Origin of the sequence: Streptomyces sp. NBC_00090 (assembly GCF_045160815.1) — a bacterium.
Classification (GTDB): Bacteria; Actinomycetota; Actinomycetes; order Streptomycetales; family Streptomycetaceae; genus Streptomyces.
Window position 1 is genome coordinate 3,663,351 of record NZ_CP108224.1, and the last position, 114,755, is coordinate 3,778,105.

The 114,755-nt window shown below is 71.8% G+C and carries 101 protein-coding genes and 2 tRNA genes (2 of these 103 cut by a window edge); 37 read left to right on the top strand and 66 right to left on the bottom strand.

Annotated features, from left to right (window positions below; genetic code table 11):
* The 3 genes from OG361_RS16035 to OG361_RS16045 all read right to left on the bottom strand — a co-directional run.
* Positions 1-577, bottom strand: partial view of a protein kinase domain-containing protein gene (locus OG361_RS16035; RefSeq protein ID WP_405854123.1) — the 5' portion only. Its footprint begins 1,067 nt before the window's first position; 577 of the gene's 1,644 nt are visible here — the first part of the coding sequence; it begins with the start codon at positions 575-577; the stop codon falls past the left edge of the window.
* Position 578: 1 nt separating this feature from the next.
* Positions 579-1,160 carry a hypothetical protein gene (locus OG361_RS16040; protein ID WP_405854125.1) on the bottom strand — a complete coding sequence of 194 codons (582 nt, stop codon included), beginning with the start codon at positions 1,158-1,160 and terminating at the stop codon, positions 579-581.
* Between the two features lie 142 nt (positions 1,161-1,302).
* Positions 1,303-3,381 (bottom strand): N-6 DNA methylase, encoded by a 2,079-nt coding sequence (locus tag OG361_RS16045; protein WP_405854127.1) that lies wholly within the window; start codon positions 3,379-3,381, stop codon positions 1,303-1,305.
* Between the two features lie 131 nt (positions 3,382-3,512).
* On the opposite strand from OG361_RS16045, the gene OG361_RS16050 reads away from it, so the two are divergent.
* On the top strand, positions 3,513-4,214 hold the full coding sequence (locus OG361_RS16050; protein ID WP_405854129.1) for a hypothetical protein: 702 nt from the start codon (positions 3,513-3,515) through the stop codon (positions 4,212-4,214).
* Here the strand turns inward: OG361_RS16050 and OG361_RS16055 are convergent.
* The 9 genes from OG361_RS16055 to OG361_RS16095 all read right to left on the bottom strand — a co-directional run bounded on the left by OG361_RS16055 (position 4,201) and on the right by OG361_RS16095 (position 20,974).
* Positions 4,201-4,983 carry a suppressor of fused domain protein gene (locus tag OG361_RS16055; RefSeq protein WP_405862274.1) on the bottom strand — a complete coding sequence of 261 codons (783 nt, stop codon included), beginning with the start codon at positions 4,981-4,983 and terminating at the stop codon, positions 4,201-4,203. The genes OG361_RS16050 and OG361_RS16055 overlap by 14 nt on opposite strands.
* Before the next feature lie 97 nt (positions 4,984-5,080).
* On the bottom strand, positions 5,081-5,764 hold the full coding sequence (locus tag OG361_RS16060) for a hypothetical protein (RefSeq protein WP_405854130.1): 684 nt from the start codon (positions 5,762-5,764) through the stop codon (positions 5,081-5,083).
* Positions 5,761-6,258, bottom strand: a complete 498-nt coding sequence (locus tag OG361_RS16065; RefSeq protein WP_405854132.1) for a hypothetical protein — start codon at positions 6,256-6,258, stop codon at positions 5,761-5,763. Before OG361_RS16065 ends, OG361_RS16060 begins: the two co-directional genes overlap by 4 nt.
* A 136-nt stretch (positions 6,259-6,394) precedes the next feature.
* Positions 6,395-17,053 carry a LamG-like jellyroll fold domain-containing protein gene (locus OG361_RS16070; RefSeq protein ID WP_405854134.1) on the bottom strand — a complete coding sequence of 3,553 codons (10,659 nt, stop codon included), beginning with the start codon at positions 17,051-17,053 and terminating at the stop codon, positions 6,395-6,397.
* A gap of 307 nt (positions 17,054-17,360) precedes the next feature.
* Positions 17,361-17,996 carry a BMP family ABC transporter substrate-binding protein gene (locus tag OG361_RS16075; protein WP_405854136.1) on the bottom strand — a complete coding sequence of 212 codons (636 nt, stop codon included), beginning with the start codon at positions 17,994-17,996 and terminating at the stop codon, positions 17,361-17,363.
* Positions 17,993-18,343, bottom strand: a complete 351-nt coding sequence (locus OG361_RS16080; RefSeq protein ID WP_405854138.1) for a hypothetical protein — start codon at positions 18,341-18,343, stop codon at positions 17,993-17,995. The genes OG361_RS16075 and OG361_RS16080 overlap by 4 nt, the downstream gene beginning before the upstream one ends.
* Positions 18,344-18,512: 169 nt before the next feature.
* Complete coding sequence (locus tag OG361_RS16085) at positions 18,513-19,262, bottom strand: N-acetyltransferase (protein ID WP_405854140.1); 750 nt, start codon at positions 19,260-19,262, stop codon at positions 18,513-18,515.
* A 60-nt stretch (positions 19,263-19,322) separates the two neighbouring features.
* Positions 19,323-19,988 carry an HNH endonuclease family protein gene (locus OG361_RS16090; protein WP_405854142.1) on the bottom strand — a complete coding sequence of 222 codons (666 nt, stop codon included), beginning with the start codon at positions 19,986-19,988 and terminating at the stop codon, positions 19,323-19,325.
* A gap of 83 nt (positions 19,989-20,071) precedes the next feature.
* On the bottom strand, positions 20,072-20,974 hold the full coding sequence (locus OG361_RS16095) for an SCO6745 family protein (protein WP_405854144.1): 903 nt from the start codon (positions 20,972-20,974) through the stop codon (positions 20,072-20,074).
* Positions 20,975-21,061: 87 nt separating this feature from the next.
* Between OG361_RS16095 and OG361_RS16100 the strand changes: the two genes are divergently transcribed.
* Positions 21,062-21,640: a TetR/AcrR family transcriptional regulator gene (locus OG361_RS16100; RefSeq protein WP_405854146.1), complete on the top strand. Its 579-nt coding sequence runs from the start codon at positions 21,062-21,064 to the stop codon at positions 21,638-21,640.
* A 28-nt stretch (positions 21,641-21,668) separates the two neighbouring features.
* Positions 21,669-22,928 (top strand): SGNH/GDSL hydrolase family protein, encoded by a 1,260-nt coding sequence (locus OG361_RS16105; protein WP_405854148.1) that lies wholly within the window; start codon positions 21,669-21,671, stop codon positions 22,926-22,928.
* 51 nt (positions 22,929-22,979) lie between these two features.
* On the opposite strand, the gene mfd is transcribed toward OG361_RS16105, so the two are convergent.
* Positions 22,980-26,510: a transcription-repair coupling factor gene (gene mfd, locus OG361_RS16110; RefSeq protein WP_405854150.1), complete on the bottom strand. Its 3,531-nt coding sequence runs from the start codon at positions 26,508-26,510 to the stop codon at positions 22,980-22,982.
* A gap of 251 nt (positions 26,511-26,761) precedes the next feature.
* Between mfd and OG361_RS16115 the strand changes: the two genes are divergently transcribed.
* Together OG361_RS16115 and OG361_RS16120 are read left to right on the top strand one after the other, a co-directional pair.
* A complete protein-coding gene (locus OG361_RS16115; RefSeq protein WP_405854152.1) occupies positions 26,762-27,007 on the top strand; it encodes a type II toxin-antitoxin system Phd/YefM family antitoxin in 246 nt (81 codons plus the stop codon).
* Complete coding sequence (locus OG361_RS16120; protein WP_384565001.1) at positions 27,004-27,372, top strand: type II toxin-antitoxin system VapC family toxin; 369 nt, start codon at positions 27,004-27,006, stop codon at positions 27,370-27,372. Before OG361_RS16115 ends, OG361_RS16120 begins: the two co-directional genes overlap by 4 nt.
* 61 nt (positions 27,373-27,433) lie before the next feature.
* Here OG361_RS16120 and OG361_RS16125 read toward each other — a convergent pair whose 3' ends face one another.
* Positions 27,434-30,007 carry an ABC transporter permease gene (locus tag OG361_RS16125; protein ID WP_405854154.1) on the bottom strand — a complete coding sequence of 858 codons (2,574 nt, stop codon included), beginning with the start codon at positions 30,005-30,007 and terminating at the stop codon, positions 27,434-27,436.
* Positions 30,004-30,792 (bottom strand): ABC transporter ATP-binding protein, encoded by a 789-nt coding sequence (locus OG361_RS16130; RefSeq protein WP_405854156.1) that lies wholly within the window; start codon positions 30,790-30,792, stop codon positions 30,004-30,006. Before OG361_RS16130 ends, OG361_RS16125 begins: the two co-directional genes overlap by 4 nt.
* 203 nt (positions 30,793-30,995) lie before the next feature.
* Here OG361_RS16130 and OG361_RS16135 point away from each other — a divergent pair, with 203 nt between their 5' ends.
* Positions 30,996-32,573: an MFS transporter gene (locus OG361_RS16135; protein WP_405854158.1), complete on the top strand. Its 1,578-nt coding sequence runs from the start codon at positions 30,996-30,998 to the stop codon at positions 32,571-32,573.
* A 94-nt stretch (positions 32,574-32,667) separates the two neighbouring features.
* Positions 32,668-33,129: a cupin domain-containing protein gene (locus OG361_RS16140; protein WP_405854160.1), complete on the top strand. Its 462-nt coding sequence runs from the start codon at positions 32,668-32,670 to the stop codon at positions 33,127-33,129.
* A 91-nt stretch (positions 33,130-33,220) separates the two neighbouring features.
* Here OG361_RS16140 and OG361_RS16145 read toward each other — a convergent pair whose 3' ends face one another.
* Both OG361_RS16145 and OG361_RS16150 read right to left on the bottom strand, forming a co-directional pair.
* Entirely contained in the window at positions 33,221-33,409 is a 189-nt protein-coding gene (locus tag OG361_RS16145) for a DUF397 domain-containing protein (protein WP_405854162.1), read from the bottom strand.
* Entirely contained in the window at positions 33,406-34,275 is an 870-nt protein-coding gene (locus OG361_RS16150; RefSeq protein WP_405854164.1) for a helix-turn-helix domain-containing protein, read from the bottom strand. Before OG361_RS16150 ends, OG361_RS16145 begins: the two co-directional genes overlap by 4 nt.
* 103 nt (positions 34,276-34,378) lie before the next feature.
* Here OG361_RS16150 and OG361_RS16155 point away from each other — a divergent pair, with 103 nt between their 5' ends.
* The gene (locus tag OG361_RS16155) at positions 34,379-34,867 is read left to right on the top strand and encodes an ATP-binding protein (RefSeq protein ID WP_405854166.1); all 489 of its coding nucleotides are present in this window, start codon (positions 34,379-34,381) and stop codon (positions 34,865-34,867) included.
* 9 nt (positions 34,868-34,876) lie between these two features.
* Here the strand turns inward: OG361_RS16155 and OG361_RS16160 are convergent, their stop codons facing one another.
* The 4 genes from OG361_RS16160 to OG361_RS16175 form a co-directional block, all read right to left on the bottom strand.
* On the bottom strand, positions 34,877-37,150 hold the full coding sequence (locus OG361_RS16160) for an FG-GAP-like repeat-containing protein (protein WP_405854168.1): 2,274 nt from the start codon (positions 37,148-37,150) through the stop codon (positions 34,877-34,879).
* Positions 37,151-37,327: 177 nt separating this feature from the next.
* Positions 37,328-38,239: a cellulose-binding protein gene (locus tag OG361_RS16165; RefSeq protein WP_405854170.1), complete on the bottom strand. Its 912-nt coding sequence runs from the start codon at positions 38,237-38,239 to the stop codon at positions 37,328-37,330.
* Positions 38,240-38,377: 138 nt separating this feature from the next.
* Positions 38,378-40,936, bottom strand: coding sequence for an SUKH-4 family immunity protein (locus OG361_RS16170; RefSeq protein WP_405854172.1), 2,559 nt, complete (start codon positions 40,934-40,936; stop codon positions 38,378-38,380).
* Between the two features lie 7 nt (positions 40,937-40,943).
* The gene (locus OG361_RS16175) at positions 40,944-41,942 is read right to left on the bottom strand and encodes an SMI1/KNR4 family protein (protein WP_405854174.1); all 999 of its coding nucleotides are present in this window, start codon (positions 41,940-41,942) and stop codon (positions 40,944-40,946) included.
* Between the two features lie 247 nt (positions 41,943-42,189).
* On the opposite strand from OG361_RS16175, the gene OG361_RS16180 reads away from it, so the two are divergent.
* Complete coding sequence (locus OG361_RS16180) at positions 42,190-42,702, top strand: YwqJ-related putative deaminase (RefSeq protein ID WP_405854176.1); 513 nt, start codon at positions 42,190-42,192, stop codon at positions 42,700-42,702.
* Between the two features lie 10 nt (positions 42,703-42,712).
* A complete protein-coding gene (locus OG361_RS16185; RefSeq protein WP_405854178.1) occupies positions 42,713-43,204 on the top strand; it encodes an SUKH-3 domain-containing protein in 492 nt (163 codons plus the stop codon).
* A gap of 68 nt (positions 43,205-43,272) precedes the next feature.
* On the opposite strand, the gene OG361_RS16190 is transcribed toward OG361_RS16185, so the two are convergent.
* Complete coding sequence (locus tag OG361_RS16190; RefSeq protein WP_405854180.1) at positions 43,273-44,601, bottom strand: sensor histidine kinase; 1,329 nt, start codon at positions 44,599-44,601, stop codon at positions 43,273-43,275.
* 129 nt (positions 44,602-44,730) lie between these two features.
* Here OG361_RS16190 and OG361_RS16195 point away from each other — a divergent pair, with 129 nt between their 5' ends.
* The 8 genes from OG361_RS16195 to OG361_RS16230 all read left to right on the top strand — a co-directional run bounded on the left by OG361_RS16195 (position 44,731) and on the right by OG361_RS16230 (position 51,342).
* Positions 44,731-45,603 carry a hypothetical protein gene (locus OG361_RS16195; RefSeq protein ID WP_405854182.1) on the top strand — a complete coding sequence of 291 codons (873 nt, stop codon included), beginning with the start codon at positions 44,731-44,733 and terminating at the stop codon, positions 45,601-45,603.
* An 11-nt stretch (positions 45,604-45,614) separates the two neighbouring features.
* Positions 45,615-45,685: transfer RNA gene (locus OG361_RS16200), tRNA-Gln, on the top strand.
* A 109-nt stretch (positions 45,686-45,794) separates the two neighbouring features.
* Complete coding sequence (gene glmU, locus OG361_RS16205) at positions 45,795-47,243, top strand: bifunctional UDP-N-acetylglucosamine diphosphorylase/glucosamine-1-phosphate N-acetyltransferase GlmU (protein ID WP_405854184.1); 1,449 nt, start codon at positions 45,795-45,797, stop codon at positions 47,241-47,243.
* 121 nt (positions 47,244-47,364) lie between these two features.
* The gene (locus tag OG361_RS16210) at positions 47,365-48,339 is read left to right on the top strand and encodes a ribose-phosphate diphosphokinase (protein ID WP_384565051.1); all 975 of its coding nucleotides are present in this window, start codon (positions 47,365-47,367) and stop codon (positions 48,337-48,339) included.
* A gap of 253 nt (positions 48,340-48,592) precedes the next feature.
* On the top strand, positions 48,593-49,180 hold the full coding sequence (locus OG361_RS16215) for a 50S ribosomal protein L25/general stress protein Ctc (protein ID WP_405854187.1): 588 nt from the start codon (positions 48,593-48,595) through the stop codon (positions 49,178-49,180).
* A gap of 109 nt (positions 49,181-49,289) precedes the next feature.
* Entirely contained in the window at positions 49,290-49,886 is a 597-nt protein-coding gene (pth, locus tag OG361_RS16220; RefSeq protein WP_405854189.1) for an aminoacyl-tRNA hydrolase, read from the top strand.
* 40 nt (positions 49,887-49,926) lie between these two features.
* Positions 49,927-50,370, top strand: a complete 444-nt coding sequence (locus tag OG361_RS16225) for a hypothetical protein (protein WP_384565059.1) — start codon at positions 49,927-49,929, stop codon at positions 50,368-50,370.
* Between the two features lie 228 nt (positions 50,371-50,598).
* Positions 50,599-51,342, top strand: a complete 744-nt coding sequence (locus tag OG361_RS16230) for an LPXTG cell wall anchor domain-containing protein (protein ID WP_405854191.1) — start codon at positions 50,599-50,601, stop codon at positions 51,340-51,342.
* 78 nt (positions 51,343-51,420) lie between these two features.
* On the opposite strand, the gene ppc is transcribed toward OG361_RS16230, so the two are convergent.
* A complete protein-coding gene (ppc, locus tag OG361_RS16235; protein WP_405854193.1) occupies positions 51,421-54,150 on the bottom strand; it encodes a phosphoenolpyruvate carboxylase in 2,730 nt (909 codons plus the stop codon).
* 238 nt (positions 54,151-54,388) lie between these two features.
* Between ppc and OG361_RS16240 the strand changes: the two genes are divergently transcribed.
* The 3 genes from OG361_RS16240 (at position 54,389) to OG361_RS16250 (ending at position 58,002) form a co-directional block, all read left to right on the top strand.
* Positions 54,389-55,381 (top strand): acyl-CoA desaturase, encoded by a 993-nt coding sequence (locus OG361_RS16240; protein WP_405854195.1) that lies wholly within the window; start codon positions 54,389-54,391, stop codon positions 55,379-55,381.
* The gene (locus OG361_RS16245) at positions 55,381-56,088 is read left to right on the top strand and encodes a TetR/AcrR family transcriptional regulator (protein WP_405862276.1); all 708 of its coding nucleotides are present in this window, start codon (positions 55,381-55,383) and stop codon (positions 56,086-56,088) included. Before OG361_RS16240 ends, OG361_RS16245 begins: the two co-directional genes overlap by 1 nt.
* Before the next feature lie 201 nt (positions 56,089-56,289).
* A complete protein-coding gene (locus OG361_RS16250) occupies positions 56,290-58,002 on the top strand; it encodes an FG-GAP repeat domain-containing protein (RefSeq protein ID WP_405854197.1) in 1,713 nt (570 codons plus the stop codon).
* A gap of 97 nt (positions 58,003-58,099) precedes the next feature.
* On the opposite strand, the gene OG361_RS16255 is transcribed toward OG361_RS16250, so the two are convergent.
* On the bottom strand, positions 58,100-58,933 hold the full coding sequence (locus tag OG361_RS16255) for a trans-aconitate 2-methyltransferase (protein WP_405854199.1): 834 nt from the start codon (positions 58,931-58,933) through the stop codon (positions 58,100-58,102).
* A 162-nt stretch (positions 58,934-59,095) separates the two neighbouring features.
* On the opposite strand from OG361_RS16255, the gene OG361_RS16260 reads away from it, so the two are divergent.
* Positions 59,096-59,593 carry a MarR family winged helix-turn-helix transcriptional regulator gene (locus OG361_RS16260; RefSeq protein WP_017241145.1) on the top strand — a complete coding sequence of 166 codons (498 nt, stop codon included), beginning with the start codon at positions 59,096-59,098 and terminating at the stop codon, positions 59,591-59,593.
* On the opposite strand, the gene OG361_RS16265 is transcribed toward OG361_RS16260, so the two are convergent.
* The 8 genes from OG361_RS16265 to OG361_RS16300 all read right to left on the bottom strand — a co-directional run bounded on the left by OG361_RS16265 (position 59,552) and on the right by OG361_RS16300 (position 70,399).
* Complete coding sequence (locus OG361_RS16265; protein ID WP_405854201.1) at positions 59,552-60,370, bottom strand: LuxR C-terminal-related transcriptional regulator; 819 nt, start codon at positions 60,368-60,370, stop codon at positions 59,552-59,554. The two genes, OG361_RS16260 and OG361_RS16265, sit on opposite strands and share 42 nt — an antisense overlap.
* Positions 60,371-60,611: 241 nt before the next feature.
* Positions 60,612-61,751 (bottom strand): galactokinase, encoded by a 1,140-nt coding sequence (galK, locus tag OG361_RS16270; protein ID WP_405854203.1) that lies wholly within the window; start codon positions 61,749-61,751, stop codon positions 60,612-60,614.
* Positions 61,748-62,740: a UDP-glucose 4-epimerase GalE gene (gene galE / locus OG361_RS16275; RefSeq protein WP_405854205.1), complete on the bottom strand. Its 993-nt coding sequence runs from the start codon at positions 62,738-62,740 to the stop codon at positions 61,748-61,750. The genes galK and galE overlap by 4 nt, the downstream gene beginning before the upstream one ends.
* Positions 62,737-63,780, bottom strand: a complete 1,044-nt coding sequence (gene galT / locus OG361_RS16280) for a galactose-1-phosphate uridylyltransferase (RefSeq protein WP_405854207.1) — start codon at positions 63,778-63,780, stop codon at positions 62,737-62,739. Before galT ends, galE begins: the two co-directional genes overlap by 4 nt.
* A gap of 129 nt (positions 63,781-63,909) precedes the next feature.
* Entirely contained in the window at positions 63,910-64,596 is a 687-nt protein-coding gene (locus tag OG361_RS16285; RefSeq protein WP_405862278.1) for a response regulator transcription factor, read from the bottom strand.
* Positions 64,597-64,761: 165 nt separating this feature from the next.
* Complete coding sequence (locus OG361_RS16290) at positions 64,762-66,606, bottom strand: PQQ-binding-like beta-propeller repeat protein (RefSeq protein WP_405854209.1); 1,845 nt, start codon at positions 66,604-66,606, stop codon at positions 64,762-64,764.
* A 12-nt stretch (positions 66,607-66,618) separates the two neighbouring features.
* On the bottom strand, positions 66,619-68,481 hold the full coding sequence (locus tag OG361_RS16295; protein ID WP_405854211.1) for a PQQ-binding-like beta-propeller repeat protein: 1,863 nt from the start codon (positions 68,479-68,481) through the stop codon (positions 66,619-66,621).
* Positions 68,482-68,593: 112 nt separating this feature from the next.
* A complete protein-coding gene (locus tag OG361_RS16300; protein ID WP_405854213.1) occupies positions 68,594-70,399 on the bottom strand; it encodes an ABC-F family ATP-binding cassette domain-containing protein in 1,806 nt (601 codons plus the stop codon).
* A 93-nt stretch (positions 70,400-70,492) separates the two neighbouring features.
* On the opposite strand from OG361_RS16300, the gene OG361_RS16305 reads away from it, so the two are divergent.
* Complete coding sequence (locus tag OG361_RS16305) at positions 70,493-70,780, top strand: hypothetical protein (protein ID WP_405854215.1); 288 nt, start codon at positions 70,493-70,495, stop codon at positions 70,778-70,780.
* Positions 70,777-71,169 carry a hypothetical protein gene (locus OG361_RS16310; RefSeq protein WP_405854217.1) on the top strand — a complete coding sequence of 131 codons (393 nt, stop codon included), beginning with the start codon at positions 70,777-70,779 and terminating at the stop codon, positions 71,167-71,169. The genes OG361_RS16305 and OG361_RS16310 overlap by 4 nt, the downstream gene beginning before the upstream one ends.
* Before the next feature lie 8 nt (positions 71,170-71,177).
* Here OG361_RS16310 and OG361_RS16315 read toward each other — a convergent pair whose 3' ends face one another.
* The 8 genes from OG361_RS16315 to rsmI form a co-directional block, all read right to left on the bottom strand.
* A complete protein-coding gene (locus OG361_RS16315; RefSeq protein WP_405854219.1) occupies positions 71,178-72,485 on the bottom strand; it encodes an acyltransferase in 1,308 nt (435 codons plus the stop codon).
* 48 nt (positions 72,486-72,533) lie between these two features.
* The gene (locus OG361_RS16320) at positions 72,534-72,767 is read right to left on the bottom strand and encodes a hypothetical protein (protein WP_405854221.1); all 234 of its coding nucleotides are present in this window, start codon (positions 72,765-72,767) and stop codon (positions 72,534-72,536) included.
* A 55-nt stretch (positions 72,768-72,822) separates the two neighbouring features.
* Entirely contained in the window at positions 72,823-73,737 is a 915-nt protein-coding gene (locus OG361_RS16325; protein WP_405854223.1) for a 4-(cytidine 5'-diphospho)-2-C-methyl-D-erythritol kinase, read from the bottom strand.
* Positions 73,734-74,606, bottom strand: coding sequence for a 16S rRNA (adenine(1518)-N(6)/adenine(1519)-N(6))-dimethyltransferase RsmA (gene rsmA, locus OG361_RS16330; protein ID WP_405854225.1), 873 nt, complete (start codon positions 74,604-74,606; stop codon positions 73,734-73,736). The genes OG361_RS16325 and rsmA overlap by 4 nt, the downstream gene beginning before the upstream one ends.
* 50 nt (positions 74,607-74,656) lie before the next feature.
* Positions 74,657-75,946: a ubiquitin-like domain-containing protein gene (locus OG361_RS16335; protein ID WP_405854227.1), complete on the bottom strand. Its 1,290-nt coding sequence runs from the start codon at positions 75,944-75,946 to the stop codon at positions 74,657-74,659.
* Between the two features lie 72 nt (positions 75,947-76,018).
* On the bottom strand, positions 76,019-76,888 hold the full coding sequence (locus OG361_RS16340; RefSeq protein WP_405854229.1) for a TatD family hydrolase: 870 nt from the start codon (positions 76,886-76,888) through the stop codon (positions 76,019-76,021).
* 52 nt (positions 76,889-76,940) lie between these two features.
* Positions 76,941-77,378 carry a hypothetical protein gene (locus tag OG361_RS16345; RefSeq protein WP_405854231.1) on the bottom strand — a complete coding sequence of 146 codons (438 nt, stop codon included), beginning with the start codon at positions 77,376-77,378 and terminating at the stop codon, positions 76,941-76,943.
* A 175-nt stretch (positions 77,379-77,553) separates the two neighbouring features.
* Complete coding sequence (gene rsmI / locus OG361_RS16350; RefSeq protein ID WP_405854233.1) at positions 77,554-78,414, bottom strand: 16S rRNA (cytidine(1402)-2'-O)-methyltransferase; 861 nt, start codon at positions 78,412-78,414, stop codon at positions 77,554-77,556.
* A 52-nt stretch (positions 78,415-78,466) separates the two neighbouring features.
* On the opposite strand from rsmI, the gene OG361_RS16355 reads away from it, so the two are divergent.
* The 6 genes from OG361_RS16355 (at position 78,467) to OG361_RS16380 (ending at position 85,022) form a co-directional block, all read left to right on the top strand.
* Positions 78,467-80,209, top strand: a complete 1,743-nt coding sequence (locus tag OG361_RS16355; RefSeq protein WP_405854235.1) for a dolichyl-phosphate-mannose--protein mannosyltransferase — start codon at positions 78,467-78,469, stop codon at positions 80,207-80,209.
* A 67-nt stretch (positions 80,210-80,276) separates the two neighbouring features.
* Entirely contained in the window at positions 80,277-80,492 is a 216-nt protein-coding gene (locus OG361_RS16360; RefSeq protein WP_405854237.1) for a DUF6243 family protein, read from the top strand.
* 227 nt (positions 80,493-80,719) lie between these two features.
* Positions 80,720-82,084 (top strand): hypothetical protein, encoded by a 1,365-nt coding sequence (locus tag OG361_RS16365; protein WP_405854239.1) that lies wholly within the window; start codon positions 80,720-80,722, stop codon positions 82,082-82,084.
* Between the two features lie 195 nt (positions 82,085-82,279).
* On the top strand, positions 82,280-83,917 hold the full coding sequence (locus OG361_RS16370) for a penicillin-binding transpeptidase domain-containing protein (RefSeq protein WP_405854241.1): 1,638 nt from the start codon (positions 82,280-82,282) through the stop codon (positions 83,915-83,917).
* Between the two features lie 80 nt (positions 83,918-83,997).
* A complete protein-coding gene (locus tag OG361_RS16375; protein WP_405854243.1) occupies positions 83,998-84,174 on the top strand; it encodes a hypothetical protein in 177 nt (58 codons plus the stop codon).
* Positions 84,171-85,022 carry an EamA family transporter gene (locus tag OG361_RS16380; protein ID WP_405854245.1) on the top strand — a complete coding sequence of 284 codons (852 nt, stop codon included), beginning with the start codon at positions 84,171-84,173 and terminating at the stop codon, positions 85,020-85,022. Before OG361_RS16375 ends, OG361_RS16380 begins: the two co-directional genes overlap by 4 nt.
* 67 nt (positions 85,023-85,089) lie before the next feature.
* Here the strand turns inward: OG361_RS16380 and OG361_RS16385 are convergent, their stop codons facing one another.
* From OG361_RS16385 to OG361_RS16405, 5 genes are all read right to left on the bottom strand, one after another.
* On the bottom strand, positions 85,090-85,338 hold the full coding sequence (locus OG361_RS16385; protein WP_384565137.1) for a hypothetical protein: 249 nt from the start codon (positions 85,336-85,338) through the stop codon (positions 85,090-85,092).
* A gap of 133 nt (positions 85,339-85,471) precedes the next feature.
* Positions 85,472-85,837: a hypothetical protein gene (locus tag OG361_RS16390; protein WP_405854247.1), complete on the bottom strand. Its 366-nt coding sequence runs from the start codon at positions 85,835-85,837 to the stop codon at positions 85,472-85,474.
* A complete protein-coding gene (locus OG361_RS16395; RefSeq protein ID WP_405854249.1) occupies positions 85,834-86,475 on the bottom strand; it encodes an RNA polymerase sigma factor in 642 nt (213 codons plus the stop codon). The genes OG361_RS16390 and OG361_RS16395 overlap by 4 nt, the downstream gene beginning before the upstream one ends.
* 96 nt (positions 86,476-86,571) lie before the next feature.
* Positions 86,572-86,892, bottom strand: coding sequence for a hypothetical protein (locus OG361_RS16400; RefSeq protein ID WP_405854251.1), 321 nt, complete (start codon positions 86,890-86,892; stop codon positions 86,572-86,574).
* Between the two features lie 127 nt (positions 86,893-87,019).
* The gene (locus OG361_RS16405) at positions 87,020-87,808 is read right to left on the bottom strand and encodes an SDR family NAD(P)-dependent oxidoreductase (protein WP_405854253.1); all 789 of its coding nucleotides are present in this window, start codon (positions 87,806-87,808) and stop codon (positions 87,020-87,022) included.
* A gap of 353 nt (positions 87,809-88,161) precedes the next feature.
* Between OG361_RS16405 and OG361_RS16410 the strand changes: the two genes are divergently transcribed.
* Entirely contained in the window at positions 88,162-88,779 is a 618-nt protein-coding gene (locus OG361_RS16410) for a LysE family translocator (RefSeq protein WP_405854255.1), read from the top strand.
* A 15-nt stretch (positions 88,780-88,794) separates the two neighbouring features.
* On the opposite strand, the gene OG361_RS16415 is transcribed toward OG361_RS16410, so the two are convergent.
* The 5 genes from OG361_RS16415 to OG361_RS16435 all read right to left on the bottom strand — a co-directional run bounded on the left by OG361_RS16415 (position 88,795) and on the right by OG361_RS16435 (position 93,393).
* Positions 88,795-89,334: a YbaK/EbsC family protein gene (locus OG361_RS16415; protein ID WP_405854258.1), complete on the bottom strand. Its 540-nt coding sequence runs from the start codon at positions 89,332-89,334 to the stop codon at positions 88,795-88,797.
* Between the two features lie 142 nt (positions 89,335-89,476).
* Complete coding sequence (locus tag OG361_RS16420; RefSeq protein ID WP_405854260.1) at positions 89,477-90,745, bottom strand: serine hydrolase domain-containing protein; 1,269 nt, start codon at positions 90,743-90,745, stop codon at positions 89,477-89,479.
* Between the two features lie 38 nt (positions 90,746-90,783).
* Positions 90,784-91,578, bottom strand: a complete 795-nt coding sequence (locus tag OG361_RS16425; RefSeq protein ID WP_405854262.1) for an energy-coupling factor ABC transporter ATP-binding protein — start codon at positions 91,576-91,578, stop codon at positions 90,784-90,786.
* The gene (cbiQ, locus tag OG361_RS16430; RefSeq protein ID WP_384565159.1) at positions 91,575-92,336 is read right to left on the bottom strand and encodes a cobalt ECF transporter T component CbiQ; all 762 of its coding nucleotides are present in this window, start codon (positions 92,334-92,336) and stop codon (positions 91,575-91,577) included. The genes OG361_RS16425 and cbiQ overlap by 4 nt, the downstream gene beginning before the upstream one ends.
* A gap of 1 nt (position 92,337) precedes the next feature.
* Positions 92,338-93,393 (bottom strand): energy-coupling factor ABC transporter permease, encoded by a 1,056-nt coding sequence (locus OG361_RS16435; RefSeq protein ID WP_405854265.1) that lies wholly within the window; start codon positions 93,391-93,393, stop codon positions 92,338-92,340.
* 135 nt (positions 93,394-93,528) lie between these two features.
* Between OG361_RS16435 and OG361_RS16440 the strand changes: the two genes are divergently transcribed.
* A complete protein-coding gene (locus OG361_RS16440; RefSeq protein WP_405854267.1) occupies positions 93,529-93,894 on the top strand; it encodes an SsgA family sporulation/cell division regulator in 366 nt (121 codons plus the stop codon).
* Positions 93,895-93,967: 73 nt separating this feature from the next.
* On the opposite strand, the gene OG361_RS16445 is transcribed toward OG361_RS16440, so the two are convergent.
* Together OG361_RS16445 and OG361_RS16450 are read right to left on the bottom strand one after the other, a co-directional pair.
* A complete protein-coding gene (locus OG361_RS16445; protein ID WP_405854269.1) occupies positions 93,968-96,187 on the bottom strand; it encodes an MMPL family transporter in 2,220 nt (739 codons plus the stop codon).
* Positions 96,188-96,306: 119 nt separating this feature from the next.
* Positions 96,307-96,879, bottom strand: coding sequence for a TetR/AcrR family transcriptional regulator (locus OG361_RS16450; RefSeq protein WP_405854271.1), 573 nt, complete (start codon positions 96,877-96,879; stop codon positions 96,307-96,309).
* A gap of 272 nt (positions 96,880-97,151) precedes the next feature.
* Between OG361_RS16450 and OG361_RS16455 the strand changes: the two genes are divergently transcribed.
* Positions 97,152-100,610, top strand: a complete 3,459-nt coding sequence (locus tag OG361_RS16455; protein ID WP_405854273.1) for a S41 family peptidase — start codon at positions 97,152-97,154, stop codon at positions 100,608-100,610.
* Here the strand turns inward: OG361_RS16455 and OG361_RS16460 are convergent.
* A complete protein-coding gene (locus OG361_RS16460) occupies positions 100,607-101,143 on the bottom strand; it encodes a GNAT family N-acetyltransferase (RefSeq protein ID WP_405854275.1) in 537 nt (178 codons plus the stop codon). The genes OG361_RS16455 and OG361_RS16460 overlap by 4 nt on opposite strands.
* Positions 101,144-101,272: 129 nt before the next feature.
* On the opposite strand from OG361_RS16460, the gene OG361_RS16465 reads away from it, so the two are divergent.
* Complete coding sequence (locus OG361_RS16465; RefSeq protein WP_405854277.1) at positions 101,273-101,776, top strand: helix-turn-helix domain-containing protein; 504 nt, start codon at positions 101,273-101,275, stop codon at positions 101,774-101,776.
* Here the strand turns inward: OG361_RS16465 and OG361_RS16470 are convergent.
* The 4 genes from OG361_RS16470 to OG361_RS16485 form a co-directional block, all read right to left on the bottom strand.
* On the bottom strand, positions 101,764-101,949 hold the full coding sequence (locus OG361_RS16470) for a hypothetical protein (RefSeq protein WP_384572062.1): 186 nt from the start codon (positions 101,947-101,949) through the stop codon (positions 101,764-101,766). The two genes, OG361_RS16465 and OG361_RS16470, sit on opposite strands and share 13 nt — an antisense overlap.
* Before the next feature lie 109 nt (positions 101,950-102,058).
* On the bottom strand, positions 102,059-102,949 hold the full coding sequence (locus tag OG361_RS16475) for an SDR family oxidoreductase (protein WP_405854280.1): 891 nt from the start codon (positions 102,947-102,949) through the stop codon (positions 102,059-102,061).
* Positions 102,946-103,851 carry an alpha/beta fold hydrolase gene (locus tag OG361_RS16480; protein ID WP_405854282.1) on the bottom strand — a complete coding sequence of 302 codons (906 nt, stop codon included), beginning with the start codon at positions 103,849-103,851 and terminating at the stop codon, positions 102,946-102,948. The genes OG361_RS16475 and OG361_RS16480 overlap by 4 nt, the downstream gene beginning before the upstream one ends.
* The gene (locus OG361_RS16485) at positions 103,848-105,374 is read right to left on the bottom strand and encodes a flavin-containing monooxygenase (protein WP_405854284.1); all 1,527 of its coding nucleotides are present in this window, start codon (positions 105,372-105,374) and stop codon (positions 103,848-103,850) included. The genes OG361_RS16480 and OG361_RS16485 overlap by 4 nt, the downstream gene beginning before the upstream one ends.
* 254 nt (positions 105,375-105,628) lie before the next feature.
* Between OG361_RS16485 and OG361_RS16490 the strand changes: the two genes are divergently transcribed.
* Complete coding sequence (locus tag OG361_RS16490; protein ID WP_405862280.1) at positions 105,629-106,252, top strand: MerR family transcriptional regulator; 624 nt, start codon at positions 105,629-105,631, stop codon at positions 106,250-106,252.
* Between the two features lie 197 nt (positions 106,253-106,449).
* On the opposite strand, the gene OG361_RS16495 is transcribed toward OG361_RS16490, so the two are convergent.
* Positions 106,450-107,253, bottom strand: a complete 804-nt coding sequence (locus OG361_RS16495) for an exodeoxyribonuclease III (RefSeq protein ID WP_405854286.1) — start codon at positions 107,251-107,253, stop codon at positions 106,450-106,452.
* Positions 107,254-107,303: 50 nt separating this feature from the next.
* On the opposite strand from OG361_RS16495, the gene OG361_RS16500 reads away from it, so the two are divergent.
* Entirely contained in the window at positions 107,304-107,783 is a 480-nt protein-coding gene (locus OG361_RS16500) for a GNAT family N-acetyltransferase (protein WP_405854288.1), read from the top strand.
* Positions 107,784-107,941: 158 nt separating this feature from the next.
* On the opposite strand, the gene OG361_RS16505 is transcribed toward OG361_RS16500, so the two are convergent.
* The 7 genes from OG361_RS16505 to galU all read right to left on the bottom strand — a co-directional run bounded on the left by OG361_RS16505 (position 107,942) and on the right by galU (position 113,405).
* Positions 107,942-108,015, bottom strand: a tRNA-Ala gene (locus OG361_RS16505).
* 93 nt (positions 108,016-108,108) lie between these two features.
* On the bottom strand, positions 108,109-109,182 hold the full coding sequence (glpR, locus tag OG361_RS16510) for a gephyrin-like molybdotransferase receptor GlpR (RefSeq protein ID WP_405854290.1): 1,074 nt from the start codon (positions 109,180-109,182) through the stop codon (positions 108,109-108,111).
* Positions 109,183-109,319: 137 nt separating this feature from the next.
* Entirely contained in the window at positions 109,320-109,931 is a 612-nt protein-coding gene (locus tag OG361_RS16515) for a GNAT family N-acetyltransferase (protein ID WP_405854292.1), read from the bottom strand.
* A complete protein-coding gene (locus OG361_RS16520; protein ID WP_405862282.1) occupies positions 109,928-110,398 on the bottom strand; it encodes a molybdenum cofactor biosynthesis protein B in 471 nt (156 codons plus the stop codon). The genes OG361_RS16515 and OG361_RS16520 overlap by 4 nt, the downstream gene beginning before the upstream one ends.
* 170 nt (positions 110,399-110,568) lie before the next feature.
* On the bottom strand, positions 110,569-111,054 hold the full coding sequence (gene moaC, locus OG361_RS16525; RefSeq protein ID WP_024754798.1) for a cyclic pyranopterin monophosphate synthase MoaC: 486 nt from the start codon (positions 111,052-111,054) through the stop codon (positions 110,569-110,571).
* Positions 111,055-111,112: 58 nt separating this feature from the next.
* Entirely contained in the window at positions 111,113-112,489 is a 1,377-nt protein-coding gene (gene glp / locus OG361_RS16530) for a gephyrin-like molybdotransferase Glp (protein ID WP_405854295.1), read from the bottom strand.
* A 4-nt stretch (positions 112,490-112,493) separates the two neighbouring features.
* The gene (gene galU / locus OG361_RS16535) at positions 112,494-113,405 is read right to left on the bottom strand and encodes a UTP--glucose-1-phosphate uridylyltransferase GalU (RefSeq protein ID WP_384572033.1); all 912 of its coding nucleotides are present in this window, start codon (positions 113,403-113,405) and stop codon (positions 112,494-112,496) included.
* 104 nt (positions 113,406-113,509) lie between these two features.
* Here galU and OG361_RS16540 point away from each other — a divergent pair, with 104 nt between their 5' ends.
* Positions 113,510-114,115: a 5-formyltetrahydrofolate cyclo-ligase gene (locus tag OG361_RS16540; RefSeq protein ID WP_405854297.1), complete on the top strand. Its 606-nt coding sequence runs from the start codon at positions 113,510-113,512 to the stop codon at positions 114,113-114,115.
* Here the strand turns inward: OG361_RS16540 and OG361_RS16545 are convergent.
* Positions 114,105-114,755 carry the final stretch of a penicillin acylase family protein gene (locus tag OG361_RS16545; protein WP_405854299.1) on the bottom strand. It continues 2,097 nt past the right edge of the window, so the window shows 651 of its 2,748 coding nt (coding positions 2,098-2,748); its start codon lies off the right edge, out of view; it ends in the stop codon at positions 114,105-114,107. The genes OG361_RS16540 and OG361_RS16545 overlap by 11 nt on opposite strands.

A 114,755-nucleotide genomic window follows, 5' to 3' on the forward strand; every position in this document is an offset into this window, starting at 1 on the left:
CGGCGCCGCCCATGGCCTGCTCGGGTGCCATGTACGCCGGGCTGCCGATGGGCGAACCGGTGTGGGTGAGGCGGGTGGTGTCCGTGTCCAGGACGGAGGCGACGCCGAGGTCGAGGACGGTGACGGTGCCGTCGGGGCGGACCATCACGTTCCGCGGCTTGAGGTCGCGGTGGACGATCGGCACCGCGTGCACGGCGGCGAGTACCGCGCACAGCTGCGCGGCGACGCAGACGGCCCACTGCCAGGGGTACGGGTCGTTCTCTGCCAGGTGGTCGGCGAGGTCCGCGCCGTCCACGTACTGCATGACGAGGTACAGGTCGTCGCCGTCGCTGCCCGCGTCGTGCACGGTCACCAGACCCGGGTGGTCGACCTGCGCCGTCACCCGGCACTCGCGCACGAACCGGCGCCGCAGCTCCTCGGCCGCGGTCGCGGGCCCGGCGATGCCGGCGGGCCGGAGCAGCTTGACCGCGACCCGGCGGTCGAGCCGCCCGTCGTACGCCGTCCAGACCTGGCCCATGCCGCCCTGCCCGATGACGGTGGCGAGGTCGTAACGCCCGCCGATGACACGTGCGTTCACCTCACTTGCCGTCTTCCCGGTCGGTCCCGCGCAGTAGGTCGCTCAGCTCGTCGAGCTCGGCACGGACCTGCTCGATACGAGGCGCGGTGGGTGGCTGAGCGGGCACTGGAGCGGCGCAGATGTACGGGGCGGGGGCCCCGCTCGGCGTCGTCGTGACGGGGGCGCCGTCCGGCCCGTACACGTACCCGAGCGGTCGGTACGGGGGCGGGGGCGGGGGCGGCGCCATGAGCACGATCGGCGCGGGCTGGTGGTGGCGGATGTCGACCACGAGGAAGTAGGCGGTCACGGCGGCCATCTGCACGAGCAGCCCCGCCATCCCGACATCGGAGATCCAGTGGTCGGCGAAGCTCTGCTCCAGCGTCACGAGACAGGCGATGTTCAGGACCAACTGGCCCCAGAACAGCGCCCAGTCACGCCGCCCGCGCCGCATGATCGCGATGCGGAGCATGGCGATCCATGAGAAGAACCCGAAGGTGAGGACGGTCAGGGCCGTGATGAGCACACGGACCGTGATCACAGCGGCGGAGGGGCCGTTCCGCGACGGTGTGGGCGTGGGTGTGGGTGTGGACACCTGGCCGTACATGCGAAGCTCCCCCCGGACGAATGATCAGGGTACGAGGGTATAAGGCACCCCCACCGCCCGTCCCCCCTCAGCCCATCCCCCACCGCCCGTCCCCCCTCAGCCCATCCGCCTCAGCCCGTCCCCCTCGGCCCGTCCCCCCCCCTCACTCCGGTTGGACGCTGCCGTCCGCCAGGCCGTCGTACAGCCCCTGGACGAGCTGCTCGCCCAGCCGTGACGCGAGCCGCAGCGCCTCCTCGAACTCGGCGAGGGCCCGGAAGTGGGCGCCGTGGCGCCGCTGGTCGGCGAGCGGGAGCCGGGGCAGCTGGAGACGGCGGACGTCGAGCCGGGTCGCGGTGGAGGCGAAGCTGCTGGCCTGCCGGTTGTTGGCGGTGCCGCGGAGGAACCCGGCGAGGAACCAGGGGTCGAGGGCGGCCGGATCGGGGCGCAGCAGCTGGAGGCTGCGGCCGAGGGCCGCTCCCGCCGTGGCCGCGTCCACGACCCGCGCGGTGGAGCCTCCGCCGAGGACGGGGACGACGACATCGCCCTCGGCGACGAGGACGGGCTCCTCGGCCGCGCCGTCGGGGAGGGTGCCGGAGGGCGCGCCGCCCGACAGCACGTCGTACTCGGTGAGGACGGGGACGGGGGCGGTGCCGGAGGCGGCCGCGCCCGGGCCGCCGGTGCGGAGCTGGAGGGCGCCCGTGCGGGCCAGTTCACCGACGGTGGTGAGGGGGCGGGGTCCGGGGCGCGCGGCTACGGGGGTGGGGGCGAGGCCCAGGGTGCGGCGGAGGGTCTCGTCCAGGCGGTCGCGTACGGCGGCGAGTTCGGGCGCGGTGCCGCCGGCGGCGGGGGCGGCCAGATAGCGGGCGGGCGCGAGGTCGACCTCGTCGTCGAGCAGCTCGACGACGGGGACGGAACGGGCGACGGACTCCTCGCCCCGGCCGGCCCAGGCGTCGAGGACGGCGGCCTGGAGGACGGTCCAGGGCAGTTTGTCCCGGCCGGCGTCCGGGACGAGACCGGCGGTGTCGACGAACAGGGCCTCCGCCGGGGGGCGGTGGTCGGAGCCGGGGCGGACGAGGACCCAGAGGTGGAGCGGGATGCCGTACGGGGGCGCGGCCCCGGCCGGCAGGGCGATCACGGCTCGCAGCGCGCCGCGGCGCAGGAGGTCGGCGCGGATGCGGCGGCCCGAGCGGCGGGAGGCGACGGCGGGGGGCATGAGGAGGACGGCGGTGCCCCCGTCGCGGAGGCGGGCGAGGGCGTGCTGCACCCAGGCCAGTTCGGATTCCGTACGGGCGGGGAAGCCGTACTCCCAGCGCGGGTCGTAGGCGAGCTCGTCGTGGCCCCAGGCCCGCTCGTTGAACGGAGGGTGGCAGAGGACCGTGTCCGCCGCCAGGCCGGGGAAGGCGTCGGCGCGGAGCGTGTCGCCGACGGCCGAGCGGATGTCGGCGTCGCCGTGCAGGGCGAGGCGCAGGGCGGTGAGCGCCGCGAGATCGGGGTCGGCGTCCTGTGCGTACAGGGCGGTCGGGTCCGGGACGGCGGACAGCAGGCCGCCGGTGCCGGAGGCGGGGTCGAGGACGGTGCCGGCGGGGGCTCCGGTCGCCGCCGCGGCGGCGAGTGCGGCCATCAGCTCGGCGAGCGGGGGCGGGGTCAGCGTGTACTGGCGCGGGTTGGCGTCCAGGTGGCGGCCGAGGAGGAACTCGAAGGCCTGGCGGGCGCCGCCGAGCTCGCCGGCCAGCTCGGCGGCGGCCCGGAAGAGCGGGGCGGCGGCGAGCATGTCGGCGTGGGCGGGGGTGTGAACAGCGCGGACCGGGCCGAAGCGGACGGTGAGGACCTCTTCGAGCGCGGTGGACAGGACTCCCGCGAGCCGGTCGTCGGGGAGCGCGGCGAGCCCGGGCCAGGCGGCGGGGCGCTCGCGGAGGAGGAGCAGGACGCATCCGGTGTGCACGAGGCCGGCGACGGTGCCGGCAGGGTGGCCGGAGAGCTGCTGCCAGAGTCGCTCGCGCAGGGGGACTTCGGCGAGTTTTCCCTGGTCGCGAAGCCACTGCTCGACGTCGGTGAGGGAGAAGGAAGGGCTGGTCTCGGTCCCGCCCACCGGCTTGGGGAAGTCGGCGTGGCGCCGCCGCCAGTTGCTGACGGCGGCCCGGCCGACCCCTGCCAGCCGGGCGATTCCGGCGGCGGTGACCTCTGTCGCGCTCTCTTCGGGCACCTGTCCGTCTCCCCTCGTACGACTGTGAACACCGAGCATACCGATCAACCCGGTTCACGGCGTGAGCAGACTCGAATCTCGTGAACGGTGTTGACTCGGTTCACAAGCTCTGCTGTGATTACTCCATCGGAACACGGAGTCCCCACAGCGCCACGGAAGGTGCCACAGCCATGTCTCAGCAGCAGCGCAACTGGTTCGCCCGTCACAAGCTCCTCACCGCCACCGGCGCGATCGTCGCCGTCGTCGTGATCGGCGCCGCGATGGGCGGGGGCGGCGACGGCGACTCCCCCACGACCGGCTCGAAGCAGGAGCAGCCGGCGAAGCAGGGCGGCGACAAGAAGGCCCCGGAGCCCAAGGCCCCCGAGAAGAAGGCCGTCACGATCGACGGCGACGGCGACTTCGAAGTGGGCGCCGACGTGAAGCCCGGCCTCTACCGCACCACGGGCAACGAGGACGCCATGTGCTACTGGGAGCGCGCCAAGAGCGCCTCCGGCGAGCCCGAGTCGATCCTCGCCAACGACAACGTCACGGGCACCAGCTACGTGGAGATCAAGACGACGGACAAGCTCTTCAAGTCCTCGGGCTGCAACGAGTGGGAGGCCGTCGACCCGAAGGCCACCGGCACGCCGAAGACCACGCTCAAGGGCAAGGGCGGCATGTTCAAGGTGGGCGTCGACATCGCCCCCGGCACGTACAAGTCCACGGGCAACAAGGACGCGAGCTGCTACTGGGAGCGCTCGAAGGACGCGAGCCACGGCATGGACTCGATCCTCGCCAACGACAACGCGACGGGCACGGCGATCGTGAAGGTCACGGCCAAGGACGGCTACTTCAAGTCCTCGGACTGCGGCGACTGGGTCAAGACCTCCTGACCCGGCGGCCGCCGCGCCCCGAAGAAGGAGGCCGCGACCCCTGAGGGGTCGCGGCCTCAGTCGTCAGCGCAATGCCGAGTTCAGCGCCGAGAGGTACTCGGCGCCCTTCTCGCGGGATTCCGTGACCGGCCCCGATGATCGGGGCGAACCGGGCGATCGCCCATCGCGCATGCCGGATTCTCGCCGCCCGACTGCTGGGCAGTGCCATCTCCGAACGGCTCAGGTCGAGCAAGTCGGGGTCTTGGCGGACGAGCTCCTGCTCGAATGCCTCCCACCCCTCCTCTTCGACGAATTCGGCCTCGCGGTTCCCGATGGGCACCAGCCAGACGATGGCGGCGTCGGACCCGTTCTCCAGAACGACCGAAGCGAATGCTTCGTCGAAGTAGACCGGGATGGCCGCGTACAGCGCGGTCATCGAGCCGCCGGGAGTCAGCGGCATCGGCAGACGCAGGACGTCGCCCCGCAGTACCGCCTGCCCGCTGGAGATCAGACGCCCGGCCACATACTCCAGCACTCCGGAGAACGGCCCCATCTCATCGCCGGGAACCGGTCGGTTACACCCCAGAAGTTCAAGGTGCAGGTGCCGCCCCGTTCGGGATGCCAGCGGAGTCCGGTGCAGTCCGATGGTGGCGAACGACTGAACGCCTGCCAGGACCCCTCCGGTGAAATAGCCCACCTCAGGAGCCCCCGCGGGGGTTTGCTCGCCGGCCGACCAGGCCCCTTCGAGCCCACCCAGCCGTGCTTCGAAATGGTCTACCAGCACAGCCATGATGCGCACCGACCGTCCTCTCCGTCCTGATGAGGATATGAGGACAGGGTGTGCCCGTCCTGGGCACACCCTGTCTGTTCAGCTCAACCGATCCCGGCTACTCGGCGACCCCGAGAGATCTCAGCGTCTCGTAGGCCTCCAGCCGCTCGGCGAAGTTCGCCGAGCGGCGCGGGGCCACGGCGACGATCGAATCGAACGGCGACTCGTCGAACCGCTCGAGAGCGATCTGCCCGAAGAGCGGAAGGCCCTTGACGTCAACGCCGGCGAGCCGGTCCCGGTGCAGCAGGAACTGCGTCTCCGGATCCCGTCGCACCAGATGCCCGGGGACGTAATACAGATCGGCCTCGGAGAACTCCGCCTCGGTGATGTCGAGCGCCCAGTCGGTCGCCGGATCGGCCTCCGCGTAGTACTGCTCGGCAGCCGCCACGAAGGCCGCCCGGACATCCTCGGACAGTCCGAAGTTCGGCGACGTCGCCATCAGCGGGCCGATCCGCCCGCGCAGGGTGACGCGTCGGAACAGGCAGCCCGTCAGGTGCGTCAGCGACGACAGTGCAAGCCCGTCCACGCGTACGTCCTCGAACCGGACCCCGTCCACGACACACCGCTTCGCGGAGAGCTTCTCCGCGACGACGTCCCGCACCACGAGCCCGAACCCGGGGTCGCCGAACTGGGCCAGCGTGCAACCGTTGAACTCGCAGCCCACGAGCTCCACGTCCGCGAGCTCACGGCCCGAGCCGACGAGCTTCCGCCCGCGGACCACACAGGCGAGGGGCGGCTTCACGAGATACCGCAGATCTCCCTGATCAACGCAAGCTGCTCGTCGACGGCCCTGCGACAGTAGGCGTTCGCACGCTCGTCCTCGACATCGATGATCGGACCCAGCGCCGCGTAGGAAAGCACCGATTCATAGAAGGAAGAGAGGGTCTCCACGATCTCCTCCTCGTCCCGCCCGATGAGGAAACCGGCGTACTGGGCGACGCCCTGGCTCAACGAGGCAGCCGTGAACGGAGCCTTGCTGTCGTTCCAGTCGTAGCCCTCCAGGAACGGCTCCCGCCGCTCCGCCGTGAATTCCGCGAATTCCCGGACAGACCGGAACTCTTCCAGGCCGTGGCGGTAGAAGGCGACCGTCTCCTTGTCGAAAAGGTCGCCCAAGGGCCGCCCGAAGACTTCCAGCGTCGCCTCGAATGCCTTCAGTCCAAGAATCCGCAAGGAATCGGCCGAGCATTCCATAAGGTCATCCGCGAGTCGGCCGACCTCGACATCCCAAAGTGTCATCTATTCCTCACCGCTGAAAAGGGGAACGACGAAAAAACAGGGGCGCACCCCGCCGAAGCGGAGCGCGCCCCCGTATCATGACACGCCGCCGACCCTACGAGCCAGCCACGTCAGGTCAGAGCGGGAAGCCGGGACGTCAGTCTTCACGCTCCCATGGAGCCTCCCTCTTGCGTTCCCAGAGGCTGATTCCGGGATATTCATCGGCACGCGCACCGCAATTCTGACTGGACGGCTTGCATGCAGGCCGCGAAGAGCCCATGACACCCCGTCCCGCCAACGTCGCGTCATCGACCGCGTTGAACAGGATCTGTTCAGCGTGCGTACGAATTCCCTGGTCGATGTGCTCAGCCCCGTGGATACGCTCATAACCGAGATCGTCGGCCAGGTCACGCATCGCCTTCGAGGTCTTGTTGTTGTTCACCGCATAGACCTTGCGCCCGTTGAGGACGGCCGTGGCGACGGTCGTCCCCTGATCCGCCTTCCTGGCCCCGACCATGTCGGTCGCGGCCTTCTTGGCACTGATCGTGTCGTGCAGGGCCTGGGCGTCGTCCAGCAGCTTCCTCGCCTGCCCGAGCGGTACGGGGCAGGCCGATCCGGAAACCTCGCGCACACCGTCGTCGTTGTGAACCAGGACAGCCAGGTTGCCCGCACGCACGTGGTACGTGTGCAGCCCCTCCACGCTCAGGTCGTACGTGACGCGCTGCGCCTCGTACTGCTTCACCTCGACGATCGCCGTCGGGGTGCCCGCGTCGCTCTGGAGCTGCTGGCCCTTCTTGAGGTCGGAGGCCTGGGTCCAGGCGTTCCGGGTGACCTCGTAGAACTGGTGGTGCTTGGTGGTCTGGATCGTCTTCGGGCCGGACTTCGTGGCGACGACCACGTCGACGTAGTTCCGGTCGGTCTTGGTGACGATCACCGCCTTGACCCGGTGCTTCTCCTTGGTCTTCTTGCCGGGCTCGGCCGTCAGGACGTAGTCCCCGACCTTGACCTGCTCGATCGCCTTGACCGTGCCGTTCGCCATCACGACGCCGGTCAGACCGGTGAAGCTGTGCGGCGTGCAGCCCTTGCGGCCGAACTTGCTCGCCGCCGCGCCGAAGAGACCGCCTACGGCGGCTCCCGTCGCGGTCGCCTTCGCCGCTCCGCCGACGCTGCAGCCCTCGTCGCTGCCGACACAGGACACGCCGTAGCTGACCGCGCCTTCCGCGGCACCGCCAGCGGCACCCTGGGCCGCGCCCTGGGCGATCTTGCCGCCCACACCGGCCAGGAGACGGCCGGCCGCACCGGCGGCCAGGCCGCCGACGGCACCACCGAGGGCGCCGGTCGCGGCGCCGAGCGCCACGGAGCCGAGGAAGCCTCCGACGCTCTTCGGGCCGTCACTCATCAGGTAGCCGACGCCGTTGGCCGCCGCGCCCGCGAGCGCCGCGCAGCCGATGGCTCCGACTCCGGCGGTCAGGGCCGTACAGCCGGCGAAGACCACGAGGCCGGTCGCCACCGCGGCGATTCCCGCCGCGTGCTGCTTCACGTAGTTGGCTGTCGCCTTCGCCGCCTTCTTGACGGCTCTGCCGACCTTCTTGGCCGCCTTCACCACCTTCTTGGCGACGTGTTTGACCGCCTTGGCGACCTTCCGTACGGCCTTCTTGACGTGCTTGACGACCTTGTGGACGGCGCGTTTGACCCGGTGATACGTCCGCTTGACGTATCTCTTGACCTTTCTGACGCTGTCGGAGACGTACCGGACGGTCTTGCGAACCGCGCGTACCGCCCTCTTGGCCACCTTCTTGACGGCCTTCTTGACGGCCTTCGCCGCCTTCTTGACGACCTTCGCGACCTTCTTGACCGCGGCCTTCGTCTTCTTGTAGGCCGACTTGACCGTCTTGGTCACCTTCTTGGCGACCTTCTTGACGGCCTTCTTCGCCCACTCGAACCAGTGGCCCGTCGGGTCGACACCCGTCATCGGGTTGCCGTTCGCGTACGCGTAACGGTTGGCCCCGACCGAGGACGGGACACCGCTGTTGGCCACCGTGTCCCGGCTGTTGAACTGGCCGGTCTCCGGCGAGTACCAGCGCGCGGCCATGTTGACCTTGGCCGTCTCCGGGTCGGTCCAGCCCGACTGGTAGCCGAGCGCACCGAGCATGCCCGCGGTCTGCAGGACCTTGCCGAACGGCGAGTACGTCGTCGAGCCGGTCAGTGCCTCACCCGCCGCGGTGAACTGCGCCACCACGTCGTCGTGCATGTCGGTCAGCGCGAGGACCGACGAGATCGCCGTCTTCACACCCATCAGGGAGCCGTCGGCGTTGCGGCTGTAGGACGTCACACCGTCCGAGGCCACGTCGTTGCCGGAGCCGCTGTACTGGAAGGAGTGGATCTCCTGGCCGGTCTCGTCCTTGGCGGAGAGCACCCGGTCGAGGCCGTCGTACGTGTAGCTGCGCTGCCCCTCCTGGATCACCCGGTTGAAGGCGTCCGCCTTCACCTGCGTCGTCAGGCCGCCCTCGTCCGTCACCGCGCTCATCGTGCCGCGCGCGGTGTAGGTGTAGGAGTTCTTGCCGTCCGACGTCAGCCGGTTCCTGGCGTCGTACGTGTACGTGTCGCCGCCCACGCGGGTCCGGTTGCCGGACGCGTCGTAGCCGTAGGCCTCCGTCGCCGTCCCGTTGTTCCAGGACGTCAGGCGGTCGGCCCAGTCGTACGTGTACGTGTTGGCCGTGGCGCCCGTGACCCCCGTGGTGGTCTTGGACGTCTCGTTGTCGTTGGCGTCCCAGCCGTAGGTGGTGGAGGCCAGCTCCTTGCCCGTGGGCGAGACCAGCCTGTCGCTGGTCAGCCGCTGAAGGGCGTCGTAGCCGAAGCTGCGCTTCGACTTGCCGGAGCCGTAGTCGATCGACGTGACCTCGTTGTTGACGCCGTACGCGTACGTCATCGACGTGCCGGTCGCACCGTCGGCGACGGTCTTGAGCCGGCCGGCGGTGTCGTAGCCGTACGTCGACGCGCCCGAGGCGTCCGTCCGCCCGGTCATCGCCCCGTCGCCGTTCCAGGCGAAGGACGAGGAGCCCGAGGGGCCGGAGGCCGACAGGAGCAGACCGCGGTCGTCGTAGGAGAAGGTGTTCTTCTCCTCACCCGCGCCCGCGACGGCCGTGATCCGGTCGTCGGCGTCGTAGTCGTAGGTGTGGTCGACCGTGGCGGCCTCCGCACCCGTGCCCGACTGACGCACCATGCGGCTCTTGGCGTCGTACGCGTAGGAGACGGTCACGCCACCGGGCGAGCGCATCTCCTTGGCGCGGCCCGCCTCGTCGTACACCGCGGTGAACGTCCGGTCCGCCGCGTCCGGGTGGGTCGGGGTGGCCGGCTCGATCTCGGACTCGGGAAGCCCCCAGGCGTTGTACGTCGTCAGGAACGGGTTGCCCCGGCCGTCGGTGAAGCGCGTCCGGTTGCCGGCCACGTCGTAGCCGTACGTCGTCGTGATCGACTCGGTCGCGGAGACCGGCTCGACCAGCTTCGTGATCACGCCCGTCGCGTCGTACGTGAAGGACTTCGTGTGACCGCGGTAGTCGGTCAGCGAGACCGGGTTGCCCGCCCGGTCGTACGTGGAGCTGCTCGACCGCAGGACACCGCCCTGCGCGTCGAGGTCCTCGACCTTGACCAGCTGCCCGAACCCGTCGTACGTGTTCCGGTTGCTCGTGCCGTCCGGGTCGGTGGCCGTGAGGACCTGGCCGTCCATGTCGTACGTGAACCGGGAGGTGTTCCCGGCGCCGTCGGTGGTCTCGACGACCTCGCCCACGGAGTTGTACTTGTACGACTGGGTGACCCCGGTCGGGGAGACCTCGCGGGACAGCTCGCCGCCCGGAGCGTCGTACTCGTTGATGGACGTGTAGGCCCGCTGGGTCGGCTGGCGCACGATGTCCGTGCTGGTGACCGGCCGCTCCAGGTAGTCCCAGGTGGTCTCCTGCCGGGCGCCGTTCGGCCGGGTGGCCGAGAGCTGGTCGCCGTTGGTGTCGTAGGTGTACTTGGTGGTGCCGCCGCCGGGTTCCGTGACCGAGGCCAGGTCGCCGAGCTGCGTGTAGGTGTACGTGGTGCGGTTGCCGAGCGGGTCGATCTCCGCGGTGACCTGGCCGAGCTTGTTGTACTCGTTCCAGGACGAGGCCCGCATCGGCGTGGTGGACCCCGGCGCCGTGTAGTCGGGCGTGGTGTTCGAGGTCTCCTGGCCCTCGGCGTCGTAGGCCGTCACCACCACGTTGCCGAGCGGGTCCGAGGACTCGGTCGGCTCACCGAAGGTGTTGTAGCCGGTCATGGAGACGGGACGGACGGAGACCGGGGTCCCGCCGTTCTGCTCCGCGTTCACGGCCGGCTCGGTGACCGAGGTCTGCTGGCCGGACTCGTCGTAGCCGTAGTCCGTCCTGTTGCCCGCGGCGTCGGTCATCGCGGTCGGCAGACCGCGCTGGTCCAGCTTCCAGGAGGCGGTCCGGACGGAGCTGCCGGCGGCCGGCAGGGTGCCGCCCTTGACCGCGGTGATCTGCGCCGGGGTCAGCGCCTCGGAGTAGACCTGGACGTCGTCGATGCCGCCCTTGAACTCGTAGTCGTACCCCGTGCCGTACTTGTGACGGCCGATCTGCAGAGGACCGGTCGCCTCCCACGAGGAGGTGTACGGGACCTCCTGCGCCAGCGTGCCGTTGACGTACAGGCGCAGCTTCGCCGCCTGCGCGTCGTACACGCCCACGAGGTGGGTCCATGCTCCCGCGACGGCCGCCGACGGAGCGGAGACCGCCCGGTCGTAGGCCAGCGGCGTCGCGTCCGCACGCGGCCGGGCGAACGCCCAGCCCGTACCGGTCGCGTAGTAGATCACGAAGCCGTACACGTTGTCGGAGTCCTGGGACACCACGGTCCGGCCGGCCGTGAGGTCCGACAGCTTCGCCCACGCGGAGACGGTGAAGCTGCCCGCGGTGTTCACCACGGGGCCTTCGGTCTGCGCCCACGAGTTGACGTCACCGTCGAAGGCGGCGCTGCCGCCCCGGTCGGTGTTCCAGTGCATGCCGGTGCCGTGGCTGCCGGTGCCGTTGCCACCGGAGGAGTCGGCCAGGCCGAAGCCGGTCGTCTCGTCCAGCTTGTAGCGGGCCACCGGGGCAGTGGTGCCGTCGTGGACCGTGTTGCCCGTGACGTTGCCGAGGTCGTCGTAGCGGGTGTCGGTCGTGGAGGTGTCCCCCGTGGCGGGGTCCGTCTCCGTCTCCGAGACCACGTTGTCGTCGGGGTCGTAGGTGACCTTCGTCGACCGGGCGAGGCCGTTCGGGTCGAGGACCGAGGAGGTCGTGCGGTCGGCCGCGTCCACCGTGAAGGTGTTGCGGGTCTGACCGTCGTTGGTGACCTGCTCGATCAGGTTGCCCTCGGCGTCGTAGGTGTTCGCCTGCTCCGTGAAGGACTTCCCGGACTGCGGGTCCTTGCGGACCACGGTCGCGGACAGGCCGTCGTCGGTGTAGGTGTACGCCGTCACCCAGCCCATGGGGTCGGTGATCGAGGCCAGCCGGCCGGCCGGGTCGTACGCCCGCGACTCCTGGACGAGGGTCGTCGGAGGCGACGGGTTGTACGGGTCGCCCGTGTAGCCGAGCAGGTTGGTGGTCAGCGGGCGCTGTTCGGCGTCGAAGGTGTAGGTGTTCACGGTCCCCGCGGGGTCCGTCTCCTTGACCTTGTTGCCGTAGACGTCGAACTCGAACGACGTGGTGTCGCCGCCCGGGTCCGTCCTGGTGATCATCCGGTTGTACGCGTCGTACGTCATGGACGTCGTGCGCGCCGTGTCACCGCCCGTGAGGTCGGCGACGGACTGGGACAGGATGTTGCCGTCCGGGTCGAACGCGGTGGTGGTGCGTGCCTGGTGGACCGCGCCGGTGACCCGGTTGGTCGTGGGCGGCGTGGTCTCGGTGACGACCTGGTCGTACTTGTCGTACGTCTGCGAGGTGGTCAGACCCGCGGGGTTCGCGTCCGATGTCTCGGTCTTGGAGAGCTGGCGGCCGATGTTGTCGTACGTGAACCTCGCCTTGGCGCCGTTGGCGTCGGTGATCTCCGCCAGGTCGCCGTTGGCGTAGTAGGTGTACGAGGTCTTCTTGCCGCCCGCCGTGACGACCTGGGCCACGAGACCGGCCGGCGCCTTGGCGGTGCCGCCCTCCATCGCCGGGGTGGCGGTGGTGGTGTACGTGGTCGTCGCCGTACGGCCCGCCGGGAATCCGGCGACCGGCGGCGTGGTGACCGCGGTCAGGTTTCCGGCGGTGTCATAGGTGTAGCCGGTCTTGTACGTGTCGTCCGTGGGGCCGGAGGAACGGCCGTCGCGCTCGGTGAGCACGAGGTCGTTGCGCAGGTCCATCGGCGGGAACGCGGTGGTCGCGTCCGGGTAGTACGTGTAGTAGTCGGTGGAGCACTTGTTGGCGGCCGTGTCCTGGCAGGTGGTCTGGGAGACCGTGTTGCCGCGGATGTCGTGGCCGGTGATGGACCGGTTGCCGTTGGCGTCGGTGATGGTGTGCAGGAAGCCGGCCGTGTCGTAGCCGTAGGTGGTGCGGTTGCCCTCGGTGTCGACGGCGGCGAGGAGGCGGTTGCCCATCTCGGCGTCGTAGACGTAGGTGAGGGTCTTGTCCTTCGGGTCGGTCAGCTTGACCGTGCGGACGGGGGCGACACCGGAGGACGCCTTGTACGCGGACCAGTGACGGGCCACGTCGTCCTCGGAGAGACCCGCCTGGTAGACGGCGACCTCGGCGATGGAGCCGGTGAAGTAGGAGACGTCACCGGGCGAGCTGTACCAGTTCTTGGCGAAACCGGCACCGATGTACGTCCGGGTGTTGGTCTGGTCGGCCGCCGCGCCCGTGCAGGTGCCCTGCTTGGCACCGTCGAGGTACAGCGTCTGCGTGGTGCCGGACGCGGTCAGGACGGCGTGGTGCCAGGTGTTGTCGGTGACGGAGTTCGTCGAACCGAGGGTCGCGTTGCTCTGGCAGCCCGTGGCCCACCAGTGGCCGCGCAGCTTGCCGTCGGCGCCCACGTAGAGCAGGTCGCTGTACGATCCGGCGGCTCCCGCGGCGTTGTCCAGCGGGAGGCCCTGGTCGCTCATGAGCACGCCGGGCTTGGCGGTCTTGAACCAGAGCTCCACGGAACGGTCCGGCTTGGTGTGCCAGGTGGAGTAGGGCAGCTCGACGTACGAGCTGGTGCCGTTGAAGGTGGCGGCGGTGTTGTCACCGGTACCGAAGGGGCCCGCGGCTCCCTGGGTGACGGTGTTGTACGTACCGAAGCCGGTGTGGAGCTCGTTCGCCGCCTGGGCCGCTGCCTGGGTGTCACCCAGACGCCAGTAGCCGGCCGGGGCGGAGCCCATGACGGCCGAACGGTAGACCTGCGAGGAGCCCGTGATGGTCGCCGGGTTCAGCTTCCACGTACCGCCGTTGGCGTCGGTGGCCTGGAGGACCAGGTCGTCGGTGGTGCCGTAGACGACCGAGGCCTGGGTCTTGCCACCCGGGGTGGTGACCTTCTGCAGCAGACCGGCGGACCGCTTCGCGGCCTGGTACTGCGCACCGATCACGGCCGCGCTGAGCGGCTCGGTGTAGATCGCGACCTCGGCCAGCTGACCGGCGAAGTGCCCGAGCTGGTCCGTCGGGTTCATCGCGGGCCAGCCGCGGTTGTTCACACCCGCGCCCAGCGAGATGTAGGGCGTGTTCCAGTCCTTGATCTGACCGGCCTTGCTGCCCTGCGACACACCGTCGAGGTACAGGGTCTGGGTGTTGCCCGCGCCGGTGAGGACCGCCTGGTGCCACTGCCCGTCGTTGACGGAGGCGGTGGAGGTGATGGTGGTGGCGCAGAGTCCCGTGGCCAGGCAGCCGCGCAGCTTGCCGTCCGTGCCGACGTACAGCGCGGGGGTGTTGAAGCTGGTGTTCGCCACCGGGTCGGGGTCGCTCAGCGGCTTGTCACCGTAGTAGACGAGCACACCGCCGGCCTGGGTGGTCTTGAACCAGGTCGAGATCGTCGTGTACGAGGGCGTCGCGCCGGGGGCGCTCGGCATCTCGACGAACGACGTGGTGCCGTTGAACGTGGCGGTCTTCTGCGTGGAGCCCGCGAGGAGCGAGGCGGAGCCCAGCGTCACGTTCCGGTACAGGCCGTTGTACTTGCCCTGGTTGGCGTCGACCGTGTCCTTCGAGACTGTCTCCCCGGCCGCCTCGCCGAGCCGCCAGTACGCGTACGGGTCCGCGTCCAGCACCGTCGTGCGGTGGTGGTTGCCGGTGGTGTACGTGTAGGTCGTGCACTTCGTCCAGTCCGCCGGCGGGCACACGCCGGTGAGCTGGTCGCCGGTGTAGCCGTACTTCCAGGTCTGGGCGGTGCTCGCGTCGCCGGCCGTGGACGGGTCGGTGGCGACGGTGTCCACGTGCGGGACGGTCGCTCCGGCCGGGGTCGCCCAGGCGAGGGTCAGAGAGCGGTTGGACGTGGTGTTCGTGATCTTCGTGAGCTGGCGCGAGGCGTTGTAGGTGAACGTCTCGGCGCGGCCCGCGTAGTCCACGATGCCGGATATCGCGTAGACGCCGGTCTTCCCGGTCGCCTGCGTGAAGGAGTAGGCCGTGAAGTCCTTGTCCGTCAGCTTGTAGCCGCCGGTCACCGTCTCCAGACGGGCGTAGCGGCCCATCGGAGGCTGGAAGGTGCCGTTGCTGTTGCGGCCGAAGGCGACCTGCTCACCACCCGGATAGGTGATGGCGACGCTGGTGACGACACCGGCGCCGTCCTTGGTCTCGGCGGCCTTCATGTCGACGACCGTCGACCAGCCCGCGCCGAACGCGCTGTCGACCCGCGGGTCGAGGCTGTTGTACGAGCGGTCGATCTCCAGGGACGGGCCGATGACGGGGACGTCCGCGTCGGTGTCCTCGGTCGTGTAGTTGCCGTCGGACGGGTCGAACTCGTGGCCGTCGGTGTTCTGCGCCAGACCCGAGGTCACGGGCGGCTGCGGGACCGCGGTGGAGAAGCGGCTGGCCGAGTAGAGCACCGAGTCGTAGCCGTCGGTGACGCTCACGTACCAGACGTAGTTCTTCGACCAGGTCAGCTTGCCGGCCGGCACCTTCCAGGCGCGGTCGGCGATCACTCCGGAGGTGGCGACCGGGGTCGTGGCGGTCGAGTCGGCGTCGTACACCTCGAAGGAGTACGAGAGCGCCTCGGGCCAGCCGTCGGCGTCGGTCGCGTAGACGAGCAGCTCCGGCTGGAGCGTGTTCGCCTGGAAGTTCTCCGGCGGGTACTGGGCGTTGACCTGCGGCTTCGTGTTCGCCGTGTAGGTCAGGTCGAGCGCCGGGCGGAAACCGGCGGTCGTCGAGTTGTCCGAGTGGAACTTCTTCCAGTGGAGCATGTCGTTGGTCGGCGCGGTCAGCGCGAGACCGTAGTTCGCCCCACCGGTGGCGACCTGCTTGAACCACGACGTCGACAGCGAGACCGGCATCTTCACACCGACGGACGTCGATCCGGCGCTGTTGGAGCACGAGGCCCCGGGCGCGGGCGTCGCGGTGCCGATGGCGGCGCCGTAGGCCGGGCCGGGGTAGGCGGTGACGCCGGACGGGGTCCAGGACTGGGTCACCGGGTGGACCGAGAACGACTGCGGGTCGCAGGTCGAGGACCAGAGCGCGTACACGTTCAGGGTCGCCGCGGAGACCCGCTGGCCCTTCAGCGTCGTGCCGAGCGACGAGAACTGCAGGAACGAGTTGGTCTTGTTCGTGCCCGAGTCGTACGAGCCGACCTTGATCATGTTCTCGGTGGAGTGGTCACCCGAGATGGTGTTCTGCGTGTACGTGGAGTTGGACGCGGCGACCGTCGGGTCGATGCTGACCGGGTAGACCCGCTCGGGGGCGTCCAGCCAGGCGCGGTCCGCGGTCATCCGCAGGGCCGGCTCGCCGTCGACCGTGATCAGCTCGTAGGTGACGGCCCGGGACTGGGCGGCGTCGCCCGAGCGCGGGTCGATCTTCGAGTCCTCCATGTACGCGTGCGGGATCGTGGCGACCACCGCACCCGTCGCATCCGTGAACTCGACGTCACCGTCGGCAGCGATCCGCGGCGTCAGGCCCTTCACGTCGAGGGGGAAGACCCAGGAGTTCGCGGCGGCCGGGGAGGCCAGGACCACGTACTCCTTGAAGCCCTCGGCGAGCGGCACGAGCCGGACGTCGGTCTCCGGCAGCACACCCTTGTAGGTCACGGTGCCGTCGGCGGCCAGGACCGGCTCGGCCTTGGCGGCGCCGCGCAGCGCGTACGCCAGCGACCGTCCGGAACCGAAGTCGACCGAGGCCAGCTGCTGGTCGGCGGCGGTCGGCGCGAACTCGATGTCGAGGGAGTTGGCGGTCTGCTGGAGACGACCGTCCTTGTCCTCCGTCAGGCTCGTGTCGATCGGCTTCCACGTGCCGTCGGCCGTCTTGAAGTTCGAGCGGCCGGTGTAGTGGCGGACCGTCGTCGAACCGTCGTCGTTGACGAAGAAGTCCGAGGTCGCGGTCGACTTCCTGGCGTCCCGCTCGCTCGTGCGGGCGTCGAAGCTGTCGGCGTCCCCCGGGGCCTCGCCCGTGGTGGACTTGGCCGGGGTGTCGGTCTCCCGCTCGAACGGGGCGAGCTCGCCCTTGCCCTTGCCGGGCTTGCGGCCGGCCTCGCCCTCGTTGCTCGTGGCGGCCGACGACGCGTCATGGCTCTTGCCACGGGCCGTGCCGCTCTGCTGATCAGGGGTGTCCAGGGGGTCTTCGCTCACCCACTTCCACAGCCCCGACAGGGAGAGCTCCGGCAGCCGCACCGCCGAGAGCGTGGCCCCGGTGGCCATCGCGGTCTCGGTGGTGAGCATGAGGAACAGTGAGATGAGTACGGAAAGAGCCGTAGCCCTCAGCCTGCGTCTCCCGGTACGACCCGGTGGGAACAGGCGAGGGCTACGGACCCGGCGTATACGCATGGGCCAGCCTTTACTAACGCGATGCTTACAAAGCCTCGCGAGCCTGCCCGATGACCGAACGGAGGTTCCATGCAGGGTCCCGGTTTTTACCCTGTCTTTACTGGCGAGTAGGAACCCTTGTCGATCTTGATCACCCTCGGCCGAGCCCTCAGCCGAACCCTCAGCCGAGCCCTCGGCCGAGCCCGGTCGACCTCAGTCGCCCTCAGTCGCCCTCGACGATCCGCGCGACGGTCTTCGCGACCTCCTCCGCGAGAGCAGGACCGGGCGTCACGCGCGCCAGGTTGTCGCGCTCGCGGCCCTCACCCCGGCCATCGCCCTCACCCTGACCGATCACCACAAAGCGCACCTTCGGGTTCTTCTCGGCGGCTTCCTCGGCGACCGTCACCTGCGGAGCGCCCGAGGCGAGGACGATCTCGCAGTCCCGCTGCACGAGACCGTTGAGGAACGGCCGGGCGTTCGCCGTCGACTGCTCCCCCATCACCGGCACGAAGGTGACCCGGATGTGGCGGCCCTCGCCCTCCGAGGCCGTCCGCATGCCCTCCCAGACCGGCTCCGCGGGAGCGCCTGCGACGACACCCTTCTCGCCGGTGAGCAAGCAGGCGTCGAAGTCCTGGTACTCCCGGGCACGCGTGTCGGGCGGGGTGGTGCTCCCGCCGTCGGACCCGGCGAACAGCCGGGCGCCGAAGAGACCGAGGACCAGGACGACGACCGCCGCCACGGCCCAGCCGGCCCGGCCGCGCAGCGCGCCGGCCGCGGCGGCGAGCAGCTCGGGAATCCGGGCACCGGTCTCGGGGGCGCTCTTCCCCGCCGAGGTGCGCCAGGTGCGACGGGTCTTCATCGGCGGGCTCCCGCGGTGGAGCCTCGGCCGGCGAGCAGGCAGTGCGCCGCCGCGCCCAGGGTGGAGGTGGCCAGCAGCAGCAGGTCGAGGAGGTACGGGAAGCCGTGGGTCTCCTCGGGGGTCAGGGCGATCTGGAAGCACCAGCCGACCGAGGCGGCCGTGAACAGCAGCGCGGCGAGCCAGTCGCCGCGCGTGCCACGACGGAGGGCGATCACGAGAGAGGGCACGAGACCGAGAACCCCGAGACTCACCAGCGGCACCGACGCCAGCGCGACGCGGGGAAGCGGTCCGGGCAGTCCCTTGCGGCGTGGCGGTTCCACGCCCTTCTCGAAAGCGGCCTGGTTCACGATCGCTGGACCTCTCACGGATGCCGCCCGGCGGCGGGCGCGCGCGGGCGTACGGGTGTACGGCAGGGGACGCCGTACGGTACATCCCCCGCCGTGAAGATCACCCCCGGGGCCCCGACCGGTCGCCATCGGCCCCGCCCGGTCACCATCGGCCCCGGGCGTCCGCGTTTCAGGAGATGCGGTGGCGGACCCACACGTTGGGCTCGACGTAGACCGCGTAGCCGCGCGAGGCCTCGCAGTGGACCGGGACGAGGGCGCTCTCGACCTCGACCGGGCCGTCCGTGTCGAACGGCAGGCCGGTCCACTTGCGCCACTGCTCGACGGAGCCCCCGATCGTCATCGAGGCCGGGGCCACCGCCTCGACGACACCGCCCGCGCGGACGTGGACGCGCAGCCACGGGTCGACCGGCAGGCCGTCGGACTCGCGGGTGCGGAAGGCGTACTCATGGATGGAGGACCCGGCCTCCAGGTGCTTGCCGTTGGGCCGGACCGGGGCGACGAGCTCGGAGAAGCCGAGCCGCCGCACGTTCTCCCGCATCGCCGCGAGCATCCGGTGCGAGACGCCCTTGCCCAGCGCGCTCGTGTCGACCGTGATCTCGATCGCGCTGACGGTGTCCGCCTCACGGCCGGCCCGCAGGTCGGAGAAGGCCCAGAGCAGCACCTCGTCCCAGCCGCGGGGCGGCAGCTCGCGGCGGCCGTCGACGTCCATCCGGAAGGGGACGCTGAAGCCGCGGGCGACGACCTTGCCGTCGGCGTCGGTGGCCACGAGGACGTACTCCGGCAGCTCGCGCACGATCCGGCCGATGTTCGCCCAGCCCACCGGGTCGTACATCATGAACTCGGGCCAGAGGTCGAGCATGCCCCACATCGGCCCTTCCAGCTCGGGACGATCGGCGAGGGTCGATATGTTCAGGTCCATGCGGGCAGGATAAAGATCATCTTCTCGGGGGCCAACCGATTTTCCCGGCCGGTCGGCGGTCTACGGAAGCTTCTGCTGCGGGCAGCCGCCGAGGACCCGCTTCATCGCGTCCCGCTCGCCGCCGGTCACCCACACCCCGTACTTCTTCTTCACCGCGACCTGCCGGGCCACGTACGTGCAGCGGTACGCCCGGTTCGGCGGGAGCCAGGTCGCGGCGTCGCCGTCGGACTTGCGGCGGTTCGTGGAGGCGTCCACGGCGAGGAGGTTGAGCGGGTCGTTGGCGAACCGGCGCCGGGTGCCCGCGTCCCACTTCTGGGCGCCCTTCTGCCAGGCGTCGGAGAGCGCCACGACATGGTCGATGTCGACCTTGCTGCGGCCCCGGACGTAGCCGACGGTGGTGCCGGTGTACGGATCGTCCGTCAGGGTGCCGGAGGCGACCTTGCAGTGACCGTCCGTGAAGCGGACGCCGGTCAGGTCGCGCTTGAGTATGTCGTCGCGGGTGCCGCAGCCGTTGCCGTCGACGTCCGCCCAGGCCCGGCCGAACTTCTCCCGCTCGTAGCCGGTCTTCGGGGCGCGCCCCTTGACGGTCAGGGTGTCCACGGCGGCGAGCGCGGACCCGCGCGCGGCGGGCTTCCCGCCCCGGCTGCCGTCGGACGACGGGGTGTCGGCGCCGGGCGTGCAGGCGGTGGTGACGAGAGCGGCCGCGGCAAGCACGGTGGCGGTCAAGGGCCTTCGATATATGAGGAACGTCCGCTGCGTGAACACCCCCGCATCCTAGGCGGGGGCCCACCCGGACAGCCTCCGCCGCCTCAGATCTTGCCGATGCCCAGCGTGTTCTCGGCGGGGAGCAGGCCGGAGCCGATCGCCGCCAGCCAGGGGCCGCCGAGGAGTTCGGCGAACCGGGACGTGGCCTCGGGGCCGAGGGCGGCCCAGGGGGCCGCGGCCAGTTCGTCCGTACGCAGCTCGACCTCGGCGCGCAGGGTCCGGCCCGCGTCGGTGGCCGCGCCGGTCCCGTCGACGAGTCCGCGGGCGGCCAGCCGCGCGCGGGCGGCGGACCACTCGGCGGCGGACCAGCCGCGGCTCTCGAAGACGGCCTCGGGGGCCGCGCCGACCGCCGCGAAGGAGACGAGCGCCTCGACCGGGTCGAGCCCGGCGGCGAGGAGCGCGGCGAGGTGGCCGTCGCCGCGGTGCTCGCGCAGGATCGTCGCGGCCTGCCAGAGGACCAGGTGCGGGGCCTCGGGCCAGGGCAGTTCGGCGTTGGCGGCGGCGAGCGGGCGCCCGGCGGTGCCGAGGGGGACGACCGCCTCGGCGGCGCGGCGGGCGAGGGCGGCGGCCTCGGCGAGCTCGGGGCTCTTGACCGTGTCCTCGCCGAGGACGGCCCGGTAGGTGCGGTCGACGGCCCTGAGCCGGGCGGCGAGCACCTCGGCGGGGGCCGCGGACGTCTCGCCCGGGACGTACCGGGCGACCATGGCGGGGCTGAAGCTGTAGAAGGCCGAGGTCACCCGGGCCGCGGACACCCGGGCCGGGCCGGTCGCGCCCAGCGGGGCGGAGCGCCAGGCGAAGTAGGAGGGCCAGCGCTCGGCGGTCCCGTAGCCGAGTGCGGCGGCCTCGTCGAAGGCCTCGGGGGCGTAGTAGAGCAGGGCGTGCAGGGGTTCGAGCAGGTGCCACATCTGACGTACGCGGCCGGCTTCCACGGCGGTCTCCCTCGTCATCGACTCACCCATCAACAACTTGACACTGACAAGATTGCCCGCCTCCTGTGAACTTGTCAATGCCTAGATAGCGGCTAGGCTGCTGCCATGACGAGCCGGAACACCTACCACCACGGCGACCTGCGGCAGTCCGTCCTCGCCGCCGCCCTCGACGTGATCGCCGCCGAGGGCCCCGGGGCGCTGAGCCTGCGCGACCTCGCCCGCCGCGCCGGCGTCTCCCACGCCGCCCCCGCGCACCACTTCAAGGACCGCACCGGACTCCTCACCGCGATCGCCGCCGAGGGGTACGACCTCCTGGCCGCGGCCCTCGCCGGGGCACCCGAACTGCGCGAACGCGGAGTGCGCTACGTACGGTTCGCGACGGACCACCCCGCCCACTTCCAGGTGATGTTCCAGCCGGAGCTGCTCCGCACCGACGACCCCGTGCTCCTCGCCGCCAAGGAGCGCGCCTCCGCCGAACTCCGCGCGGGCGTCGCCGGCCTGCGGGACGTCCCCGACGCCCGCACGGCGGGCATCGCCGCCTGGTCGCTCGCCCACGGCTTCGCGACCCTGCTCCTCACCGGCAACGTCGACGCGGCGCTGGGCGGCCGCGACCCCGAGGAGTACTTCCGCTCGCTCACCGGCCTGCTCTTCACCGGCCAACTCTCCTCCGAGGAGCGGGAATAGCCCGCGCCTGCCAGTAATTGACGCAAGCATGCAATCGACGAACACGCTCCGCCGCACCGCCACAGCCCTCCTCACCGCCGCCGTCCTCGGATTAGCCCCCACCGCCCTCGCCGACACCGGCCACCAGGGCCCCTCCTGGCGCGCCGCCTGGGCGGCCTCCCCGCAGTCGCCGACCGCGCCCCTCACCCCCAACTGGTCGCAGCAGGGCTTCGACAACCACACGGTCCGCCAGGTCGTCCGCGTCACCACCGGCGGCACCCGGGCCCGGATCGAGCTGACGAATCGTTACGGCACCACTCCGCTGCGGATCACGGGCGCGACCGTGGCCCGCACGGCCGAAGGCAGCGCGGTACGCCCCGGCTCCGTACGCCGACTCCGCTTCGACGGGCGGGCGTCCGCCACGATCCCGGTCGGCGGCACCCTCCTCAGCGAGGCCGCGAACCTCCCCGTCAAGGCCTTCGAGTCGCTCACCGTCACCCTCTACCTGGCGGGCGAGACCGGACCCGCCACCTTCCACCACTTCTCCTCGGCCACCAGCTACCGCGCCACCGGCGACCACCGCGCCGACCTGTCCGGCGCCGCCTTCCGGGAGACCAGCGAGTCCTGGTACTTCCTCTCCGGCATCGAGGTCACCGGCGGCCGGGACACCGCCCGCCGCAACGGCGTCGTGACCTTCGGCGACTCCATCACCGACGGCGTCGGCTCCACGCCGAACACCGACAGCCGCTACCCCGACGAGCTGGCCGACCGCCTCGCCGACGCCGGCCGCCCCCGCGCCGTCGTCAACCACGGCATCGCCGGCAACCAGGTCGTCAACGACACCACCTGGGCGGGCGAGAAGGCCCTCACCCGCTTCCGCCAGGACGTCCTCACCGAGCCCGGCGTACGGACCGTCGTCGTCCTCGAAGGCATCAACGACATCGGCGGCAGCACCGTCGACTTCCCGGCGGCCGCCACCCCCGACGTCCCCGTCGACCAGCTGATCGCGGGCCACCGCACCCTGATCCGCGAGGCCCACGCCAAGGGCCTCAAGGTCATCGGCGCGACCCTCACCCCGATCAAGGGCTCCTTCTACGACACCCCGGCGAACGAGGCCAAGCGGGACGCCTTCAACGACTGGATCCGCACCTCCGGCGCGTACGACGCCGTCGTCGACTTCGACCGCGCGGTCGCGGACCCGGCCGACCGGGACCGCATCCTCCCCGCGTACGACTCGGGCGACGGCCTCCACCCGAACGACGCGGGGTACGAGGCGATGGCCGGAGCGCTCGACCTCGACGAGCTCTGACGGACGCGCCCCGGGCGGTTCGGCGGAACCGCCCGGGGGACAGTCAGCGCCTCACGACCCCAGGATCGTCGTCAGGAACTCGCCCGTCCACGCGAGGAGTTCACGCCCCACCACCGGCTTCCCGCCGATCTTGCCCGACGTCGGGCGCGGCACCAGGATCTGGTGCACGGCCGGCTTGATGACCGTCCGCGGGTAAAGCCGCTTCAGCCGCAGCTCCTGCGACTCCCTCAACTCCACCGGGGCGAAGCGGATGTTCGGGCCCTGGAGGACGATCTCGCCGACGCCGCACGCGCGCGCCAGCATCCGCAGGCCCGCCACCAGGAGCAGGTTCTCGACCGGCTCGGGCAGCTTGCCGTACCGGTCGGTGAGCTCCTCGCGTACGGCCCTGATGTCCTCCTCCGAGTTGGCCGAGGCGATCGAGCGATAGGCCTGGAGCCGCAGCCGCTCCCCCGGCGCGTAGTCGTGCGGCATGTGCGCGTCGACCGGGAGCTCGATCTTGACCTCCAGCGGCGCCTCCTCCTCCACGCCGCCCTCCATCTGCGCCCGGTAGTCCGCGACCGCCTCGCCGACCATCCGGACGTACAGGTCGAAGCCGACGCCCGCGATGTGACCCGACTGCTCGCCGCCGAGCAGATTGCCCGCGCCGCGGATCTCCAGGTCCTTCATCGCCACGTACATGCCCGCGCCCATCTCGGTGTGCTGGGCGATCGTCGCGAGCCGCTCGTGCGCGGTCTCCGTCAGCGGCTTCTCCGGCGGGTACAGGAAGTACGCGTAGCCGCGCTCGCGGCCCCGGCCGACCCGGCCGCGCAGCTGGTGGAGCTGCGAGAGACCGAAGTTGTCGCCGCGCTCCACGATGAGGGTGTTGGCGTTGGAGATGTCGATGCCGGATTCCACGATCGTCGTCGACACCAGCACGTCGAACTTCTTCTCCCAGAAGTCGACCACGACCTGTTCGAGCGCCGACTCCGACATCTGGCCGTGGGCCGTCGCGATCCGCGCCTCGGGCACGATCTCGCGCAGCCGCGCCGCGGCCCGGTCGATCGAGTCGACCCGGTTGTGGATGTAGAAGACCTGCCCCTCGCGGAGGAGTTCGCGCCGGATCGCGGCGCCGATCTGCTTCTCCTCGTACGGGCCGACGAAGGTGAGGACCGGGTGCCGCTCCTCCGGCGGGGTGGTGATCGTCGACATCTCACGGATGCCCGTCACCGCCATCTCCAGGGTTCGCGGAATCGGCGTGGCCGACATGGTCAGCACGTCGACGTTGGCACGGAGCTTCTTCAGCTGCTCCTTGTGCTCCACGCCGAAGCGCTGCTCCTCGTCGACGATGACCAGACCCAGGTCCTTGAACTTCGTCTCGGAGGCGAAGAGGCGGTGGGTGCCGATGACGACGTCGACCGCACCCTCCCGCATCCCCTCCAGGGTCGCCTTCGCCTCGGTGTCGGTCTGGAAGCGGGACAGCGCCCGCACCTTCACCGGGAACTGCGAATACCGCTCGCTGAACGTGCCGAAGTGCTGCTGCACCAGCAGCGTCGTCGGGACGAGGACCGCGACCTGCTTGCCGTCCTGGACCGCCTTGAAGGCCGCCCGTACGGCGATCTCCGTCTTGCCGTAACCGACGTCGCCGCAGATCAGACGGTCCATGGGGACGGTCTTCTCCATGTCCTCCTTCACCTCGGCGATGGTGGACAGCTGGTCGGGCGTCTCCGCGTACGGGAAGGCGTCCTCCAGCTCGCGCTGCCACGGGGTGTCCTGGCCGAAGGCGTGACCGGGGGCCGCCATCCGCGCCGAGTACAGCTTGATCAGGTCGGCGGCGATCTCCTTGACGGCCTTCTTCGCGCGCGCCTTCGTCTTCGTCCAGTCCGCGCCGCCGAGCCGGTGCAGGGTCGGGGCCTCGCCGCCGACGTACTTGGTGACCTGCTCCAGCTGGTCGGTCGGGATGTACAGCCGGTCGCCGGGCTGACCGCGCTTGGCGGGGGCGTACTCGACGAGGAGGTACTCGCGGGTCGCGCCCTGCACCGTCCGCTGGACCATCTCCACGTACCGGCCGACACCGTGCTGCTCGTGCACGATGTAGTCGCCGACCTCCAGGGTCAGCGGGTCGATGGTCTTGCGGCGCTTGGCCGGCATCCGCTGACCGTCCTTGCCGGCCGCCTTCTGGCCGGACAGGTCGGTCTCGGTGAGGACGGCCAGCTTGAGCGCCGGGTCGACGAAGCCGTAGTCGATGGAGCCGGTCGACACGTGCACGACGGACGGCGCGATCTCCGCCAGGTCCGCTTCGAGGCGGGCGGCGATGCCCTCGCCACCGAGGACCTCGACCGTACGGGTCGCGGGGCCGTGGGCCTCCGTCACGTACACCGTGCGCCAGCCGTCGGCGAGCCAGCCCTTGGTGTCGGCGAGCGCCCGGGCGGTGTCGCCGCGGTACGACTCCGGGGCGCGCATGCCGAGGAGCAGGGTGTCCCCCGACAGGACCTCGTCCGCCGCGAACGGCGCCACCGACCACCAGGCGATGTCCAGCTCGCGCGCCCGGTCCCGGACGTCCGCGATCCCCCACAGGGAGGCCGCGCCGACGTCGATCGGGGCCTCGCCGCCGCCGGCGGTCGCCGCCCAGGACGCCTGGAGGAACTCCTGGCTCGTGGCGACGAGGTCGGCGGCCCGGGTCCGGACCCGCTCCGGGTCGCAGACCACGGCCATGGCGCCCTTCGGCAGCACGTCGAGCAGCAGCTCCATGTCGTCGACGAGGACCGGGGCCAGCGACTCCATGCCCTCGACCGCGATGCCCTCCGCGATCTTGTTCAGGAGTTCGCCCAGCTCCGGGTGGGCCTCGGCGAGCGCCGCCGCCCGCTCCCGCACGTCCTCGGTCAGCAGCAGCTCACGGCAGGGCGGCGCCCACAGACCGTGCTCGGCGACTTCGAGGGAGCGCTGGTCCGCCACCTTGAAGTAGCGGATCTCCTCGACGTCGTCGCCCCAGAACTCGATCCGGAGGGGATGCTCCTCGGTGGGCGGGAAGACGTCCAGGATGCCGCCGCGCACGGCGAACTCGCCGCGCTTCTCGACGAGCTCCACCCGGGAGTACGCGGCGGCCGCGAGGCCCGCCACGATCTCGTTCAGATCCGCCGTCTGGCCGCTGCGCAGCGCCACGGGCTCCAGGTCCCCGAGCCCCTTGACCTGTGGCTGGAGCACCGAGCGGATGGGCGCGACGACCACGCTCACCGGACCGGCGGCCGGGTCGTCGTCGCGCGGGTGCGCGAGCCGGCGCAGCACGGCGAGGCGGCGGCCGACGGTGTCGGAGCGGGGCGAGAGCCGCTCGTGCGGCAGCGTCTCCCAGGAGGGGTACTCGGCGACCGTGTCCGGGTCCAGGAGCGAGCGCAGCGCGGCGGCCAGGTCCTCGGCCTCCCGGCCGGTCGCGGTGACGGCCAGGACCGGGCGCCCCGAGTCGCGGGCGAGCGCGGCGACGGCGAAGGGACGCGCGGCGGCCGGCCCGACCAGGTCGACGTTCGGGCGGTTCCCGTCGGCGGCGGCCTTCACCGCCTCGGCGAGGGCCGCGTCCTTGACGACTACATCAAGCAGGCCGTGCAGACTCATGGAGCTTCCATCCCGGGTTCGGAGTACGGGGGCGGGGCAACGCGAACAGCCCGGCACGTCTCACGGGCCGGGTGGTCCCGGGCGTGTACGGCCGCCCGGTGCGTCCCTCAGCCTACGACGTGCCGCCGTCACTCGCCCGAAGGAAAGTGGCCACTCGGGAGAGTGACGGAGCTGGCAGCCGGACCGCTCGTACGACTAAACTTAGTCCTCTGCTTAGTCCACCCAGCTTCACCTAGCTGTGAGAGGCCGCGATGGAAGCAGCCCGGCAGTACAACGTCCACGAGGCGAAGACCCACTTCTCCAAGATCCTGGAGGCGGTCGCCACCGGCGAGGAGGTGATCATCAGCAAGTCCGGCGAACCGGTCGCGAAGGTGATCCCGCTGGCCGGCAAGGTCCACCGGAGCGACTACGGCTCCCTCAAGGGCCGGATCACCCTCGCCGATGACTTCGACGACCTCCCCGAGGGCTTCGACGAGGCCTTCGGAGCCGCCGAGTGAAGCTCCTGCTCGACACGCACGTCGTCCTGTGGTGGCTCAGCGGAGAGCTCCCGGACAAGATCCGCGACCTGCTCGCCGGGGAGCGCTGGGTCTACATGAGCGCCGTGACTCCCTGGGAGCTCTCCGTCAAGCAGGCCACGGGCAAGCTCGACGCTCCCGTGGATGTCGCGGAGCGGGCCCGGGACACGCAGTTCCTCCCGCTGCCCATCGTCGCGGAGCACGGCATCCGCGCCGGACAGCTCCCGCCCCACCACCGCGACCCCTTCGACCGGATACTGATCGCGCAGGCGCAGACCGAGGGGCTCACCCTCGTCACCCGGGACAAGCACATCCCCCGCTACGACGTGCCGGTGCTCACCGTCTGAGCACGCGTACGGCCCCGGCGCGTCACGCGCACCGGGGCCGTACGAATTCCGCCGAACGCGGCTACTCGCTCGCGATCGCGTTCAGGACGTTCATCCGGCCGGCGCGGAAGGCCGGGACGAGGGCAGCGAAGAGGCCCACGAAGGCCGAGCCGACGAAGACCGTGAGGATCGTCGGCCAGGGGATCTCCAGGACGCCGAGCCCCTCCAGGGCGAGCAGCTTCTGGGCTGCCGTGCCCCAGCCCATGCCCAGGCCGAGGCCGAGCAGGGCGCCGAAGAGCGCGATGACCACCGACTCCAGGCGGATCATGCGGCGCAGCTGGCGCCGCGAGAGGCCGATGGCGCGCATCAGGCCGATCTCGCGGGTCCGCTCGACCACGGAGAGGGCCAGGGTGTTCACGACACCGAGGACGGCGACGACGATCGCGAGGGCGAGGAGCCCGTACACGATGTTCAGGAGCTGGCCGATCTGGTTCTTCAGGTCCTCCTTGTAGTCGGCCTGGTTGCTCACCTTGTACTGCGGGTAGGGCGCGAGGGCGTCCTTGAGGGCCTCGTACGTCCGCGTCTCCTGGCCGTCCTTCGCGGACGCGAGGAGGAAGGCGGTCTGCGGCATGCGGTCGGCGGGGACGTGCCGGGCGGCGGTCGTGATGCTCGTGTACATCGCGCCCTTGTCGACGTTGGCGACGTCGGAGGTGATCGCCACGACCTTCAGCTTCGCCGTCTCGCCGCGCTTGAAGGCGACGGTGAGGGTGTCGCCGACCTTGACGCCGTGCTCGGTGGCGTAGTCGCTGCCGACGGACATGGCGCCAGGACCGTAGGCGTCCGCGAGCCGCCCGGCGACGACCTCCCGGCGCAGGTCCTGCGGGTACGTCGGGTCGGTGGCGGCGAGCCCGTGCTCGAAGGGCTTGCCGCGCGGGCCGGTGATCGTGGCGTCGACCCACTTGTACTCGGTGACGTGGTCGAGGCCCTGGACCTTCTTCACGGCGGCCTGTGCCTGCGGGACGATCGGCTGTCCGGTGGCGTTCTGCACGATGAAGTCGGCGCCGACGGACCGGTCGAGTTCCTCGGTGGCCGAGGCGACCATCGAGGAGCCGACGACCGACAGGCCGGCGACGAGCGCGAGGCCGATCATCAGGGCGGCGGCGGTGGCGCCGGTGCGGCGCGGGTTCCGGAGCGCGTTCCGTTCCGCCATCCGGCCGACCGGGCCGAAGATCCGCAGGACGACGGCGCCCAGGGCGCGGACCACACCTCCCGCGAGGAGCGGGCCGATGACGATGAAGCCGAGGAGGGAGAGGACCACGCCGAGGCCGAGCCAGAGGGATCCGGGACCGGCCTCGTCGGCGCGGGTCGCGGCCCACAGCGCGGCGGCGCCGGCGGCGGTGAGGGCGAGGCCGAGGCCGCCCCGGACCCGTCCGGCACTGCCGTCGGCGGGGGTGCCCGCGTCGCGGAGGGCGGCCATCGGGGAGACCTTCCCGGCGCGGCGGGCCGGGATGTAGGCGGCGAGGACGGTGACGACGATGCCGAGGGCGAGGCCGACGGCGGGGGTCGTCCACTTGACGGTGAGGTCGCGGGTGGAGAGTTCCATGCCCATGGAGGACATGAGTTCCATGAGTCCGACGGCGAGACCGACGCCCGCCGCGACACCGGCGATGGAGCCGACGACGCCGAGGATCACCGCCTCGACGAGGACGGAACGGTTCACCTGCTTGCGGCTGGATCCGATGGCCCGCATGAGGCCGATCTCGCGGGTCCGCTGGGCGACCAGCATGGAGAAGGTGTTGACGATGAGGAAGATGCCGACGAGGAAGGCGATCCCGGCGAAGCCGAGCATCGCGTACTTCATGACGTCGAGGAAGCCGGCGACGTCCTCACGGCCCGCGTCGGCGGCCTCGGCGGCGGTCTGCAGCGCGTATCCTTCGCCGACGGCGGCGGCGATGTTCGCCTTGAGGGCGTCATCGCTGACACCGGGCTTCGCGTCGGCGGTGACCTGGGTGAACAGGCCTTCCTTGCCGAGGAGTTCACGCTGCGCGGTGGCGGTCTCGAAGTAGACGAGGGTGGCGCCCGGATTGGTGACCTTGAACTCGACGATGCCGGAGATCTTCGCGGTGAAGTCGCCGGTGACGGCGATGGTCCGCAGCTCGTCGCCGATCTTCAGGCCGTGCTTCTCGGCGGTGGCGCCGTCGACGACCACGTCGGTGGGGCCGCGCGGCTCGTGACCGGAGGTGATCTCCACCGAACGGAGCTCGTTGGGGCTCCAGTTGACGGCGATCGTCGGTGCGCCACTGGTCGGGCCGACGTTCTTGTCCGCCGCGTCGACGACGGTGACGCTGGTCGAGACGACCGCGCCCTGCGCGTCCTGGACGCCCTCGGCCTCGCGGACCTCGGCGACGACGGAGGCGGGGAACGCTTCGGGGCGGCCGCGGTCCGGCGTCTCGTCGCCCTTGTCGTCGTTCTTGGCGCTGAGGGTGACGTCGGAGGCGGTCGACGCGAAGAGCTTGTCGAACGTCGTGTTCATGGTGTCGGTGAAGACGAGCGTCCCACTGACGAAGGCGACGGAGAGGAGGACGGCGACGGCGGAGAGCGCCATGCGTCCCTTGTGCGCGAGGAAGTTGCGCAGCGAGGTCTTGAGGACGGTCATGACGTCCGCCCGCGCGCGTCGAAGTCCTTCATCCGGTCGAGGACGGCGTCGGCCGTGGGCCGCTCCATCTCGTCCACGATCCGCCCGTCGGCGAGGTAGAGGACCCGGTCGGCGTAGGAGGCGGCGACCGGGTCGTGGGTGACCATGACGATCGTCTGGCCCAACTCGTCGACCGACTGCCGCAGGAAGCCGAGGACCTCGGCGCCGGCCCGGGAGTCGAGGTTTCCGGTCGGCTCGTCCCCGAAGATGATCTCGGGCCGGGCTGCGAGCGCGCGGGCCACGGCGACGCGCTGCTGCTGACCGCCGGAGAGCTGGTTCGGCCGGTGCTTGAGACGGTCGGAGAGACCGACGGTGTCCACGACCCGGCGGAGCCACTCGGCGTCCGGCTTGCGGCCGGCGATGTCCATCGGGAGCGTGATGTTCTCGATGGCGTTCAGGGTCGGCAGCAGGTTGAAGGCCTGGAAGATGAAGCCGATCCGGTCCCGGCGCAGCTGGGTGAGTCTCTTGTCCTTGAGCCCGGTGATCTCGGTCTCGTCCAGATGGATCTCACCGCTGGTGACGGTGTCGAGCCCGGCGAGGCAGTGCATCAGGGTCGACTTGCCGGAGCCCGAGGGCCCCATGATCGCGGTGAAGCGGCCACGGGCGATGTCCACGTCGACGGAGTCCAGCGCGACGACCCGGGTCTCCCCGGTGCCGTACGCCTTGACGACCTGCCGCGCCCGCGCGGCGACGGCCGTCCGCCCTCCAGTACCCCCGTGCCTGGGGATGGTCACAGCCGAAGTCACGGTCTTCTCCTAGGTGGATGGGGTGAAGCGGTGGGTGGGTTTGTAAGTCCAAGTTAAGAAGCGAGAACCGGACTTCTCCTCCTCCGCCGGGACGAACGACCCCTGGCCCGTATGGGGGAGTGGCCCCTAGGGGTTCCTCCGACCCTGGTACCGGTGAGACCCTGACGGCGAACATTTAGGTGTACGAAGAAAGGAATCTCGCGGTGACCGAGTCCTCCACGACACCGGCGGGCACCCCCGCCGGAAAGGCCGGGTCCACCGCCCCCGCCCCCGGCTCCCCGGCGACCGCGCGTCGCGGTCCCGTCGTGGCCGCGCTCATGCTCGGCATGGGCCTCGCCGCCATCGACGGCACGATCGTCTCCACCGCCGTCCCCCAGATCGTCGGCGACCTCGGCGGACTCGCCGTCTTCTCCTGGCTCTTCTCCGGCTACCTGCTCGCCGTGACCGTCACCCTGCCCGTGTACGGAAAGCTCAGCGACACCTTCGGCCGCAAGCCCGTCCTCGTCGCCGGGGTCGTCCTCTTCCTCATCGGCTCCCTGCTGTGCGCGGCCGCCTGGAGCATGGCCTCCCTCATCGCCTTCCGCATCGTCCAGGGCCTCGGCGGCGGCGCGCTCCAAGGCACGATCCAGACCATCGCCGCCGACCTGTACCCGCTGAAGGAACGCCCCAGGATCCAGGCCAGGCTCTCCTCCGTGTGGGCCGCCTCCTCGGTGGCCGGCCCGGCGGTCGGCGGACTGCTCGCCGGATACGCCGACTGGCGCTGGATCTTCCTGATCAACCTGCCCATCGGACTCGTCGCGCTCTGGCTGATCACCCGCCACCTCGTCGAACCGAAGCGCACCGCGCCCCGGGAGAAGCCCCGCATCGACTGGGCCGGCGCGCTCGCCGTCTTCGCCACCGGCGCCCTGCTCATCACCGCGCTCGTCCAGGGCGGCGTCGCCTGGCCCTGGCTCTCCGCCCCGTCCCTCGGCCTGCTCGCCGGAGCCGCCGTCCTCGGCGCCCTCACCGTCGTCATCGAGCGGCGCGCCGCCGAACCGATCATCCCCGGCTGGGTCTGGCGGCGCCGCACGATCGCCGCCGTCAACCTGTCGCTGGGCGCCCTCGGCCTCCTGATGGTCGCCCCGACCGTCTTCCTGCCCACGTACGCCCAGTCCGTCCTGGGCCTCGGCCCGATAGCCGCCGGCTTCGTCCTCTCCACCTGGACCCTGAGCTGGCCCATCACGGCAGCGCTCTCCAACCGCGTCTACAACCGCATCGGCTTCCGCCTCACCGCCGTCCTCGGCATCTCGGGCGCGCTGCTCCTGCTGCTCGCCTTCCCGTTCCTGCCGTTCCCCGGCGAACCGTGGCAGCCCGCACTCCTGATGCTGCTGCTCGGCGGGACGCTCGGCCTCTTCCAGCTGCCGCTGATCGTCGGCGTCCAGTCGACCGTCCCGTACGAGGAGAGGGGCACGACGACGGCCTCGGTCCTCTTCTGCCGCCAGGTCGGCCAGAGCGTCGGCGCGGCACTCTTCGGCGCGGTCGCCAACGGGGTCCTCGCGGCCCGCCTCGGCGGCGGCAGCGACCTGGACACCCTGGCCCGCGCCCTGGACGACCCCGCGTCCCTCACCGCCGAGACCATGGACCACCTGCGGCGGGCGGTCGAGGCGGCGGTCGACTACGTCTACCTGGGCGCGGCAGGAGCGGCGGCCCTGGCGCTCCTGGCCCTGCTCACCCTCGCTCCCCGCCGCTTCCCGGTCCTGAAGGAGGCGGCGGGGGACGACCGGGGCGAGGAGGAACGCTGAGCGCCTTGCCGGAACGGCAAGAACAATTGCCCACCTCTGTCCGGGAGTTGCAGGCTCGTTCCGGTCAAGGCGATCGAAACCGAGAGGCTGCGCAATGACTGCTCACACAGGCGCCGGGCCCACACCGGGCTCCGGTGATCACGCGCCGATCAACAACCGCGTCCACCACGTCGGCTCTGACGAGCTGGACGGTTACGCCGCCATCAGCGGAGGCACGGTCGGCTCAAGGAAGCTGTGGATGGGCCTGGTGGAGAACCCGCCGCTGAGCTCGACGGACAACCATCATCACGGCGACTCGGAGGCCGGGATCTACGTGGTCAGCGGTCACCCCGTATTCGTCTATCACGACGGCACACAGGAGGTACGACTCGCCGCCAACCCCGGAGACTTCTTCCTCGTCCCCCCGTTCGTCCCGCACCGGGAAGAGAACCCCGACCCGAACGAGCCCGCGGTCGTCGTGATCGCCCGGACCACCCAGGAGCCGATCAAGGTCTCCGTGCCCAAGCTGTACCGGCTCGAAGAGACAGACACGCAGTCGAGCCGGTCCATGCCGTAGGGATCGAAGCACACCGCCCGCCCAGAGAACGCGAGCCCTGCGTGTCCCACACGGACAGGCAGGGCTCGCGCGCGTACAAGGGCCGGCTGTACTACTCCGCCGAGGCGAGCCCGACGAACCCCGCCCACGCGTCGCGCGAGACCCGGAGGGCCGGACGGGCCACGTCCTTGGAGTCACGGACGTGCACGGCTCCCGCGCCCGCTGCGACCTCGATGCACTGGCCGCCCTCAGCGCCGCTGTAGCTGCTCTTGAACCAGGCGAGGGATTCATTGCTGTTCATAGCTCTCCTAGCAACTTCTCGATGAACGCCAGCGACTCTCGCGGGGTGAGAGCCTGCGACCGGATGATCCCATAGAGAGCAGCGGCGAGAACGCCCTGTTTAGGGTCGGTCTCCAGGGCACTGGTGCCCTGGACTTCGGCGTAGACGAACCGCTTGCCGTCCTCGCGGGTGACGAATGTGAACGGCCCGTCCACACCCGCGCTTTCCTCGCAGTCGAGTGGCATCACCTGGAGCTCGACGTTCCTCCGCTGGCCAATGAGGAGCAGCTGTTCCAGCTGTCCGCGCAGCACTTCCTTGCCGCCGAACTTCCGCCGCAGCACCGATTCACACATGACGAAGCTCAACAAAGGCGCGGGACGCCTGTCGAGGATGTCCTGTCGGGCCAGTCGGGCGGTCACCCGCTGCTCGATGGTCTCCGCGTCGAGCGGCGGGCGCCGATTACTCAGCAGCGCCCGCGTGTACTCCTCGGTCTGGAGCAGGCCGTTGACCACCAGAGTGTCGTACGCCAACAGCTCTATCGCCCGCTTCTCCAGCTCGGCCATCCCCTGGAAGAACGCCGGATACTGCGCCCTCTCCAGCTGCTCCTTCCACACCGTCAACAGCCCACCCGCATCGAGTACCTCATCGGAGCGGTCGATCGCGCGTGGTGGCGGGATCCTCCGGCCCTGCTCGAACGACGCGATGCTCGACGCCGAGTAGCCCAGCCGTTTGCCGAACTCCTCCCGTTCCATCCCCGCTCGCACCCGCAGCGTCTTCAGGCTCTGCCCGAACGCCGCCACCACGCCCTGCCCGGACTTGTCCGCCGTCTGACCCGCGTCCGTCTCGGGTCCCGACTCCGGCACCGCACCCGTCTGCTCTTCCGCCATCGCACCCCACCTCTCGTACGTGCACCGACACACCACGTACAAGGCAGTCGCGTCGGTGCGTCACCACTGGTCACGCTACGCGATGAAGAGGAGGTTGGGAGGCATGACGAGCAACAACCTCAGCCCCACCGGCACCACCCAACTCTCAGGCGCCTCGCCTTACTTGGGCAGCAGGATCTTCGCCCTGAGGTTCACGTCGACCGCGCGGGGCGCCCGGCTCGCGCGCCGGCTGGTCGCCGTCCGGCTGGACGAGTGGGGCGTGCCGTACGGGACCGGGGCGCACGAGACCGTCGTCCTGGTCGCCGCAGAGCTGGCGACGAACGCGGTGCGGCACGGGCACGTGCCGGGACGCGACTTCCACCTGCTCCTCCGGGTCACGGACGGGCCCCCGCCCGTCGCGCGGATCGAGGTGAGCGACACCCGCGCCGAGCGCGTACCGCCCCGGCCCGGAAAGCTCCCCGGCCCCGGTCCGGAACTCGCGGACGGGGGACGGGGGTTGCTGCTCGTCGAAGGGCTGGCGGACCGCTGGGGCTGGTGCCCGAGGCTGCGGGCCCCGGGCAAGACGGTCTGGGCGGAGTGCGCCCTCACCTGAGGGGCCGGGTCAGAAGGCGGTGTCGTACCGCACGCCGTTCGTGACGTCGGTCTTCACGCCCGGCTTGAAGGGCGCCTTCCAGTTCCCCGTACCGGCGTAGAAGGTGGCACCGGCGGCCGAGGCCATCAGGTCGGCGCGTCCGTCGCCGTTGGCGTCCCCGATGCCGACGAGGTCGGTGAAGGCGCCCCAGCCCTTGCCGATCGGGGTGCGGGCGGCGAAGGTGCCGTCGCCCCTGCCGAGGTAGAGCCACAGCGCACCGGCCTTGTCACGGGCGATGAGGTCACCGGCCGGGCCTCCGGCGAGGTTCCCGACGGCGGCGACCTCGTTGTAGACGCCCCAGCCGCCGCCGATCCGCTTGCGGGCGGAGAAGGGGGTGGTGGCGTTCCCGGTGCCGGGGTAGAGCCACAGCACGCCGGACTTGTCGGTGGCGAGGAGGTCGGGCCGGCCGTCGCCGGTGACGTCGCTGCCGGCCGCGATGCGGTCGTACACCTGCCAGCCGCCGCCGATCCGTGTGCGGCCCGCGAGCGGCGCGGTCCGGTCCCCCGTGCCCCGGTAGAGCCAGAGGACTCCGGAGCGGTCCCGGGCGACGACGTCGGGCGCGGTCGTGCCCGCGATGTTCCCGGCGGTCTCGAGCCGGTCGTAGACCTGCCAGCCACCGCCGACCCATCCCCAGCTCGTGCCCTTGACCGAACCGCCCACCGCGACCGGCTGGGTCCGGAACGACCCCAGGCGGCCACCGGGCTCCCGGGCGAGGAGGTCGGCCGTGCCGTCGCCGTCGAAGTCGTGGGGCGCCGGGGGCCGGTTCACGGTGAAGCGGCCGGTGGTGACCAGCTCCGGGCCGATCCCCTCCTCGGGGCGGACGACGATCTTCCACTCGTACTCGCCCGCGCGGGCGGGGCTCAGCAGGCCGCCCGGACGCTCCACGTCCTTGCCGTCCCAGTGCCAGGCGACCCGGCGCGGCGCCCCGTCGGCCGCGACGGGCCACTCCTGCGTGAGCGACTTCCCGCTGCGGACGTGCGTGAGGCCGACCCGTACGTACGCGTCTCCCCGCGACAGGTCCCAGCCGAAGTCGACCCCGTTCGCGAGCTGATCGCCGGTGAGCGTCTGCGGGGTGGTGGAGCCGGTGAGGGTGACGACGGTCGACTGCCCCGTCGACGCGACGAGTTCGGCCTCGGGCCGGCCGCCGTCGGCGCGCGGCGAGATCCGGTAGAGGCCCTCGCCGCGCTCGGGGGTGCCGCCGCGCACGAGGATGCTGCCGCCTGGACCGGCGACGGCGGAGGAGAACGCGGTGAGGAGGACGGCCTTCTCGCCGGTCTCGATCGACTGGACGGTGAACGGCCGCACCGTCGGGTCCGCCGCGCCGCCGGAGGAGGCGGACGCGTCGATGTGGGCCTTCTGGCCGTACGCCATCCAGCCGCCGACCAGGTACAGCGGGTCCTCCACGTGGGCTTCCGGGAACCACTGACGCGACCCCCCGCCGCCGCGTCGGACGGCGACGATCCCGTCGTCCCCCAGCCGCGCCTCGCGCCAGGCCACGTGGGTGGCGGACACGGCTCCGTCCCACGTCCACTCGTCGTTCGCCTGGGGGAACCAGGCCTGCGCTCCCGTGGCGAGATCGACGAGGATCTTGGCGGACCCCTTCCAGTCCCCGATCGCGCAGTCGTAGAACGCGGAGCCGGTGTCGGTCCAGCCCTCGTAGGCCGCGTCGCAGTCGACCTGGATTCCTCCGACCAGCTCGCGGAGGTTCGGCTTGCCTCCGGCGAGCGTGGCGGCGTCGAGCGTGACGGCGTACTGCACCCCTTGGCCGTTCTCGTACCTCGCGAGGAGGAGGTTGTCACCGGCCAGGCCCGAGTAGATGTAGCCGTCGCCCAGCGCGTCGAGGTCCATCCTCACGGGCGCGGCGGCCGCGGCGGGTGTCGACAGGTCGTGGACCCACATCACCCGGTTGTCGGAAGGGTGGGACCGGTCGACGCTGACGACCAGGTCGGAGCCGCCGCCTGCGGCGAAGGTGCCGGGCAGGACGGTCGAAGAGCCGTCCGCGTACCAGGTCCAGCGGTACTCGGGCTCGCTGCCGCGGGTCTTCGACAGGAAGCCGCTCGGCCCCGCGCCGACGACGTCCGCGTCGCGCGGGAACGGCACCGTGGCCTGCTGGTCGTGCTGCGTGGCCTCCGGCGCGGTGGCGGCCGTGGCCGGAAGCGCGGTGAGCGTGCCGCCTGTGGCAGCGAGGACGATGGTGACGGCCGCAGCCGCGAGACGGCGGGCGTGCGGGCGTGTGACGTGCATGTTCGTGTTCCCTCCCCTGGGAAAAGGGAGGTTAGCGGACGGACGGGTTCCAGCCGCCGTCGGCCTCAGTCACGCGTCCGGCCGCCTCGGGATCGTCAGACAGGACGGGTGCCCCGCCGGGTCCAGGAACCGGTTCGCCGGCCTTCCTGGCCCTGTCACGGCCCCAGGCCTGCCCAGCTACCGGTCGCCCTTCTCCGGCTCCGTCCCCGCTCCCGGCTCCTCCTCCGCCGGCGCCGCCACCCGACCCGTCAGCGCCGCCAGCGAGTTGCGGATGTGCTCCATGTGCCCATGGATCTCGTCCCGCGCCTCGTCGTGCTCCCGCAGCACCCGCTCCGTCTCGCGCTCGGCCCGCTCCCCCTTCATCCGGGCCTCCGCGAGCAACTCCTCCGCCCGCGCCTCCGCGTCCTCCTGCCCGTGCCGGGCCTGCTCCTCGGTCTCGGCCAGGGCCCGCTGCGCCTCCGCGAGCCGCTCCTCCGCGGAGGTCACCAGCTCCTCGTGGTGCGCGTCCAGGTCGGCCGCCCTGCCCGCCGCCGTGCGCTCGGCCTCGTCCCGTACCGCCGCCTGCTCGGCCCGCTGCTCCGCGAGGAGTTCCGCCGCGCGGCGCTCGGTCTCCTCGAAGACCTCCCGCGCCGCGGACCGCCGCTCCTCCGCCTCGCGGCCGGAGTCCGTCGCCAGTTCCTCGGCGCGCTCGCGGGCGGTCGCCAGGGTCGCGCGGGCCGCCGACTCGGCCGCCGTCCGGACGCCCTCCGCGTACGCCCGGGCCGACTCCGCCGCCTCCCGGCCCGCCGCCTCGGCCGCCTCCGCGAGGGACTGCGCCTCGGCCTCCGCGGCACGGACGAGCGTCTCGTCCTCCTGCTCGGCCATCTCCAGGATCTTCCGCGCCCGGTCGCTCAACGACTCGTACCGCTGCGGCGCGAGCGCCTCGACGGCCTCGCGGAGCCGGGCGGCCTCCGCCTCCAGCTCTTTCGCGAGGACGGTGAGCCGCGCCGCCCGCTCCCACGCCCCGTCGCGCTCCTCGGAGAGCGCGGCGAGGTGGCGGTCGACCTGCTCGGGGCGGTACCCGCGCCCCCGTCCGACAGCGAAACTCATCCCTGACGCCCCTTCCCTGTGGCCAAGATTCCAGGATGCGCCATCAGAACGGACAAAAGGCGCCCAACGTGGATACACGTCAAGCGCCTTTCATCACATTCTGTCCAACTGTGCCTACAGAAGGACCTACAGAAGGACCTACAGAAGGCCGTCCCACATCTGCTCGAGCAGCACGGACCACCAGTTCTCCGGCGAGGACAGCGCCGCCGGGTCCAGCATCGCCAACTGCGCCTGGAAGTCGACCGTCCAGCGGCCCGCCTGCTCCGGGTTGAGCCCGAAGCGCAGCCGCCACATCCGGCCGAGCAGCGCCATCGAGCGCGTGAACTCGGGCAGCCCCGTGTTCACGAACTGCGGCGGCACCGACTGCCCGCCCGGACCGGCCTCCACCGGCACCGCCACGATGTGCGCGGTCCCGTACTGGACACAGATCGCCCGCCCGAAGTCCGAACCGAGCACCAGGTACGAGCTCGCGTCCGCCGCCGGCTGCACCTGCCGCTGCGCCGCCAGCTCCGCGAGCGTCGGCACCACCGGAACGGCCGGCTGCGCCCAGAAGAACGGACCGAAGTCCGCCGGCAGACCCGCCCACACCAGCGTCCGCGCCACCAGCTCCGGAACACCCTGACGGGACACCGCGTGCTGGTCGAAGCGGAGCACACCCGGACCGAAGGCCCCGGCCAGCTCCTGCGCGATCGCCTCCGGCGGAACCGGCGGCGCCAGCTGCACCTGCGGCAGCGGCGCCCGCACCGGAGCCGGCCGCGCGGGACCGTCCGCGACCTGGTGCAGCTCACCCTGATGGGTCAGGAGCTGCCGCATGCCCTGCTGACGGCCCGCGTGATCACGGCCGTACGGGGCGATGCTCGTGATCCGCGCCTGCGGCCACGTCTCCCGGATCATCCGCGCGCAGTAACCGCCCGGCAGCTCACAGGACTCCAGCTCCGTGTGCAGCTCCAGCACCTGCTGCGGCGGCACGTTCATCGCGCGCAGCTCATGCAGGATCTGCCACTCCGGATGCGGGGTACCGGGCGCGGAACGCCGGATGATCTGCGCCTCGGAACCGTCGGGCGCCCGGTAACGCAGCACCGCCTGGTAGCCCGGGCCGACCGTCGGCTGACCCTGAGGCTGCGGATATCCGTACGCGGGCGGTACGGGACCGGGACCGGGCGGCGGCGTGTGCCCGCCGTGCACCGGGGGCGGCGGAGCCGGCGGCCCCGGAGGCGGCGTCGACAGCCCACCCGGACCGGGATGCGCCAGCATCGTCGCGGCATGCGCGATACCGCCCGCGGGCGTACCACCGGGCACACCGGGCGGCGGCGGGGGCGGCGGAGGCGCGCCCTGACCGCCCTGGCTCGGGTGCGCCAGCATCGTCGCCGCCTGGTGCACGGGCTGCGGCGGCGTCGGCGGACCGGGCGGACCCGGCGGGGCCGGCTGCGGCGGACCGGGCGGCTGGAGCCCCTCGGGCCCGAGCTGCGACACGAGCTGCGTCGGTACGTACGCGGGGGCACCCGACCCACCGGGCACACCCGGCACACCCGGCGGCGGGGGCGGCGTCGGGCCGCGCCCGCTCTTCGGCGGCGGCGTGGCCTTGCTCGTCGCGGCGTCCGCGATGTCCCTGGCACCCGGCGCCGAGGGCGCGGGCGGCGGAGGCGGCGGCACGCCGGGCCCGGCCTGCGGCGGCGCGGACGTCCCGGGCCCGACCGGCGGCGCGGGCGGAGCCTGCGGAACCACCGGCGGCCGCGCCGCCGGGTCGAGCCGCGGGGCCACGGCGGTCGGGGGCAGCGCACTGCCCCCCTTCATCAGGGCGGTCGGCGCGTCGGCGCCCACCAACGGGGGCGGGGTGTCCTCGTCGTCCGTCCCCGACAGCGGCGGCGCGAACACGGTCGCGGGCAGCGGCACCGCCCCGTCCGCACCCCCGGAGCTCGCGTTGGCATCCGCCCACGGGCTGTCCGCACGAGCGGGGGCGGGCGTGGGAACGGGGGCAGGGGTGGGCGTGGGGATGGGGGCAGGGGTGGGGATGGGGGCAGGAGTGGGCGTGGGGATGGGGGCAGGCGTCGCCACCGGCGGAGCCGGAGGAGCCACCTGCGCCGGCACGGGCGCGGGCTCCGGAACCGGAACCGGAGAGGGCGCAGGCGCAGGAGTAGGCGCGGGCGCGGCAGCCGCTACAGCCGCCGCCTCGTACTCACCGCCACCGCCACCCGACGACGACGCCACCGACGACGCCACCGAAGCCGAAGGCCCCGCGTCCGCCACCGCCGCCGCGTCCGAGGCGTCATCCACGGAGGCGGACGAACTCCCGCCCTCCTGCGACGCGTTCGGCCCCTTCGGCAGCCCGATCTTGTCCGCCGCGTCCTGCAACCACTCCGGCGGACTCAGCAGGAAGGACGTCTGGTTCAGATCGATACGGGCCGCCTGCGGCGCCGCCGGAGCGGCCGCCTCCTGCGGAGCCCCGTACTCCTCCTCGTACCGCCGGATCACCTCGCCCACCGGCAGCCCCGGCCACAGCGTGGCCTCACCGCTGTCCCGCGCGATGACCAGACGCTGCCGGCCGCCGTCCGAGACCGGACCACCCTGACGGTCCTCCGACCACACCACGAAACCCAGTTCGAACTCCCGCACCCGCACCTCACGGTGCTGGTACGCCGGCAGGTCGCCGTTGATCCATTCCTCGGCGCGCTCCTGCGCCTGCGCGAACGTCACCACAGCCAGTTCACTCCCCTACCGGGACCACGGGCACGGCGCGCGCGAAGCCGCCGTCCACCATCAGGTTCGCCACCGTCTCCAGCTCCGGCGGATTGCCGGCAAGACGCTGCAGGAACACGTCGAAGTCCTCACCACAGGGCAGCAGCAACCGCTCCACCCGCTCGGCCACCGACCAGCCCGCCGCCACCTCACCGGAGTCCCGCGCGTCGTCGTACGCGCAGAACCACACCGAGCCGACCGCCTCGCCCCGCACCTTCACCGCGACCAGACCGCCCTGGACGAAGGCGACGCCCAGATAGTCCTTGGTCAGATGGTCACGCAGACACTTGTTGACGTAGACGAGGTCGTTCACCCCCGCCTGCTCCCGCACCGTGAAGAACGGCTGGTCGACCAGGAGCCCCAGCTCCGCGTCGAGCGCCGCACCCACCGGCGCGCACCCGCCCGCCGCCTTCAGGAAGGAGCGGTACGCGCCCGGCAGCCGGTAGCCGAGGTCCTCCTCGACACCCTGGAGCTGGAGCTCCGACACCGACACGAGCGCCTTCGGCAGGCCGAAGTGCGCGGGGCGGGTCTCCTGGAGGGGCCGCGTGCCGCGCTTCGCGTGATCGACGGCGGCCGTCGCCACACCACCGTGATGGCGCAGCAGCGCCTTCACCTCGACCGGAACCAGCTCCATCCGGCGGCTGCGCGCCACGTGGTGCCAGGTCCAGCCGTGCGGGGTCGCCACCGACGGGATCGTGTCCCACAGCTCATGACCGGTCGCCGCCATCGCCGCGTTCGCCGACACGTAGTCCGTGAGGCGCAGCTCGTCGACGCCGAAGCCCTCCGGGGGGTCGGCGATCTCCGCCGCCGCACGCGCGTACGGCGAGAAGTCCGGATGGCCGTGCTCGTCGATCCGCACCCCTCTGGGGTGACGGCCGGCACGCACCGGATCCGGGAAATGCACGACCTGCCCGGCGTAGGCCGCGTTCGGTGGCGCGGTGTCCTGCCCGAGCCGACCTGTCGTCATGGCGGTTGCCCCCTGCACTGGCGTCGCTGACTGCTACTACCGACTGATCTGGCACAGCCTATGCGCTGCCACAAGAGCCCGAACGGCCCCCGCCCGACGGTGACCAAGTGTCACGACGCCATGACAGTTACACCATGTTTCCGACACACCGAACGTGTCATTCGGCGCCCCAGCTTCCCCATATGGCTCCCTATTTGGCAGGCTGTCCACGCAACTCGGGGGATTGCAGGAGGGGAAGACCAGCACCATGCAAACAGCACCGACGCCCACACAGGGTGACCCACGCCTCAACTGGAGCAGCAGCGCGGACGCCACCCGCGCGCCGTTACTGCGTCACCGCCGCGACGGCATCCTGCCCACCGTCGGGGCCGCCCTCTCCGTACGCGGCGAGACCCTCACGTGCACCGCGGGCCGCGGCGACCGCCCGCCCCTCCTGCACGCGCTCGTCCAGGACTTCCTGGACACCCTCACCAGCGGCCAGCGGGAACGCTTCACCGGACGATGTCCCGAGGCGATCCTGCTCTCCCGACACCTCACCGCCACCGAGAACGGCCGCTCCAAGCGCGCCCAGCGCAAGCCGCTCACCTCCGGCGAGGCCCGCCGGTCCCTCAAGCACGCCAAGCTCACCGCCCGGCGCATCCGGGAGGACGGCGACCCGCTCCACGGCAGCTACGCGGCACCCTGCCGCTCCTGTACGGCGATGCTCGCCCACTTCGGTGTCCGCACCGTCGACCCCACGACACCCGTCGAGAACGGCTGACCGCACACCCATGCCCGACCACCTCAGCACCACCCGCTTCCCGGTCAACGTCGACGCCGCCCTCCGCGAGGCCGGCTGGCGGCCCGGACGCTGGGACATCAAGCTCGCCGAAGAGTGGGCCGACGCCCTGCGCGCCCACGTCTCCCCCGCCGGCCACCGGCACAGCGTCTTCCCCGCGGCCGTCGAGGCCTGGGCGGAGTTCGGCGGCCTGCGGATCACCTCGCCCGGCCACGGGCGGCAGATAGCGCCCACGACCGTCCGCTTCGACCCGCTCGCCGGGCTCCACCTCGCCCGCACCCTCGCCGACCTGGGACGCGCCCTGGAGAGCGAGCTCGCCCCGCTCGGGGAGGAGGGCGACCAGCAGGCCGTCCTGGCGATGGACGCGGAAGGACGGGTCTACAGCCTCGACCACGCGGGCGACTGGTACCTCGGCAAGGACATCGACGCGGCGCTGTCGACGCTGATCACGGGCGTACAGCCGACGCGCCTCACGGCGGGGTAGTACGAGGCAGTACGAGGTAGTACGAGGTAGTACGGACGGATACCCGGGCGGGGGGCAGTCGGCTTCGGCTACCCCTGCTCCCCGAACGGCAGTACCGCCGACACCTTGAACCCGCCCGCGTCCGTCGCACCCGACACGAACACGCCGCCGAGCCGCGAGACCCGCTCCCGCATCCCCACCAGACCGTTCCCGCCGCTCGGCAGCCGCACGTCCGAGCCCCCGGCGTCCGACGGACAGGGCCCGTTCTCCACCTGCATCGCGACCTCGGCCTCCCGGTGCGCGAGACGCACCACGACCTCGGCACCCACCGCGTGCTTGTGGACGTTGGTCAGCGCCTCCTGCACCACCCGGTACGCCGTCCGCTCCACCTCCGGCGGATACGCACGCGCCTCCCCGAGCACCACCAGCTCCACGACCGCCCCCGCGAGCCGCGACTGCTCGCAGAGCGCCTCCAGGGCGTCCAGGCGCGGCCCGTCGTCCGCGGCGGCCTCCGCGGCCGCGGCAGCCGCCCGGCCCACCGCGGCCAGCGGCACCGCCACCGGAACGGCCGGCGCGGACTCCTCCCTCAGCACACCCAGCATCTCCCGCAGCTCCGTCAACGCCTGCCGCCCCATGTCACCGACGAGCGCCGCGTTCCGCACGGCCTTCTGCGGATCCTTCAGGGCCACCGCCTGGAGCGCCGCCGCGTGCACCACCATCAGCGACACCCGGTGCGCGACCACGTCGTGCATCTCCCGCGCGATCCGGGTCCGCTCCTCCTGCCGCGCCCACTGCGCCCGCTGCTCGGCCCGGTCCGCGAGGAGCGACAGCTCCTGCTCCAGGGAGTCGGCCCGCTCGCGCAGACTCTCCATGAGCCGGCGGCGGGCCCCTATGTAGAGGCCGAAGAGCACCGGCGGCGCGTTGAGGCCGAGCGTCATGAAGAGCGACACGACGGGCACGTACCAGCCGCTCGGGTCGAAGTCCCGCTGCCCGGCCTCCGCCTGGGCGACGTCCTGCCGCATCCGCACGACGGTCACGACGAACACGGCGACCGTCGACATCCCGGCGAGCACGGCGGTGATCCGCCGCGGCACATCGGAGGCGGCGAGCGTGTAGAGCCCGACGATCCCCATCAGGAAGCCCATCTCGGCGGGCGTGACGGCCATGGAGACGAGGACGACGGCGATCGGCCACCGTCGCCGCACGAGCAGCGTGGACCCCACGATCAGCCCGAACAGCACCCCCACGGGCACGGGCAGAGCGGCCGACTCGGCGAACCCGATCCCTTCGAGCCCGCACTCCAGCGCGGACACCAGGGCGAGCCCCACATCAAGAACGACACTCCGCCGTCTCCCCCACCACCACCAGCTCTCCGCACGAACGCCCACGGCGCCCCGGTCTGCCCCCGTTGTGGTCATGGCCTCCACCCTACGGGCGCGCCGCACATCACAGCGCGGACCGCCAGTACTCCGGAGATCAGTCCCTCGAACTGTTGAATCGCCAGAGCTTTCGACCCGGACGTCCGCATTCCGGACGACGGTGTTCGTATGACACCTGCCAGCGGCAAGTACACGGACTTCGAGAACCTGCGCGAAAAGGCACTCACGCTCCGCCGCGAAGGCCTCAGCCGCCGCCAGATCCGCGATCGCATCCACGTCGACAACAACGACATCCTCAACCGCCTCCTCGAAGGCGAACCCCCGCCGGAATGGACCAAGCGCCCCAATGCCAAGGACGACCTCCGCGACCGAGCCCGCGAGCTGCGCCTCCAGGGCATGACCTACGACCAGATCCAGGTCGAGCTGGGCTGCTCGAAGAGCTCGATCTCCCTGTGGGTACGGGACCTCCCGAAGCCGGAGCGGAAACGGACGCGGGAGGAGGCTTCCGAGATCGCCCGAAGGGGCTGGGAGCCGACCATGCTCCGGCGCGAGGAGGAGCGCCATGCCGTCAAACGCGCGGCGGCCGAAGAGATCGGAGCGATGTCGGCGCGCGAACTCTTCCTGCTGGGCGTGGGCCTCTACTGGGCGGAAGGCACGAAGGACAAGCCGCACACCCGTCGTGAACGCGTGACGTTCGTGAACAGCGACCCCGGGATGATCCAGGTCTTCGCCGCCTGGCTCGACCTCCTCGGCATCGAGCCCGAGCGACGGAGGTACCACGTGATGATCCATGAGACCGGGGACGTGTCCGGCGCCGAGCAGTACTGGAGCAGCGTCGTCGGCGCCGACCCCTCGGCCTTCGGCAAGACGACCCTCAAGCGCCACAACCCGCGGACCAACCGCAAGAACGTGAACGCCGGCTATCACGGCTGCCTCGCGATCAGAATCCTCGGGAGCGCCGATCTGTACCGTCGCATCGAAGGGGCCTGGTGCGGCATAGTAGGGGCCGTTCCGATTCCCTCAACGGGAAATCGGGCATAGAGGGCGAACTATCCCGGATCGTCTAAGGGCAGGACAAATGGTTTTGGTCCATTGAATGAGGGTTCGAATCCTTCTCCGGGAGCCCATGGTTGCGGGTCCTGACCGTCACGGTCAGGACCCGCGCTCATGTCCGGACCCCGGCCCCCCGGTATCCTTCGTGCGTCCACCACCCAAAGCCGAAGGGCATTCCCGTGAGCGCCAACCGCCCGGCAGCCGTCGTCGTCCTCGCAGCGGGTGAGGGCACCCGCATGAAGTCGAAGACCCCCAAGGTCCTGCACGAGATCGCCGGGCGTTCGCTCGTCGGACATGTCGTCTCCGCCGCCCGGGAGCTGGAGCCCGAGCACCTCGTCGTGGTCGTCGGGCACGCCCGCGAGCAGGTCAAGGGGCATCTGGAGGCGCACTACGCCGGTACCCGGACCGCCGTGCAGGAGGAGCAGAACGGCACCGGGCACGCCGTGCGGATGGCCCTCGAAGAGCTCGGGCAGACGCCCGAGGGCACCGTCGTGGTCGTCTGCGGCGACACCCCGCTGCTCTCCGGCGAGACCCTGAAGGCCCTGGCCGGCACCCACGCCGCCGACGGCAACGCCGTGACCGTGCTGACCGCCGAGGTGCCTGACTCCACCGGCTACGGCCGGATCGTGCGGGACCCGGCGACCGGCGCCGTCACCGAGATCGTCGAGCACAAGGACGCCTCCGCCGAGCAGCTCGCGATCAAGGAGATCAACTCCGGCGTGTTCGCGTTCGACGGGCAGCTGCTCGCCGACGCCCTGGGCAAGGTGCGGACGGACAACAGCCAGGGCGAGGAGTACCTCACCGACGTGCTGTCGATCCTGCGCGAGGCCGGCCACCGGGTCGGTGCCTCGGTCGCCGGCGACCACCGTGAGATCCTCGGCATCAACAACCGGGTGCAGCTCGCCGAGGCCCGCGGGCTGCTGAACCAGCGGCTCCTGGAGCGGGCCATGATGGCCGGCGTGACGGTCGTGGACCCGGCGTCGGTCTTCATCGACGTGACGGTGACCTTCGAGGCCGACGCGGTGATCCTGCCGGGTACGCAGCTGCTCGGCGCGACGCACGTCGCCGAGGACGCCGAGGTCGGCCCGAACACCCGCCTGAAGGACACCCGCGTCGGCAAGGGCGCCCGGGTGGACAACACGGTGGCGGACTCGGCCGTGGTCGGCGACGGCGCCTCCGTGGGCCCGTACGCGTACCTCCGTCCCGGGACGAACCTGGGCGCGAAGGCCAAGGCCGGCACGTACGTCGAGATGAAGAACGCGACGATCGGCGAGGGCACCAAGGTCCCGCACCTGTCGTACGTGGGCGACGCGACCATCGGCGAGTACACGAACATCGGCGCCGCGAGCGTCTTCGTGAACTACGACGGCGAGACCAAGCACCACACCACGATCGGCTCGCACTGCAAGACCGGCTCGGACAACATGTTTGTGGCTCCCGTCACCATCGGGGACGGTGCCTACACCGCCGCCGGGTCCGTGATCACGAAGGACGTCCCGGCCGGTGCGCTGGCCGTGGCCCGGGGCCAGCAGCGGAATATCGAGGGCTGGGTGGCCCGGAAGCGGCCCGGAAGCGCCGCCGCGCAGGCCGCTCAGGCGGCCCCGGAGGAGTCCGCAAGCGAAAGCTGACCGGAAACGGGTACGTCGAACTCGGCGTACCGTGATACGTGCACACAAATTCGGCTGGTTCGCACATGCGCTCGCAGGGCGCGGGATCGCGGCCAGAGAACACGTCTGAGGAGACAGTGCTGTGACCGGGATCAAGACGACCGGCGAGAAGAAGCTGATGCTCTTCTCCGGCCGCGCCCACCCCGAGCTGGCCGAGGAGGTCGCGCACCAGCTGGGCGTCGGTCTCGTTCCCACCAAGGCGTTCGACTTCGCCAACGGTGAGATCTACGTCCGCTTCCAGGAGTCGGCCCGCGGCGCGGACTGCTTCCTGATCCAGAGCCACACGGCTCCGATCAACAAGTGGATCATGGAACAGCTGATCATGGTCGATGCGCTGAAGCGGGCCTCGGCCCGGAGCATCACCGTGATCATCCCGTCGTACGGCTACGCCCGTCAGGACAAGAAGCACCGCGGCCGTGAGCCGATCTCGGCGCGTCTGGTCGCGGACCTGCTGGAGACGGCCGGTGCGGACCGCATCCTGACCGTGGACCTGCACACCGACCAGATCCAGGGCTTCTTCGACGGCCCGGTGGACCACCTGTCGGCGCTGCCGGTGCTCGCGGACTACGTGGGTGCGAAGGTCGACCGCGACAAGCTGACGATCGTCTCCCCGGACGCGGGCCGCGTGCGGGTCGCCGACCGCTGGTGCGACCGCCTGGACGCCCCGCTGGCGATCGTGCACAAGCGCCGTGACAAGGACGTCGCCAACCAGGTCACCGTCCACGAGGTCGTGGGTGACGTGAAGGGCCGCGTCTGTGTCCTGGTGGACGACATGGTCGACACCGGCGGCACCATCTGCGCCGCCGCGGACGCCCTGTTCGCGCACGGTGCCGAGGACGTCATCGTGACGGCGACGCACGGCATCCTGTCGGGTCCGGCCGCGGACCGTCTGAAGAACTCCAAGGTGAGCGAGTTCGTCTTCACGGACACGCTGCCGGTGCCGGGCGCCCTTGAGCTCGACAAGATCACGGTGCTGTCGATCGCGCCGACGATCGCGCGCGCGGTGCGCGAGGTGTTCGAGGACGGTTCGGTGACGAGCCTCTTCGAGGAGCACTGAGCCTCGGCCGTACAGGCTTTTCGAGGGCCGCTTCCCCGTTCGGGGGAGCGGCCCTCCGCCGTGTTTCGGTGATCGAATTGGGTGGTAGAGGGGTCGGCCGGTAGACTGCCGTAGTTGCTCGGCGAGGGAGGCCGTACCCGTACGGATGTACAGGGTCACGGCGGTCCGTTATCGACGCGCTCTTCGTAGCAGGCCATCGCCAGTCGTGGCCGGGTGACCACTGTGTTCGTCACCTTTCTACGAGGAGTGCACCATGTCCGAGGTCAAGATCGCCGCTGCCGTCCGTACGGAGTTCGGCAAGGGCGCCGCCCGCTCGATCCGCCGTGACAGCCAGGTTCCCGCGGTCGTCTACGGCCACGGCTCGGAGCCGGCCCACGTGACCCTCCCGGCCCACGAGCTGGCGCTCGCCCTGCGTACGCCGAACGTCCTGCTCTCCCTGGACATCGACGGCAAGAACGCGCTGGCGATCCCGAAGGCCGTCCAGCGTGACGCCATCAAGGGTTTCCTGGTCCACGTCGACCTGCTCCTCGTGAAGCGTGGCGAGAAGGTCACGGTCGAGATCCCGGTTCAGGCCGAGGGTGAGCTCGCCGCCGGTGGCAACCTGCTGGAGCACGTGCTCGGCACCCTCTCCATCGAGGCCGAGGCCACCCACCTCCCCGAGTCCGTCACGGTCTCCGTGGAGGGCCTGGAGGCCGGTGCCTCCATCCTCGCCAAGGACATCGAGCTCCCCAAGGGCTCGACCCTGGTGACCGACGCCGACGCCGTCGTGCTGCAGGTCCTGGCCGCGCAGGCCGAGGAGCCGGCCGCCGAGACCGAGGCCGCCGTGAGCACCGAGGCCTGAGCCGTAGGCTCTGCCTGACGTGACGGGGTGACGGGCCGTACGGCCCGTCACCCCGTTTCTCTTGTACGGATGTACGGACGCGTGAACGGATACGAGGAGACCTGACGCAATGACGGACGACGCCAACGCCCCCTGGCTGATCGTCGGCCTCGGCAACCCGGGGCCCGAGTACGCGGCCAACCGCCACAACATCGGCTTCATGGTCGTGGACCTGCTCGCCGAGCGGATCCGCGGCTCGTTCAAGCGGGCGCAGAAGGCCCAGGCGCAGGTCGTCGAGGGCCGGATGGGTCCGCCCGGGCCGGAGAACCGGCGGGTGATCCTCGCGAAGCCGATGTCGTACATGAACCTGTCGGGCGGTCCGGTGACGGCGCTGCGCGACTTCTACAAGGTGCCCACGGCGCACGTGGTGGCGATCCACGACGAGCTGGACATCGACTACGGCGTGCTGCGGCTGAAGATCGGCGGCGGCGACAACGGGCACAACGGTCTGAAGTCGATGACGAAGGCGATGGGGGCCGAGTACCACCGGGTGCGGTGCGGGATCGGGCGTCCGCCGGGCCGGATGCAGGTCGCGGACTTCGTCCTGAAGGACTTCTCCTCGGCGGAGCGCAAGGACCTCGACTGGTTCGTGGACCGGGCGGCGGACTCGGTGGAGTGCCTGGTGGCGGAGGGTCTGGAGCGGGCGCAGACCGCGTACAACGCCTAGGGTCTGTCCGTAAGAACGTACGACTGTACGATCGCGGGTCATGACGCACGTCCGTAACGCCGCCATGGCCCTGGTCGCCCTGCTCCTCGTCGTCGGGGGTGCCTGGGCCTCGTGGGACTCCGCCCAGCACGTCCTGCTCGCCAAGGGGCGTGAGCACGGCTCGTTGACGGTGACCGGGTGCACGGAGGAGACGTGCAGCGGTACGTACGCGCCCGAGGACCCGTCCTCGACGCGGCGGACGCTGACGATCGCCGCGTCGGTCGCGGCGGAGAAGGGCGTGACGATCCCGGTGGTGGTGAAGCCGGGAACGGACGAGGGCGTTCGGGCGGGGTGGGGTGGCGGTCTGCACGCCTGGCTGCCGCTGGGCGGTGCGCTGTTGCTCGCGGCGCCGGTGATCGGTGGGGGGCTGCGGATGTCGCGGACGGCCTGGTCGGTGGCGGGGTTGGGCGGGGCGCTGCTGGTGGCGGCGTTCTTCGCGCTCTGAGCCGGTTGTTGGCGCTCCCGAGCCCCATCTTCGCGCTCTGAGCCGGTTGTTCGCGCCCCCGAGGATTCCACCGGTCCCCTGATGCGATCGTTATGGGCTTCTGGGTCAAGGCTGACTTAAAGCGGCGGATAGGCTGCCTGGGCCACCTCCCACGGCATCCCTCTTCTCCCAGATGGACGACTGCACATGCGACGCTCCTTCATTCCTGCCGCCGCTCTTGTCGCGGCCATGGCAGGTTCCCTCGTTCTGGCCCCGGCCGCCTCGGCCTCGAACGGCCCCAAGGGCGACAACGGCACCGTTAAGATCCACGACTCGAAGACCGGCGAGGAGATCAAGGCCAACGAGCCGAAGGTCTGCGCCTTCTACCTCGACGCCTTCCACTTCGATGCCGCCCAGAAGGCGACCTGGCGCATCGAAGCCTGGGCGAACAACGACCAGGAAAAGGGCACCGAGGTCGAGGACGGCTCCATCACCCTCGACGCCGAGGGCCATGGCCGCACCGAGGACCTGACGCTCCCCGACGGCCAGTACAAGCTGTTCTGGAACTTCGAGGGCGAGAACGGCAGCGCCAAGCACAAGGTCTTCAAGGTCGACTGCCCGGCAGAGACGCCCGGCACCGAGACCACGAGCCCCGGCACGGAGACCACCACTCCGGGCACGGAGACCACGACTCCCGGTACCGAGACCACCACCCCCGGCACCGAGACCACCCCGGGCACGGAGACCACCGCCCCTGGTGAGACCCCGGCTCCGAGCGAGACCCCGGGCGGCACCGAGTCCCCGTCCGCCACCGCCCCGGCCGGTGAGACCGCCGGTACCGGTGGTACCGGTGGCACCGGTGGCACGGGCGAGGGCGACCTCGCCGAGACCGGTTCGAGCGCCCCGGTCGGCGTCCTCGCCGCCGTGGCCGTGGCCCTCGCGGGCGCCGGCGCGTTCCTGGTGACCCGTCGTCGCAAGGCGCAGCAGCACTGACGCACCCCCGCACATGACAGTGCCCCCGCCGGGATCCGAGGATTCCGGCGGGGGCACTGTCATGTGTACGGCCAGGCGTCAGCCGGTGTTGCGCAGGCCCGCCGCGACACCGTTCACCGTGAGGAGCAGGGCCCGTGCGAGCAGCGGGTCCGGGTCCTCGCCGCGCTCGGCGGCCGCGCGCTGGCGGGCGAGGAGGGCGACCTGGAGGTAGGAGATCGGGTCGAGGTAGGCGTCGCGGATGGCGAAGGTCTGCTGGAGGACCGGGTTGGAGGCGAGCAGGGTCTCGCCGCCGGTGACCTTGAGGACCTCGGCGACCGTCAGCGCGTGCTCGGCCTCGATGTCGTCGAAGACGTGCTTCAGCTCGTCGGGGACGAGGGTGTCGACGTAGTGGCGGGCGATCCGCAGGTCCGTCTTCGCGAGCGTCATCTCGACGTTGGCGAGGAAGTTGCGGAAGAAGTGCCAGCTCCCGTACATCTCGCCGAGGACCGCGTCGAGACCGGCCTCGCGCAGGGCCTTGAGGCCCGAGCCGACGCCGAACCAGCCGGGGACGATCTGCCGGGACTGCGTCCAGCCGAAGACCCACGGGATGGCGCGCAGTCCGTCGAGACCGGCACCCGAGTCGGGGCGGCGGGACGGGCGGGAGCCGAGGTGGAGGTCGGCGAGCTGGTCGACCGGGGTGGCCGCGAAGAAGTACGCGGGCAGGTCCGGGTCCTCGACCAGCTTGCGGTACGCGGTGTGGGCGGCGTCCGAGACGGTGTCCATGGCCGCGTCCCAGCGGGCGAGGGCCTCGTCGGACTGGCGCGGGGAGGTGTGCAGGGCGGAGGCCTGCAGCGTGGCCGCGACGGTCAGTTCGAGGTTCTCGCGGGCGAGGGACGGGATCAGGTACTTGTCGGAGATGACCTCGCCCTGCTCGGTCACCTTGATCTCGCCCTCCAGGGTGCCCCAGGGCTGCGCGAGGATCGCGGTGTGCGAGGGGCCGCCGCCGCGGCCGACGGTGCCGCCGCGGCCGTGGAAGAGGCGCAGGCGCACGCCGTAGCGGTGGGCGACGTCGCGGAGCCTGCGCTGGGCGCGGTGGATCTCCCACTGCGAGGTGGTGATGCCGCCGAACTTGGAGGAGTCCGAGTAGCCGAGCATGACCTCCTGGACGTCGCCGCGGAGCGAGACGAGGCGCCGGTAGGAGGGGTCGGCCAGCATGTCGTTGAGGATGACGTCGGCGGCCTTGAGCTCGTCGGTGGTCTCCAGGAGCGGCACGATGCCGATCTTGGCCCAGCCGGCGTGCAGGTCGAGGAGGCCGGCCTCGCGGGCGAGGACGGCCGCGGCGAAGACGTCGTCGGCGCCCTGGCACATCGAGATGATGTAGGACTCGATGACCTCGGGGCCGAAGCGCTCGAAGGCCTGCTTGATGGTGTGGAAGACGCCGAGGGTCTTCTCGCCGGCGGCGTCCAGCGGGGCCGGGGTCGGGGCGAGCGGGCGGCGCGAGCGCAGCTCCTTGGCGAGCAGCTTCTGCCGGTAGTCGCGGGGCATGTCCGCGTACCGCCAGGACTCCTCGCCGAGGCGGTCGAAGAGCTGGCCGAGCGCGTGGTGGTGCGCGTCGGCGTGCTCTCGGACGTCCATGGTGGCGAGCTGGAGGCCGAAGGCCGAGAGGGTGCGGATGGTGCGGTCCATCCGGCCGTCGGCGAAGAGGCCGCCGCGGTGCTCGCGCAGCGAGGTCTGGATCAGGGTGAGGTCGTGGATCAGCTCGGCGGTGCCGAGGTAGTCGCGGCCGTCCTGGTGCGGGGTGCCGGAGGCGAGGCGCTCGCGGGTGTTGACGAGCTTCTGCCGGATGCAGGTGGCCTTGAGCCGGTACGGCTCCTCGGCGTTGAGGCGCTTGTAGCGGGGGCTGATCTCCGGGAGGAGTTCCAGGTCGCGCTGGAGGGAGTCCAGGAGTTCCTGGGTGGCTCCGGTGTAGCGGATGGAGTTGGAGAGGAGTCCGCGCAGGAAGTCGACGAGTTCGAGGGCGTCGGTGATCCCGTGCTCGTGCTGGAGGATCAGGACGTCCCAGGTCACCTGCGGGGTGACGTTGGGGTTGCCGTCGCGGTCGCCGCCGATCCAGGTGCCGAAGGTCAGCGGGCGCGTGCCGGCGGGCAGTTCGACGCCGACGCGCTCCAGCTCGGCGGCGAGGTCCTCCAGGACGTCGCCGACGGCGTTGGCGTGCAACTCGTCGAGGTAGTAGATGGCGTTGCGGGCCTCGTCGGCGGGCTCGGGGCGGACGACCCGGAGCTCGTCGGTCTGCCAGATGAGGTCGATGTTCTCGGCGAGCCGCAGGTCGTGGCGGCGCCGGTCGGCCTCGATGACCGGGGTCTCCAGGAGGGCGGCGATCCGGCGCAGCTTGTTGAGGACGGAGCGGCGGGCCGCCTCGGTGGGGTGCGCGGTGAAGACGGGTCGGACGTTGAGGTTCTTGACCGTCTCGCGGACGTGCTGCGGGTCGCCGTCCTTGAGCATGTCGGCGGTGCGGGCGAGGAGGCCGCCCTCGGCGGCGCGCTTCTCGCGCATCTCGCGGCCGCGGTGGACCTGCTCGGTGACGTTCGCCAGGTGGAAGTAGGTGGAGAAGGCGCGCACCAGCTTGGCGGCGGTCTCCAGTTCGACACCGCGGAGCAGCTCGGCGGCTGCCTCGCCGTCCTCGCGCGTGAGGCTGCGGACCCGCTCGACGAGGTCGAGGAGTTCGTGGCCCTCCTGCCGGACGAGGGTCTCGCCCAGGAGGTCGCCCAGTCGGCGGATGTCGGCGCGCAGCTCGGTGCTGGCGGTGGGGGTTTGGTCGGCACTGCTCACAGGTGCGGCTCCTTGCAGTGTTTGAGCACGTCTGGAGGGGTACTGGAGGCTTGCGGACCGCGCTGTCCGACGCACCCAGGATAGGTGTCCGCCGGGGCGGTGTGGGCAACGCCCCTCTTGTGCCCTCTTGCCGCGCGTCACGGCGCTGCCATACTTACGACGCCGTAGGTTACGGAGGCGTAGCCACGACGCGGGTTTCCGCTTCTTTCACCCTCACCCTCATCCCCAGGGGACGCCCATGACCACTAGCCCCGAGGTGACCTCGGCGCCCGAGGCGCCCGAGACGCCCGACGGCGCCACGGCCCTTCCCTTCGCGACGCTGGGCGGTGACAGCAAGGGTTCGACCGAGCAGGTCGCGCTGGCGCTGTTCATCACGGTGCCGTTCCTGGCGCTGCTCGCGGCGGTGCCGCTGGCCTGGGGCTGGGGGGTGAGCTGGCTGGATCTGGGGCTGATGGTGGCGATGTACTACATCGGCTGTCACGGGATCACGATCGGTTTCCACCGCTACTTCACGCACGGTTCCTTCAAGGCGAAGCGGCCGCTGCGGATCGCGCTCGCGATCATGGGTTCGCTGGCCGTCGAGGGTCCGCTGGTGCGCTGGGTGGCGGATCACCGCAAGCACCACAAGTTCTCGGACGCGGAGGGCGACCCGCACTCGCCGTGGCGTTTCGGGGAGACGGTCCCGGCGCTGATGAAGGGCCTGTGGTGGGCGCACATCGGCTGGATGTTCGACGAGGAGCGGACGCCGCAGCACAAGTACGCCCCCGACCTGATCAAGGACCCGGCGATCCGGGCGATCTCGCGCCAGTTCGTGCTGTGGACGGTGGTGTCGCTGGCGATTCCGCCGCTGGTGGGCGGTCTGGTGACGATGTCGTGGTGGGGCGCGTTCACCGCGTTCTTCTGGGGCTCCCTGATCCGGGTGGCGCTGCTGCACCACGTGACCTGGTCGATCAACTCGATCTGCCACGCGGTGGGCAAGCGCCCGTTCAAGTCGCGTGACCGTTCGGGCAACGTGTGGTGGCTCGCGGTGCTGTCCTGCGGCGAGTCCTGGCACAACCTGCACCACGCGGACCCGACCTCGGCGCGGCACGGGGTGCTGCGCGGCCAGGTCGACTCCAGCGCGCGGCTGATCCGCTGGTTCGAGCTGGCGGGCTGGGCGTCCGACGTGCGCTGGCCGGCGAAGGAGCGCATCGAAGCCCGGCGCCAGAGCGCGTCCGCAGACGCGGCATGATGGAAGACGTGGCGATCGACGGCAGCACCAGCGGTACCGGCAGCAGTACAGGAAGCACGGGAAGCAGTGGCGGGCAGAAGCCCCGGCGTGGCCGCCGGGTGCGGATGACGGGCGCCGAGCGCCGGGAGCAGCTCCTCGACATCGGCCGCACGCTGTTCGCCGAGAAGGGCTTCGAGGGCACGTCGGTGGAGGAGATCGCGGCGAAGGCCGGGGTCTCCAAGCCGGTGGTGTACGAGCACTTCGGGGGCAAGGAGGGGCTGTACGCGGTCGTCGTCGACCGGGAGATGCGGCAGCTCCTGGAGGGGGTGACGGGCGCGCTGACCGCGGGGCACCCGCGGGAGCTCCTGGAGCAGGCGGCGTTCGCGCTGCTCGACTACATCGAGAACTACACGGACGGTTTCCGGATCCTGGTGCGGGACTCGCCGGTGGCGCAGTCGACGGGCACGTTCGCCTCGCTGATCAGCGACATCGCCACGCAGGTGGAGGACATCCTCGGGATGGAGTTCAAGAATCGCGGCTTCGACCCGAAGCTGGCCCCGCTGTACGCGCAGGCGCTGGTGGGCAGTGTGGCGCTGACGGGCCAGTGGTGGCTGGACGTGCGGAAGCCGGACAAGGCGGAGGTCGCGGCGCATCTGGTGAACCTGGCGTGGCACGGCCTGGACGGCCTGGAGCAGAAGCCGCGGTTGATAGGGCACCGGAAGAACTGACCGGATGGTCGGATTCGGAGGGTAAACCTCTGGCGTAGATCGTTCCTGTGAGTAGACTCGTGTTCAACATCCGGGGGGGTGTTCCGACCTTCGAGCGAAGTCGTCCCCGCGTGCCTACGGGCATGGGCTGACGCCGTTCGACGCTGTGCGAACCCCCCTGTTTGGTTCTGTCGAACCTCTAGATCCCTGGGGGGGATCTCTTTGTTCTTCCTTCGCTCCAAGCGCGCCCGTCGTGTGGCCGCCTGCACCACCCTCGCCCTCTCCGCGGGCATGCTCCTCGCGACCCCGGCGTCCGCCGACACCCCGGCGCCGCGCCCGTCCGTCGAGAAGCCGGCCCCGGGCCCTGGCGCTCCGTCGGAGCGGTTCCTGCCGCAGGACGGTGCCCGGTCCGCCGGGATCGCCGGTGCCACGGCGGACCGTCTGCCGTCGCGCTCGGACTTCGACGGGGACGGCCGCGCCGACGTCATCTACCGCGGCGTCAACGGCTCGCTCTGGACGTCGACGACCACGGGCGTCCAGTCGGAGTTCTCCGCGACCAGCGAGTTCGTCAAGGACGTCATCCCGATCGGCGACCAGGACGCGAACGGCAGCGGGCCCGAGGTCCTGACGTTGTCGAAGTTCGGCAATCTGGCGCTCTACGGGGACGCGACCGCGTCGTACGGCAGCTACCGCTGGTCCGGTGACGGCTGGGAGATCTACAACAAGGTCTTCTCGCCCGGTGACATCAGTGGTGACGGCCGTGCGGACGTGCTGGCCCGTACGCCCTCCGGCGAGCTGTGGGTCTACGCCTCCACGGGCGTGTCCTACGCTCCGTTCCACGCCCGTCAGCTGATCGGCAAGGGCTGGACGGCCTACGACCAGCTGATCGGTCTCGGTGACAGCGACGGCGACGGCAGGGGCGACTTCCTCGCCCGTACGCCGTCCGGCGTCCTCTACTACTACGGCAGCACCGGCAACCCGAAGACGCTGAAGGCGCGCACTCAGGTCGGTTCCGGCTGGCAGATCTACAACCAGATCATCGGCGTCGACGACGACAACGCCAACGGTGTCCCCGACGTCGTCGCGCGCGGTACCGACGGCACGCTGTGGATCTACTACGGCACCGGCGGCGGCCGCTTCACGGCCCGTAAGCAGGCCAGCTCCGGCGGCGGCTGGGCCGGTGTGCCCCAGTTCGGCGGCGCGGGCAACGTGCCGGCGCACGGCAAGGAGGGGCTGCTCGCCCGCGACAAGGCCGGCACGCTCTTCTGGTACTACCCGACGGGCACGGGCAAGCTGGCCCCCCGCGAGCAGATCAGCGACACCGGCGGCTGGGCCGGGGCGACGATCTTCGAGGTCAACTCGCTGGGCAGGGACGGGTTCTCCGACACGCTGGAGATCTACCAGGGCCGCCTCTACCGCGGCGAGACGGACTTCGGCGGCGGCTGGGGTGCCATCAACCTGATCGCGGGCCCGGGCGACCTGAACGGCGACGGAACCGGCGACTTCGTGGCCCGGGACAGCTCCGGCGTCCTGTGGCTCTACCGGAGCAACTACGACGGCACGGCGCTCCACTCCCGCGTCAAGGTCGGCGCCGGCTGGAACGCGTACAACCGGATCCTCGGTTCGGGCGACCTCACCGGCGACGGTCTGAACGACCTGGTGGCCCGCGACAAGGACGGCAACCTGTACCTGTACCAGGGCACGGGCAAGGAGGGTTACCCGTTCAAGTCCCGCGTCAAGATCGGCGGCGGCTGGAACGCGTACCCGAAGCTGGCGGCGCCCGGTGACATCACGGGTGACGGCAAGGCCGACCTGCTCGCGGTGAACTCGGGCGGCGAGCTGTTCCGCTACTCGGGCTACGGCACGTCGGGCTCCGTCTTCAAGCCGCGTGTCTCGATCGGCACCGGCTACCAGACCTACAACGGTCTGTACTAGTCGCACCGAGCACACCGGGCATCACACGCGGCGCCCCGCACCGGAACTCCGGTGCGGGGCGTCCGCGCGTTCACGAGCTCGCCCGTACCTCCCGCGTTCACGATCCCTTGCGGGCGACGGCGAAGACTCGGCGGAACGGGAAGACCGTGCCGTACGGGCCCGGCGGGTAGGCCTCGCGGAGCCGTGCGCGGTACTGGGCGAGGAAGGCTTCGGCCGCCTCCCGGTCGTCGCCCAGCGTGGTGAGGACGGGTCGCAGCGCCGTGCCCTTGACCCATTCGAGGACGGGATCCTCACCCTGCAGGAGCCGGCTGTACGTGGTCTCCCAGACCTCGGTCTCGCAGCCCAGGTCGGTGAGCCGGGTGAGGTAGTCGGCCGCGTCGAGGATGTGGACGAAGCGGCGGCCCTGGTCGCCGAGGCGGGAGCGCCACTCGGGGGTCTCGCAGAGTTCGCCGAGCAGGGCGTGGCTGGGCGCGGTGAAGTTGCCGGGGACCTGGAAGGCGAGGGTCCCGCCGGGGCGGAGCCCGTCGATCCAGGCCGCGAAGGACTCGGGGTGGTTGGGCACCCACTGGAGGGCCGCGTTGGAGACGATCAGGTCGTAGGGCTCGGCCGGGGTCCAGTGCGCCGCGTCGGCGGGCCTGAAGTCGATCCAGCCGCCGCCCCGCGTGGCGCCGGACCAGTCCTTCTCGGCCCGCTCCAGCATCTCGGGCGACAGGTCGAAGCCGGTGATGTGCGCGTCGGCCCACCGGTCGGCGAGGAGGGCCGTCACGTTGCCCGGGCCGCAGCCGAGATCGGCGATCCGGGGCGGCCGGCCCTGGGCCGGCAGACGCGGTATTCGGGCGAGCATGTCGAGGAAGGGCCGGGTGCGGTGGCCGGAGTGGTGGAGGTACTGCTGCGGATCCCAGGTTGGTGCGGCGGATTCCACGGAATGCATGTTCGAAGCCCCTTGCTGGAACGAGTTGCCGAAGCGGAACGGAGTTCCGGCCCGGTCCCTTCCCCGCACTCCGGGAAAATATATCTCGTAATCAAGATTCTTGAAATCAAGAAACTCGAATACAAGAGACTTTATGTCAACAGACCCTCTACACTGATCGACATGGAGGACGAGGTCGACCGACTGGTCGCAGCATGGCGCCGAGAGCGCCCCGACCTCGACGTGGAACCGCTCGAGGTGCTCAGCCGCGTCTCGCGGCTCGCCCGGCACCTCGACCGCGCCCGTCGGCTCGCCTTCTCCGAGCACCAGCTGGAGCCCTGGGAGTTCGACGTCCTCACCTCGCTCCGCCGCGCCGGAGCTCCCTACCAGCTCTCCCCCGGCCAGCTCCTGACCCAGACTCTGGTCACCTCGGGCACCATGACCAACCGCATCGACCGGCTCACCAAGAAGGGCCTCGTCGAGCGGCTCCCCGACCCCAGCGACCGGCGCGGGGTCCTCGTCCGGCTCACCCCCGAGGGCCGCGACCGCGCCGACGAGGCGCTCGCCGGGCTCCTCGCCCAGGAGCGCGCCATCCTGGCCCAGCTCTCCCGCGCCCAGCGCGGTGAACTGGCCGCGCTGCTACGCCGGCTGACCGCCCCGTTCGACAACATCCCCGGGTAGCGGCTGAGCGGGCAGCCCCGGAAGCACCTGCCCGTCCGCCGGAGTCCCTTCGAGCGCGGCCGGACCGACGCCCGCGCGGCGGGCCAGCGCCACCGCCGCGAGCGTCGAGTGGACGCCCAGCTTCCCCAGCACGTTCTGCATGTGCGTACGGACGGTGTGCGGGGAGAGGAAGAGCCGCTCCGCGACCGCCTTGCGGCCCAGGCCCGCGACCATGCAGCGCAGCACCTCCCGCTCCCGCGGGGTCAGCGACTCCACGAGCCGCTCGCTGTCCGTCCGGTGCTTCCGGGCCTCCGTCAGCTCCCTCAGGACGCCCGTGAGCAGCGCGGGCGGCAGATGCGTCTCGTCCCGCAGCACCCCGCGGACCACCGCGAGGAGACGCTGGAGGGAGCAGTCCTTCGCCACCCAGCCGGAGGCCCCCGCCTGGAGCGCGAGCGCGGCCCGGCGCGCGTCGTCCTTCTCCGCCAGGACGACGGTACGGACGGCGGGGTGGACCCCGCGCACCCCCGCCACCAGCGAGATCCCGTCCACCGCGCCCTCGGCGTCGTCCGGCACCGCCCGGGCCGCCGCGGCCCCGGCGGGCCCCGCGCCCAGCTCGGCGTCGACGAGCAGCACGTCGAACCTGCGCCCCTCCGCGACCCCGCGGTCCAGACAGCGCAAGGCGGCCGGGCCGCTTCCCGCGGCGGAGACGTCGACGTCGGGCTCGGCCGCGAGAGCGGCGGCGAGCGACTCGGCGAAGATGCGGTGGTCGTCCACCACCAGGACCCGGATACGTGCCACGGACACCCCCAAGTGTCGAGGAACGGGACCGACGCGGATACGGCGCCGGAGGCGGGTCCGTCGGTCGCACGGCCGCCGCCGTGCGTTGACTTTTACCCCACTTCCGGCGCCGTACCCGAAGGGTCTCGCACCCTGAAACAGCACCGGCCCCCACCGGCGCTGCCCCTCAGGGTAGGGGCGGGGCGTCACGGTGGGGGCCGATTGGCGGAACTGTCCGAAGTCGTGCGGACGGGAGCGGGGTTCAGAGCCGGCGCGCACCCGCCGAGGGAACGGCCGGGAAGATCCCCGGAGCCGCGTACCCGGCTTCGGCGAAGGCCTTCTCGACGGCGACGGAGACCGCCTCCGCCCGGTCGGTCGCGACGAGGACGACGGCCGAGCCGCCGAAGCCGCCGCCGGTCATCCGGGCGCCCAGCGCCCCGGCGGCGTTCGCCGCCTCGACGACGAGGTCCAGCTCGGCGCAGGAGACCCGCAGATCGTCCCGGAGGGAGGCGTGGCCCTCCGTGAGGACCGGGCCGACCGCCCGGGTGTCCCCGGCGTCCAGGAGCGCGATCACGCGCTCCACCCGGGCGTTGTCCGTGACGACGTGCCGCACATAGCGAAGAACCGTCTCATCGCTCAGGCGTGCGAGGGAATCGGGTAGTTGCGCGGCGCTCACATCGCGCAGGACGCTCACCCCGAGCGCCCGCGCGCCCGCTTCACAACCGGCGCGCCGCTCCGCGTACGCGCCGTCCCCGAGCGCGTGCTTCACGCGGGTGTCGACGACGAGCAGCCGCAGCCCCTCGGCGGCCAGGTCGAAGGGGACCTGCCGGTACGAGAGGTCCCGGGTGTCCAGATGGAGGGCATGGCCCTCCTCGGCGCACGCGGAGGCCATCTGGTCCATGACCCCGCAGGGCACGCCGACGAAGGCGTTCTCGGCGCGCTGGGCGATCCGTGCGAGCTCGGGCCGGGAGAGCCCGAGGCCGAAGAGGTCGTTCAGCGCGAGCGCCGTGACGACCTCCAGGGCCGCCGAGGAGGAGAGGCCCGCGCCGGTCGGCACGGTCGAGGTGAGGTGGACGTCCGCACCCGTCACCGGGTGGCCCGCCTCCCGCAGCGCCCAGACGACTCCGGCCGGGTAGGCCGCCCAGCCGCCGCCGGAGAGCGGTTCGAGCTCCTCGACCTCCAGCTGCACGATCCCGCCGTCGATGTCGGCGGAGTGCAGGCGCAGGATCCCGTCGTCGCGGCGGGCGACGGCGGCGACGGTGGTGTGCGGCAGCGCGAGCGGCAGCACGAAGCCGTCGTTGAAGTCGGTGTACTCACCGATGAGGTTGACCCGCCCGGGGGCGGCCCACACCCCGTCGGGGGCGGCGCCGTACAGCGCCTCGAAGCCTGCGGCGACGTTCACGGACGTCCCTCCTCTTCACGGCGGCGGGCGAAGGCCCAGGCGTCGGCGACGACGGCCGCCAGGTCCGGGCGGGACGGCGTCCAGCCGAGCCGCTCGTGCGCGGCGTCGGCGGAGGCGACCAGGACGGCCGGGTCGCCGGGGCGGCGTGCGGCGGTGATCTCCGGGATCGGGTGGCCGGTGACCTTCCGGACGGTCTCGACGACCTCGCGGACCGAGAAGCCGTTGCCGTTGCCGAGGTTGCAGATCAGGTGCTCGCCCGCGGTCATGGCGTCGAGCGCCAGGAGGTGGGCCTCGGCGAGGTCGGCGACGTGGATGTAGTCGCGGACGCAGGTGCCGTCCGGGGTCGGGTAGTCCTCGCCGTACACGGAGATGGCCTCGCGCTGCCCCAGGGCGACCTGGAGGACGAGCGGGATCAGGTGCGACTCGGGTGCGTGGCGCTCGCCGAGCGAGCCGTACGCCCCCGCCACGTTGAAGTAGCGCAGGGAGACGGCGGCCAGGCCGTGCGCGGCGCACTCCCCGCCGATCATGTGGTCGACGGCCAGCTTGCTCGCGCCGTACGGGCTGGTGGGCGCGGTCGGCGCGGACTCGGTGATCGGCACGGACTCCGGCTCGCCGTAGGTGGCGGCGGTGGAGGAGAAGACGAGCTTGCGCACCCCGGCCGTCCGCATGGCGGCGAGGAGGGCCATGGTGCCGCCGACGTTGTTCTCCCAGTACTTCTCGGGCTTGGCGACGGACTCGCCGACCTGGGAGAAGGCGGCGAAGTGCAGGACGCCGTCGTAGGAGTCGTCCAGCCACTGTGCGGCGTCCTGGATGCGGCCCTCGATGAACTCGGCGCCCTCCGGGACGCCTTCGGCGAAGCCGGTGGAGAGGTCGTCGAGGACGGTGACCCGGTGGCCCCGCTCCAGGAGGTGGGCGGCGACCACGCTGCCCACGTATCCGGCGCCGCCGGTCACGAGGTACCGGCGGGCTCGGGAATCGGCTGTGCTCATGCGGTGGCCACCTCTCGGATACGTCGGGCCGCGTCCTCCGGCCGCACGTCGTTCATGAACGCGCCCATGCCGGACTCGGTGCCCGCGAGGAACTTCAGCTTGCCAGAGGCCCGCCGGACGGTGAAAAGCTCCAGATGGAGTCCGAAGTCCTCCCGCCGCTCGTCCGTGAACGGCGCCTGGTGCCAGGCGGCGATGTAGGGCGTCGGCGGCTCGTCCGGGCCGAAGATCCGGTCGAAGCGCCTCAAGAGTTCCAGGTAGACCTGTGCGAACTCTGTGCGGGCGTCCTCGTCGAGGCCGAGCAGGTCGGGCACCCGGCGCTTGGGGTGCAGGTGCACCTCGTACGGCCAGTGGGCGGCGTACGGCACGAAGGCGATCCAGTGCTCGGTCTCCAGGACCACCCGCTCGCCGTCGGCCTGCTCCCGGGCGATGACGTCGTCGAAGAGGTTGCGTCCGGTCGCCGCCCGGTGCTCGTCGAGCCGGCGCCGCATGAGGGCGGTCCGGGGGGTGACGTACGGGAAGGCGTAGATCTGGCCGTGCGAGTGGGGCAGGGTGACGCCGATCTCCTGGCCGCGGTTCTCGAAGCAGTAGACCTGCTGGACGCCGGGCAGGGCCGAGAGCTCGGAGGTCCGGTCGATCCAGGCGTCGAGGACGAGCCGGGCCTGCTCCTCGGTGAGGTCGGCGAAGGAGGCGGTGTGGTCTTCGGTGAAGCAGACGACCTCGCAGCGGCCGAGTCCGCCGGAGAGCGAGGGGAAACGGTTCTCGAAGACCGCGACCTCGTAGCTCTCGTCGGGGATCTCGCTCTCGCGCCCGTCCCGGCCGGGGCAGAGCGGACAGGCGTCGGCCGGCGGCTGGTAGGTGCGGGCCTGCCGGTGCGAGGCGACGGCGACGGCGTCGCCGGTGAGCTCGTCGTAACGGATCTCGGAGCGGGAGACGACGGGGGTGAGGGGGCGCGGGTCGACGGCCTCGCGGACGGCGTCGTCGCGGCTGTCGTAGTAGATCAGCTCGCGCCCGTCGGCGAGCGTGGTGACGGTCTTCTTCACGGGGATGCCCTCCGGGCGCGAGATCAAACAGAACCACGCACAAAGAATCACATTCGAACATCGCAGTCAATGGCAGATCCCGCCCTCGCGCACCGATGGATGAAAAGGGCGGGAAGAGTGTTCGAAGGGCTACGGAAGGGAGCCGCGCTGGGTGGGCACCGCCCGGTCGAGGAGACCCGTGCGGGCCGCGAGGGCCGCCGCCTCCAGTCGCGACCCGACGCCCAGCTTCATCAGGACCCGCTGCACGTGCGTCCGCGCCGTGCTCGGCGCGATCCGCATCCCCTCCGCGATCAGCCGCGTGTCCTCACCCTCCGCGACCCGCACGAGGACCTCCACCTCCCGCTGCGTCAGCAGCCGCAGCAGCCGCTGCCCCTCGTCGTCCTGCTGCACCGAGGGGTTGAGCAGCTCGGCGAAGGCCGACTGCAGCAGCTGCGGCGCCACCGCCGACTCCCCCGCGCGGGCCTTCACGAGCGCCCGCTCGACCCCCTCGATGCGCTCGTCGTGCCGGACGTACCCGGAGGCCCCGGCCGCGAAGGCGGCCGCGATCCCGCGCGGCGACGGCACGGGACCGAGCACCACCACGGCCACCTGCGGCCGCTCCCGCCTGATCCGCGCGACCACGTCGAACGCGCCCGGCTCGGCCGGGGCGGCCGTGCCGAGCAGACACACCTCCGGCGCCCGGCTCACCACGAGCTCCGCCGCCCCCGCCACCGGCGCCGCCGCGGCGAGCACCCGGTGACCACGCAGCTTCAGCGCCGAGGCCAGCGCCTCGGCGAGAAGTCTGTGGTCGTCCACCACCACGAGGCGTACGCCCATCCCGGTCATCCCCCATCCTCTGGGCCCACCGTCCCCCGGCTCGGCCCGCTCGACCCCGAATTCCTCGCCCACGGGCGAGCCATGCAAACGGCCCGGCGCATCGGGGTGAACCGATGCGCCGGGCCGCGCGAGTCTCCCACAGACGCCCGGGGGACGTCTGTGGATTCACCGGGTGCTGTACGACACCGCCAGGGGCTCATTGTCCGTCGGCGAGGCCGAGGAGCGCGGCTTGGAGAGCATCACGGCGGACATGAACACCCGTCCGTCGCGGTACAGGATCTCCGAGTAGTCCGGCGAGAAGCTGTTCTCGATGTCGTTGACGGTGGGGTCCGCCGGGTTCTCCAGGAGCACCGTCTCCTTCATGGTGACGCCGTCGATGGAGACGATCCGTCCGCCCTTGTCGTAGGGCGGGGCCTTGTACGCGATGAGGCTGCCGCCGTCCATGCGGAGCGGGACCAGCGTGTACTTGTCCCCCGCGTCCGCCTTCTCCGGCGCCGTCTTCCCGGTGGCCAGGTCGAAGGCGATGACCTCGTTGGTCTCGTCGCCGTACTCCCCGGTGGAGCCCTCGTGCTCCTCGGTCGGCACGTACAGCCGGCCGTTGCCGACGATGGCCTTGGTGCAGGACTCGACCCGGGTCGCGCGGCAGCGTGCCCCGTACTGGTCGGGGTCCGCCGTGATCTTCGCCTTCAGCTTGCCGGTCTTCTCGTCGAGGGAGAAGAAGTCCGAGATGCCGCTGCCGTCACCGGCGCTGTCGCCGACGTCGGCCGCGACGACCAGCGGCTTGGTGGAGACGATCGACGCGTACTTCACGCCGGTCGGCATCTTGTACTGCGAGATCGGCGCGCCCGTCGTCGGGTTGAGGTTCTGGATCAGCACGTACTGGCTCTCGTACGGGCCGCACTTGCGGACCGCGACGAGTCCCGCGCCGCCGCCGTAGCCCAGGTCGTAGCAGTTCTGGTCGTTGGCCTGCGGCTTCCAGCGCGGGTTGCCGTTGGCGATGTCGAAGGCGGCGCCTCCGTCGTTGCCGCCGGCCGCGACCGTCGTCCCGCTGACGGTGATCTCGCCGAACCGGGCCTTCTGGTCGCCGGCGGATCCGCCGGTGACCGAGGTGGACCAGAGCAGCTTGCCGGTGGTGAGGTCGACCGTGCCGACCTCGGTGCACTGCTGGTAGTAGCGCGGCGCGACCCGCTTGCTGGCCTCGAAGAGGATCGGCAGCTTGTTGTCGGCGGTCACGTGGCGCGAGGCGCCGCAGATCTGGCCGGTCAGCGGCAGCGTCCAGAGGGCCGTGCCCTTGGCGAGGTCGTAGGCGACGAGCGAGTTCACGCCCGTCTTCACGTACGCCTTGTCCGTGACCCAGGAACCGGAGACATCGGTGACGTCCGGGACTCCGGGCTTGGGCACCTGGAAGGTCAGCTTCGCCTGGGTGTCGGCCGGCGGCTTCTCGTTGCCGCCCCCGCCGGTCCCCTTGGACTCGCCGCTGCCGCCGTTGCCGCCGGAGCCCTGCGAGGTGCCGGCCGAGCTCTTGGCCTCGTCGTCCTTGCCGCCGCTCCCGGAGTTGGCGTACCAGATGCCGGCCCCGATGATCAGGACGACCGCGACGGCCGCCGCGATCACGATCTGGAGCTGCGCCGACAGCTTCTTCCCGCCGGGCGCCACGGCCGGGGCCGGGGCGGTCTGCGGGTAGCCGCCGTAGTGCTGCTGCGGCTGGGTCGGGTAGCCGTACGGCGGCTGGACCGGCTGCTGCTGCTGCGGCGTCGGGTAGCCGTACGGGGACTGCTGCGGAGCGGCCGGGGGCTGCTGCGGGTAGCCGTAACCGGGCTCGGTCGGCGGCTGCTGCGGGTAGCCGTAGCCCGCGTCGGGCTGCTGCTGCGGGTAGCCGTAGCCGGGCGGCTGCTGCGGATGGCCGTAACCGGGCTCCGGCTGCTGGGCCGGGGGCGGGGGCGTGGGGGCGCCGAAGCCGCCCTGGGGATCCGGGGGCTGGTTCGGCGGGGGCGGGGGTGGCTGCGTCATCGGTCCGAATCCCTACTTGCTGAACGCCATCATCGTCTTGACCTGCTTCTCTTCCTTGTCGTTCGTCGCGGACACACGTCCGCTCGTCACGACGAAGTGGCCGCCGCCGTAGGCGAACCCCGGGTCGTAGAAGCTGTTCTCGATCTCGGAGGTCGAGGCCGGGTGCTGGAGCACGACCTTCGGCGCACCGCCGGTCGGGGCGATGGTCGCGACGGCGCCGCCCTTGTCGTACGACGGGTCGACGTAGACCAGGACCTGCCCGCTCTCCATGCGCAGCGGGATCATCGACTGCTCGCCCGGCGCCTTGGAACGCCACTTGGCCTTGCCGGTCTTCAGGTCGAAGGCGACGACCTCGTTGGGCGTGCCGTACGAGGTCTCGGTGGCCATGTAGAAGGTGTTGGCGTCGGCGGCGACTCCGGTGCAGCCCTGGAGGTTCTTGCCGAAGATGACGAAGCTGCCGCCGCAGGACGGGGCGAACTTGTCCTTGCCGCCCTGGATCTGCGAGCGGAGCTTGCCCTTGGCGTCGAGCGCGAAGATGGTCCACTTCTTCTGCTCGCGCTGGGTGGCCGAGACGACCAGCGGGTCGACCGAGTAGACCTTGTCGACCTCCCAGTTCGCCTCCAGCTGGAAGGTGTACTTGGGCTTGCCGGTGGCCGGGTTGACCTCGCCGACCGCCTGGAGCTTCTTGGTGGTGCTGCCCGAGGGGCAGTCCATCGCGGCGATCAGCTTGCTGCCGCCCGCGAAGGCGAAGGGCTTGCAGCCGGTGGTGGCGCCCTGGAAGAGCTGCTTGCCGTCGGCGAGGGAGAAGCCGTAGGCGGTGCTGGAGCCGGCCGCGGTGACCGTGTTGCCGCTGATGGCCAGGGTGTTGTCGGAGAAGGCGAAGAGGCCGGTCGGCTTCGGCACGGACTTCTTCCAGCCCACCTTGCCGGTCTTGAGGTCGACCTGCTGGAGGCCGAGGCACTTGGCGCCGTCCTTGGCGCTGTCGTTGTGCCCGAAGACCATGGTGCCGTTGGCGGCGGGCGCCGGCGGGGCCGCGCACAGCTCGAAGGGCACGTCGACGTGCCACTTCAGGGAGCCGTCGCTCAGGTTGTAGCCGTCGATGCTCTTGTACATCGCCTTGACGACGGTGTCGCCGACGATCCACGGGCCCATCACGTCGGAGCCGTTGCGGGGCAGGTCGACGTTGTTCTTGAGCAGCCAGTCGACCTTGGCCTCGCCGTCCTTGCGGCCGGCGTTGAGGTCGTCGTCGCCGCCCCGGCCGTCGCCCGAGCCGTCGCCCTGGTCCACCGACTCGGTGGGCTTGGGTGCGCCGGAGGACGAGGAGGTGGCGGTGGCGGTCGGCTGCGCGATCGGGTCCTTCTCGTCGCCCCCGCCGACGACCGCCCAGGTCGTGACGGCGGCGACCAGGACGGCTCCGGCGGCCACGGCCGCGATGACACCGGTCCGGCCCTTGAGGCCACCGCCGCCGGGGGCGGGCGGCGGGGTGGGGGCGCCGGGGTACCCGGGCTGGGCGGGGTAACCGCCGTAGGGGCCGGGCTGCTGGCCGTACGGGCCCGGCTGCTGCTGCCCGTACAGGCCGGGCTGCTGCGGCTGCTGGCCGTAGGGGCCGGGCTGCTGCTGCGGGTAGCCGTAGGGCGGCGGCGTCGGCTGCCCGTACGGACCGGGCTGGCCGGGCTGGCCGGGCTGCTGCGGGTATCCGTAACCGGGCTGCTGCGGCGGCTGCTGGCCGTACGGCCCGGGCGCGGCGGCCGGCGGGACGGGCGGCGGGGACTGCGGTGCCTGCGGCGGGACGGGCGGGACCGGCGGGAGGCCCTGGTTCGGATCCTGAGGGGCTCCGAAGCCCCCCGGCGGCTGGTTGCTGGGCGGCTGGGTCATCAGCGGTTCCCCCTTGACGTGAGCGGGTTTTCTTTCTACCACTCACGCCGTGGCGCAAAAGCGACCGGTCCTCCCCTTGTACCCAAGGGAGGACCGGCCCGTGATGCCCTTGTTATGCGTCCTCGGCCAATTCGAGCCAGCGCATCTCCAACTCCTCGCGTTCACCCACGAGTTCCCTGAGCTCCGCGTCGAGCTTCGCGACCTTCTCGAAATCGGTGGCGTTGTCCGCGATCTGCGTGTGCAGTTTCGCCTCCTTCTGGGAGACCTTGTCGAGCTGCCGCTCGACCTTCTGGAGCTCCTTCTTCGCGGCGCGCGCGTCGGCGGCGGAGACGCCCGCCTTCTGCGGCGCGGCCGCGGCGGCGGGCGTCGGGACGGCCGTCTCGATCATCTTCCGGCGCCGCTCCAGGTACTCGTCGATGCCGCGCGGCAGCATCCGCAGCGTCTGGTCGCCGAGCAGCGCGAGCGTCCTGTCGGTGGTGCGCTCGATGAAGAACCGGTCGTGGGAGATGACGACCATGGAGCCCGGCCAGCCGTCGAGGAGGTCCTCCAGCTGCGTCAGGGTCTCGATGTCGAGGTCGTTGGTGGGCTCGTCGAGGAAGAGGACGTTCGGCTCGTCCATCAGCAGGCGCAGCAGCTGGAGGCGGCGGCGCTCACCGCCGGAGAGGTCGCCGACCGGCGTCCACTGCTTCTCCTTGGAGAAGCCGAACTGCTCGCAGAGCTGTCCGGCCGTCATCTCGCGGCCCTTGCCGAGGTCGACGCGGTCGCGGATCTGCTGCACGGCCTCCAGGACCCGCAGCGTCGCCGGGAGTTCGGTGACGTCCTGCGAGAGGTAGGCGAGCCGGACGGTCTTGCCGACGACGATCTTCCCCTTGGCGGGCTGCTCCTCGCCGCCGGAGACGGCGGCGTCGGCGAGCGCGCGCAGGAGTGAGGTCTTGCCGGCGCCGTTGACGCCGACGAGACCGATGCGGTCGCCGGGGCCCAGCTGCCAGGTGAGGTGCTGGAGGAGGGTCTTGGGACCGGCGGTGACGGTCACGTCCTCCAGGTCGAAGACCGTCTTGCCGAGGCGGGCGTTGGCGAACTTCATCAGCTCGCTGGTGTCGCGCGGCGGCGGCACGTCGGCGATCAGCTCGTTGGCGGCCTCGATGCGGTAGCGGGGCTTGGAGGTACGGGCGGGGGCGCCGCGCCGCAGCCAGGCCAGCTCCTTGCGCATCAGGTTCTGCCGCTTCGTCTCCTCCGTGGCCGCGATGCGCTCGCGCTCGGCGCGGGCGAAGACGTAGTCGGAGTAGCCGCCCTCGTACTCGTGCACGTCACCGCGCTGCACGTCCCACATGCGGGTGCAGACCTGGTCGAGGAACCAGCGGTCGTGGGTGACGCAGACGAGCGCGGAGCGGCGCTCCTGGAGGTGCTTGGCGAGCCAGGAGATGCCCTCGACGTCGAGGTGGTTGGTGGGCTCGTCGAGGACGATCAGGTCCTGGTCCTCGATGAGCAGCTTGGCGAGCGCGATCCGTCGCCGCTCGCCGCCGGAGAGGGGGCCGATGACGGTGTCGAGGCCCTGCTCGAAGCCGGCCAGGTCGAGCCCGCCGAAGAGTCCGGTGAGCACGTCGCGGATCTTGGCGCTGCCGGCCCACTCGTGGTCGGCCATGACGCCGATGACCTCGTGCCGGATGGTGGCCTTCGGGTCCAGCGAGTCGTGCTGCGTGAGCACGCCGAGCCGCAGCCCGCCGCTGTGGGTGACGCGACCGGTGTCGGCGTCCTCCAGCTTGGCGAGCATCCGGATGAGGGTGGTCTTGCCGTCGCCGTTGCGCCCGACGACCCCGATCCGGTCCCCTTCGGAGACGCCGAGCGAGACCCCGTCGAGCAGGGCACGGGTGCCGTACACCTTGCTGACGGCCTCGACATTGACCAGGTTGACGGCCACGTTGACTCTTCCTGTACGGGGATCGATCGACGTCCCAGGGTACGTCCCCGCCAGGAGTACACCCCCGGTACACCGTCGGTGTACCGTGATCGTATGGCTGACTCCACCATCAAGGTTCCGGACACCACTCGCGACCACCTCGCCTCACTGGCCCGCGAGCGGGGCACCACGATAGGAGCGCTGGTCACCGAACTGGCCGCGTCCCAGCTCACGGCCGCGCAGGCACGGGAGAAGGTCGCCGAGAGCCGACGGATCATGCGCGAGCGGATGCGCTCCACCCTCACCGACGAAGAGTTCGACGCGACCCCGAACGCCCTCGACAAGGTCTACGAGATCGCCGCCGAGAACGCCCGCCGCGCCCTGGGAGGCACGGCGGCGTGATCATCCTCGACACCTCCGCCGTGCTCGCCCTCGCCCGTGGCCATCGCAAGCTCCAGCGTGTCGCCGACAACGCGGCGGCGTCACCGTTCCGCCGCCTCCAGGTACCCGCACTGTGTCTGCTCCAGGCCGAGACCGAGGACGAAGGCGCGGGTGACGCCGCCCTGGCGCTCCCCGGCATCGATGTCGTCCCTCTCGACATGGTGGCGTCGGTGACCGTCGCGCGGATGGTTCGCGGCGGATTCGGTGGACCGGACGTCTGCCACGCCCTCTACACGGCGCTCCCCGCGCCGCACCGTCCCACCATGGATCTGATTCTGACGGACCGGGCCGACCTCTACCCGCCGGGCACCGTGACCGTGGACATCGACGACGAGCGCCTCGACGACTGACTCCGTCGTCAGCCGTTCCGCCGCCCCCGCCCCGCCCGCTCCACCAGCAGCCACCCCGCCAGGGCGAGGCCGACGGCGGCCGGGGCGGTGACCGGTACGGCGATCAGGGTCGCCGAGTGGCCGGTCAGGAGACCCCCGAAGCCCGTCATGGAGAGGCCCAGGACGCCCAGCAGGGCGAGGGTGATGCCGAGGGCCGCGAGGGGGCCGCCCGAGGTCGTGGGCGGGGCCGGCGGCGGCGGGGCCTCGAAACGGCGGAACACGGCGACGAGTACGGCGGTGAGGACGGCCGCCGCGCCGATCCGGAGCGGTACCTGCGCCCACCAGGCGCCGGAGGCCGGAGCGGGCAGACCGATACCGGACGCGAGCATCGCCCCGTACACGCCGAGCATCGCCGTCAGGTGCCAGAGGAACGCCGTCATCGCGATCCCGTTGGCGGCGACCACCGCGCGCCACACCCCGGCCCGGGCGACGAGCCGCGCCCCCGGCCCCTTCAGGAGCTCGACCGCGCCGACCAGCCACAGGCCGTGGCAGAGCAGGGCGAGGGTCGGCGGGGCCATGTTCGAGACCTTCTCACCTGGCATTCCCACCATCGACAGCGGGTACGGCCCGAGGGTCACGAGCGCGGTCGCGCCGAGGAGCCCCGCGCCGGCGAGCAGCGCCGGACGGCGGATCATGCCGTCGGCGCGCAGGAAGCCGAGCTGGTGCACCGCCAGCCACACGAACGCGAAGTTCAGGAACTCGACGAACGGCACCCCGGCGGCGAACCGCAGCACGTCCACGGCGACCGCCCCGCCCGCGAGCGCGGCGAACGCGCCCCAGCCCCACCGCTCGTGCAGCCGCAGCAGCGGCGGGGTGAAGGCGACCATCGCCAGGTAGATCCCGATGAACCAGAGCGGCTGCGTGACCAGCCGCAGTACGACCCCGGTGAGCCCGCCGTCCGCGCCGGTCAGCTGGAGGACGAGCGCGGCGGCGCCCCACACCGCGACGAAGACCATCGTCGGCCGCAGCAGCCGCTGGAGCCGGGCCCGCAGGAAGGACGCGTAGGCGGGGCGGGAGCGGTGGGCGAGGGCGTGCGAGAAGCCGCCGACGAAGAAGAACACCGGCATGACCTGGAAGACCCAGGTCACGAGCTGGAGCTCGGGGACGACGGCGAGGAGGTTGCCGACCTGGCCGTCCGCGCCGACCGCCGCCATCAGCCAGTGGCCGAGCACGACGACGGCGAGCGAGGCGACGCGGAGGAGATCGACGTACCGGTCCCGGGTGGCGGGGGTCGCGGCGGCGAGGTCACGCGCGCTGAGGCGGTTGCTGCTTCCCATGCCGGTACGGTCCCGCGCGGGGGCGGGGCGCCGACAGGGCGCGGATACTCAACCGGTGGCTGAGTAGTCGGCGTCGCTGCGCCACTTCCGCCACTCGCGCCAGGCGCGTACGACGCCCCGGCAGGCGCCGAGGGCCCCGAGGGCGAACAGGCCGGGCGGCACCCATCTCCAGACACCGTCGAAGAGCGGCTCCTGGACGTAGATGACGGTGAGTCCGGTGAAGAGAACGATCTGGGCGACTTCGCTCAGCACCTTCAGCAACGGATGGAACCTGAACTTCACGCGATGCCCCCCACAGGCTTGTACGCCGACGCGCCCATGATGACAGGCGCAGGTGTCAGGCAGCCGGGAGGATCGCCGCGCCCGGCGCCGGCGACGTCGCCGCGCGGGCGGTGCGGCATGTGCCCGAGGCGATCAGGGTCGCGGCGACGGACTCGGCCGTCTCCGCGTCCTTCACCAGGAACGCGGTGGTCGGGCCCGAGCCGGAGACCAGCGCGGCCAGCGCGCCCGCCTCCGTACCGGCCGTCAGGGTCGCCGTGAGTGACGGGCGCAGGGAGAGCGCCGCCGCCTGGAGGTCGTTGGCGAGGGCGCCCGCGAGCGCGGTGGGGTCGCCGGTGCGCAGGGCGTCCAGCAGGACCGGGGATGCGGTCGGCTCAGGGACGTCGACGCCTTCGGTGAGGCGGTCGAACTCGCCGTACACCGCCGGCGTCGAGAGCCCGCCGTCCGCGACGGCGAACACCCAGTGGAAGGTGCCGCCGACCGCGAGCCCGGTCAGCCGCTCGCCGCGCCCGGTGCCGAGCGCCGCCCCGCCGACCAGGCTGAACGGCACGTCGGAGCCGAGCTCGGCGCAGATCTCCAGGAGGTCGGCGCGCGGGGTGTTCAGGCCCCAGAGCGCGTCGCAGGCGAGCAGGGCGCCCGCGCCGTCCGCGCTGCCGCCGGCCATGCCGCCGGCGACGGGGATGTCCTTGGCGATGTGCAGGTGCACGTCCGGGGAGATGCCGTGCCGGGCGGCGAGCAGCTCGGCGGCGCGCGCGGCGAGGTTCGTGCGGTCCAGCGGCACCTTGTCGGCGTCCGGGCCCTCGCAGGTGATCGTCAGCGTCTCGGCGGGGGTGGCGGTCACCTCGTCGAAGAGGGAGACGGCGAGGAAGACGTTGGCCAGGTCGTGGTAGCCGTCGGGGCGGGCCGCGCCGACCGCGAGCTGGACGTTGACCTTGGCGGGGACGCGGACGGTGACGCCACGGGTGCCGCTCACGCCTTCGCCTCCGCGATCCGGGCGAACTCCTCGACCGTCAGGGCCTCGCCGCGCGCCTGCGGCGAGATCCCGGCTTTGACCAGGGCCTCCTCGGCCGCGGCGGGCGAGCCCGCCCAGGTGGCGAGGGCCGCGCGCAGGGTCTTGCGGCGCTGCGCGAAGGCCGCGTCGACGACCGCGAAGACCTCCCGGCGGGAGGCGGTGGTCGCGAGCGGCTCGGTGCGGCGCACCAGGGAGACGAGACCGGAGTCGACGTTCGGCGCGGGCCAGAAGACGTTGCGGCCGATGGAGCCGGCCCGCTTCACCTCCGCGTACCAGTTCGCCTTGACCGACGGCACGCCGTAGACCTTGTTCCCGGGCTTGGCGGCGAGCCGGTCGGCGACCTCGGCCTGGACCATGACGAGGGTCCGCTCGATGGTCGGGAACCGCTCCAGCATGTGGAGCAGGACCGGCACGGCGACGTTGTACGGCAGGTTGGCGACGAGCGCGGTCGGCGCCGGGCCCGGGAGCTCCTGCACCTGCATGGCGTCGGAGTGGACGAGCGCGAAGCGGTCGGCGCGCGCGGGCATCCGGGCCTGGATCGTGGCGGGCAGCGCGGCGGCGAGGACGTCGTCGATCTCGACGGCCGTCACCCGGTCCGCGGCCTCCAGGAGGGCCAGGGTGAGGGAGCCGAGTCCGGGCCCCACCTCCACGACCACGTCGTCGGGCCGCACCCCGGCCGTGCGGACGATCCGCCGGACGGTGTTGGCGTCGATGACGAAGTTCTGGCCCTTCTGCTTCGTGGGGCGCACGCCGAGGGCGGCGGCCAGCTCACGGATGTCGGCGGGGCCGAGGAGGGCGTCGGGGCTTTCGGGGCCGGTGGTGGTGCTCACCGGTACAGCCTACGGGGCACCGGTGGGGCAGCCCTACGACTCACCCCGTCTCACCCGTGCAGCCGCCTGCCGCAGTGGGGCCACGGGCTCGCCCCCCGCTGCATGTAGAGCTTCTTGGCCCGGTAGGTCTGCTCCGCGGCGGGTGCGTTCTGGGCGGTGCCGGTGCCGCCGAGGGAGCGCCAGGTGCCCGGGTCGAACTGGTAGAGCCCGCCGTACGTCCCCGAGGGGTCGACGGCGTTCGGCCGGCCGCCGGACTCGCAGGCGGCGAGCGCGCCCCAGTCGAGGCCGTCGGCCCCGGCGACGGAGGCCGGCAGCGCCCGGGTGCCGATCCGCACCTTGCGGCTGACGGGTTCGCGGACGATCTCCTCACCGGTCCTGCGGGGCTTCTGCCGGACGCCGTTGACCGTGCGCAGGCTGTACGTGACGCGGCGGACGCCCGTGACGCCCTGCCGTTCGACGACCTCGGTGCCGGCGAAGAGCTCCGGGTCGCGGACCCTCTCCACGGCGTACGGCACGACCTCCTCCCGCACCTGCCGGGAGCCGGTGATGCGCAGCACGGTGACCGTCTGGCCGTCGCGGGGGAAGGCGCCGGCCGCGACGGAGGTGGTGTCCTGCCCGGAGAGGGTGATCCCCGCCTCGGCGAGGGCCTCGCGGATCGTGGCGGCGTTCGTCCGGACGGTCCGCTCCCGCCCGTCGGCGAGGAAGGTGATCGTCCGCTCGGTCCGCACGTCGAGGGCGAGGCCCTGGCGGGAGATCGGGGCCGCGCGGGAGACCGAGAGGTACGCGCCCTCCGCGCGGACGCCGAGCTGGCGCAGCGCTCCTTCGACGGTCCTGGCGGTGGTCCAGATCGTGTGGCGCTGCCCGTCGAGGGTGAGGGCGACCGGCCGCCCGTACCGGACGATGATCTCGTCGCCGCTGGCCAGGGCCTCGCCGGGGGCGGGGGCGACGATGTCGTGGGCGCCGACGGACAGGCCCTCGTGGGCGAGGAGCTCGTCGACGTCGTCGGCGAAGGTGTGCAGGCTGCGCGGGACGCCGTCGACGGAGAGCCGGACCGCCTTGTCGTTGGCGACGAAGGCGCTGGTGCCGCCGGCGAGGAAGGCGACGACGAGGGCCTGCGGGACGAGCCGCCGCAGGCCGTCCGCCGCGGAGCCGGAGGCCTTGCGGCGGCGGGCGGCGCGGCGGGAGCCGGCGCGGGAGCCCCCTTGGCCGGGGACGGCGCCGGGGACCACGCCCGGGACGGCGCCGGGGACGACCAGCGGTGCCGCTTGGGTCGGCTGCTCGTGGACGGACAGGGTCGCCGTCCGCCGTCCGGCTCGGTGACTGCCCTGGGAAGTGCTCACGAGGCCGGGACACTAGCCCCGACCGCCATCACTCTCCCGAACTATCCGACTACGACACGTAACCGTTATGGATCAGTAATCGAAGGCCGTGGCCGTGTTCACGGCGATCGCCTCGGCGAGGTCGTTCTCCCCGATGCCGCGCACGGCCGCCATCGCCCGGACGGTGACCGGGATCAGGTACGGGGCGTTGGGGCGGCCCCGGTAGGGCGCCGGGGTGAGGAAGGGCGCGTCGGTCTCGACGAGGACGAGCTCCAGCGGGGCGACGGCGAGCGCGTCCCGCAGCGGCTGGGCGTTCTTGAAGGTGACGTTGCCGGCGAAGGACATGTAGTAGCCCTTGGCGGCGCAGATCTCGGCCATGGCGGCGTCGCCGGAGTAGCAGTGGAAGACGGTCCGCTCCGGGGCGCCCTCCTCGTCCAGGACGCGCAGGACGTCGGCGTGCGCCTCCCGGTCGTGGATCACCAGCGCCTTGCCGTGGCGCTTGGCGATCTCGATGTGGGCGCGGAAGGAACGCTCCTGCGCGGCGATGCCCTCGGGGCCGGTGCGGAAGAAGTCGAGACCGGTCTCGCCGACCCCGCGCACGTACGGCAGGGCGGCCAGCCGGTCGATCTCGGCGAGCGCGTCGTCGAGGGCCGCGTCCCCGCCGCCCTCGCGGGCACCCTGCCGGGACCAGCCGTCGGGGTCCCCGAGGACGATCCGGGGCGCCTCGTTCGGATGCAGGGCGACGGCCGCGTGCACGTTCTCGTGGGCGGCGGCGGTCTCGGCCGCCCACTGCGAACCCTTCACGTCACAGCCGACCTGGACGACCGTGGTCACGCCGACGGCGGCGGCCTTGACGAGGGCCTCCTCGACGGTTCCGGACTGCAGGTCGAGGTGGGTGTGCGAGTCCGCGACCTCGACGAGGAGGGGTTCGGGCAGCGGCGGCGGGGCGTCCTTGGCACTCATGGCCCCGATCGTACGAGGGCCACGAGCGCCGGCGCGCGGGGATACCCGCGGCCTACCTTTCGCGGTTGCGGAAGGGATGCAGGAGGTCGGAGAGGTGCCAGTGGTGCGGCACCGGCGGGGCCTCCGGGCCCGCGGTGTCCTCGGTGTCCTCGGTCAGTTCCTGCCCGATGGGCCCGGCCATCGAGACGGGCTTGGTCGCCCTCGCCCCGTGGTGGTGCTTCTCCGTCGCGGCGATCAGGTCGAGCACCGACGACACCTGCCCCGCGCGCATGATCCGGACGACGTGACCGCCGCAGTTCATGCAGGTGGGGCTGGACAGCGGGGACGGGACCCGCTCCCCGTCGGCCTTGTAGACGACGAATTCCTGGCCGGCGGCGTCGACGTGGTGCTCGATGTCGTACGCCTGCTCCCAGCCGTATCCACAGCGCATGCAGGCGAAGGCGTACGCCTCATGGGCGACGGATATGCCGGTGCCGGTGATCTCGCTCATGCCAGCTCCTCTCCACTGATCAGTGGACGCCTTTTCGGGCCGGAGCGCATCAGCAGGAGACGAACCATGGAAGGCTTTTGGCTCTTCCCTTGCCAAGCGCCCTGCGAAGAGTCCCGGCGCCGGGTTCGGCTTTGCCTTTCAGATTAGTCCTTTACGTGTACGAGGACCCTTCCAGTCAGCCCTTTGCCGCGTTCTTTGCCGCCACGACCGCATCGAACACCTCGCGCTTGGGCAACCCGACCTCGGCCGCGACCGCGACGATCGCCTCCTTGCGCCGCTCCCCCGCTTCCTCGCGCACCTGCACCCTGCGCACCAGCTCCGCGGCGTCCAGCTCGCCGGGCCCGGCCTCCGGGGCGCCCTCGACGACGACGGTGATCTCGCCCCGTACGCCCTCGGCGGCCCAGGCCGCGAGTTCGGCGAGCGGGCCGCGCTTGACCTCCTCGTACGTCTTGGTCAGCTCGCGGCAGACGGCGGCCCGGCGCTCGGTTCCGAAGACCTCGGCCATCGCGGCGAGCGTGTCGTCGAGCCGGTGCGGGGCCTCGAAGTAGACGAGGGTCCGCCGCTCGTCCGCGACCTCGCGGAGCCGGCCGAGGCGCTCGCCCGCCTTGCGCGGCAGGAAGCCCTCGAAGCAGAAACGGTCCACGGGCAGCCCGGAGAGGGCGAGCGCGGTGAGCACGGCGGACGGCCCTGGGACGGCCGTGACCTTGATGTCCTGCTCGACGGCGGCGGCGACCAGGCGGTAGCCGGGGTCCGAGACGGACGGCATGCCCGCGTCCGTGACGAGCAGCACACGGGCGCCGCCCACCAGCGCCTCGACCAGCTCGGGCGTACGGGCGGACTCGTTGCCCTCGAAGTACGAGACGACCCGTCCCGAGGTGTGGATGCCGAGGGCCCGGGTCAGCCCGCGCAGCCTCCGGGTGTCCTCGGCGGCCACGATGTCCGCGTTCACCAGTTCGGTGGCGAGTCGGGGCGGAGCGTCCGCGATGTCACCGATGGGGGTCCCTGCGAGTACCAGCGTTCCTGTCACACAGGACATCCTCCCAGCCCGGACAGGCGACGCGCACAGGCGCGTTCCCTACGATGGCGCGGTGACCAGTACCGCACCCGAGACCCTGGAGGGCCGGCACGCCGTGGCAGAGCCCTCTTCGTGGCAGCAGAGGCTGCGGCGCTTCGGCTACGCGCCCCGCGCCGAGAACGCCGCTCCCATCGGGCTGCGGGAGCGGCTCGACCCCCCGTACACCCGTCCCTCGGACCGCGTCCGGCAGCTGTCCGGCCTCGGCCCCGGCCCGGCCGAGCGGCTGTGGCGGCTGATGGCCTGGGGCGGCCCGCTCCTGGTCACGGCGGTCGCCGGGCTGCTGAGGTTCTGGAACCTGGGCAAGCCGCACGCGGTGATATTCGACGAGACGTACTACGCCAAGGACTCCTGGGCCATCATCAACCAGGGGTACGAGGGCGCCTGGCCGAAGGACATCGACAAGACGATCCTGACGGACCCCGGCGCGGTGCTCGTGCCGACGGACCCCGGCTATGTCGTCCACCCCCCGATGGGCAAATGGGTCATCGGCCTCGGCGAGAAGATCTTCGGCTTCGAGCCCTTCGGCTGGCGCTTCATGGTGGCGCTGCTCGGCACCCTGTCGGTGCTGATGCTGTGCCGGATCGGCCGGCGGCTCTTCCGCTCGACGTTCCTGGGCTGCCTGGCGGGCCTGCTGCTCGCCGTCGACGGGCTGCACTTCGTGATGAGCCGCACCGCGCTCCTCGACCAGGTGCTGATGTTCTTCGTCCTCGCCTCCTTCGGCTGCCTCGTCCTCGACCGCGACCGCGCCCGGAAACGGCTCGCGGCGGCGCTCCCCGAGGACGAGGAGGGGGTGCTGCGGCCCGACGCGGAGATCGCGGAGACCCTGCGCCTCGGGTGGCGGCCGTGGCGGATCGCGGCCGGTGTGATGCTGGGCCTCGCGGCGGCGACCAAGTGGAACGGCCTGTACGTCATGGTGGCCTTCGGCCTGATGACGGTCCTGTGGGACGTGGCCGGCCGCCGCACGGGCGGCGCCGTCCGCCCGTACCTCGCGGTGGTCAAGAAGGACCTGGTCCCGGCCTTCGTGTCGGTGGTGCCGGTGGCGATCGCCACGTACCTGGTGACCTGGACCGGCTGGATCGTCTCCGACAAGGGCTACTTCCGCGACTGGGCCGCCAAGCAGGACAAGCTCGACGGGGGCGGGACCTGGAGCTGGCTGCCGGAGTGGCTGCGCAGCCTCTGGCACTACGAGTCCGAGGTCTACTCCTTCCACGTGGGCCTGACCTCGCCGCACACGTACGAGTCGAACCCCTGGTCCTGGATCGTCCTCGGCCGCCCGGTCTCGTACTTCTACGAGTCCCCGGCCCCGGGCACCGCGGGCTGCCCGACCACCGCGAAGGAGAAGTGCGCCCAGGAGGTCCTGGCCCTCGGCACCCCGCTCCTGTGGTGGGCCGCCTGCTTCGCCATCCTGTACGTCCTGTGGCGCTGGGCCTTCCGCCGCGACTGGCGCGCGGGCGCGATCGCCTGCGCCATCGCGGCCGGCTGGGCCCCCTGGTTCCTCTACCAGGAACGCACGATCTTCCTTTTCTACGCGGTCGTCTTCGTGCCTTTCCTGTGCCTGGCGGTGACCATGATGCTGGGTGCGATCGTCGGTCCAAGGGGATCATCGGAAAGGCGACGGACTTTCGGCGCGGTGGCGGCGGGATGCCTGGTCCTGCTCATCGTGTGGAATTTCATCTACTTCTGGCCCATCTACACCGGCACTCCCATTCCGATAGAGCAATGGCGGGGCCGGATGTGGCTCGACACGTGGATCTAGCCCTTCGACGTCGCCGCCCGCCCCCCATGAATCCGTAGATCACCGCACATCATTACCGGGAGAACCCGTGACCGACAGCAAGAACATCAACAACCCCGTGGGCCAGGGCGGCGGCCAGCGCAAGAAGCTGTCCCGCGCCGAGCGGCAGAACAACGGTCCGCACCGCAACCTCGACCGCCAGAACGCAGCGGACAAGAAGGCGGAGCTGGTACGCAAGATGCGCGAGAAGACAGGCGCGGCCGAGGGCGCCGGGCAGGCGGACGACGAACCCGCACAGAGCTGACGCACCGCCGCCGCAGGGCGGCACCGCACGGCAGCAGGGACCGGACCGCGACGCGCGGTCCGGTCCCTGCTGCCGTACGAGATCCAGGAGCCGTGGGTGCTGCCCGCCGATCCGCTACAACCTTTCGCGGCGTCACGGTGTCGAAGGTGTGCACGAACGGGGAAGCGTGTCGACGCTTCCTGCAGCGGCAGGTACCCCCGTACCCGGGGGTGAGGGGGTCTTTCTACATGGCACGTGTGCGTACGGCGGTGGTGGCGGTCGCGTTGATCGCGACCATGGCGCCGGTGGTGCTCGGGGGATCGGCGGCCGTCGCCGCGCCTTCCCCGGCGACGACCGCGACGACCGCGACGACCGCGGCGGCCGAGGCGGCCGTCGGGGCGGTGGCCGAAGTCGGGACGGTCGTCCAGGACGGCGGTCGGCTGACCGTTCCGGCGGGTGAGGAAGGGGCGGTGACGCTGCGGTTCACGGCCTCGCTGCCGGCGGGGGTGCGGGGTCCGGTGACCGGGGTCCTCCGCCTGCCCGACAAGCTGACCGAGATTGCGGGAAGCTCGCCGGTGAGCGAGAACGTGATCCGCTCCACCTGCTCGGTCAACGGCGTCGCGTACGGCGAGTGCCGGTGGGACATGCCCTACATGCACGACACGCAGGACGCGGATCCGCCGTCCCTCGCCCTTCCGACGGTGACAGCCGCGGGCACCCTCGCCTACGCCGTCACCCTGGACGCCGACCGGAGCGCGATCGTCCTGGGCACCCCGGACGCCCGGGTCGAGCTGAAGGACGGCACGGGCGCGGTGGTGGCCGAGGGCACGGTCGGCCTCGACTTCGTCTACGGGACGCCCCCTCCGAGCGTGCGCGGCGCCGTGCACGCGAGGGACAAGTACGGCGTGCTGTGGAGGTACGAAGGCACCGGCGACGTCAACAGGCCCTTCGCCGCGCGCAAGCGCGTCGGCGGCGGCTGGAACGCCTACACGGCCGTCACCCCGGTGAGGACCGCCAAGGCGGACGGCTGGGGCGACCTCGTGGCCCGCGACAAGTCGGGTGTCCTCTGGTACTACTCGGGCACCGGCAAGCCCTCTGCGCCCTTCGCGCCGCGGCAGCGCGTCGGCGGCGGCTGGAACGTCTACACGGCCCTCGTCGGCGTCGGCGACGGCGGTCTGGTCGCCCGCGACAGGGACGGCGTGCTGTGGCGTTATGAGAGCGGGTACCACGCTCCGTTCGAGCCGCGGCAGCGGGTCGGCGGCGGCTGGAACACGTACACCGCCCTGACCATGTCGGGTCGCTACGACGGGGTTCTGGGCCGTGACAAGGACGGCGTGCTGTGGAAGTACGACCGCCTGGGCATCATTCCCGGTCCGCCCTTCGCGCCGAGGCACCGCGTCGGCGGCGGCTGGAACATCTACTCCGCCATCGCCGGTGCGGCCGAACTCGGACGTGACAGGTACCCCGACCTCGTCGCCCGCGACCGCGCCGGCAAGCTCTGGCTCTACCAGGGCGTGCCCAAGCCCCTGACCAGCTGGGATTACAGCCCCGTCCCCGGGCCCACCCGCACCCTCGTCGGGGGCGGCTGGAACACCTACAACCTGATCTTCTGAGCGACCGCCGGAGCGGGGGGAGGGCGCGACCCGCGGTCGCGCCCCCCGCCGTCTCCCCGTCTGCCGACGGCCTCGCCCGCGCCGCCGCCAAGCCCCCTGCAACACGCCAAGTGTGACGGATGTGGCGGAAGTTGCTCGACACGTTCAAGGGGCAACTGCTTGACTGGACGGCCACCTGGGGAGGGGAGCGCAGTCATGCGCAGTGGAACGAAGACCGCGATAGTCGGGGGCGTATTCCTCGTCGTGGCGAGCGGTGTCGGATACGGGGGCTACAACCTCTGGAACGGGGTCACGGGCGGCGACACGACCGTGGGGACCAAGACCGACGCCGCGCCGAAGACCGGGCCCGTCACCGGCGACGAGGTGCAGGCGACCGCGAAGGACTTCCTCGCGGCCTGGGCCGCCGGGGAGCCGGAGAAGGCCGGACAGCTGACCAACGACCCGGTCACGGCCGGGCCCGCCGTGGCGGCCTACCGGGACGGCGCGAGCATCTCGAAGGCCGAGATCACGCCGGGGACGCCCGCCGGGGCGACGGTGCCGTTCACGGTGAAGGCCACGATCACGTACGAGGGCGTGTCGAAGCCCTGGTCGTACGCCTCCGAGCTGACCGTCGTCCGGGGCCAGACCACCGGCCGGCCGCTGGTGAAGTGGGCGCCGTCCGTGCTCCACCCGAAGCTGCTCACCGCCGACGCCACCCTGCGCACGGGCGTCGCGAAGACCGCCTCCGTGAAGGCCGTCGACCGGAACGGCGACGAGCTGACGGCGGAGAAGTACCCCTCGCTCGGGCCGATCATCGACGACCTGCGCAAGCGGTACGGCTCGGAGGTGGGCGGCGAGACCGGGATCGAGACGTGGATCGACTCGGGCAGCGCGTCCGTCCCCGACTCCACCCTCCTCGTCCTGTCGAAGGGGAAGCCGGGCACGCTGAAGACGACCATCGACCCGAAGGTCCAGGCGGCGGCCGAGAAGGCGGTCAAGGCGTACGGCAAGGCCGCGGTGACCGCGATAGAGCCGTCCACGGGCGCGATACGGGCGGTCGCCAACAGCCCGGCCGGGGGGTTCAACACGGCCTTCCTCGGCAAGCAGGCGCCTGGTTCCACGATGAAGATCGTCACGGCGGCGATGATCATGCAGCAGGGTCTGGCAAAGCCCGGTAGCCCGGTCCAGTGTCCTGCCACCGTCGTCTGGAAGGGCCGCACCTTCGAGAACCTCAAGGGCTTCTCGTCGACTGGCGACCTCACCAACGCCTTCCTGCTCTCCTGCAACACCACGTTCATCAAGCCGGTCAAGCCCCTCGACGACAAGGGCATCGCGGACACCGCCCTCGGAGACACCGCCCGCCGCTCCTTCGGCATCGGCCTCAACTGGCAGGTCGGCGTCGAGACGGTGGACGGCAGCGTCCCCGAGTCCGAGGGTCCGGAGACGGCCGCCTCGTACATCGGCCAGGGCAGGATCACGATGAACCCCCTGAACGTCGCCTCGCTCTCCGCGACCGCGAAGGACGGCCGTTTCCGCCAGCCGTACCTGGTGTCGGCGGAGCTCGGTGACCGGGAGTTCGCCAAGGCCGAGCCGCTCTCCCCCGAGGTCCACTCGGGGCTGCGCCGGATGATGAACGCGGCGGCGACAAGGGGTACCGCCAAGGACGCGATGGCCGGTGTCTCGTCCCCCAAGGGCGCGAAGACCGGCTCCGCCGAGGTCGACGGCCAGGCCACCTCCAACAGCTGGTTCACCGGCTACTCCGGCGACCTGGCGGCCGCGGCCGTCGTGGAGTCCGGTGGGCACGGCGGCGACGCGGCCGGCCCGGTGGTCGCGGAGGTCCTGCGGGCCGGCTGACCCGAGCCCTGATCCCGGTACCGGAACCCGTCCCGGAACCCGGTCGCGTGGCCCGTACAGCTACCGTTAGCGTGCGGGCCATGACCGCTCAGGAAAGCTCCCCCGCGCACCCCCAATTCGCCTCCGCCTTCCGGGAACCGGGCCTCGACGCCGAGGCGGCCGCGGGCACCCCGTACGCCGTCTTCGCGATGGACCCGAAGACGCCGGTCGCCCAGGCCGGCGGCACCCCGGTGGACGTCCGCGAGCCCTCGGCGTGACCCCGCTCGTCACCCTCGCGGTCCTCGTCGCCGCCGTCACGCACGCGAGCTGGAACGCGATCGCCCATCACATCAAGGACCAGCTGGTCTCCTTCACGCTGATCTCCGGCGGCGGGGTGCTGCTCGGCCTGGCCGCGGCCGTCGTCGTCCCGCTCCCGGCGGCCGGCGCCTGGCCGTACCTCGTCGCCTCCGCGCTCCTCCACATCGGCTACTACGCCCTGCTCATGCGCTCGTTCACGCTGGGCGACTTCGGGCAGATGTACCCGATCGCCCGCGGTACGGCCCCGCTCGTCGTGACCGTCCTCGCGGCGGTCTTCCTCCACGAGGTGCCGGGCGGCTGGCAGCTGCTCGGGGTGGCGGTGGCCTGTGCGGGCCTGACGGGCCTCGCCCTGTGGGGCATCCGGGGCAAGGACGCCCGCCCGCACTGGCCGGCGCTCCTCGCCGCCGGTGCGACGGGCCTGTCCATCGCCCTCTACACGGTCGTCGACGGCGTCGGCGTCCGCGCCTCCGGCACCCCGATCGGCTACATCGCCTGGCTGATGATCCTTCAGGGCACCGCGGTCCCCGCGTACGCCCTGTGGCGGCGCCGCGCGGACCTCCTCCCCCAACTCCGCCCCCACGCGGCCCGGGGCCTGCTCGGCGCGACCCTCTCGGTCTCGGCGTACGCCCTCGTCCTGTGGGCCCAGACGAAGGCCCCGCTGGCCCCGATCGCCGCGCTCCGCGAGTCCTCGATCATCGTGGGCGCGGCGATCGGCGCGCTCTTCTTCAAGGAACGCTTCGGCGGCCCGAGGATCGCGGCGGCCGGCCTGATGGCGGTCGGCATCGGCCTGATGCTCCGGGCGGGTTGAGCGGGGCCGGGTCGGGCCCGGCCTGGCTGTACGTGTCAGGCGCCTTACGCGTCAGGCGCCGTACGCGTCAGGCGCCGTCGCCGGAGGCGCGGAAGAAGTCCGTGCGGATGCGGCGGAAGCCGGTGTGGCCGGTCTCCTGGGCGTGGGACAGGCACCAGACGGCGGGCCCGCGCCCGTCGTCCGCCGCTCCGGAACCGTCCAGGCACGTCGTGCACTCGGCCTCGGTGATCAGCCCGCTTCCGGTCCGGTCCTCGCGTAACGCCCAGAGCTTCGGCCGCCGCCCGACCCGGTGGTAGGGCCCCGCCACTCGGGTCACGGCAACTCCTTCACGACGCATCCGACTCCCCCTTCACGGCGAGCTCCGCCCACACCAGCTTTCCCGGCGTGAGCCGATCGCAGACACCCTCTTCGCGGCGAGAGTGTCGGCCGGGGCTTCGGCGGCCGGCCCGTCAGCCCGAGGGCGTGACGACCCGGGGGGTCCCCGCGGACGACGGGGTGGCCGGCGCCGGTGTGGGGGGCGGCGGGTCGGTGATGCCCGGGGGGCGGGCCGGTTGTACGGAGGTGGGGGCCAGGGGGCTGCCAGGGAGCAGGAACAGGAGGCAGACGGCCGCCACCGCCGCGGCCGTGGCGAGTGCGGCGAGAGCCGGGCCGTACCGGGCGCGGACGGTCCGGGCACGGGCGGTCCTGCCGCGGTCGCGCGGTGGTGCCTCCCGGCGGAGGTCGTGGTGGGTGACCTGGGCCGCGCGGGCCGTCAGGGCCGCGCGGAGGCGGGCCTCCGTCGCGGAGCGGCGGTCCTCGGCGGGCGGGGTGGTCATCGGGACGCCTCCAGCTTCTTCTCCAGGGCGTCCAGGGCGCGGCTCGCCGTGGACTTGACCGTGCCGCGCGACAGACCGAGGGTCTCCGCGATCTGCGCCTCGGTCAGCTCCGACCAGTAGCGCAGGACCAGTACTTCGCGTTGGCGGCGGGTGAGCCCGGCCAGCGCGTCGAGGACGTGGCGGTGCTCCTCGGCCAGGAGCAGACCTTCGTCGACGGGTGGGCCCGCCGTCTGGTGCGGCGGGGTGTAGGCGCGGGCCGTGCGGCGGCGGCGCAGTACGGAGCGGGCCGCGTTGACCACGGCCGTGTGCAGATACGCGCCCGGGTCCTGAAGGCCGTCGAGGCCGGTGCCGTACCTGCGGCACACGGCGGCGAACGCGTCCTGGACGACGTCCTCGGCGGTGTGCAGGTCGTCGACGAGGAACAGCGCCAGTCGCACCATGTCGAGCCGCCTCGCCCGGTACAGCTCGGTCAGGCCCGGCGGCCGCTCGTCGTCGTACGGCGAGGTCCTCGCGCGCGGGCGAAGTTCCCGTACCACCGCCCCGCTCCCGCTCCCGCCACCGCTCCCGGTCCCGGTCCCGGACACGCGGGCGAGCAGGCGGGTCCACCAGGGTGGCGCCGCGGCCATCGCGTAGTGCATGGGTCTCGCTCGATCCGTGGGTGGGGTCGGGTGGGGCGGGGTGGGGGCGCCCGGGTGGGCCGGAGTGTGATCGGCCGGCCCACCCGGGCTCCGGGGTTACCTGCCCGGGGTGATCACGCGCGGCGCGTTCCCGGCGGGGACGGAGTCCGTGGCCGGTACGGGCTTGGAGACGCCCGGCTTCACCGCCTCGGGCCGGTCCGTGCCCGGCTTCACCACGGCGGGCTTCGACGCGGGCTTCGGAGCCGTGTCGGCGGGCGTGACGGCGGCTGCGTCGGCGGCCGACTCCGCGGGCGTGACGACCTTCGGCGCCGGCTTCGCGCCCGGGTCGGCGACGGCCTGCGCCGCGAAGGCGCCGCCGAGCAGCAGGGCGACGCCGGTGACGGCGCCGAGGATCCGGCGGCGGGGGTGGCGGTTCATGGGGTTCTCCCGAGAAAGTGGGAAGTGGGACAGGACGTGAAGGGCGCCTTCAACCCACCAGACGTGCGGCACCTCCCGGGGTTGCGTCTCCGGGCGAGAAAGTTTCCGGGGCGGCGCCGCCGGCCCCTCAGTCCGCCAGCACCTCCGCGAAGTGCCTGTTCACCGCCAGCAGACCGCCGTCCACCCGCAGGACCGTGCCCGTGATCCAGGCCGCGTCGCGGGAGGCGAGGAACGCGACGGCGGCGGCCACGTCCTCCGGGGTGCCGACGCGGCCCAGGGGGTAGACGCGGTCCGCCAGGGCGGCGAGCCCGGCCTCCCTGCCCGCCCAGGCCGTGGTCGCGACCGTGCCCGGGTTGATCTGGTTGACGCGGACACCGCGCGGCGCCGCGTCGCCCGCCAGGGTCCGCGTGAGGGAGGCGAGGCCCGCCTTGGCCGCGCTGTAGGCGTGGTTGCCGAAGTCCGCCTCCGCGTTGACCGAGCCGATGGTGACGATCGCCCCGCGCCCGCCCGCCGCCGCGAGGTGCGGCATCGCCGCCCGGGAGCAGCGGACCGCCCCCATCAGCGTCACGTCGAGCTGGCCGGACCAGCCCTCGTCGGGTTCGTCCTCGAAGCGGTCCCGGTCGGGGGCGACGGGGGCGAGCGCGTTGTTGACGAGGACGTCGAGGCCGCCGAAGGTCTCCACCGCGTACGCGACGGCCGCCTCCACCTCGTCCCGGTCGCCGACGTCGCAGCGCAGGGCCACCGCTCCGGGCAGCTCCGCGGCGGTCCTGGCGGCCGCGTCCTCGTCGATGTCGGTGACGAGGACCCGCGCGCCCTCCGCCGTGAGGCGCCGGGCGGTGGCCGCGCCGATGCCGCGGGCCGCGCCCGTGATCAGTACCGCGTATCCGTCGAAGCGTTCCTCGAGCGTGCTTTCCATGCCTGTCATGGAGCGATCAGAGCATCGGCCGCGCGGAGCTCGCCAGACCCCTGCGGCCGGGGTCCCGCCCCGGCCGTCGGAGTGTCGCCGGACTCGCCGGACTCGTCGGAAATATTCCGTCCACAAAGGGGACGGGAGGAAGCCGGAGAAAGAGGACCGGCGACAATTCGGCCAGGACCGAAAGGGTTTGACAGACCCTCAGGTCGAATATGACGATCAACTCCGCCGTTGACCGCCCGGACACAGGGGGAAGTAATGTCTTCGCCGTACGACTCCGAGTAGACCTGGCCCCTCGTCGACGACGAGCGGGTCCACCACGGCGTCTTGCCGTCGCCGAGTGAGAAGACGGGAAAATGGGTCAGCTAATCGCCGTAGCGGTCATCACAGTCCTGGCTGTCATCAGCCCCGGGGCTGACTTCGCGATGACCGTCCGCAACAGTTACCTGTACGGGCGCACCGCGGGAGTTCTCGCAGCGGTCGGAATTGCCCTGGGCGTTCTCGTCCATGTCACCTACACCATGCTCGGTGTAGGACTTCTCGTGTCGCGGACGCCGATGCTTTTCACGGCGATGAAACTGGTCGGCGCCGCCTATCTGGTGTACATCGGGTACAGGACCTTCGTCACCAAGGCCCAGGTGGACATCGACCTTTCGGACGACTCCGGCCTTTCGAAGGCGGGGGCACTGCGCACCGGTTTCCTGACGAACGCGCTCAATCCCAAGACCATGCTGTTCGTGCTGAGCACCTACACCCAGGTCGTCAGTGCGGACACCCCCGTCTTCCAGCAGGTCGGCTACGGCCTCTTCATGTCCTTCGCGCACCTGGTCTGGTTCGCGCTGGCCGCGCTCTTCTTCTCCAACCAGAGCCTGCGCACCCGGTTGCTCCAGCGGCAGACCGTGCTCAACAAGGTGATCGGGACGATCCTCGTCGGACTCGGGATGGTCCTCGCGCTGACGCCGTCCGCGGCGTGAGCCCGCGCGCGGGCGTCAGCCGTCGGTCGACACCCGCTCGACGCGCGGCTCCGCGATCGACCGGTAGTCCGCACTGGAGAGGGCGATCGAGCGGTCGAGACGCGCCGCGTTGAAGTAGAACTCCGGGTGCTCCAGCAGGTCCGGGTCGACGAGGAGTTCGAGGCGCTCGTCGAAGGAGAACGGCAGGATCGTGCCGCTCCGCGAGCCCGCGAGCTCCTCGGCGATCTCCGGGGAGGCGAAGGAGACGTAGGTGCCGCCGTACAGCGCCTTCACCGCCGCGAGGTCGATCCGCCGGTCACCGGGGACGACGACCAGCGCGAACCGCTTCTCCTTCTTGCCGATCTTGACCATCGCGATGATGCACTTGGCGGCCTGGGCGAGTTCGTGGCCCCGCAGGGCGCTGACCGCCTCGGTGCCGCCCTCGGGCGCGTGCTCGATCACCCGGTACGCGGCCCCGCGCTCGTCGAGCAGGGCGACCAGCTTCTCGTAGGTGTCGTGGGAGTCGCGGGAGTCGGTGCCGGTGTCGGTGTCGTGGGTGTCGTGGGTGTCGTTCACAGTCAGCGCTTCCTTCTCGTGCAACCGGTCTACGTGTACGGCGAATTGACCCTACTCGTCAGTGTGCCGCCGTCCTGTCGCATCCGCTGTCCAGCTGCGCTGTTCCCGCTCACCTGCACCCCCGCACCTGCCGGACGAAGGCTCAGAATGTCAGGTCCACGACCGACCGCACCGCCCTCACCAGGGCCTGGGCGCGCGGATCGGCCGTGACCGTCTTCCGCATGCCGTTCGTGACGTACCCGAAGGCGATCCCGGACTCGGGGTCGGCGAAGCCGAGGGAGCCGCCGCGGCCGGGGTGGCCGAAGGAGGACGGGCCGAGGAGCGGGGAGGCCGGTCCGTGGAGCATGTGGCCGAGGCCGAAGCGGGTGCCGACGAGCAGGACCCTGTCGCCTCCCGCCGACTCCTCGGTACGGGCGAGGGTGAGCGTCGCCGGGGCGAAGAGGCGCTCGGCGCCGTCGACGGGGCCGAGGGTCGCGGCGTAGAAGCGGGCGAGCGCGCGGGCCGTGGCGACGCCCGCCGAGCCGGGCAGTTCGGCGGCCCGGTAGACGGGGTCGTTCTCGTCGGGCCTGGGATGGATCACCTCGAAGGCGCGCCGGGTGAGGGAGTCCGGGTCCCGGTAGGCCTCGGTGACGGAGCGCTTGGGGCGGAGCCTGAGGGCGCCGCCGCCGGGCGGGTCGATCTCCTCGACGGGGCCGAGCCGGCCGACCCGGTGGGCCTCCGTCTCCGGGAGGCCGATCCACAGGTCGAGGCCGAGGGGGCCGGTGATCTCCTCGGCGACCCAGCGGCCGATGGTGCGCCCGGTGACGCGGTGGACGAGGCCGGAGAGCAGCCAGCTGAAGGTGTGGGCGTGGTAGCCGTGGGCGGTGCCGGGCTCCCAGACGGGGGCCTGGGCGGCTATGGCCCGGGTCGCGGTCTCCAGGTCGACGGCCTCGGCGAGGGTGAGGGGCCGGTCGAGGACGGGGACCCCGGCCCGGTGCGCGAGCAGCTGGCGTACGGTCACCCGGTCCTTGCCGGCCGCCTTGAACTCGGGCCAGTAGGTGGCGACGGGCGCGTCCAGGTCGAGCAGGCCGCGCTGGTGCAGGAGCAGGGGTACGGCGGCGGCGACGCCCTTGGTGGCCGAGCGGACGACCTGCGCGGTGGACCCGGTCCACGGTTCCGCACCCGCACCGGCCTCCGTACCGGCTTCCGCCCCGGCCTCCGTACCGGCTTCAGCCCCGCCGTCGGCGTCCTTCGTCCCCGCCCACAAGTCGACGACCCCGACGCCGTCGTGGTGGACGGCGACGGCCGCCCCGCGCTCGCCGCGCTGCTCGAAGTTGCGCAGGAACGCGTCCCTGACCGGCTCCCAGCCCGCCGCCACCGTGCCCTGGACGTCCACGTCCCCACTCCTTCGATCGTCGCTCCGACCCCCCATGGTGCAACGTGGCGGGCCGGAGTCCGATTCCGGGGCGGTCAGGCCACCGACTGCGGCACGAAGCCGAACGGCAGCTCAAGGCGGTGCCGGGCCATCAGCTCCGTGTCGGCGAGGATGTCGCCGGTCCGCCCGTCGGCGGCGATGACGCCCTCGCTGAGGATCACCGCGCGCGGGCAGAGCTCCAGGGCGTACGGCAGGTCGTGGGTGACCATGAGGACGGTGACGTCGAGGGAGCGGAGGATGTCGGCGAGCTCGCGGCGCGAGGCCGGGTCCAGGTTCGAGGACGGCTCGTCGAGGACGAGGATCTCCGGCTCCATCGCGAGGACGGTGGCCACGGCGACCCGGCGGCGCTGCCCGAAGGAGAGGTGGTGCGGCGGCCGGTCCGCGTACTCCTCCATGCCGACGCGCTCCAGGGCCCGCCGCACGACGGCGTCGAGCTCGGCGCCGCGCAGCCCGGCGGCGGCCGGGCCGAAGGCCACGTCCTCGCGGACGGTCGGCATGAACAGCTGGTCGTCGGGGTCCTGGAAGACGATCCCGACCCGGCGCCGGATCTCGGCGAGGTGCTTCTTGCCGACCGGGAGCCCGGCGACGGTGACCGTGCCCGCGCCGCCGGTGAGGATGCCGTTGAGGTGGAGGACGAGCGTGGTCTTGCCGGCGCCGTTGGGGCCGAGGAGGGCGACCCGCTCGCCGCGTCCGACGGTCAGGTCCACGCCGAAGAGGGCCTGGTGGCCGTCGGGATAGGCGTACGCGAGCCCCCGCACGTCGAGCGAGGGCGAAGGCGAGTGCGAGGAAGCGGGCGAGGGCGTGGGGGCAGGGGCGGGGGTGGCGGTCATAGGGTCCATCCCAGGAGACAGATCAGGAGTGCGGTGAGCGGCAGCGCGGCGGCGTACGCCCACTGGGCGCGGGTGGCGGTCACCTCGTCGATGACCGGCATGGTGCCCGTGTAGCCGCGGCTGACCATGGCGAGGTGGACCCGTTCCCCGCGCTCGTACGAGCGGATGAAGAGCGCGCCGGCGGACTTGGCGAGGACTCCCCAGTGGCGGACGCCCCTCGCCTCGAAGCCGCGCGAGCGGCGGGCGACGGACATGCGGCGCATCTCGTCGGTGATGACGTCGCCGTACCGGATCATGAACGAGGCGATCTGGACGAGCTGCGGGGGCAGCTTCAGCCACTGGAGGCCGAGGAGCAGGGCGCGCAGCTCGGTGGTGGAGGCGAGGAGCACGGAGGCGGCGACGCCGAGGGTGCCCTTGGCGAGGACGTTCCAGGCGCCCCACAGGCCGGGGACGCTCAGCGACACCCCGAGGAAGGTCGTCCGTTCGCCGGGGACCACGAAGGGCATGAGCAGCGCGAACGCGACGAACGGCACCTCGACGAGCAGCCGCTTCAGCAGGAAGCCGGCCGGGACCCGGGCCCGCGCCGCGACGACCGCCAGGAGCAGGGCGTAGCCGGCGAAGGCCCAGACGGCCTCGCGGGGCGTCGAGACGACGACCACCACGAAGCCGAGGACGGCGGCGAGCTTGGTGTGCGGGGGCAGCGCGTGGACCGGCGAGTGCGCGTGGCGGTAGAGCTTGTGTGCGTGCCCGGCTCCCACGTCAGACCGTGACTTCCTCGTTCGTACGGCGACGGCGGACGGCCCAGAAGGCGCCCGTGCCGACGGCGAGGGTCACGCCCACGCCGATGGCTCCGGCCAGGCCGCCGGAGAGGCGGGCGTTGTCGACGTCCTTGACGCCGTAGTCGGCGAGCGGCGAGCCGGCGGCGGCGTGCTCCTCGACCTTGGCGTCGATGCCCTTGTCGGCGGCGACCTTCTCCAGGCCGTCGGGGCTGGCGGAGGCGTAGAAGGAGACGAAGCCGGCGAGGACGAGGGTGGTGACGACGCCGCCGATCCACAGCTTCCTCGTGGAGCCCGCGGAGACGGGCGCGGGGGCCGCCGCGTCGACCAGCTCGCCGTCGACCCGCAGCTTCAGCGGGGCGGTCAGGCCGCGGGCGCCGTACACCAGGTCGGGGCGGACCGCGATGACCGCGCCGACGGTCAGCATGGTGATGACGGCCTCGCCGATGCCGATGAGGAAGTGCACGCCGACCATGGCCGTGAGGACCTGGGAGAGCGGTACGGGGGTGGTGCCGCCGATCGCGTAGACGAGCGTGAAGGCGGCGGCCGCGGCCGGTACGGAGACGAGCGCGGCGACGAAGGAGGCCACGGTCACGGAGCGGCGGGTGCGCGGCAGCACGAGGACGAGGCCGCGGAAGAGCGCGTACGCGACGCCGACCGTGACGACGCCCATGACGGTGATGTTCACACCGAGGGCGGTGAGGCCTCCGTCGGCGAAGAGGACGCCCTGCATGAGGAGGACGACGGCGATGCACAGCACGCCGGTCCAGGGGCCGACGAGTATCGCGGCGAGAGCTCCGCCGAGCAGGTGTCCGCTGGTCCCGGCGGCGACGGGGAAGTTCAGCATCTGTACGGCGAAGACGAAGGCCGCGACGAGACCGGCGAGCGGCGCCGTCCGCTCTCCCCCGTGGCCTCCGGTATCGGCGGTGCCCCCGAGCTCACGGCGGGCCCCGCGCAGGCTGACGGCGACGGCGCCGGCTGCGACGACACCGGCCACGGCCGATACGGGGGCGTTGATGAATCCGTCAGGTACATGCACGTCCCGAATGATGAGGCTTCCTGCGAACTACTTGCAAGAGCGCACAGATCACAGTACGGACGGCGCATGACCGTGCGCGAGGCGGGAAGGAGTGACACATTAGCTGATAGCAGGACAAAAGATGAGGAGCCTCCCATGGCCGCCGTAGACGACCGCGCGATCGACGACCATGCCAAGGGCCGGATCATCAGCGACGCACCTCTCTCGCGGCCCGTCCCGGTGGCCCTCCGCTACGACCCGGGCCGCTCCCCCGCGACCGTCCGCTTCGTCTTCCCGGGCGACATCGAGTGGTCTTTCCCCCGATCCCTCCTCGAAACCGGTCTGCGCACCCCGACCCGCCGCGGCGACGTCGAGGTGTGGCCCTGCGGGCGGGTGCAGACGGTCGTCGAGTTCCACGCGAAGGACGGGGTCGCGGTCGTCCAGTTCGACACGGCCGCCCTGCTCCGCTTCCTCCGGCACACGTACGCCACGGGTACGCCGACGCCGTCGGCGAGTCGATGACGACTCGCCGACGGCGTCGGTAGAGGAACGGTCCCGAGGATCAGACCTTCCGAGGGGTCAGACTTCCTAGGGGTCAGACCTTCACGAGGTCCGGCCCCGTGTGCGAGCCCTCGTCCGTGGACCCGGCGAGGCTCTCGCCCTCCACGTCCACGTTCGGCAGGATCCTGTCGAGCCACTTCGGCAGCCACCAGGCCTTGTGGCCGAGGAGCGCGAGCACGGCCGGGACGATCGCCATCCGGACCACGAAGGCGTCGAAGAGGACCGCGACGGCCAGGCCGAAGCCGATCATCTTGATCATCTGGTCGTCCATGCCGATGAAGCCGGAGAAGACCGCGATCATGATGACCGCCGCGGCCACGACCACCCGGGCGCTGTGCCGGAAGCCGGTCACGATCGCCTCGCCGGGCCGCTCCCCGTGGACGTACGCCTCGCGCATCCGGGTGACGAGGAAGACCTCGTAGTCCATCGCGAGACCGAAGACGACACCCACCATGAAGATCGGCATCATCGACATGATCGGGCCGGTCTGCTCGACCCCGAAGAGGCTGCCGAGCCAGCCCCACTGGAAGACCGCGACGACCGCGCCGAGGGCGGCGACCACCGAGAGCAGGAAGCCGAGGGCCGCCTTGAGCGGGACCAGGATCGACCGGAAGACCACCGTCAGGAGCAGGAAGGCGAGGCCGACGACGAGTGCCAGGTAGGGCACGAGAGCGTCGTTCATCTTCTGCGAGAAGTCGATGTTCATCGCGGTGGCGCCGGTGACGAGGACCTCGTCGCCGGTGGCGTCCCGGATGTCGTGGACCAGGGCCTCGGTGGCGACGGAGGACGGACGGTCCTTCGGGACCACCGTGATCATCGCGGCGTCGCCGGCCTTGTTCGGGGTCGCCGGGGTGACCGCCGCCCAGCCGTCGAGGCCCTTGATCGTGGAGACCGCCCGGTCGGCGGTGGCCTTGTCGCCGTCGACGACGACGAGCAGCGGGCCGTTGAAGCCGGGGCCGAAGCCGTCCGACAGCGCGTCGTACGCCCGGCGCTCGGTGGTGGAGGTGGGCTTGACGCCGTCGTCCGGGAGGCCCATCTCCAGGGAGGCGGCGGGCACGGCGATCGCGCCGAGGCCGATGACGCCGACGAGCAGCACCATCAGGGGGCGGCGGATGACGAAGCGGGCCCAGCGGGTGCCGCCGTTCGCCTTCTCCTCCTTCGGCGCGGAGGCGTTCCCGGAGGTCCCGTCCGCGGAGGTCCCGTCCGCGGCGGTCCGGTCCGCGGCGGCGGCCTTGCGCTGCTTGCGGCCGACGACCTTGTCGCCCGCGAAGCCGAGCAGCGCCGGGATGAGGGTCAGGGCGATCAGTACGGCGATCACGACCGTGCCGGCGGCGGCGAAGCCCATCTTCGTCAGCATCGGGATGTTGACGACGGCCAGGCCGACCAGGGCGATGACGACGGTGAGTCCGGCGAAGACGACCGCCGAGCCCGCCGTGCCGACCGCGCGGCCCGCGGCCTCCTCCTTCTCACGGCCCTCGGCGAGCTCCGCGCGGTAGCGGGAGACGATGAAGAGGGCGTAGTCGATGCCGACCGCGAGGCCGATCATCATCGCGAGGGTGGAGGTGGTGGAGCCCAGGTCGAGGACGTTCGCGAGGGCGGCGATCGAGGAGACGCCGATGCCGACGCCGATGATCGCGGTGAGCAGCGGGAGCCCCGCCGCGACGAGCGAGCCGAAGGTGATGACGAGCACGATGCCGGCGATGATCACGCCGACGATCTCGCCCGCGCCGGTCGCCGGCATGGTCTGGAGGGCGTCACCGCCGACCTCGACGGTCAGCCCCTTGCCCTGCGCGTTGTGTCCGGCCTGGGTGAGCGCCTCGCGGGTCTCGTCGGTCAGCTCCATCCCGTTGACCTTGTAGGCGACGGAGACGTATGCCGTGGAGCCGTCCTGCGAGACGGCCTTCGCGGTGTACGGGTCGGTGACCGAGACGATCTGGTCCGAGCCGGACTTCAGCGCGGCGACCGTCTCCTCGACGACGGCCTTGTGGGCCGCGTCGGTCATCTTCTGGCCCTCGGGGGCCTTGAAGACGACACGGGCGGTGGCCCCGTCGGCTCCGGCACCCGGGAAGCGCTCTTCGAGCAGGTCGAACGCGCGCTGGGCCTCGGTGCCGGGGATCGAGAAGGAGCCGGAGGTGGGTGCGGGCGCGGTGGCGGCGCCTATCCCGGCGACCGCCAGGAGGGCCACCCAGAGGAGGGCGACGAGCCGTCGGCGCCGGAAGGCGGAGCGACCCAGTTTGTAGAGGAACGTGGCCACGGGGGCGTACTCCCAGTGTGGGTGGGACAGGACATGGGGAGCCGGCCCGACGGCGTGAGCGGTTCGACGTCAGGTGGTGCGGGTGGTGCGGATGGTGCGGTACGGCTGGGGAGGGTGGATCAGACGCCGAGTGAGGGGAGCACGACGGCGTCGACGTAGGCACTGAGGAAGGCGTGGTCGACCGGCTGATCCTCGATCAGCGGCCGGGCGACGAACGCACCGATCAGCATGTGGGGGATGAGCTTCAGCGCCGGGTTGTCGGCGTCGACCTCACCCCTGCGGACCGCTCGGCGCAGCACTTCGTCGAGGCCGTTCATCTCGGGTTCGATGAGCAGCTCGCGCAGCGCCCGGTGCAGTTCGGGGTTGGTGTGGACGGCATGGGCCAGGCCCCGCATCAGCGCGGAGTCCTTCTCCATCTGGCAGTCGTCGGTGCGCTCCAGGATTTCCCGGAAGTCGCCGCGCAGCGAGCCCGTGTCGATCTCGGAGAGATCGGCGGGCTTGTTGTCGCGCAGCGCCCGGGCGACGAGTTCGGGCTTGCTCCCCCACTGGCGGTAGAGGGTGGCCTTGCTGGAGTGGGTGCGGGCGGCGACGGCGTCCATGGTGAGGGCGTCGTAGCCGACCTCGCGGAGGAGGTCGAGCACGGCTGCGTACAGCTCGGACTCCCGCTCGGGAGTGAGTCTGCTGCGAGCCATGACCGGCTCCTCCGATCCGACAGTGCGAACGAAACGGTTTCGTACAGTACGAAGATACCCCCGCCCTTAGCGAAACGAAACCGTTTCGTACGTGTCCTGGACCACACCCCGGGCCACCCGCCTGAGCCGCACTCCCGAGCCGCGCTCCCGAATCGCACGCCCGCACCACGCGCCCGCACCACGCCCGAACCACACGCCTGAGTCACACCCGGGGAGACGCCCGTATACACGTACGAGTTGCCACACCCCCTCCACGCGGAAAGCATGAGGAGGTGAGTGACGACGTCGCGTATCTCCGGTTTCCGCACCTCCACGACGACCTGCTGTGCTTCGCGGCCGAGGACGATCTCTGGATCGCCCCCCTCGTCCCCGAGGGCCACCGCCCCGGCCGGGCCTGGCGGCTCACCGTCGACCGCACCCGGGTCGGGCACCCGCGCTTCTCGCCGGACGGCCGCCACATCGCGTACACGAACTGGCGCAGCCTCGACCCCGAGATCCACCTCGTCCCCGTCGACGGCGGATCGGCCCGGCGCCTCACCTACTGGGGCTCCACCGACACCCGCGTCTGCGGCTGGACACCCCCCGACCCCGACCGGGACGGCCGCTCCGACATCCTCGCCGTCTCCTCGCACGGGCAGCCCTTCTCGTACTACTCCTGGGCCTACACCGTCCCCACCGACGGCTCCCCCGGTCGCCGCCTCCCCTGGGGCCCGGTCTCCGACATCACTGTCACCACGGCCTCAGCCACCACCCGTCACGGCGAGCAACCCGCCAACAACCACCGCACCCTCCTCCTCACCGGAAAGCCGCCCCACGAGCCGGCCTCCTGGAAGCGGTACCTCGGCGGCGCCACCGGACGCCTGTGGTTCCACGGCGAACAGCTGCTGCCCGACATCGGCGGCCACCTGGACTGCGCCATGGCCGTGAACGGCCGGATCGCCTTCCTCTCCGACCACGAGGGCATCGGCAACCTCTACTCCTGCCTGCCCGACGGCACCGACCTGCGCCGCCACACCGACCACGACGCCTTCTACGCCCGGCACGCCTCCACCGACGGGAGCCGGGTCGTCTACCAGTGCGCGGGCGAGCTGTGGATCGTCGACGAGCTGACCGCCGGCTCCCGCCCCCGGAAGCTGGAGGTCCGGCTCGGCGGGCAGCGCGTCGGCCGCCGCCACTACCAGGTGCCCGCCGCCCACCACATCGACTCGCTCTCCGTCGACGAGACGGGCCGGGCCAGCGCCGTCTCCGTACGCGGCAGCCTGTACTGGCTCACGCACCGCGACGGACCCGCCCGCACCATCATCGACTCGCCCGGTGTCCGCGTCCGGCTGCCCGAGATGCTCGGCAGCGGCGGCCAGGTCGCGTACGTCACCGACGCCGACGGCGAGGACGCCATCGAGGTCGCCTACCTGCCGCGCGCCAGCGGCGACCGGCCGCCGCGCCGGCTCGCCTCGGGCCGGCTCGGCCGGGTCGAGGAGCTCATCTCCGACCCCGACGGCGAACGGCTCGCGATCGCCTCCCACGACGGGCGGCTCCTCCTCATCGACACCACCGAGGACCTCGGGGACACCACCGAGGACTCCAGGGGCAGCACCGAGGACTCCGGGGGCACCACCCAGGGCTCCGGGGACACCACCGAGCACTCCGGAGACACCACCCAGGACCCCGGGGACACCTCCCGGACCGAAGCCTCGCCCGGGGGAGGCGAGGTCATCGAGCTGATCCGGTCCGTCAACGGGCCCGTCCGCGACCTCGCGTTCTCCCCCGACGGCGACTGGATCACCTGGTCCCACCCCGGCATCGGCCGCTCCCTGCGCTCCATCAAGATGGCCCGCATCTCCGGCCCCGGCGCCCGGACCGTCATCGACGTCACCAACGGACGCTTCGAGGACGAGAACCCCGTCTTCACCCGGGACGGCCGCTACCTCGCCTTCCTCTCCTGGCGCGGCTTCGACCCGGTGTACGACGTCCACACCGGCGACCTCTCCTTCCCGCTCGGCTGCCGCCCCTACCTCGTACCGCTCTCCTCCGCGACGCCCTCCCCCTTCGCGCTGCTGCCCGACGGACGCCCGGCGGCCGGCGGCCTCGACCCCGCCGACGACGACACGGACACCGGCGACGGCACGGTCACCGTCGAGATCGAGGGGCTCGCCGACCGGGTCACCCCCTTCCCGGTCACCGCCTCCAAGTACTCCGCGCTGCACCCGGTCAGCGGCGGCGGCCTGGTCTGGCTGCGCTGGCCCATCTCGGGCGCGCTCGGCGAGACCTTCGCCAACCCGGCCGACACCTCGGGCCGCCCCTCCCTGGAGCACTTCTCCATCACCAAGGCCCGCAAGAGCGAACTCGCCAAGGACCTCGACTGGTTCGCGGTCAGCGGCGACGGCACCCGGCTCGTCGTCGCCGACGAGGGCGAGCTGCGGGCCGTGCCCGCCACCGAGCCCGGGGACGGCGACTCCACCGTCTACCTGGACCTGCGGCGCATCATGCACGAGGTCGACCCCGGCGCCGAGTGGCGCCAGGCCTTCGACGAGGCCGGCCGGATCGTCCGCGCCTACTTCTGGGAGCCCGGCATGGGCGGGGTCGACTGGACGGCGGTCCTCGACCAGTACCGGCCGCTCGTCGAACGGGTCTCCTCCCCCGACGAGTTCGCCGACCTGCTCCGCGAGGTCGTCGGCGAACTGGGCACCTCGCACGCGTACGTCACCCCCGCACGCCGCAACGAGGGCCCGCCGCACTACCAGCGGCCCATGGGCCTGCTCGGCGCCAACCTCGTACCCCGGGAGACCGGCTGGACGGTGAAGCGGATCCTGCCCGGCGAGTCCTCCGACTCCAAGGCCCGCTCCCCGCTCGCCGGCACCGGCATCCGCGAGGGCGCCGTCCTCACCCATGTCGACGGCCGGCCCGTCGACCCGGTCGCCGGCCCGTACCCGCTGCTCTCCGGCACCGGCGGCACCACCGTCGAGCTCACCTTCACCCCCACCGAGGGCGAGGGCCGCCCCCGCCGCGTCGCCGTCGTCCCCCTCGTCGACGAACGGCCGCTGCGCTACCAGGACTGGGTCGCCAAACGCCGGGCCGTGGTCCGGAAGCTCAGCGGCGGCCGCTGCGGCTACCTCCACATCCCCGACATGGGCGGCTCCGGCTGGGCCCAGTTCAACCGCGACCTGCGCATGGAGGTCTCCCGGCCGGCCCTCATCGTCGACGTACGCGGCAACGCCGGCGGCAACATCAGCGAGCTCGTCATAGAGAAACTCACCCGCAAGATCCTCGGCTGGGACCTCACCAGGAACGCCCAGCCCGTCTCGTACGCCTCGAACGCGCCGCGCGGCCCCGTCGTCGCCATCGCCGACGAGGCCACCTCATCCGACGGCGACATGATCACCGCCGCCTTCAAGCTCCTCGGCCTCGGGCCGGTCGTCGGCCAGCGCACCTGGGGCGGGGTCGTCGGCATGACCGGCCGTCACCGGCTCGGCGACGGCACCCAGATCACCGTCCCGATGAACGCGGCCTGGTTCCCCGAGTACGGCTGGTCCCTGGAGAACCACGGCGTCGAACCCGACCTCGCGGTCCTGCGCACCCCCCTCGACTGGGCCGAGGGCCGGCACGCCCAGCTCGACGACGCCGTGGAGGTCGCCCTCGCGCTGCTCGCGAAGACCCCCGCCGCCAACCCCCCGGGCTACGAGGCCGTGCCCGACCGCTCCCGGCCGAAACTGCCGCCGCGGTCCGCGCCTTAGGAGACCTCGCGCCCCGAGCCCGAGGAGACCCCGGGGTCCGACCCGTAGGAGACCCCGAGATCCAGCTCGTACGAGGCACCGGGCTTCCCGTCCAGCGTCACGCTCCCGACCGCACCGAAACCGACCCGCCCGAGCACGGCCCTCGACCCCTCGTTGTCGAGGGTCGTGACGGCGGTCAGCCTGGTCAGCCCGTACTCCTGCCACGCCAGCCGGCACACCTCGCGCACCCCGGCCGTCGCCACCCCGCGCCCGGTCGCCCGCTCGGCCACCCGGTAGCCGAGCTCGGCGCCCCCGTCGACGGCGTCGACGAGGTTGAAGCGGCCGAGGACCTCACCACCCTCGCCCACCAGGACGTGGAAGTGGATCGTGCCCGTCTCCTGCTCGTCGAGCAGCGCCCGGTGGCGGTCCTCGAACTCGTCGAAGAACGCGTCGCCCCGGTCGGGCACGGAGGCGGCGAAGTAGGCCCTGTTCTCCCGCTCGAACGCGAGCAGGGCGGGCGCGTGGTCGGGGCGCAGTCGCTGCAGTTCAGGCATGGGGGGCACGGTATGCGCTCGCCCGGCAAAGGGCGCCCTAATATCCTGCGGCCCGGGGTCGGTCACGGCGGGATCCCGCCGGGCGGAGCACGCCGTCCAGGATGCGGAAGCTGCAGAACAGGAACACGTATGCCCGATCGACAACCGACCGGCCAGGCCCTCATCCAGTCCGTCCAGCGCGCCGTCCACCTCCTGCGCGCCCTCAACCACCGGGGCGGCAACGCGAGCGCCAAACAGCTCGCGCGCGACACCGACCTGCCGCTTCCCACCGCGTACCACCTGCTGCGCACCCTCTGCCACGAGGGCCTGGTGACCAAGGACCGCCAGGGGTACGCGCTCGGCTCGGTCTGCGCCGCCGTCCCCATCACGGTCGGCTCCTCCGCCGCCGCCCTGGCGTTATCGCTCCCGTCCGCCCGGACGGCCGACCTCAAGCCCCTGGCGCACCACCTCCAGGGCCGTGCCGAGAGCGTCCTGCTCGACCGGACCTTCTCGATCACCCCTCCCCCGGCCCGCCCCCACCGACGGGCACCGGGAACGCGCGAAGGCGCACCCGGCGTCCCGGGTGCGCCTTCCTCGTCCGACCGTACGAAAGACGCGCGTCAGGCGTCAGACGGACGTCGTCAGGCGTCGTAGTCCTGGTCGAAACGGTCCTGGGCCTCCTGCTGGGCCCGGCGCGTCTCGTCCTCGGAGCGGTCACGGCCCTGGGAGGCGCGCTCGGACGCCTCGTCCTTCGCCTTGCCCCTGGCCTGCTTGGCCTGCTCCTTGAGCTGCTCGGCCTTGTCCTTGAACTGGTCTTGCACGCCCATGAAGGTTCACTCCTAGAAGGGTGTGAGGGGGAGGGGGCGTCGTGCCCCTTGGGCCTCGACCAGCGTTGCACGGGTGGACATTCCGCGCATGTCGATCGGATGCGGAGCGTTACCCCCGGGCGCCATCCCCCGTGCGCGCCTGCTCGTCGGCCGCCCCGCCGGCGCCCACGAGCCCCTTGGAGACGGAGCCGAGACGCGGCTCGAAGCGCCGCATCTCGCGCTGCCCGACCGTCGCGATCATTCCGGGCAGATAGCCCCGGACCGACTGCATCCCGCGCAGCCACCACTGGGCGTACACGTGGGAGGAGCGCCGCTCGATGCCGGCCACGATCCGGTCGACGGCCGGGCCGAGGGGGTAGGTGCGGTTCGCGGGCCACGGCAGCCGGGAGCGGAGCTCCCGCATCACGTCGTCCTGGTCGGCGCCCCGGACCATGTCCGTGTCGGTCCAGGAGAGATAGCCGACGCCGACCTTCACCCCCTTGTACGCGACCTCGGCGCGCAGGCTGTGCGCGAAGGCCTCGACGCCCGACTTGGAGGCGCAGTACGCCGTCATCATCGGGGCCGGGGTGAGGGCCGCGAGCGAGGCGATCTGGAGGAAGTAGCCCCGGGACTCCATGAGGACGGGCAGGAACGCCCGGCCGGTCACGGCGCCGCCGATCAGGTTGACCTCGATGACCCGCCGCCAGGCGTCGGGGTCGGAGTCGACGAACGGGCCGCCGGCCGCGACACCGGCGTTGGCGACGACGATGTCGACCTTCCCGAACCGCTCCTTTACCTCGGCCGCGACCTTCGCCATCGCCTCGTGGTCGGTGACGTCGGCGTGCCACCAGTCGGCCTCGGTGTGCAGCCGCCCGGCGACCTCCTTGAGCTGCTCGGGCTCCAGGCCGACGAGCGCGATCCTCGCGCCGCGCGCGGAGAGCTTGCGGGCGAGGAGTTCGCCGACGCCGCGGGCCCCTCCGGTGACGACCGCGACCTGTCCTTCCAGACTCACCCGGCTCATGCCTTCTCCTTCACTTCCAGGTAGGTGCCGGTCAGTTCACGGATCCGCGCGGTGACGGCCTCGGGGGCCTCCACCGGCGTCATGTGGCCCATGCCGGCGAGTTCGAGGAGCCCCACGCACTGCGGGAGCGCCTCCGCCATGGCCCGGGAGTGGACGGGCGGGGTGAGCCGGTCGCCGGTGCCGACGAGAACGGCCACCGGCAGGTCCAGCTCCCGTACGCCCGCTTCCAGGTCGAGCTCGGAGAGGACGCGGGACCAGCCGACGCGGGCCCCGCGCGGACAGGCGTGCACGATCCGGGCGCAGGCGTCGACCCGCTCGGGAGCCGACCCCGGTCCCATCGTCGCGTACTTGAGGATCTTCTTCGAGAGGGGCGTGACCGGCCCGAGCGGCGCCTTCGCGCCGAGGACGCCCCGGGTCAGCCGGGTGCGCCGGCCGCTCGGCCTCAGCGGTACGACGGTGGCTTCGGCGGTCAGCCGCGAGGGCCCGGTGGAGCAGAGCAGTACGGCCGCCGTGTGTTCCCGGAAGGCCGGGCGGGAGGCTGCCGCCATCACGGTCATACCGCCCATGGAGTGCCCGGCGACGACGGCCTTCTCGCCGGGGGCGAGGGTGGCCGCGAGGACGGCCTCGAAGTCGTCGGCGAGCGCCCGTACGGAGTATCCGGAGGGCCCGGCGGGTGCCGGGGAGCGGCCGTGGCCGCGCTGGTCGTAGGCGACGACCCGGTGGTCGGCGGCGAGCGCCCGTATCTGCTCGGCCCAGAAGGAGATCGAGCAGGTCCAGCCGTGGGCGAGGACGACGGCGGGGGCGCCCTCGGGTCCGTACACCTCGACGTGGATCGAGGAGCCGTCGGCGGAGACGGCGGTCAGCTCCCGGGAGGTGGGCAGCGAGGTCAGGTGCCGGCTCACTGGGCCGCCTCCTTCTTGCGGGACGGACGGGTCTTCGTCGCCGCGGTCGCCTTGGGGGCGCGCAGCACCTCGTACTCGGAGAGGTCGACCTGCCGGGTCTCCTTCCGGAACTCGCCGGTCGTGCCCGGCCACAGGGTGGTGTTGCGGCCGTTGGCGTCGAGGTACCAGCTCTCGCAGCCGCCCGCCTTCCAGACGGTCCGCTCCATGCGGGCCTGCACCTTGCGGTTCCAGGCGCCGACGGCGGAGGGGCGGACGGCGAGCGCGGCGCGCCCTCCGAGCATGTCGAGCTGGCGCAGGTAGTCGGCCATGTAGTTCAGCTGGGACTCGATCATCAGGATCATCGAGGAGTTCCCGAGGCCGGTGTTGGGGCCGATGACCGTCATGAAGTTGGGGAAGCCGGCGGCGGTGGCGCCGCGGAGCGCCTCCATGCCGTCCTTCCAGCTCTCGGCGAGCGTCTGTCCCCCGGCGCCGACGACCCGCTCGGCGATCGGCATGTCGGTGACGTGGAAGCCGGTGCCGAAGACGATCGCGTCGACCTCGGTCTCGGTGCCGTCGGCGGCCACCACGGTCGAGCCGCGGACCTCGCGCAGTCCGGAGGCGACGACGTCGACGTTGGGCTGCGCGACCGCCGGGTAGTACGCGCTGGAGAGCAGGATGCGCTTGCAGCCGATGCGGTACGAGGGGGTCAGCTTGGCCCGCAGCGCCGGGTCCTTGATCGCCTTGGCGATGTTGGCCTTGGCGAGCTTCTCGATCAGCCCGAGCTCGTTGGGGTGCTTGGTGAAGGCGCCGACCTGGAGCTCGCGGATGCCCCAGAGCAGGCCGCGGCGGAGGGTGCCGGTGACGGGCACGGCGCGGTGGAGCCAGCGCTCGGGGCCGCTGATGGCGCGGTCCATTCGGCGCATGACCCAGGGGGGCGTGCGCTGGAAGAGGGTCAGCTTCCCGACCAGGGGCTGGATCGCGGGCACGATCTGGATGGCGGAGGCGCCGGTGCCGATCATGGCGACGCGCTTGCCGGTCAGGTCGTAGTCGTGGTCCCAGCGGGCGGAGTGGAAGACCTTGCCGGGGAAGTCGGCGAGCCCCGGGATGTCGGGGATCTTGGGGTCGGAGAGCGGCCCGGTCGCGGAGACGACGACCTCGGCGCTGAAGGAGCCCTCGCTCGTCTCGATCTCCCAGCGGAGCGCTTCGGCGTCCCATGCCATCCGCCGCACCTCGTGCCCGAGGCGGAGGTGGGGGCGGATCCCGAAGGTGTCCGTGACATGCTCCAGGTAGGCGCGGATGTGGCGCTGTCCGGAGAAGGTCCGCGGCCAGTCGGGGTTGGGCGCGAAGGAGAAGGAGTAGAGGTGCGAGGGCACGTCGCAGGCACAGCCGGGGTAGCTGTTGTCGCGCCATGTGCCGCCCACGGAGTCGGCCCGCTCCAGGACGACGAAGTCGGTGATTCCCTCGCGGCGCAGCCGGACGGCGGCCCCCAGGCCACCGAATCCCGATCCGATCACCGCCACCCGTACGTGCTCGTGCTTCGCCATGCCGCCTCCCGTGCGCCCGGCAGATCACGCCAGCAATCACTGGCACAGTCGGGACTGTAGAGCAGCTCCATACCGAACGGTAGGGGTACGGCGAGGGAAAGTTACCGGCGGTACAACATAGGCTGGCGTGTGTGGCAGAAGGATCAGGCGAAGGCTCAGGACCCGGCACGGGCGCACCCGAAACCGTGCACGGCGCGCACGAGACCGTGCACGGCGCACACGACGGCGCGCACGACGGCGTACGCGAGTACCGCATGGACGAGCTGGCGACGGCCGCCGGCATCACCGTGCGCACCCTGCGCTTCTACCGCGAGCGCGGACTGATCCCGCCGCCCCGCCGCGAGGGCCGGATCGCCTGGTACGACGAGCACCACCTGGCCCGGCTGCGCACCATCGCCGCCCTCCTGGAGCGCGGCCACACCCTCAACGGCATCGCCGACCTCACCACCGCCTTCGAGAGCGGCCGGAACGTCCGCGAGGTCCTCGCCCTCGGCTCCCCCACCGAGGAGGAGCCCGTCCGCCTCACCCCCGAGGAGCTCGCCGACCACTTCGCCGGCGAGGTCACCGCCGAGAACCTCGCGGCCGCCCTCGACCTCGGCTACCTCGTCACCGACGGCGAGGAGATCATCCACATCAGCCGCCGCCTGCTCGACGTCTCCGCGGCGCTCGTCCACGAGGGCGTCCCGCTCGCCGAGGTCCTCAAGGCGGGCGCCCGCGTCCGCGAACACGCCGACGCCCTCGCCGAGCTCTTCACCGAACTGCTGCGCGCACACGCGGCCGAGGACGACCTGTGGCGGCTGCGCCCGCTCGCGAAGAGCGTGGTCGAGGCCGAGCTCTCGATGGCGCTCGACCGGCGCCTGCACCCCGAAAACCCCTGACCGCGCTCCGACCGCGATTCCCCGCACCCTTCCACGGGGCGTGCCGTGTCCCATGCGGCGTCGGAGCTCGCCGCAAGCGCCCCACCCGCGTTTGACTGGTCCCGTCCAGCGACGTACGGCGCGCGTAACGCCCCGCCAAGCGGCCCCGTCCGGCGACGGCGAGCGACACAAGCCGGGCGGGGCTTTCCGTCGCCGCCCTACAGCTCGTAGACGGCGGTCACGGGGGCGTGGTCGCTCCACCGCTCGGCGTGGGTGGCGGCCCGCTCGACGTAGGCCTTCACGGCCCGCCCGGCGAGCCCGGGGGTGGCGACCTGGTAGTCGATCCGCCAGCCGCTGTCGTTGTCGAAGGCGCGGCCGCGGTAGGACCACCAGGAGTAGGGCCCCTCCTGCTCGGGGTGGAGGGCCCGCACGACGTCGACGTATCCGCCGTCGTCCTCGTCGAAGACCCGCCCCAGCCACTCCCGCTCCTCGGGCAGGAAGCCGGCGTTCTTCTTGTTGGCCTTCCAGTTCTTGAGGTCGGCCTCGCGGTGGGCGATGTTCCAGTCGCCGCAGACGACGACCTCGCGCCCGTCGGCGGCGGCCCGCTCCTTGAGCTCCTTGAGGTACGGCAGGAAGGCGTCCATGAACCGGTACTTCTCGTCCTGGCGCTCGGTGCCGACCTCGCCGGAGGGCAGGTAGAGGCTGGCGACGGTCACACCGGGCAGGTCGGCCTCGATGTACCGTCCGCTGCCGTCGAACTCGCTCGACCCGAAGCCGACGCGCACCTGGTCGGGCTCGCGGCGCGTGTAGAGGGAGACTCCGGCGCGGCCCTTGGCGGCGGCGGGCGCGTGGGCGGTGAACCAGCCCTCGGGCGCCCGCACCTCGGCGGGCAGCTGGGCCTCCTCGGCGCGGACCTCCTGGAGGCAGACGGCATCGGCGGAGCTACCGGCCAGCCACTCGACGAAGCCCTTCTTGGCGGCGGCGCGGAGACCATTGACATTCACGGTCGTGACAGTGAGCATCCCGGGAGAATACCGACACCGGCTGACTGCATACATGTACGATACTTCGCATGAACATCCAGCCCACGCCTTATGACCACCCCGATGCCGTCAAGCTCAACGACGCGGTGCAGCTCGAATACGCCGCCCGCTACGACGACGAGGGCGATGTCACACCGCTGGACGCCTCGATGTTCGTCCCCCCGCACGGCCTCTACCTCCTCGCCTACGACCGCGAGGGCTACCCCGTCGCCACCGGCGGCTGGCGCACCCAGGACGAGAACGACCAGGGGTACGCGGACGGCGACGCCGAGCTGAAGCGCATGTACGTGATACCCGAGGCCCGTGGCCTGGGCCTGGCCCGCCGCATCCTCGCCGCCCTCGAAGCCGACGCCCGCGCGGCCGGCCGCACCCGCATGGTCCTGGAGACGGGCGACGCCCAGCCGGAGGCCATCGCCCTCTACGCCTCCAGCGGCTACGAACCCTGCGCCAAGTTCGGCCACTACCGGGACTACCCCAACAGCCGCTGCTTCGCGAAGCCGCTGGCCTGACACCGCCACACCGCCTGACACAGCCTGACACCACCGGGCCGGCGAGACACCGAGCCACCGCGACCCGCGCTCCCTGAGCGCGGGTCAGCTGCGTACATCCGCCCGGGAAAGCGAAAATCCCGCCCGATCTTGCGATCGGACGGGATTCCCGGTGTCTGTGGACCTGTGGGGATTTGAACCCCAGACCCCCTCGATGCGAACGAGGTGCGCTACCAGACTGCGCCACAGGCCCTTGCGACGTGTGAAACATTAGCATCCCGACCGGCTCACGCAAAAATCCGTTCCGCCGCAGGTCACCGGGGGCCGTCGCGGACCCCCGGCGGGGTCATTCGTTGGCCGCGCGGGGGCGGTCGTCGTCCGCGTACTGGTCGAAGAGCGGCGTACGGCCCTGGTCGCGGCCGCGGCGGGGTGCCGCGTTCCGCTGGCGGGGCGCCGGGGACGGGGCGGGGGCCGGGTCCGCCACCGTGGAGGAGCGGGCCGCGCTCCAGGTCTCCGGGTCCGTGATGTCCACGCCGCTCGACGCGCGCGGGGCGACCGGGGCGGTGACGTACGTGGGCAGCGGGACCGGAACCGGCTCCCAGCTGTCCCCGCGGGCCGGGCCGCGCTCACGCTGCTGGTCCACCCACTCCGCGTGGTCGGTCTGCTCGACCAGGGCGCGCCGGCCCGCCTCCTGCGGCGACACGGCCGCGGACGGCGCCGGGGCCTGCTCGACCTCCGGCTCGGGCGTCGGGGTGGGCCGCCGGCTCTCGCGCAGCCGGGCCGCCGCCGCTTCCGCGCGGCGCCGGTCCATCACGTAGACGAAGCGCCGCCGCTCCTGGACCCGCAGATGCACGATGTACGCGCTCAGGAGCAGCGCCGGGACCGCGGGCGCCCACAGGAAGGGGACACCGCCGACGGCCGCGACGACCGCGCCGAGGGTGAACCCGGCGAAGAGGAGCGTCGTGGTGCGCCGGCGCCGGGCGAGGACCTTGCCGCGGCGGGCGCGCTCGGCGGCGGCACCCGTGGCGGGGCGGGCCGCGGCGGGCGCGGCCGCCGGGGCGGACGCCGCGGGGGCCGGCTCCGGGGCGGGTTCCGGCTCCGGGCGAGGGAGTTCGAGGCGCGCCTCGGTCCTGGCCGCGGGCGCGGAGAAGGCCCGGACGTCGACCGAGCTCAGATGCTCGGTCGCCGCGTCCGGGTCCACGTCGGGCGTCGGTCCCTCCGCCGCAAGGTCCCGCTCCTTGAGCTCCTTGGCGTACCGGCGCTCCATGCCCGCCCGTCCGGAAAGCAGCCGGATGGCGGTGCTGAAGCGTTCCGTCGGACGGGCTTCGTTCAGCTCGTCCTGCCTGCGGAGCCACATCGGCACCAAGTAGGCGGCCCAGGCCCCGACGATGACTGCGTAGATGAGGCCGCTGCTGCTCACGCCTCACACGGTAGAGGGGTTCCGTAACAGGCATCGGCCAATTGGCCCGGTGTGTCGCACGATCTGGCTGATATCACTGAACTTTTTTGTGATTGTTCAGATCGTTTGCGTACCAACTACCGATTGAATTCGAACACTTATTTTATTCTTGTCTGGCGCCAGCGCCGCAACAAGCCCTCCGGCACCTCCTCCGCCGTCAGCGCGAAGACCAGATGGTCCCGCCACGCGCCGTCGATGTGGAGATAGCGGGGCCGCAGCCCCTCCTCGCGGAAACCGAGCTTCTCCACGACCCGGCGCGAAGGGCCGTTCTCCGGGCGGATGCACACCTCCATGCGGTGCAGCCCGACCGCGCGGAAACAGTGGTCGACGGCGAGCGCGACCGCCGTCGGCATCACCCCGCGCCCGGCCACGTCGCTGTCGACCCAATAGCCCACATGGCCCGAGCACATCGAGCCCCAGGTGATCCCGGCCACGGTCAACTGCCCGACCAGACGTCCCTGGTACTCGATGACGAACGGCAGCATCCGGCCGGCCTTCGCCTCCGACCGCAGATGGCGGACCATCTGACGGTACGTCGGCCGCTGCGCGACCGGGCCGCTCGGAGCCGGCGGCGGGACCGTCGCCTCCCAGGGCCGCAGCCACTCGCGGTTGCGCCGGTTCACCTCGCGCCAGGCCCGCTGGTCGCTCATCTTTATCGGGCGGAGGACGACGTCCCCGTCCACGAGGACCACGGGCCAGGACGGGATCATGACGGTCTCGGGTGGTCGCCGCCGCGGATCTGGTCGACGGCGTGCCGCAGCAGCGGCTCCAGGACCGCGAGGCCGTCCCGCACCCCGCCCGGCGAACCGGGCAGGTTCACGATCAGCGTGCCGCCCCCGACCCCCGCCAGACCGCGCGAGAGCGCCGCCGTCGGCACCTTCTCCCGGCCGTACGCGCGAATCGCCTCCGGGATGCCCGGGATCTCGCGGTCCAGGACCCGGCGGGTCGCCTCGGGGGTCTCGTCGGTGGGCGAGATGCCCGTACCGCCGGTGGTGACGATCACGTCGTACCCGGCCTCGATGCCGGCCCGCAGCGCCGCCTCGACCGGCGCCCCGTCCGGGACGACCTGCGGGCCGTCCACGGCGAAGCCCGTCCGGATCAGGCCCTCGGCGACCAGCGGACCGCCCTTGTCCTCGTACACCCCGGCCGACGCCCGGTTCGAGGCGGTGACGACCAGGGCCTTGTACGGGGCGGAGGCGGCCGGCTCGGCGTCGGAGGCCGTCCGCGCCTCGGCGTCGGAGGCCGTCCGCGCCTCGGCGTCGGAGGCCGTCCGCGCCTCGGCGTCGGAGGCCGTCCGTTCGGCCTCGGCCTCGTGGACGTGTGACCCGGCCACCCGGCCCGCGCGCGTCACGACCCGCTCCGCGTCCAGTGGCCCGACTTTCCGCCCGTCTTCTCCTCCACCCGCACATCGGAGATGACCGCGCCCTTGTCGACCGCCTTCACCATGTCGACCACCGTCAGGGCCGCCACCGAGACCGCCGTCAGGGCCTCCATCTCGACGCCCGTACGGTCCGTGGTCTTCACCGTCGCCAGGATCTCGACGGCCTCGTCCGTGACCGCCAGGTCCAGGGTGACGCCCGAGACGGCGAGCGGGTGGCAGAGCGGGATCAGGTCGGGGGTCTTCTTCGCCCCCATGATCCCGGCGATCCGGGCCGTCGCCAGCGCGTCGCCCTTCGGGACGCCCTCGCCGCGCAGCAGCTCGATCACGCGCGGCGAGACGAGGACACGTCCGCTGGCCCGCGCGGTGCGGGCCGTGACGTCCTTCGCGGAGACGTCGACCATGCGGGCCGCACCCGCCTCGTCGATGTGGGTGAGACCTTGCTGCGTGCTCATGGCCGTGACACTCCCGGTCGCTGTATGGGGACGACACCGTACCCCCACCCTCGCCCCCTCAGCCGAGGAGGACCACTTCCAGCTCGCTGCCCGGCTCCACGCCCTCCGTCTCCTCCGGGACCACGAGCAGGCAGTCCGCGTGCGCGAGGGCCGCGACGAGATGCGAGCCCGCACCGCCCACCGGAGTGACGGTGCCCGCCTCCGGGTCGTACGCGCCGCGCAGGAACTGGCGGCGGCCGGCCGGGGACGACAGCGTCCGCTCCCCGGCGAGCACCGCCCTGACCCGGGGTCTGTGCAGGTCCTCGACGCCCATCAGGGCCCGGATCGCGGGCCGGACGAACAGCTCGAAGGAGACGTACGACGAGACCGGGTTCCCCGGCAGCGCCAGCAGCGGGATCTGCTCGTCGCCGATCGCGCCAAAGCCCTGCGGCTTGCCCGGCTGCATGGCCAGCTTGCGGAAGTCGACCTGCCCGTCGGTGGTCAGCGCCTCCTTCACGACGTCGTACGCGCCGACGCTCACGCCTCCCGTGGTGACGATCAGGTCGGCCCGGATGAGCTGGTCCTCGATCGTGGCCCGCAGCGTCTCCGCGTCGTCGGTGACGGCGCCCACCCGGTAGGCGAGGGCGCCCGCGTCCCGCGCGGCCGCCGCCAGCGCGAAGCTGTTGGAGTCGTGGATCTGGCCCTCGCCCAGCGGCTCGCCGGGCTGGACGAGCTCGCTGCCGGTGGAGATGACCACCACCCGCGGACGGGGCCGCACCCGGACCGTGCCCCGCCCGATCGCGGCGAGGAGTCCGATCTGCGGCGGACCGAGGACGGTGCCCGCCGCGAGGGCGAGCTCCCCGGCCCGTACGTCGCTGCCCCGCGCGCGGACGTGCGCGCGGGCCTCCGCGGCGCGGTGCACCCGCACCTCGCCGCCCGCGCCCTCCGGCGCGGAGCTGGCGGCGCGCATGCCGGTGGCCGCGCCCCCGCCCGTACCGCCGTCGGTCCACTCGACGGGGACGACGGCCTCGGCGCCGGGCGGCAGCGGGGCACCCGTCATGATCCGGGCGGCCTGCCCGGGGCCGACGGTGGGCAGCCCGCCGTCGCCCGCCGCGACGTCGCCGATGACGGTGAGGACGGCGGGGAACTCCTCGGTGGCACCGGCGACATCGGCGACCCGCACCGCGTACCCGTCCATGGAGCTGTTGTCGAAGGGCGGCAGCGCGACCGGCACCGTCACGTCCTCGACGAGCACACAGCCCTGCGCGTCGAGGAGTTGCAGCTCGATGGGGTCGAGCGGGCCGACCGTCGCGAGGATGTCGGCCAGGTGCTCGTCCACCGACCACAGCCCGCGGGCCGGGCCCGCGCAGGGGTCCGCCGGGCCGTGCCCGTGGCTGTGCTGATGGCCGTGGTCGCCGTCGGCCGACGACGACGCCGGTGCCGCGCTGCTGCTCAAGGTGCTACATCTCCTCGCTGACATATCTCCGGAGCCAGGACCGGAAGTCCGGTCCCAGATCTTCACGTTCGCACGCGAGTCTGACAATGGCACGCAGATAGTCCCCGCGGTCACCGGTGTCATAACGGCGCCCCTTGAAGACGACACCGTGCACCGGCCCGCCGATCTTCTCGTCGGCGGCCAGCTTCTGCAGGGCGTCGGTCAGCTGGATCTCGCCGCCGCGGCCCGGCTCCGTCTCCCGCAGCATCCCGAAGACGGCCGGATCCAGTACGTAGCGGCCGATGATCGCGTAGTTGCTGGGCGCCTCCGCCGGCTCCGGCTTCTCGACCAGGCCCGTCACGCGCACCACGTCCGCGTCGACGGTCGCCTCGACCGCCGCGCAGCCGTACAGATGGATCTGCGAGGGCTCGACCTCCATCAGTGCGATCACACTGCCGCCCTCCCGCTCCTGCACCTCCACCATCCGCGAGAGCAGCGGGTCGCGCGGATCGATCAGGTCGTCGCCGAGGAGCACCGCGAAGGGCTGGTCCCCCACGTGCGGGGCCGCGCACAGCACGGCGTGGCCGAGGCCGCGCGGGGCGCCCTGGCGCACGTAGTGCATGGTGGCGAGGTCGCTGGACTCCTGGACCTTGGAGAGGCGCTCGTCGTCGCCCTTCCGGATCAGAGCTTCCTCCAGCTCGTAGTTCCGGTCGAAGTGGTCCTCCAGGGGACGCTTGTTCCGGCCTGTGATCATCAGAACGTCCGAGAGGCCGGCCGCGACGGCCTCCTCGACGACGTACTGGATGGCCGGCTTGTCGACGACCGGCAGCATCTCCTTCGGCGTCGCCTTGGTCGCCGGAAGGAAGCGGGTGCCGAGGCCGGCGGCCGGGATGACAGCCTTGCTGATCCGGCCGAGCCTGGGGAGCGACTGATTCATGCGGTGCACCTTAGTCGTTCGGAATGAGAGAAAGATGTGGCTCCGATTAACTTCCTCCACATAAAGACAGTTACGAGAGTTTCGTGAATTCACATGAGGCCGTCATGACACCTGAGATGTCCGAAAAGACCCTGCTGCGCAGTCGACTTCTGGCCGCCCGAGCCGCACTGAGCGCCGAATCCCTCGCGCACACGGCCGAATCCCTCGCCCGCCGGGGAGTGGAACTGGCCGAACTCGCCGAGGCGTCCACCGTCGCCGCCTACGTCTCCGTGGGCCGCGAGCCGGGCACGCGCGCCCTGCTGGACGCGCTCCACGCGCGCGGGGTGCGGGTCCTGCTCCCCGTCCTCCTCCCCGACAACGACCTGGACTGGGCCGCGTACGAGGGCCCCGAGCGCCTCGCGAAGGCCGGCCGCGGACTGCTCGAACCGGTCGGGCCCCGGCTCGGCCCCGAGGCCGTCTGCGCCGCCGACGCCGTCCTGCTGCCGGGGCTCGCGGTCGACGCGCGCGGGATGCGGCTCGGGCGGGGCGGCGGCTCGTACGACCGGGTCCTCGCCCGGCTCGCGCGGGCCGGCGCCGACCCGGCGCTCGTGGTCCTCCTGTACGCGGACGAGGTGGTCGCCCGGGTCCCGGAGGAACCGCACGACCACCCCGTGCACGCGGTGGTGACCCCGGAGGGCGTCACCCGCTTCCGTACCGCCCCTACGACTTGAGGACCAGCGTGTCCTTCGTCGCCGCGTCGACCGCCGCCTTCCCGTAGGCCCAGTCGAAGAGCTCGCCCTTCGCCCACGTGTCCGTCTGGTCGGTGTAGTGGGAGTCGAAGGCGTGGCCCGAGGCCCCGGTCAGGTTGACCCACCGGGACCTGTCCCAGTCGCCGACGTTGACCACCATCCGCATCGACGGCACCCAGATCACCTCGTAGCCGCCGGCCGCGTTCCAGCCGGTCGCGTCGACCGCCGCCTCGCCGCCGCCCAGGTTCCACGGGCCGCGGTTGAGGAGCTGCTGCACGAGGCCGGGTCCGGCGGTGCCGAGGGTCTGGTTCTTCAGGGTCAGCTGGTGCAGCCGGCCCCAGCTCCAGGTGGAGATGTCCTTGCCGAGCTTGGCGGTCAGCTCCCAGCGGGCGTCCTTCATGGCCCGGGCGAGCAGCTGGTCACGGGTCTCGGTGGCCGCGTCGGTGCGGCTGCCGGCGGTCGTCCACCACTCGCTGTCCTCCTGCTTGAGGAGCGGGCGGACCACCTCGTACCAGCGGTCGCCGCCGTCCGGCTGCGCCGAGTCGGGGTCGCGCTGGCCGCACTCCCGGACGAGCTTGTTCTGCTCGTCGACCGGGCCGGTGGCGTCGGCCGGGCGCACGGT

Coding starts and splice junctions, on each gene's coding strand:
- OG361_RS16040 (WP_405854125.1), bottom strand. CDS start 1,160: ATGTACGGCCAGGTGTCCACACCCACACCCACGCCCACACCGTCGCGG.
- OG361_RS16045 (WP_405854127.1), bottom strand. CDS start 3,381: ATGCTCGGTGTTCACAGTCGTACGAGGGGAGACGGACAGGTGCCCGAA.
- OG361_RS16050 (WP_405854129.1), top strand. CDS start 3,513: ATGTCTCAGCAGCAGCGCAACTGGTTCGCCCGTCACAAGCTCCTCACC.
- OG361_RS16055 (WP_405862274.1), bottom strand. CDS start 4,983: ATGGCTGTGCTGGTAGACCATTTCGAAGCACGGCTGGGTGGGCTCGAA.
- OG361_RS16065 (WP_405854132.1), bottom strand. CDS start 6,258: ATGACACTTTGGGATGTCGAGGTCGGCCGACTCGCGGATGACCTTATG.
- OG361_RS16070 (WP_405854134.1), bottom strand. CDS start 17,053: ATGCTCACCACCGAGACCGCGATGGCCACCGGGGCCACGCTCTCGGCG.
- OG361_RS16075 (WP_405854136.1), bottom strand. CDS start 17,996: ATGAAGACCCGTCGCACCTGGCGCACCTCGGCGGGGAAGAGCGCCCCC.
- OG361_RS16085 (WP_405854140.1), bottom strand. CDS start 19,262: ATGGACCTGAACATATCGACCCTCGCCGATCGTCCCGAGCTGGAAGGG.
- OG361_RS16095 (WP_405854144.1), bottom strand. CDS start 20,974: ATGACGAGGGAGACCGCCGTGGAAGCCGGCCGCGTACGTCAGATGTGG.
- OG361_RS16100 (WP_405854146.1), top strand. CDS start 21,062: ATGACGAGCCGGAACACCTACCACCACGGCGACCTGCGGCAGTCCGTC.
- OG361_RS16105 (WP_405854148.1), top strand. CDS start 21,669: ATGCAATCGACGAACACGCTCCGCCGCACCGCCACAGCCCTCCTCACC.
- mfd (WP_405854150.1), bottom strand. CDS start 26,510: ATGAGTCTGCACGGCCTGCTTGATGTAGTCGTCAAGGACGCGGCCCTC.
- OG361_RS16115 (WP_405854152.1), top strand. CDS start 26,762: ATGGAAGCAGCCCGGCAGTACAACGTCCACGAGGCGAAGACCCACTTC.
- OG361_RS16125 (WP_405854154.1), bottom strand. CDS start 30,007: ATGACCGTCCTCAAGACCTCGCTGCGCAACTTCCTCGCGCACAAGGGA.
- OG361_RS16140 (WP_405854160.1), top strand. CDS start 32,668: ATGACTGCTCACACAGGCGCCGGGCCCACACCGGGCTCCGGTGATCAC.
- OG361_RS16145 (WP_405854162.1), bottom strand. CDS start 33,409: ATGAACAGCAATGAATCCCTCGCCTGGTTCAAGAGCAGCTACAGCGGC.
- OG361_RS16150 (WP_405854164.1), bottom strand. CDS start 34,275: ATGGCGGAAGAGCAGACGGGTGCGGTGCCGGAGTCGGGACCCGAGACG.
- OG361_RS16155 (WP_405854166.1), top strand. CDS start 34,379: ATGACGAGCAACAACCTCAGCCCCACCGGCACCACCCAACTCTCAGGC.
- OG361_RS16160 (WP_405854168.1), bottom strand. CDS start 37,150: ATGCACGTCACACGCCCGCACGCCCGCCGTCTCGCGGCTGCGGCCGTC.
- OG361_RS16165 (WP_405854170.1), bottom strand. CDS start 38,239: ATGAGTTTCGCTGTCGGACGGGGGCGCGGGTACCGCCCCGAGCAGGTC.
- OG361_RS16175 (WP_405854174.1), bottom strand. CDS start 41,942: ATGACGACAGGTCGGCTCGGGCAGGACACCGCGCCACCGAACGCGGCC.
- OG361_RS16180 (WP_405854176.1), top strand. CDS start 42,190: ATGCAAACAGCACCGACGCCCACACAGGGTGACCCACGCCTCAACTGG.
- OG361_RS16185 (WP_405854178.1), top strand. CDS start 42,713: ATGCCCGACCACCTCAGCACCACCCGCTTCCCGGTCAACGTCGACGCC.
- OG361_RS16190 (WP_405854180.1), bottom strand. CDS start 44,601: ATGACCACAACGGGGGCAGACCGGGGCGCCGTGGGCGTTCGTGCGGAG.
- OG361_RS16195 (WP_405854182.1), top strand. CDS start 44,731: ATGACACCTGCCAGCGGCAAGTACACGGACTTCGAGAACCTGCGCGAA.
- OG361_RS16215 (WP_405854187.1), top strand. CDS start 48,593: ATGTCCGAGGTCAAGATCGCCGCTGCCGTCCGTACGGAGTTCGGCAAG.
- pth (WP_405854189.1), top strand. CDS start 49,290: ATGACGGACGACGCCAACGCCCCCTGGCTGATCGTCGGCCTCGGCAAC.
- OG361_RS16225 (WP_384565059.1), top strand. CDS start 49,927: ATGACGCACGTCCGTAACGCCGCCATGGCCCTGGTCGCCCTGCTCCTC.
- OG361_RS16230 (WP_405854191.1), top strand. CDS start 50,599: ATGGCAGGTTCCCTCGTTCTGGCCCCGGCCGCCTCGGCCTCGAACGGC.
- OG361_RS16240 (WP_405854195.1), top strand. CDS start 54,389: ATGACCACTAGCCCCGAGGTGACCTCGGCGCCCGAGGCGCCCGAGACG.
- OG361_RS16245 (WP_405862276.1), top strand. CDS start 55,381: ATGGAAGACGTGGCGATCGACGGCAGCACCAGCGGTACCGGCAGCAGT.
- OG361_RS16255 (WP_405854199.1), bottom strand. CDS start 58,933: ATGCATTCCGTGGAATCCGCCGCACCAACCTGGGATCCGCAGCAGTAC.
- OG361_RS16260 (WP_017241145.1), top strand. CDS start 59,096: ATGGAGGACGAGGTCGACCGACTGGTCGCAGCATGGCGCCGAGAGCGC.
- galE (WP_405854205.1), bottom strand. CDS start 62,740: ATGAGCACAGCCGATTCCCGAGCCCGCCGGTACCTCGTGACCGGCGGC.
- OG361_RS16285 (WP_405862278.1), bottom strand. CDS start 64,596: ATGGGCGTACGCCTCGTGGTGGTGGACGACCACAGACTTCTCGCCGAG.
- OG361_RS16290 (WP_405854209.1), bottom strand. CDS start 66,606: ATGACGCAGCCACCCCCGCCCCCGCCGAACCAGCCCCCGGATCCCCAG.
- OG361_RS16295 (WP_405854211.1), bottom strand. CDS start 68,481: ATGACCCAGCCGCCCAGCAACCAGCCGCCGGGGGGCTTCGGAGCCCCT.
- OG361_RS16305 (WP_405854215.1), top strand. CDS start 70,493: ATGGCTGACTCCACCATCAAGGTTCCGGACACCACTCGCGACCACCTC.
- OG361_RS16315 (WP_405854219.1), bottom strand. CDS start 72,485: ATGGGAAGCAGCAACCGCCTCAGCGCGCGTGACCTCGCCGCCGCGACC.
- OG361_RS16340 (WP_405854229.1), bottom strand. CDS start 76,888: ATGAGTGCCAAGGACGCCCCGCCGCCGCTGCCCGAACCCCTCCTCGTC.
- OG361_RS16345 (WP_405854231.1), bottom strand. CDS start 77,378: ATGAGCGAGATCACCGGCACCGGCATATCCGTCGCCCATGAGGCGTAC.
- rsmI (WP_405854233.1), bottom strand. CDS start 78,414: ATGTCCTGTGTGACAGGAACGCTGGTACTCGCAGGGACCCCCATCGGT.
- OG361_RS16365 (WP_405854239.1), top strand. CDS start 80,720: ATGGCACGTGTGCGTACGGCGGTGGTGGCGGTCGCGTTGATCGCGACC.
- OG361_RS16370 (WP_405854241.1), top strand. CDS start 82,280: ATGCGCAGTGGAACGAAGACCGCGATAGTCGGGGGCGTATTCCTCGTC.
- OG361_RS16375 (WP_405854243.1), top strand. CDS start 83,998: ATGACCGCTCAGGAAAGCTCCCCCGCGCACCCCCAATTCGCCTCCGCC.
- OG361_RS16390 (WP_405854247.1), bottom strand. CDS start 85,837: ATGACCACCCCGCCCGCCGAGGACCGCCGCTCCGCGACGGAGGCCCGC.
- OG361_RS16395 (WP_405854249.1), bottom strand. CDS start 86,475: ATGCACTACGCGATGGCCGCGGCGCCACCCTGGTGGACCCGCCTGCTC.
- OG361_RS16400 (WP_405854251.1), bottom strand. CDS start 86,892: ATGAACCGCCACCCCCGCCGCCGGATCCTCGGCGCCGTCACCGGCGTC.
- OG361_RS16405 (WP_405854253.1), bottom strand. CDS start 87,808: ATGGAAAGCACGCTCGAGGAACGCTTCGACGGATACGCGGTACTGATC.
- OG361_RS16410 (WP_405854255.1), top strand. CDS start 88,162: ATGGGTCAGCTAATCGCCGTAGCGGTCATCACAGTCCTGGCTGTCATC.
- OG361_RS16420 (WP_405854260.1), bottom strand. CDS start 90,745: ATGGGGGGTCGGAGCGACGATCGAAGGAGTGGGGACGTGGACGTCCAG.
- OG361_RS16425 (WP_405854262.1), bottom strand. CDS start 91,578: ATGACCGCCACCCCCGCCCCTGCCCCCACGCCCTCGCCCGCTTCCTCG.
- OG361_RS16440 (WP_405854267.1), top strand. CDS start 93,529: ATGGCCGCCGTAGACGACCGCGCGATCGACGACCATGCCAAGGGCCGG.
- OG361_RS16450 (WP_405854271.1), bottom strand. CDS start 96,879: ATGGCTCGCAGCAGACTCACTCCCGAGCGGGAGTCCGAGCTGTACGCA.
- OG361_RS16460 (WP_405854275.1), bottom strand. CDS start 101,143: ATGCCTGAACTGCAGCGACTGCGCCCCGACCACGCGCCCGCCCTGCTC.
- OG361_RS16465 (WP_405854277.1), top strand. CDS start 101,273: ATGCCCGATCGACAACCGACCGGCCAGGCCCTCATCCAGTCCGTCCAG.
- OG361_RS16470 (WP_384572062.1), bottom strand. CDS start 101,949: ATGGGCGTGCAAGACCAGTTCAAGGACAAGGCCGAGCAGCTCAAGGAG.
- OG361_RS16475 (WP_405854280.1), bottom strand. CDS start 102,949: ATGAGCCGGGTGAGTCTGGAAGGACAGGTCGCGGTCGTCACCGGAGGG.
- OG361_RS16485 (WP_405854284.1), bottom strand. CDS start 105,374: ATGGCGAAGCACGAGCACGTACGGGTGGCGGTGATCGGATCGGGATTC.
- OG361_RS16490 (WP_405862280.1), top strand. CDS start 105,629: ATGGACGAGCTGGCGACGGCCGCCGGCATCACCGTGCGCACCCTGCGC.
- OG361_RS16495 (WP_405854286.1), bottom strand. CDS start 107,253: ATGCTCACTGTCACGACCGTGAATGTCAATGGTCTCCGCGCCGCCGCC.
- OG361_RS16500 (WP_405854288.1), top strand. CDS start 107,304: ATGAACATCCAGCCCACGCCTTATGACCACCCCGATGCCGTCAAGCTC.
- OG361_RS16515 (WP_405854292.1), bottom strand. CDS start 109,931: ATGATCCCGTCCTGGCCCGTGGTCCTCGTGGACGGGGACGTCGTCCTC.
- moaC (WP_024754798.1), bottom strand. CDS start 111,054: ATGAGCACGCAGCAAGGTCTCACCCACATCGACGAGGCGGGTGCGGCC.
- galU (WP_384572033.1), bottom strand. CDS start 113,405: ATGAATCAGTCGCTCCCCAGGCTCGGCCGGATCAGCAAGGCTGTCATC.
- OG361_RS16540 (WP_405854297.1), top strand. CDS start 113,510: ATGACACCTGAGATGTCCGAAAAGACCCTGCTGCGCAGTCGACTTCTG.